Below are 115,343 nucleotides of genomic sequence, written 5' to 3'. Positions count from 1 at the left end.
TACGCTGTATCGGATTGTCAAGCAGCATTTTTACCTGATCATACAAATTATCAGGGTTGCTATTAACAATAGGCAAATCAGTAGGGAAGGACGAAACAAGGTCAGGACGAATAAAAGTTAGCACAGGTTTTCCAAGTGCCATCGATTCGACACTTAGTAACCCGTAAGAACCACATAAAACCTGGTCAATTATCATATCCGCTTCCTTATAAATGGTAATAACTTCATCATGACTCATTTTCTCAATTCTCCTATATTCAAAGCAATAATCTTGTTTTAATTTATCTATGACCTTCTCTATATAGTAAGTACCTTTAAAATCAGGATTCGTCGGGGCATGAAGAATAAGAGGTTTCTCTTTTGTTATAGATGGATAATGAGGGTGAAAATGTTGAAGATCAATAGCAATTGGTAATACATGTACCTTTTCGTAATAATTCTTCACATATTCATATACTTCGTAATCCTGAACAATTGCTTCCTTGATATAAGCCGTAATTTTCATTAACCTTTCGTGAATGGCTTCATTTGGCGGTGAATCGCCGGTATATACATACGGATTATTTTTTTTTGCTTGATCATGAAACCTTACGTCATTTCCCCAATGATGCATAATCATTTTCTTATTTCTTTTTTTAAGTTCCAGCAAGTCAGTAAAATTTGGGCAGAGAGTCGTACCATAATGAAAATGAAAAAGGTCATATAAATCAAGAATTTTTTGATAGCTTTCCTCGAGTGTCTTATGATCGATATTAACGAGATGATCTTTATAATCTAAATAAGAATGAAAAGTATTATAACCAAGAGAGTAGTGTCCCTTATTAATAAGGGCACTACTTAAGATTCCCATTTGACCTGCAATCTCCGTTGTTCCGTGGAATATCCTAATCGGACTCATCCCCTTTTAGCCACGAATACGTTTTATTTATTCCCTCTTCCAAAGAATGACGGGGTTTCCAGTTAAGTTCGCTTTTAATTTTCTCAGCATTGATGCATCTTCTTTGCACTACATCTACTTTTCGTTTTGGCTCAAAGCTAAGTGGAAGATCTATGTGCCTACTAGATTTTTTTATTTCCTTCGCAAGATCAAGGATGCTTGTTTCCACCCCAGTTCCAACATTATAAACTTGCCCAATTGCTTTTTCATCAATAGCTGCTTGTATAATTGCATCCATTGCATCTTCAACATAAGTAAAATCTCTCGTCTGGCTTCCATCACCATAAACAATCATAGGTTGATCATGTTGAGCTGCTTCAAAAAACTTTGCAACAACACCACAATAAGGGTTTGATGAAAGCTGACCGGGACCATATACATTTGAAAATCTTAGTGCACTGACTGGAAATTGGTACATCTTATGATAAACATTGCAATAATGCTCCATAGAGAATTTACTGGCGGCATATGGAAGGTTAATATAATAGTATGATTCAGGTGTAGGTAAAATAGAGGCCTGGCCGTATATTGAGGTAGTGGAGGCGTAAACAAACCGCTTTAGATCAGAGCAGCATTCTTGAGCTTTTTTCAGAAGCAAATAGCCCCCATACAAATTCGTTTCAAAATCACTTTCTATATTTTCAACTGATAAAATCAGATTTTTACAAGCAAAATGAAAGATATAATTTACTTTTGGTAGTACCTCTTCTAATATCTTTTCGTTAGTAATGCTTTCTTCATAAAATGTAATGAGATGAGAATCAGGAATTGCGTCCTTGTTCCCGGTAGATAAATCATCAATAATATAAACATGATCACATAACGGAATCAGCCTTTTAACGAGCTGTGAACCTAAAAAGCCTGCCCCCCCTGTAACCAGCACTTTTCCTAAATTCATTGATTAATTACCTTCCTTTCTATTCATATCCGAAGTTGCAAATGCTTCTAATGGACAGTTCACAACCTCATGATTAAGAGATGATTGATAAAGGGCAAAAATAAGTTCAAGCGCTTTTTTTCCTTCCTTGCCATCTATCAGTAAATGCTTATCTGCGAAATTTACGGCTTCAAGGAAATTTTCATACATGTATATTTCCTCATTTTTATCATTAAGGAGATGATTGAGTTCTTCATTATTTACTTCCTCACCCTCGATAAACCAGCGAGAAATTTTATTAAGGGAGGGACCTTCGATACAAATCGTTCCTTTTTCCCCGAATAAGGATAAGGAGTATCCGAAATTATTTGGTTGGGTAACGATGTTAGCCTCAACAATTCCTTTTGCCTGATTACAAAAACTGATTACTCCCACAGCGACATCCTCGGTTTCCTTTTCCTGTGATAAATACTGTGTTGTCTCCCCATATACCGTTTCAACGTCGCCTAAAAACCATTGAAGTAAATCAATCACATGAATGCCTTGGTTAATTAACATTCCGCCATCACTTTCCCATTTTCCTCTCCATGATGCTAATGAATAATATTCTGGAGAACGATTGATTCTAATGGAACAAACACCTAAAAACAGTTTTCCGAGTTTCCCGTCATCTATCATGTTCTTAATTTTTTGCATAATGGGCATAAAGCGAAGCTGATGACAGATCATAAACTCCTTATTTTGATTTTGTGCTTGATGAATTAACTCATCTGCTTCTTTTAAAGATAAAGCCATAGGCTTCTCTAAAATGACATGTTTGTTTGCTAAGAGCGCGGCATTTGCCATCTGAGCATGAAGACCTGAGAACGAAGCGATGATTACCGAGTCAATCTCTTCGTCTTTGAGCATTTCTGTATAATTTTTATAGAACTTAATCGGGGTCTTCTGACCTAGGCTTTCTTGATAATACTGCTTTGCTTCCTCCATTCTTTCATGGCTAAGATCGCTAACCGCCGCTAACTCAGCCCCTTTAGAGGACGCGAGAGCCAATAGATGCTTTTTGGAAATATAGCCACAGCCTACTAAGCCAAATCGCACGACCATCTAGGCACCTCCGACTTCATTTATTATTTTTATAATTCGATCTTGTTCACTCTCTGTTAAAAAAGGATGCATTGGAATCGCTAATATTTTTTCTGATAACGATTCGGCGATTGGAAAATCTCCTTCTTTATAATTGAGTGAGCGATATACTTCCTGAAGATGTAAACAGCGTGGATAGTAAACACCGGTTTGAATCTTCTCTTTGTTAAGAGCCTCAATTATTTCTTTACGATAACTAGATTCAATGCAATATAAGTGATAAATATGTGTTCGATCACTTAACTCACTAGGAAGGTTTATATGAGGAGCCGTCTTAAGAAATTGTTGATAGCGATCAGCAATTTTTCTTCTTTCTTGATTCCAGTCATCTATTTTCGTAAGATTAACAAGCAAAATTGCCGCATGTATTTCATCCAAACGGCTGTTATATCCGATCCTATCGTGATAGTATTTTTTGGTTGTTCCGTGCGTGCGAAGTTTTCTAATCCTTTCTGCGACTTCGATATCTGAAGTGGTAATCACTCCCCCATCACCAATCGTTCCTAAATTTTTCGTTGGGAAAAAAGAAAAGCAAGCTGCTGCTCCTAAACTTCCTACGCAACGATCCTTATAGGTAGCTCCAAAAGCTTGACATGCATCTTCAAAGACTAACAGCCCATGTTTTTTTGCCATCTCATTGATTTCATCCATGTCTGAGGGCTGTCCGAATAAATGAACAGGAATAATGGCTTTAGTTGATGAGGTTATTTTATTTTCAATTTCTAATGGACTTAGATTATAAGTAATAGGATCAACATCAGCGAAAACGGGGATGGCCCCAACACGTGAGATTGCTTCTGCCGTCGCAAAGAATGTAAAAGGTGTTGTGATGACTTCATCTCCCTTTCCTATTCCATAAGCCTCTAGGGTAAGTACTAGCGCATCTGTTCCATTTGCAACAGTAATGGCTTCTAAAACACCTAATTTTTTGGCGATTTTTTCCTCAAGTTCCTTCACTTTTGGCCCTAAAATATAGTCACCATTATCAATAACTTCGTTAATACCTTGAAAAATCTCCCCTTTCACACTTTGAAACTGACGCTTTAAATCGACTAAATTAATCATCATCTGCTCCCTTTCCCTATATCAAGAAGGCTTATGGTAATTATCGAAAAATTCCGATCTTCATTTAACGCCTCATCCGTTTTAACGCTCTCTTTCATTTGCCAGGTTGATATAGCCATTTAGATAATTCAACATAATTTATGACTCATTTCTTAGAAGAGTAACGGCGAAAATCCAATGTTATTGCTAATATCCCTTTAAATCTAAATAAAAAGACTATTATAAGGAAAGCATCTCTAGTTCCTCTGCACAAATTTCAAAAATTTGATGTTTTGTCCATTCCAATATCAACAAAAAACATAATGTAGAAAGTATAAATTAATTTTGAGACGGGGGAGATGAATGAACACCGGCGATTCAAACTTCGGAAGAAAAAAAATAGCTGTTATAGGTTTAGGCTTTGTAGGACTTCCATTGTCTATCATGCTTGCTGAAAAAGAATTTCATGTAATTGGAATAGATATGGATGAGACGAAAGTAAAAAAACTTCAACATTCAATAAGCTATGTTGGAGACGTTGATAATGATAGGCTAAAAAGAGTGATAGACCAAGGAAAATTCGAGACAACTACTAATATTGATGCGATTAAGAACGTTGACACAATTATTATTTGTGTTCCAACGCCGCTTACTAACCAGAAAACACCCGATTTACGTTTTATTATTAATGTAGGGGAAGAAATTCAACAAAGGCTCAAAAAAGGGCAACTTGTTGTTTTAGAAAGCTCAACCTTCCCTGGTACAACAAGGGAAGTATTTTTGCCCATTCTTGAACGAAGTGGTTTACGGGTAGGTGAGGATTTTTACTTAGCCAATTCACCAGAGAGAGTTGATCCAGGAAATCACCAATATGGCGTAGAAGAAATTCCTAAGGTAATTGGGGGACAAACAAACAGATGCAAACATGAGGCTTTAGCTCTTTACAGCAAAATTTATAACGAGGTTGTTTCAGTTTCTTCAACGGAGGCGGCTGAATTTACCAAACTTCTTGAAAATACATTTAGATTCATTAATATTTCATTTATCAATGAAATGGCCATTCTTTGCAATAATTTAAAGGTTAATATATGGGAAGTCATTGACGCCGCGGCAACAAAACCGTACGGATTTATGCCATTTTATCCTGGTCCAGGTATCGGAGGACATTGCATCCCAGTTGATCCTCTTTATCTTCAATGGAAATTTCAACAATTAGGAACAAGTAGTGAATTTATCGCAATCTCTGAATCAGTGAACCAACAAATGATTGATTACATAGTCAATCATACCGAGGAGCTTTTAAAGCCAAATAAAAAGCTTCCTTCAGCAAAAATTCTGATTTATGGTGTAACTTATAAAAAGGATGTGGCAGATACTCGTGACTCTCCTACTCTTGAAATAATTGAGAGGCTTGACCAAAAAGGAGCTTCTGTCTTATATAATGACCCGTATATTCCCTCAATAAATATTAAAAATAAATTGTTTGCAAATACAGATATAACAGAAGATTTACTAAGTGAAGTTGATTGTGTCGTTATATTAACTGACCATTCTGCCATTCCTCTTAATAAATTATTAAATTATGCTTCACTTATTTTTGATACAAGAAATGTAACAAAAGGACATACGGGAAATGCCGTTGTGATCCGTTTAGGAGAGGGTTTTAATTAAAATAACAATGATATAGAATCATATAGTAAATATGGTTCTTCTGCGTGCTCCTTTAAGGTCATCCTTATTATACTCTTTCATTCTTTTCAAGTAATTCAATAATGCGATTAAGCTTTCTTTCTATCTCACTTGCTTGATTCTTTTTCGCGGAAGAATCAAGCATTAATCTTCTAATAAATAACACGAAAGAAAGGATACATAACACAAGGTGACAAAAAAAGATGATAACCATGATAATGGAAAATCCATTATTATGGCAGACATAATCATTCTTACATTCTTTTTTTATTCACCGCTAATTTTTTATAAAAGATTTTTTCCCATATTGACCAAGGGATAAGCATTTTTAGGAAGAGGCTAAGTTTAACTCCTTTACCGATTGGATATCTAAGCTTTTTCCATTCTTTTTTTGAACACATGTGAGCAATGAGTCTAGCAATTTGTGCAGGATCACCATAATTTGCTTGACCTTTTTCTAGCTCTTTTTCAAGTGCCTGCATATAGGAAAAATAAGCTGAGCTGCTTAATTGAGACTTCTCGGCAATTCTTTTTCCACGAGTCCATATATTCGTTTGAAAAGAACCTGGTTCAATGATTCCGACATCGATTCCAAACGGTTTTACTTCTAATCGTAAACATTCGGACCAACCTTCAAGTGCATGCTTTGAAGCGACATAAGGAGATAAACCGGGAAATCCCACTTTTCCCGATATGCTGCTTACATTAATAATTTTACCTTTGCGCTGTTTGCGCATATATGGGAGCACAGCCTGGGTTACAGCAATCGCACCAAAAAAATTGGTCTCAAACTGTTCCTTATATTCTTTCATACTCACTTCTTCACTAAATCCACCATAAGCAACGCCTGCATTATTAATGAGAATATCAATTGACGAAAAGTGAGTAAGTTCACGGGAAAATTGTTCGATGGATGTTTCACTTGTTACATCTAGTTGGAGAAAATGTAGTTGATTTTCTACATCCCCTTGTTTACATAACTTTATTATTGTATCCTTATTAGTTAAATCTCTCATCGTTGCGATCACAGTGAAACCGTGTTTAGCAAGTTCAATCGCTGTTAATAATCCAAATCCACTCGAGGCACCTGTAATGATTGCTGTTAGTTTTTTCATTCCTCGTCCTCGATATCAATCTTAAGTGCAATCGGACAATGATCGCTGCCCATAATATCACAATGAATCTCTGCATCGATAACATTTTTTATCAATCGCTCAGATACGATAAAATAATCAATCCGCCAGCCAATATTTCTTTCACGGACTTTCGCCATATAGCTCCACCACGTATAAGCCCCCTCTTGCTCTGGGTACAAATAGCGATACGTATCAACAAATCCCTTATCTAATAACCGAGTCATCTTTCCTCGTTCTTCCACCGTCACACCAGAATTTCCTTGATTGGACTTCGCATTTTTTAGATCAATGTCGCGATGAGCAACATTTAAATCACCACAATAGACAACCGGTTTGATTTGATCCAACGCCTCAATATGTGCAAAAATCTCCTCTTCCCATTCAAGTCGGTAGCCTAGTCTTGCCAAATCCCTTTGCGCATTTGGCGTATATACATTGACTAAGAAAAAAGATTCATATTCCAATGTTAGAATTCTACCTTCCGCTTCTTCATTAGCTGAGCCAACCCCATATGTAACAGATAACGGTTTTTTCTTTGTAAAAACAGCTGTACCAGAATAGCCTTTTTTCTCGGCATAATTCCAATATTGTTCATAGCCGTCTAGTTCCAATTCAATTTGCCCTGCTTGTAGCTTCGTTTCTTGCACACAAAAAATATCTGCATCCACTTCGTGAAAATAATCAAGAAATCCTTTTCTTACACACGCTCGTAATCCATTTACATTCCATGATACTAGTTTTAACATTCATTAAGTCTCCTTTTTGCGCCTATCTCATCTAGTTATTATTCTATCTTTATTATTCATTTCCGACTACCAAACGGATGATCGTATTGTTATACTAATATAGACAGCGAAGGATGTACAGAAGGAGTGTTTATATGGATGGAAAAACACATTTTATTATCGGAGGAGTAACCGGAATCGGCATCGCGAAATGGATGGGTGTTGATTTACCTACAACGGTTTCCCTTAGTTTATTAGGGGGCTGTGTTGGCTTAGTTCCAGATTTAGATGTAAAAGGGACGTTATCAAGAAAAATTTCTTTAAATAAAAAATGGTTAACGTTATTGGCTGGAATCATCGGGCTTTTATTCATCATTAGCAATTTCAGCGTGAATCCAAGCACATCACAATGGTTGGGCATTTGTGTTGGTATTGCTCTTCTTACGCTGCCGCCGATCATCATTAAGCAAAAAATGATGGTGTTGCTGACGGGAATTGCCGTTGGTATCCTCGGTATATGGCTTCAAAGCAAATCGCTCATCATGTTAGGTGCTTATATTGGCACCGCCTCCCGCCTTCCCCATCGTTCATTAACACATTCTTTGATCGGCCTCGCTTATTTTAGTGGAGTAGGCTATTTCTTAGAACAAGAGTTACGGATTGATGGGATCATGCTCGTTTGTATGTTTAGTTATGCGAGTCATTTATTATTGGATATGAAGTGGATTCCGAAAAATCGCCGAGGGGTGAAATTATTTCAGCCTTTTTTAAAATGGGAGTTTTAGTCATCTATCTTTTGTTCACCTTATCGTAGTTGCTGAAAGTATTCACCTCGCGTAAATGACAAAAACAAGCATCAGCAATTCACGTGATGCTTGTTTTTATTCTTTATATCATTTTCTCAGGACCATGCTATGAAAATAAATTTATTCATTCTTTTTTTCAAAATGCTTTAACTCATCTAGCCCATTGTTTGTTGAAAAACTAATTTGATAAATATGATCCTTATTTTCTACCCAATAATAGTAGGTAACATCTTCTTCATTTTCAAAAACAACATAAATATAATAAGGATTTAGATGCTTATAACCCTTTTCTCGATGAGGTACTGTTGAAATCTCCCATTTTTCATCTGGGTACTGTTGCTCTAAGTAGGGTTTTAATAATTTTATCTTTTTGTCAATTTGCGCATCAATCCATATCGGTCGTGCAACATATAATATACAATAGGCTGCAAATATAACTAAAGCTAGTGTCCTGCAAATGTTTCGCCGTCTACCCTTTAAAAAGAATGAGATCATTACAATGATTGCAAGTACAGACCAAACAAACATTACCTCAATTATTTCTGTCGGATGCATGATTGATCACCTAGAATCTGCTCTTCTCCATCAATTTTTCAATGAGTCGTATAAAAGTAGGATAGGCTTTTCGTTAGAATAGATAAATTCATAATCCGGTAAGTTCAAACTTACCCTTAAAATCTGCAAAGCACGATCAAGACATTGTTCCACTTGTTCATTTTTGCTACATATCTATCAGATGATTCCTGATAATGTTGCAACGACAGGCATAAAAATGATTAGCTCTTGAGAACCTACCTGCATCTCTACATAAAGCTCAATGATAAAGCGATCGCGTGCGTGACTATAATCGCTGCGATAAATCCATTCGTCTAGAGCTGTATAGTACTCTCCCATTCGGCTCGCATCAAAAATTGTTTCTAATACCGCATATTTTCCATATAAATGAATCAAGTCCATATCATTCGGGACTTGCACATTATCGTTATCCACGCTGACCCCTGTATAGAAAAAGCCAGTTTCATGTTTTTCATGTTTTTGTGGTTCATAAATAATATAGCGCTGGTTCTTATCTATCCCCAACTCTTGCATTCGTTGTTTCGTTTGCTCAACTTTTTCCGGGAAAATATGAGAATATGACTTGAATGGTGCAGTATGTTTCTGTCCGATAACTTTTAAATTTAAATGAGTTATTTTCATTCATTTCCACCCCATCGATTACAGATTTATTGTTTTTTAATCGCAATAAACATGTCAATCTCATTAGCAGATTCTTCTGGCTTATAACGCTCATCCCATAATTCTAAATCATAGCCTAATGAATCATAGCCTTGCTCCTGCAACCAATGACCATATAAGTAATCATACGCTAGCTGTATATTCGCTTCTATATCTTTGAACGAATAAAAAGCATAAAAGTTTTCTGGAACTATGTGTACAACAGTATTGGGCGGCCGATTTTCTTCGTCTAGTATTTCGTATCCTACTAAAGAAATAAACTTATCTACCTTAGGATCAAATCGCTCCTTCATTGGATATATCTGTACTAAATAAAGATGATCACCCACTCTATTCGGAAATTCGCTCAACTGACTTTTCAATTTGGCAAACGCAGCTTTAACAATGTTTTTGTTTTTTATATCTTGCAAATTTGCATCAAATCGATAGCCACTAGTTTAAACGCCTCTTTTTTCACTATTTTAATTTCCAAGATAAAGCGCCTCCTCTTCTAAATAAATTCAGCAAGGAATCATTTCTTGAATTTGTTTGTAGAGTGGTTTGTCATCGAGGGGCAAAAGTTCGCAACTTACAAGAGTAAATATCTTAATATTAAATAAATTATAGTACGAACATTTAATTTAATCCACTTTCTATTGAATATTTAATGCCCCCTTTTTTGATTCATTTTAACAGTTTTATAATTACATTTTTTTACAATCGATGGTAAAATAGAAATAATCGGTAGTAAAATTGACAATCGCTCAAATAAATGCTAGAGTAAGAATTTGAAAAATTAATTAAGGAATCCTCGTTAGGTGAGGCTCCTATATGGAGATACGCTGCTGCCCAGAAATGTCGAAAGACTCCAATGGGTCAACAGGAACCATCGAATTAAGGTGGTTTTTAATGTAGCTGGATGAAGTCATCCTATGCCATATAGTGCTAAAGCTCTACGAAGGAGGTTTATTCACTTTTTATATTTTAATGTTGAACATCCTTCTTTTTGTAGAGGGGTGTTTTTTTATTTCTAGAGGGAAATGAGTAAGTATAACTTTTGGGTAATGGATAGGATGATGGAGGTTTTTAGAATGAGCATGTATAAACCAGAAACAACGGGAACATTGATGAAAAAGGAATTTATTGCGCTTAAAGAAACATACACAGTAAAAGAAGCGATTTCGCACCTGCGAAAAAATGTAAAAGGAAAAACAAATATTCATTATTTATATATTGTTAATTCTGATCGGAAACCAGAAGGTGTATTATCTATCCGTGAATTGCTTAGTGCTGCAAACGATGAACTGATAAAGGACTTCATGGTAAAAGATGTTATTGCTTTTCCGACAGATTTAGATCAGGAAGATGCAGCACAAATTTTTCGTGATAAAGATCTCGTTTCAATCCCTGTCGTTAATGATGAAGAACAAATCATTGGGGTTATTCACGTTGACGATATATTAGATGTAATGCTTCAGGAGGCTGATGAGGATATTGGTAAATTCTCTGCATCCGGAAAGGAAATTGATTTTCGAACCAATCCATTGAAGGCTGCATTAAAAAGATTGCCATGGCTTATTTTATTGCTATTTATTGGGCTTATTTCTGGGGGAATTATTGAAAGTTTTGAAGCGACACTAGAAGCGGTCGTAGCTCTTGCCTTTTTTATGCCGCTCATTGCCGGAATGACTGGAAACACTGGAACACAATCACTTGCCGTAGTCATTCGGGGTCTTGTTTCAGAAGATCTTACGATAAAAAAGTCATTGAAATTATTAATACGTGAATTGTTGGTTGGCATTATTATAGGAATTACATGCGCGGTGATTATAGCGATAGTAGCTTATATATGGCGCGGGAGCTTTATGCTCGGCATCGTTGTCGGCTCTTCTCTTCTTGCTACATTAATTATCGGAACGCTTGCTGGCACAATCATTCCCCTCATCTTATATAAATGTAAAGTTGATCCTGCCGTCGCATCCGGGCCGTTAATTACAACAATTAACGATATTTTATCTTTACTCATTTATTTTGGAATTGCAACGATGTTTATTGCAAAATTGCTATAACCAACTCTTTTACTATATTTTTATCACTGATTATTTTCTGTGTATAACGAGCGGCAAAAAGCATCCAACTATTCGGATGCTTTTTATTTTGTAAATAATATAGTTAAATGATCAATGATTTAAAATAGGACTTTCACCTTTGATCTTTTTACACTTTTCTTCATAGCAAGCAATCATCATTTCGGAGTTATATTTGATCAAGGCTTCCCTTTGTTTTTTGTTATATTCATACATTGCCATTGACGTTTTTAATAGAATATAATAATCAAAAGCCGTAGGTATTTCATCAATATCCTCTGAATCATTAAGCCTTGTTATAACCATTCTTACATCCCCTTCATTACCTGATCTTGAAATAATTAATTTACCAGTATCCATATCTATTTCTTCGAAAAATACAAGATCTACATAATCAAACCTGGTCCCGAAAAGTTGATTGATTGTTAATTCGAGGTCTGATTTTAGCGGAGATGAGTCCATACATCCGCTATTCAAAACTAACAACATTGTAATAGCAATTATTCTTTTGATTATATCTCCCCTCCTATAATCTAGACTAACGCCACCCGTAACATCTTGACGAAAGTTAAGTAAAAATAGTTTCCATTAAAAAAAGACATATTAACTATTTATGACAAGTGAAGATTCTTAATAATTTTTACAATTTTTATAATTATTGTTTAACACACCTTTAATCAACTACCACTTTAATGTAATATAGTAGATATGAAGATTTTGTCAATTAGGAGGAAGTCATTATGGGGGAAAGAAAGAAAGTTGCCATTCTTGGCAGTAGCGGGGGGAATCTCTATTTTTTAGGCGGAAAAGAACCAGAGAAGCTGCTCGATGAGCTTTTATTACAATTAGAAGCTGCTGATATCCATTGCACCGCCTTACAGTTTATCGCCGCCAAAGCTTCAATGGATAATATAAAGGAAACAACGGATGCTGTTCTTTATAGTTGGGACGAGGAAAATAATTCACCGTTTATTATATATAAAGGAACACTAAAAGATGTAAATGACGTTGCTGCCAAATTAGATGCAGAAATCGCTCATAAAATTGATAAAGATGAAATTGACGGACTAATTTTTATGAGTGCTGATCCACATGGTTCGAATCAGTTAGCTGTTCAAGCGGCTGCAAGTAAGAAGCTGCCTGCAACCGGGACAGGCGGGACATCAATGGCAGCGATTGGTTCCAAAGGAGTCAATGTGGTTTCAACTTCTGGAACGACTGGTACAACCAATCGAACACGAGCTGTAACATTTGTTACGTCATTAAGCAAGCATTGGAAAATTACTTATCGTCCGATCATTGGAAAAGCAACGACCGCTAGTGGTTCTCATGATTTAGCTGCTTCTCCTTTGAAACGAATAAATCTACGGGGAATGATGCTCTCCTCCCTTCCAGGTTTTATTGCTATGGCGTTAATATTAGCATTAAGTAAAATTCCTGGATTAGCGATGCTTGGTAGTGTTTTTGATGTGATGATCCAAGCGCTGCCAGTGATCTTAGCGGTTATTGCGGCTAAGCAAGTTGCTGACTTAGATGATGTTTCGATCGTAGCTGGAATTGTCGCTGGGGTTCTATCCGTGAATGGTGGAATCATTGGCGGAATCATTGGGGGGATTGGGGCTGGCCTCTTAGTTCATTTTATTTTCAGAAAATGTGTAGAATGGCGCTTTCCTGCGACAACTGTAAATATCGCAGCCGGCGGAATCGCCGGATTGATTTCAGGATTAATTGTTTATTTTCTGATCGCCCCTATTGCCTTACAAATCGGGGAAGGAATTCGCTTTCTATTGGATTCGCTTGTATCAATGAGTCCACTATTTGCAGGATTAATAGCTGGGTTACTTATTTGGCCGGCGATCATCGGTGGAATCTATCATGCGGCCATTCTCCCAATTGTTCTCCTTGAAATGGAGCGGACAGGAAATAGCTTTTTAGGCGCGGTTGATATGGTTGGTTTAGTGATGGTATCTGCGGGCATCACTTTAGCAAATATTATTTCACCTAGGGATAAGGGAGAGGCCGCGGTAGCCGCTCCAGGATTCATGATTAATATGGGGTTTGGAACATTTGTAGAAGCCGCCTACCCTTTTATGTTCTCAAATAAATATGTATTTGCAGGCGCGATCGCATCCTCTGGTTTAGGTGGATTACTTGTTGGTCTCTTTAACGTTCGAGGAACGGCCTATGTTCCATCAATCATGGCTCCGTTTCTATCCAACAATATGACCGGCTTCATTATCGCCATGGCTGGAAGTTTGCTTTGCGCGTTTACAATTACCTTTATCATTAATAATATGGCCAAAAAGGCTAACCGGACTCCAATACAGCAAGATACCGAGTTAACTGGGTGAATAGGCTTATCATAGTCATTTGAAAAAGACCGTCTCATCATGATGGTCTTTTTCATTTATTTTAATTCCTACATTTTTAAGTGACTTCATTCATTTTCCTCTACATCGAGAGCAATCTCTTTTGCATTTTTTCCATCTATGTCCATGACATACAAACGATAATCTGCATTTCGTTTTCCGAATTGCTTATCAACGATAAAATAGATTTTACTAGCGTTTGGATCAATAATCGGTCGACTTGCACTTTCGTGTAAATAAGTCAGCTGATTTTCTTCATCCGTATCCCAATTATAAAGATAAAGTTCATATTCATAAATTCCTTTTGAATTCGTTCTACTAACAGCTTGAAAAATCATTGCTGGTTGGTCCGGGAAGATCGCAAAATCATAAATATCTTGATCTCGGTTATGGTTGCTCACGATTGAAATGTCATCAGATGAATCTAATGGGATTTGAATAACTCTTTGCTTTGTCTCAAATAAATCTTCACGTGTTTCTGCATGAGCATCATCGTCCATTTGAACAAAGGCAAAATTGCCAGTGGGAGAAATATTTAATGATCGCATTGAATACTTCAGCAAATCAGTATGCTGTTGATGTATCTGATTGGAAATTTGATAACTATATAGATCAAACTCATGCGGATGAGCGCTCGCAATCGGTGAATAATTTTCAAACGTTCCAGCACGTAAATAAAATAAGAGATCTGGATCTTGTGGATCAAACTCTATTTCAGTAATAAGTGCTTGTGCCGCAAAAATCTCTACTTCTGAATGCGTTTGTAAAGTGATTATACGAACAACACTTTCCAAGCGTGATTGTACATCTTTATTTGTTTCAATATAAGCAAGTGAAGAGCCATCTGGAGAAAAGGCGATATCTAGAATTGTTTTCTCTATATCAAGTTGTAAGATCGGATTATTATATGATTGGTTATCATCCTTCAAATAAATACCTGGTTTTCCTTTCTCATATGAAACATACGCGATTGTACCACTGGACGAAACGTCAAAAACAGTTGTTAATCCTTCTTGCTTTTCATTAGCGTTTTTTTGAAATGCAAATCCGGAGATAACTAGAATGACAGTAATTAAAATGATCGATAGCAGAATGATAACGAATGACCTCTTCATCTTTTCCACCCCCATTCAGCCAATTATTCCCCAAAGAAACCATAGCACTATGGTAACAACCAAAATAAATGGTATTATCGCAACGACATAGGCGCTTTTTTTCATTTCTTTAGACAAAAACAAGATTTGAGCAATATAAGCAACCATCCAGATGAACAAAGGCACAAAGATAAGAAAATTTGACGATGTCATGCCGCCTGAAAACGCAAGAAGTGCCCAAATAAAAAATAATGTCGCACAGATAATGATAATCCCCCATGTAATGTTCAATGCATGGAAAATCTGTATTTGTTTTTTATATTTTTGCTTATAAGATTGATAATCTAAAATCGTTGTTCGATAAATAAGAACAAGTGTTAACAATAAAATCCCCCAAGCTAAAATCGTTAAAGGGGCTGAAATCAGCGCATCTACACTAGAAGCAAATCCAACGCCAAATAGGTAAGTGAATAAATGAATAAGCAATAGACTATTCAGCCAAAGACGCCGATTTAGAAAAGGGATAGGCCGTAATGAAAAAAACAGCAGACTCGTACTGACACTCATAGAAATAAGAAGCCAAGCGATCACAGCATTTCCATCAACAACTAATTGGCTAACATAAACAGAGACGGAAAAAAGAATTGAAGCAAAAGCTAATATGAGTATCATTTCTTTCCGATAAGGAAACATCGCTTGTTGAATTTGACTCCCGATATTCTCTTCATCACCAAAAAATTTCAATGCTCTGCTTTCAGCTTCTTGTTCGGAATACCCTTCCTTCAATTGTTGCTCATAGGATAGCTCCAAATGAATGAGTAACTCTTCATATAAATCTTCTTTTTCATCTGGTGATGCATCTGTTTGTTGGACAATTTTTTCAACAAAACGACGAAATGTCGCATTCATACCATTCCCTCCGAACTTTTGCGCACGAGGGTATCCATCCATTTCCAATTTTCCCGTTTACTTTCGAGCGCCTTTTTCCCCGCATCCTTCATACGGTAATATTTCCTCCTCCCACTATCCGTTACATGCCAATAAGATTCCACCCAGTCCCTTTTTTCTAATCTTTTTAATGCAGCATAAAGCGTGCCTTCACTCATCTCATACGTATCATCACTTAACTGTTTCATAATTTGGATCATTTCATAGCCATATAAATCACGTTGAGCAATGAGCGACAAAAGCAAAAGGTCGATACTTCCTTTCATCATTTCTTTATCCATCAAATCACCTCATTCCAGAATGTTAATTACATCTTACCGCTATGTACATCGTATTGCAAGGGTGATTCGTATAAGACCTTTTACTAAAATGATGAAACCGATCTGGAGCAAGTTATTTGTTTTATAAAAAAACGAAGCCATGCAAGAAGTCAAACTTTTATTGACTTTTGAATAGCTCCTTCTTATCCATTTCCCCTTGATAGAATATTTTCGTCATTATGGTCAATCGAAACATATTCGATTGACACTCATCGGCAAAAAATCCCCAATATGGTAATTCGAACCCCGCTCCGATTGACCCTTGCCTGCAAAAAATCTTTAATACGGGCAATCGAGCGCACGGTGTTTACCAAAAGTCCCCATATAACATGGAGGTTTAACTGATTCAAGTTAAACTAATACGGATTACTTTTAAAAATTATTCATTACAAGCACAAAATCATTACGCCTGATGAAGCTAAGAAACTAAGTATGTTTGTTGATAGGTAGGATGAAAAAAGTTTCATAACAACTCCTGTTACCTAAACTAACTACAAACAAGAATTTCTCTTGAAAATGTGCTTTTTTTGGCTATACAGCGGTCGACAATCGTAAAGCCAGCTGCTTCAATCAATTCGTCAATTGAATCGATTGTAATAATGACGGCTTTCTTTGCAATTCGGCGGGCATGTCGAATAATATCAAATGTTTGCTCCGACGTAATATGTGTATAGATGTTATACGGTAAATCGATGATCGCTACATCATAATCGTCCGTTACATCCGAAATCGGTCCCAATTGAACGTTTCCTTTTAATCCAAAGTAGGCGATATTTTCTCTAGACCCAGTCGTGACTAGAGGGTTTTTATCGCGGCCGATAATATCAATTCCCATCGAAAGTGCTTCAACTAATACAGTTCCGATTCCACAACAAGGATCGATCACTTTTAATCCCGCTGGGTCCGGCACGGCAATATTGACGACCGCTCTAGCTAAACGGGTGCTGAGAGCGGTGGAATAGCTGCGTGGTTTTTGGATATGATGATGCCAAACGGCTTCGCTTTTTTCGTAATAGCCAAAATACCAACGTCCGTGTAAATTTAACACACCGAAATGATGATCTGGCTGTTCGAAATCAACTTCAGCTTTAAATTCCAGCCCAATTTTCCGCTCGATTTGACGGCGCTCTGGTAAACTTAGCTTTTTCATCTTTTCAAGCTCAGCATCATTGATACAGGTGATTTTAAAAGTCGCATCATCTAATTGTAGTGTTTTTACATATTCAATGATTTCCTCCATTGTATTGGTTGCAACCATGACCTCAAGTCGTTTCTTCATAAATGGACTGCGGCTCGGATCAACTGCTTTGCTGCTAAATAATACATTCGTATCAGAATGATAGCCAAAGAAAGCGCGCATTTCTAGCTGACATAATACTTGTTCATCCTCATGCCCACCATATGTGTAAATAAAGCGTGTTGTTTCATTTTGATTTTTCAATATTTCTCCTCCAAAAAAAAAGAAACAGCTAAAGCTGCTTCGTATGTGAACAACTTAATTTTCCTTCTCTAAAGACTCGACAAGTCCAAATAAAAAACGATAGATATGGCTGTATGCCTCAGCAAGTAAAAGATTCTCACTAAACCCAACGATATAGTCTAACGTCACGTTCACATTCCATATTCCTTCATTTGCATCAAATAACAGACTATACTTGATCCCTTCTCCATGTAGATGTTGGTCCAAATACGATTTCAATGTTGTTTCAACGTTCTTTTTCTGTTTTAATCCAAGCATGACACTGTACGTATCAAAAACATCATCGACTTCCATTGAAATCCCATCGACTCCAATGAGTGAAAAGGTTTCTGCTTCCACATATATAAATTGATGTTTGTTTCTCCGTAGGAATGAAAGCGGCTGGTGAAGAAATTGGACATTTTCTTCAACTACTTCCGATTCCGTTTCCTTGTCACAGAGTTCGATTAAAGCCGTTGCAAATCGTTGATCCGCAGGTTTTTCGACCAAGGCAAGATTAGCCATTGTATCATCTGAAAGGATGTTGTTTTTCTCGATATACTCTTTTTCTTCATTACCTAATTCAATCGTTTTTGGAACCGAATTGTTTGCTTCGATTAATTCAGCTATGTATTGTTTCATTCGTTTGCTCAGCATATTGTCGTACACTCCTTATGAGCTGTTTATATCATTATACCTTATGTCTATCCATATGAAAAAAAAGAGACCGATCTCTAGGACCGACCTCCCTTCCCTTTATACAGTCACTGGTTGTTTTAAAACAAACTCTTCTACAACTTTCGCAACCCCATCATTCATATTCGTATCTGTGACAAAATCAGCGATTGCTTTTACATCATCGGGAGCATTGCCCATCGCAACTCCGAGTCCTGCAAATTCAATCATTGCCCAATCGTTATAACTATCTCCCATTGCAATTACTTCTTCACGCTTAATGCCTAATTTTTGAATGAGAAGATTTAAAGTCGATCCTTTTGTTACCCCTTTTTCCGTAAATTCGAGGAAATATGGTTTTGAGCGCATGACACTGAATTCTTCTACTAATTCAGCCTGGAGTTTCGCTTCCACGACTTTTAATTTTTCTGGATCTTCCACCATCAGCACTTTCACAACTGGCTCACGAACCGTCTCAACAAATGAATCAACGACTGTTACGGGCAATTTTGTAATGTTTCCTTCAATTGTTGTATATTCATTTGCTAGTTGTGTGATGATTTCATTCCCTACATACGTATGAATATGAACATTTTCCCTGCGGCTAATCTCATATAGCTTATGAACAGCTTCTGGTGTTAATGTGCTCGCAAATATTTCTTCATATCCATTGCACGTTAATATTGTTCCTCCATTAAAAGATAAAATATAACTATCATATTTTGCTAGGTTAAGCTCCTCAGCGACTGGCTTCATCGCAAATGTCGGGCGACCTGAAGCAAGAACGACTTTTACACCCATTTCTTGCGCCTTCATTAAAGCGAGTTTCGTCCGCTCAGAAATTGTATGATCATCACGCAATAATGTATCATCTAAATCTAAAACAATCATTTTATAAGTCATGTTCGATCCCTTTCTTCTTACCTATTTATCATTAAATCTTATCGAATTATGCGCTCAAATTCAAGTCGATGACAAGTAAAATACCAGTCACCGCCCACGAAACGGTAACTGGCTATCGCGATTCATTACATCGCTTTTTCTTTTTTAATTTGTTTACTTCTTAATTGTCCGCATGCTGCATCAATGTCCGTTCCTTGTTCATGACGAACTCCACAATGGATGCCTCTTTTCATTAATGTATCGTAAAAAGCGAGGATGTCTTTTTTCTCACTTCTTTGATATTGACCATGCTCATCAACTGGATTGTAAGGAATTAAGTTTACGTACGCTAAATGACGCTTTTTATGAAGCAATTTTGCTAATTGCTCCGCTTCTTTGACATGATCGTTTACATCTCTTAATAAAATATATTCGATCGTAATTCGACGATTTGTTTTTTCTGTATAATAATCAACAGCTTCCATCAATTTTTCAATTGGATAGGCGCGATTGATCTTCATAATTTGCGTACGTAGCTCATCGTTTGGTGCATGCAATGATAAAGCCAAATTAATGCGTACATCCTCATCAGCAAATTGGTACATTTTCGGGACGAGTCCGCTTGTTGAGACCGTAATATGTCTGCCGCCGATCGCTAAACCTTTCGGATCATTGACAACACGAAGGAAGCTCATTAAGTTGTCATAATTATCAAACGGCTCACCGATTCCCATCACAACGATATTGCTGACACGCTCCTCTTTGCCCTTCTCATCAAGATGCTGCTGCACTTTCATTATTTGCTCGACAATTTCACCACTATCTAAATCACGGCTCTTTTTCAACAGTCCGCTAGCACAAAAGCTGCAACCGATATTACAGCCTACTTGTGTTGTCACACAGACCGAAAGGCCGTAATTAAAGCTCATTAATACCGTTTCAATGAGGTTGCCATCTTGAAGCTTAAATAAAAACTTTATCGTTCCATCCGCGGACTCCTGTTTCACTGCCTCTGTTAATGTTTCAATAACGAAATGATCTTCTAATAATTGCAGACAATCTTTATTTACATTTTTCATCAGTGAGAAGCTTTTTACTCGTTTCTGATATAGCCAATCCCAAATTTGGTCAGCACGAAACTTTTTCTGTCCATTTTCAATGAGCCAGTTCGTTAACTGCTCTTTCGTTAATCCATATATTGATTTTTTCATGTATAATCACCTTTTCAAAAAGTCCAATGCTCTCATTATAGTACCAATATGGCCAGAATGAAACAATTAATTTCTTTCCATTTATCATCGTCAGTTTCTTCGAATGTTTTTAGATGTATATTATTGTAAGTACACTACTACTTTTAATCAGCATTCCTAGTCTATTCAATCTTATTGAAAAACAAACGTAAACTGCTTTATTCATGTTATACTCTGCTTGCATATGCACGCTCTCAACGATGGTATTCCTTAATTTGATGTTTAATTATGAGGTTCCATTTTCTCCTTATCGAATAGCGACGTTTTTTCTCCCAATACGAACTTAAATACAGAACTAAAAAAGCTTGAGAGCAACTCCCAAGCTTCTTCCTTATTTCCATTCAAATGGTGTTTCTTGGTATACGTAGTAATTTAACCAATTTGAAAATAATAGGTGACTGTGAGAACGCCATGTATTTCTTGGCCTTTTCATATGGTCATCGTTTGGAAAATAATTTTCTGGCGGGGCAATGTCGATTCCTTTTTTCAGATCACGGTCATACTCTTCTGCCAAAGTCGTCGTATCATATTCAAAATGACCAGTAATCATAATGTTTTTTTCATCTTTTGAAATGATAATAAACGGCCCTGCGTCGCCGTCGGAAAGTAATAATAACTCTGGATGTGCTTCAATTTCCCGTTGATCCACGCTCGTATACCGAGAATGTGGCGCAAAAAACACATCATCAAATCCGCGTACTAATTTGACCGTTCGATCCGAAATACCGTGTTCGTAAACGCCCGATGTTTTCGATTCAAGCGGATATTTATCAATCCCATAATGATGATATAGTGCCGCCTGCGCACCCCAGCATATATGCATCGTTGATGTAACTCTCTCTTTCGACCAGTCCATAATCATTTTTAATTCTTCCCAGTAGTTCACATCTTCAAATGGTAAATGTTCAATCGGTGCACCTGTAATGATCATGCCATCAAAATTCTTCTCATGAATCTCTGAAAAGGTTGTGTAAAATTGATCAAGATGTGATTGACTTGTATTTTTGGATTGATGTGTCTCCATATGGATAAATGAAACATTCACCTGTAATGCTGTATTCCCAAGTAACCGCAAAAGTTGGACTTCTGCGTTCTGTTTTATTGGCATTAAATTTAAGATTAATATATTTAATGGACGAATATCCTGTGTCGTCGCACGTTCTTCATCCATAATGAATATTTTTTCTTTTTCCAAAATTCCTTTTGCAGGCATCCCCTTTGGAATATTAATTGGCAATGCAATTTCCCCCTTGCGTAAAAACTCATTAAAGAACATTATAAAGTTAATTGAGAATTTCGGCAATGGCAAACTTTTTAAGTTTACCGTTTTTCATAGCTAGAGGTATTTTTCAAGAGATAAACGATTTAGATGTAAAATCGTTGCTGAATTGAGGTGAAGTTTATTTTAAACATCCTCAAATAAACGTACGGCTAGGTGCATTTTTTGAAAAAGGTTGGTGTGGCTGGGGTGTTGATTTCCATTCTGGCTGGACGCTTTCCGCGGGGCGTATCTTGAGCCGCTTTGTCGCTGCGCGCACATCCCGTCGGAGTCGCCAGCCGCCACTCCAATCAACGCGTTTCAAAATCGTACAGACCTTACCATAATCACTAAAAACCTTCATTCGAAGCTGGAGCACAAGTTGCTTAGGACCTTTCGGCTTTTCCATATACTTAAAATGTTGAATTCCCACAGAATCCTTTTCCAATATCGCCTTCATCTCCGCCGAAAACCGGTTTAAAAACATCTGAATTGTATCCCTTGCCTTAATGCCCCTAACCCTACTAATAACAGAATGGAAAAAGACGTTTTACTTCTCTGTTATTAATGACATGAAAATAGTCATCGTAGAAACACAAATAACATCCGGCTTAATCTATTTAAGGTGCGAAACGCAAAGGGATTCTAATTGGAATTCCTGCTTTTGAAGCCGAAACATTTCTTCGTTTCTTCAACTTTTTTTTTTGACTTTGTTAAACTTGAATATTGAATTTAGCAGATCCCGTTGATTGGAGTGAATATAGGAACGAAGCCTAAATTCGCCACATCGTGTGGCAACAACTTCGTAACCAACATTGAGGGGGCTCACGAACCGTCCAGAAGCGGAAATCAACAGTATTCGGCAGTAGGTCCTCTCCTTTTAAAGATTTTAATATAAAGGTCAGTTTTATTTTTATAAACTTAAACAATCTTCTTGCTAATTGCAAATATGTCTATATAAAAGCCGAATGATAAAATTCATTAATTAATAGAATCATTGTTGCTAACATATACGTATGATATAAAAGAAGAAAGAACATAATGGGAGGGGTTGCATGAGTCGAATTCTTTTGTTCACAATCATAATAAGTGTTGTTTTTTTTGGAGTTGCATGCAGTCAAATATCATCTGATACGAACAATGAAAAGCAAGCGAATCATCATACATACGACAAATTGGTAGACCAAAAAAACGAAGAAACTGATCTGGAACCACTTCAACTTACACGGTATGCGGATGAAGTCGGAGCGAGCATTTCAGCTCCCCTCTATCAATCCTTTACAGCCGATCAGCAAACCGTAATTAGTGGAAACATCGAAAAGCATCAAGAGTTAAAAGGTTCGTTCGCATGGGTCAAAATGAAACAGACGGATCCAATTACGGAAAATGACTCCTTCGAATATTACGTGCCAATTAATGATGGGGCTTTTGAACAGGTCATCCATTTTTTTAATGGAGCTGGTGTTTATCATGTACAAATGATGTTGCCAAGCATGGAAAAAGAAAATTATTACACCGAGCTTGCTTCCTTTGAAGTAACAAATCTCAATCCGGAAGCGAAAAGAGATATTACTTATACTCCGATTGGCATTGAAGCGGGTATTCACATTGCCAATCCTGGCTTCGTAGAAGAAAATGAAATGATCACGATTCAAGGCGAACTTGAGACAGAAGATCGTGTAATGATCCAAATCAAACAAGATACTCATTCTTGGGAGCATGTCATTCCGGTTAATAATGGAGCATTTGTTTATGACGTTCCCCTTTTCTTTGCAAAGGGAATTCATGAAATTCATGTGCTTATCCCAGATCATACTTCTGATCATCGTTTCCAATATGCTAGTATGCTTCTCGCTAATAAACTTGCCGACTATAAAATGGAACCAATTGAATACTATCGAGACTACGAAACACGAGGCATTCAATTAGAGACACCTCGATATGGGGGAACGGATGCGGAACTTACGATTCAGATTAGCGGGAACATAGATCCGGAGGCAGAGTTTGCACGGGAAACGACCCATTTATATGTCAAAACGAAAAAAGGTGATGATGAAGCGTTAGATATCATCCCCGTAACTAATTATCAATTTAATGATTCTGTCTTTCTGCGATTTGGCCCTGGTCAATATGAAGTATCAGTCAACGTTCCAAAATTGGATGATGATAATAAAGCTTATTTCAGCTATTCATCTGTTGCCGATTTTTCTATAACAAATACAGATCAAAGAGATGAAAGAGATCTACTTCCATCCCGCGGAATTCAATCACAAGCTCCGGAAATTGTTGAATTAGCCAAGCAACTAACAAATGGAATGACGGGAGCGAGAGAAAAAGCGAAAGCGATCTATGATTTTACCGCCAAAAACGTAGCTTATGACGTTGAAAAGTTTCATACGAGTAATTTTGCATGGGACGATAGTGCTTTGAAAACACTCGAATTGAAAAAAGGAGTTTGTCAAGATTACGCTTATTTAGCAGCCGCTCTTCTCCGCGCGAGTGGAATCGAGGCGCGTTTCGTCGCTGGTAAAGCAGGGACAGGACCTTTAAAAGAAAATCACGCATGGATTGAAGCAAATATTGATGACGAATGGCTAACAATGGATCCAACATGGGGATCGGGCTATATTCAAAATGATGCATTTGTCGCCAGTTATACTGAAGATTATTTTGCCCCCGACCAAGCTGAATTTAGTAAAACGCATATACGAGAAAAGCCTGAATATTAAAAGCAGCTAGCGAACTCGCTAGCTGCTTCGTTCGGCAAGCTGATGGTGATACAAATTGTAATAAAAACCTTTCTTGTTTAATAATGATTGATGATTTCCTTTTTCGATGATCGTTCCATTATCTAACACAAGAATTTGGTCTGCTTGCTGAATCGTATTGAGTCGATGGGCAATGACAAAGCTCGTTCGCCCTTTCATTAATCGATACAAGGCTTCTTGTATTTTCATTTCCGTAATCGTATCAATATTGCTCGTCGCTTCATCTAAAATAAGCAATGATGGCTCTGATAACATCGCTCTGGCAATGGATAGCAATTGTTTTTGTCCTTGGCTAATCCCACCCCCGTCTTGCTTTAAAACCGTATCGTATTGTTGTGGTAATTTCTTTATAAACGAATGGGCATTGGCCATTTTAGCCGCATTCTCTACCTCTTTATCGCTCGCATCCAATCTACCATAGCGGATATTCTCTCTAATCGATCCTTCGAATAAATAAGTATCTTGTAAAACAAATCCAATTTTTCGACGTAAATCATTTCTCTTTATATTTCTTATATCAACGCCATCAAGAGAAATTTGTCCTGACTCTAGCTCGTAAAATCTTGCGAGTAAATGAATGATCGTCGTTTTTCCGGCACCAGTCGGTCCAACGAGTGCAATCGTTTCTCCTGGTAAAGCCCGAAAACTAACATCTTTAATCGTCTGCTCATCGTCACCATAGCCAAAATTCACTTGATCAAATTCGACTTCCCCGTCCACTTTTTGCAATGTGACAGTCGATTTCTTATCCCTTTCTTCATCTTCATCTAAAATATCAAACACTCTCTCAGCTCCCGCAACAGCTGAAAGCAATGTGTTAAACTGATTTGCTAAGTCATTGAGCGGCCGTGTAAATTGCCTAGAATATTCAGTGAAGACAATAATCGTGCCGATAGTTACATGACCACGCAATGCAAGAATTCCACCGGCTCCGGCAATAACTGCAAAGCTTAAATTATTTAACATATTCATTAGCTTAGGAATAAAACCAGAGTACGTTTGCGCCCAATAACCGGCACGCTTTAACTGATTACTTTTCTCTAGAAATTCAGCAATCACTTTCTCTTCTTGGGAAAATGTTTTGACAATCGTTTGTCCTGACATTGTTTCTTGAATAAATCCATTTAGCTCCCCTAGATGCTTCTGTTGCTCCTTAAACAATTTGCTCGTTCGGTTTGTAATCCATCTCATCCCAAAATACATTAAAGGAATAACCATCATTGCAATGAATGTAAGCAATGGACTAAGCAACAGCATCACGACAACCGTACCAATGAGGGTTAACACACTTGAAAAGATTTGAATGATTGAGCTGTTTAACGTCTGACTAACATTATCAATGTCATTCGTCAAACGACTCATCAATTCCCCGTGTTGGCGTTTATCAAAAAAGCTGATCGGTAAATCATGTAAATGCTCAAACAGTTGTTTTCTCATTGTAAATACCGTCTTTTGACCGATACCGATCATCCAATAGTTTTGCAAATAACTCCCAAGCGAAAAGAATAAATAAACAATGGCAATGATTATTAGGATAGTCGCAAGGCTTGATTCACCTGCTTTTGCAATGTATTCGTCAACAGTTTTACCAATTAAATATGGACCAAGCAAAGCTAATCCAGAAGTTAAAAGTACTAAAAATAAAACAAGAAATAATTGTCCGCGATATACATCAAGATATTTCCACACTCGAATAAGCGTCTTTTGCCAATTTTTTGTTCTCTCTCTTTTACGATTTTTAGCCATTTGCAACCTCCCCCTTTGTAAATTGTGACTTATATATGTCGCGATACAATCCGGAGTTTGCGAATAAATGCTCATGGGTACCATTTGCAATTAATTTTCCATCTTCGAGGAGCAAGATTTGATCTGCTTTCATAGCAGTTGCAATTTTTTGCGTAATAATAAAGGTTGTACAATGATACTTTTCAAGTGCAGCCAATAAATTGGCTTCCGTTTTTAAATCAAGAGCGCTCGTACTATCATCTAAAAAAAGCAAAGTCGGCTTGCGGATTAATGCCCTTGCAATTGCCAATCTTTGTTTTTGTCCTCCCGATAAATTCACTCCTTTTTGCCCAATTTTCGTTTCATATTGTTGTGGCAGCTTTATGATTGTATTATGGATTTGGGCATCTTTAGCACATTGAATAATTTCTTCCATCGAAGCATCTTCTTTTCCCCATGCAATATTATTTCTAACTGAACCAGTGAACAATATCGATTCTTGCGGAACAAAACCAATCGCATGTCGTAACGATTCAACTGGCAACTTGCTAATATCAATTCCATCAATCAATATATTTCCGCTCGTCGCTTCATATAGTCTCGGAATGAGTTGGAAAAGCGTCGTTTTTCCTGAACCCGTCGCTCCCATCACTGCAACGGTTTCTCTCGACTTCACTGTAAAGGTAAGATTGGATAATACTTGCTCGTTTGTTGCTGGATAGGTAAAACTAACATGTTGAAATTCGACCTCCCCAGAACAGATGCACTTCTCGTTATCGTTTATTCGTTTTATTTCCGCCTCTTTTACTTCAAGTACTTCAGAAATCCTTTGTGCAGAGGCTCTTCCTCTGGAAATCGCCATAATAATCCATGTTAAGATTGATAATGCCGACGTAACCCGAAAGCCATAATTAACGATTGCAACCACTTCGCCTACTTTCACATTTGATTGATTTACTTCGATCGCTCCGAACCACAGAATCGCTAAAATTCCAACATTCATAACGAATAAAAGAATCGGGGCAACGAGTTCAACTAATCGCAATGCTTTCACCGTTTGATCACGTAAGTTTGCGTTCGCCTTGTTAAATCGGCCTTCTTCATATTTTTTTCTAATAAATGCTTTAATCAATCTCATACTCGTTAGGTTCTCTTGCATAATGTTATTCACTTTATCGAGTCTTTCTTGAACGAAACGAAACATCTTTCCGCTGCGATTCATCATCCATATAAGCAAGATAATGAGTAATGGGATTGGGAATACGAGAAACAGGGCCAATTTTACATTGACGAGCAATGCCATTGTTGCTCCCCCAATAATTAATAACGGTGCCCGCATCGCAATTCGCAAACTCATGAAAATGGTATTTTGAATTTGAGTAACATCATTTGTTAGCCTAGTAATGAGTGAGGATGTTTGGAATTGGCCTAATTGATGAAATGAAAACGTTTGAATTTTTTTAAAGACCGATGCCCGCACATCAAAGCCGAAGCCTTGACTAACATATGAAGAGAAAAAAGAGTTGGTGATCCCTGCCGCAAAGCTAAACATCGACAGACCGATCATAATTCCTCCCCATTTCATCACTTCACCCATATCCCCTTTTATGATCCCTTCATCAATGATTTTCGCCATAAATAGTGGGTGCCAAAGCTCAACTAGAAGCTCAATAAGCATAAGTCCCCATGCGACGAACATCGCAAGCCGATACGGTTTTAATATGTATAATACTCTCCTCATCGAATTCCCCCATCTTTCTTACCTCCTTCCATATTAGAATACAAAAAATGAATTGTCATCCCATCGATTTGATTTTTTAATTTTTCGTTTTTCCATATAAATAGGAATTGGACTTATGATAATATCGTGCGTTCGATTGATCTTATTGGGGATTTTTTGCCGGTGAGGGGCAATCTGACGTAGTTCGATTTACCAAAATGGCGTAAATAGGCTATCAAGGGGATCGATAACAACCTGAGCAAAAAGGGGCTATTCAAAGTCAATAAGAGTTTGACTTTAGGACAGCCCCATTTGTGAAAGAAGTTATTTTGACGTGTTTTGGGATTTCCCAGTCTTCATCGTGCCCGGCATTAGTTCCTTGGAAAATTCCGCCAATGCACTACCCATCGACATATTTGCCATTCCGCCGCTCGTTGCTTTATTCATCATATTTTGAACTGGACGAAGTAGCTTTCCATTCATATATTTCCGAAGCCCGTAGACCGCAGCACTTACTGCAATTGGTGCTAAGATTGATACCCACATTTTATTTGAATTTCTATTTTTCATGTTTCTCATGTCAAAACTCTCCTTTCATGCACATTGTCCATTTGATTGGAACAGTCATATTGTTTGCTTTGTTCAGGATCGTTATACTTTGTTTGAGCTTAGCAATGAAAGGAAAATGTTATTTTATTGTTCATTAATATTGTCTATTCGCGTCGAAATCTTTATGATAAGGGATAGTCAAAGCAATTTTTGATTTTTAAAGGAGAGTTTGAATGAAACAACAACGAGAGCAATGGTCATCAAGATTAGGTTTTATCCTTGCCGCTGCGGGTTCTGCGATTGGACTGGGAGCAATTTGGAAATTCCCTTATGTCGCTGGAACTTCGGGGGGAGGCGCATTTTTTGTTATTTTTATTTTATTTACTTTATTAGTTGGCATGCCTATCCTGCTTGCTGAATTTACAATCGGACGTGGCTCGCAGCAAGATGCAATCAATGCCTACCGGAAACTTGCTCCAAAAACATCATGGGATTTATTAGGTAAAATGGGGTTAGCTACAAGCTTTATTTTATTATCTTTTTACAGCGTCGTTGGCGGTTGGATCATTGTTTATTTATTTCAAGCGCTTAGCGGTGGATTAGCTAATTTAACCGAAGCACAATATGGACAATTGTTTTCCGAATTAATTTCATCTCCAATGATTGCTGTCGGAGCACAGTTTCTCTTTATAGTGATCACAATATGGGTCGTTGCTAGAGGCATTCAAAATGGAATTGAACGAGCTAATCAAATTATGATGCCGGCATTATTTATTTCATTTCTTATCCTAATTATTCGTTCATTAACGCTGGAAAATTCATTAGAAGGCGTGAAGTTTTTTCTTTTACCTGATTTTACGGCTTTGACTTCGGCCACGATCCTATATGCGTTAGGTCAATCGTTTTTCGCATTAAGCGTTGGAAATTCGGTGATGGTGACGTACAGTTCTTATTTGGGTAAAGAAGAAAGTTTGCCAAAATCAGCATCCGTCATCGTAGTAATGAATCTTTTCATTTCCCTATTCGCTGGACTAGCTATTTTTCCAGCCGTGTTTTCGCTCGGAATGGAACCGACTGAAGGCCCAGGATTATTATTCGTTGTCCTGCCAGCTGTGTTTAACCAAATGCCATTTGGAATTGTCTTTTTAAGCATTTTTCTTTTACTATTTTTATTCGCTACACTCACATCAGCATTTTCTATGCTTGAAATCTTTGTAGCAGCTTTTGCAAAAGATAATGAGAAAAAGCGAAAGAAAGTAAGTTGGATAATCGGTTTGCTTATCTTCGTTGCCGGCATTCCTTCAGCATTATCATTCGGAATTTTGGCAGACGTCCAACTTTTTGATCGATCGATTTTCGATATTGCCGACTTTCTTGTATCAAATATTTTGTTGCCTCTCGGCGCTCTTGGCATTTCGATCTTTACAGCGTATCGCATTCCAAGAAGCTGGCTTTTTACCGAATTAACCACGGGCACAGGATATAAAAAATTCATCTTTTCTATTTGGTACTTTTTAATTCGATTCATTGCTCCAGCAGCAATCATTATAGTATTTTTAGATGTAATTGGAGTTTGGAACTGGTTGAAAAAAATGTTTTTATAAGGGGAGTCCAAAATGACAAACAATTTAGAAATTGCAACATTCGCAGGTGGATGTTTTTGGTGCATGGTAAAACCTTTTGATCAATGGGATGGGATCGATTCTGTGATCTCCGGATATATGGGGGGACATATTGAAAACCCGACATATGAAGATGTAAAGGCGGGAAACTCAGGGCATTATGAAGTTGTTCAAATTAGTTACGATCCGACGCTCTTCCCTTATGAGAAACTGTTGGAGATTTTCTGGCAGCAAATTGATCCAACAGATGCAGGCGGACAATTCCACGATCGCGGCGATTCTTACCGTGCGGCCATCTTCTTCCATAACGAAGAGCAAAAATTAGAAGCGGTAAAATCGAAAACACAGCTTGAAAATAGTGGAAAATTTGATAAACCAATTGTTACTGAAATTTTACAAGCATCAACATTTTATCGTGCTGAGGAATATCATCAAGACTATTATAAGAAAAACAGAGCACATTATATAGAAGATCGAGAAAAATCAGGGCGCGATCAATTTATTAGTGAACACTGGGAAAAAGACACAGTACGTTAAAATCGATTATGATTGGCTTATATGAAAAAATAATTAGGCAGTATCGCTTATGAACAAGGTTTTATAAAAAGCTGCGACTTCTGTCTATTAGGCACTCGCTATTGGACAAGGGTTCATAAAAAGCAGCTACTTCTGTCCTTTAGACGACTGCTATTGGACAAGGGTTCATATAAAGTAGCTACTTCTGTCCTTTAGGTGACCGCTATTGGACAGGGTTTCATAAAAAGTAGATACTTCTGTCCTTTAGGCGACCGCTATTGGACAAGGGTTCATATAAAGTAGCTACTTCTGTCCTTTAGGTGACCGCTATTGGACAGGGTTTCATAAAAAGTAGCTACTTCTGTCCTTTAGGTGACCGCTATTGGACAGGGTTTCATAAAGAGTAGACACTTCTGTCCTTTAGACGACTGCTATTGGACAAGGTTTCATAAAAGGCAGCTACTTCTATCCTTTAGACGACTGCTATTGGACAAGGGTTCACTAAAAGCAGCGTTTGCCGTCCATTAGACGCTGCCTTTTGGACAGATTACCGCAAATAACAATGGTCGCGGGATATGAGGGCGATTTCTGAAAAAATATCATTCAATAGGACAAGCTGCTGATGAGAGTCTCATCGGCAGCTTGTTTTTTCTAGATTGTTCTTGATGAAGTCGAATAATCAATGGCATCTGGATCAATTCTTTTCAATGGTCGCTCGGCCGGTCCCTCCATGACTTCTCCTTCGTAGGAAAATCTTGAGCCATGGCACGGACAATCCCACGTGCGATCGCCACTATTCCAATGAACCTCACATCCCATATGCGTACATGCAGTGTCAACGATGAATAGCTCGCCATTTTCATTTTTATAAGCGCCTGCCCTGCCACCTTTCATCGTTATGGCTGCTCCCTCGCCCGCTTTTATATCTTTTAATTCTTTATCCGGCCGATCAAACTTACCACCAATTAAATGAGCGGCAACATTAAGATTTTCCTTTATAACATTTTTTAGCCCGGGATTTGCGTGAAAACGCGCCGGAGAAAATAAACCGGCATAGTGATTCTTTTTCCCTTTTATAAGGTCGGTGATTAAAAGAGCGGCAATCGTGCTCGTCGTCATCCCCCATTTTTTAAATCCCGTTGCAACAAATATATTTTCATGTCCTTCAGAGATACGCCCAATGTATGGAACGTGATCAGGAGTTTCTAAGTCTTGGGCTGACCAGCGATACATAATGTCTGTCGCCCCTAATGTTTGTGAGGCAAATGTTTCCAATGCATCATAATGCTCCACTTCTGGGATGCCTTGACCTGTTTTATGCCCTGCCCCCGTAACAAGCAGTATTTCTTCATCTTCAATTGTGACAGAGCGAATCGAGCGGGTTGGTTGTCCAGCGCTAATATACATACCGCCTGGATAGGGATTTTCTGCTTTGACTGCGATGACATAAGAACGTTTTGGATAAAGTCTGGTAAAATAGCCTTGCCCATCGTGAAACGGAAAATGTGAGGCAGAAACAACGTATTTCGCTCTAACTTTATGTCCGTCTCTAAAAAACACTGTTGCTACATCACCGTCCTCCATATGAGTAGCAACGGATTGTTCGTATATTTCTCCCCCATTTTCCTTTATATAGTGAATGAGCTTTGTTAAATAATGTAATGGATGAAATTGAGCCTGCCCCTTCATTACAACCGCTGCTTTTACTGGAATGTCCAATGGGATTTCGTTTGTAAATCCACCTTCAATCCCTAATCTTTCGTACGCTTCCGCTTCTCGTTTAAGTTTTTCAACTTCAGTATTTTCGTTTGTATAAATGTAAGCATCCTCATGCTGAAATTGACAATCAATTTGATATTGATTGATGGTTTCTTTTATAAACTCAGCTGCTTGCGCGTTAGCTTCATAATACAGCTTCGCTCCATCCTCCCCTAATTGCTGAATAAGCTGATCATAAATCAAACCGTGCTGTGCCGTAATTTTTGCAGTCGTATGCCCAGTTGTTCCATTTAACAATGTACTTGCTTCAAATATAGCAACACGGAAACCTTCTTTCATTAGCTTGTATGCCGTTGTAATTCCAGTTATCCCCCCGCCAATAATCGCAACCTCAACTTCTATATCTTTCTTAAGCGGGGAAAATGATTCAAGCTTCGTTGATTCTAACCAGTACGATTGTGGAACATTCCCCTTCTCATCGCGTGCATTCATGTCATATCATCCCTTTCCATTCTCTACTATTGATATCCCCAACTAAGGGATAAAAGATGTATGAAAAATCGGAGATGCTTCCAATTGTTATTTTAAAACAAAACAAAAACAACCCTCGTAAAGAGCGTTGTCTTTGTTTCCATCTATTTATTAGCTAATAACTGGTAAAACCTTTGTTCCTTTTTCCATTTCTGATTTACAAATTGGGCACACAGTTTTTTCGTCTGTGGAGAAGGCATCCCTCATCCAACAAGTGCATTCTGGATTTGTACATTTCCAAATCACAGTTTCTTCTTCAGGGATAGGCTCCTGAGGTCCTCTTCTATAAGCCAAGCAAGATCCCTCCTTTTACTATACCTATTATACGTCATCAAGGGGAATAATCCAAATTCGTTTGGAAAATACCGGAATTAGCTACTAGATTAGGATCATAAATGATTATATCGGGCGCTTCCAACATAAACATGCTATAATATTTTGGATAATGATATTTTGGAGGTTGTGTGAGTTTTGATTACTGTAAATAACGTAGGTCTCCGTTTTGGTGACCGTAAATTGTTTGAAGACATAAATATCAAATTTACACCGGGAAATTGTTACGGATTAATCGGTGCAAATGGAGCAGGAAAATCAACATTTATTAAAATTTTATCAGGGGAGCTTGAGCCTCAGGATGGAACGGTATCTATGACTCCTGGTGAGCGTCTTGCTGTTTTAAAACAGGACCATTTCCAATACGAAGAAGAAGAAGTATTAAAAGTCGTGATTATGGGACATGCCCGTCTTTATGACATTATGCAGGAAAAAGATGCCATTTATATGAAAGCTGATTTTTCTGAAGCAGACGGTATGCGAGCAGCCGAGCTTGAAGGCGAATTTGCTGAGTTAAACGGTTGGGAAGCAGAATCAGAAGCTGCGATTCTTTTAAAAGGTCTTGGGATCGGAGAAGACTCGCATTATAAAAAAATGGCGGAACTTTCTGGAGCGGAAAAAGTGAAAGTGTTATTAGCACAGGCGCTTTTTGGAAAGCCTGACGTTCTTCTGCTTGACGAGCCGACGAACCATCTTGATATAAAGGCTATTCAATGGCTGGAGGAGTTTCTCATTAACTTTGAAAATACAGTCATTGTCGTTTCTCATGATCGTCATTTCTTAAATAAGGTTTGTACACATATTGCTGATCTTGACTTTGGTAAGATCCAAATTTATGCGGGCAACTATGATTTCTGGTATGAATCAAGCCAACTTGCATTGAAAATGGCTCAAGATGCAAACAAAAAGAAAGAAGAAAAGATTAAAGAACTGCAAGCGTTTATCGCTCGTTTTAGTGCAAACGCATCGAAGTCTAAACAAGCGACATCAAGAAAAAAGTCACTTGAGAAAATTACACTTGACGATATTCAGCCATCTTCTCGTAAATATCCGTTCGTCGGATTTACACCTGACAGGGAAATCGGCAATGATTTATTGACAGTGGACCGGATTTCAAAAACCATTGATGGAGTAAAAGTTCTCGATAATATCAGCTTTACAATGAATAAAGATGATAAAATTGCACTTGTTGGACAAAATGAAATTGCGAAAACAACATTATTTAAAATCCTTACTGGAGAAATTGAACCTGATGAAGGATCATTCAAATGGGGCGTTACGACATCCCAAGCCTATTTCCCAAAAGATAACTCTGAGTTTTTTGAAGGTAGCGATTTAAATCTAGTTGATTGGTTGCGCCAATTTTCACCCCAAGATGATAGTGAAAGCTTCCTGCGCGGATTCCTAGGGAGAATGCTCTTTTCAGGCGAAGAAGTGCTTAAAAAAGCTTCCGTCTTATCTGGTGGTGAAAAAGTAAGGTGTATGCTTTCTAAAATGATGCTAAGCGGTTCAAATGTACTCTTACTAGACGAGCCGACAAACCATTTAGACTTAGAGTCGATCACAGCACTAAATAACGGTCTGATCAATTTTAAAGGTTCGATGATTTTTGCATCGCATGACCAGCAATTTATCCAAACGATTGCTAACCGCATCATTGACCTTACTCCAAAAGGAATCATTGATAAAGAAATGAGCTATGATGAATATCTTGAGAATGAACAATTGCAAAAGCAAATTGAAGAAATGTATGCTTAATACGAAACCCTGAGGTCATTTTTACTCCTCAGGGTTTTTTCATGGGGTTAGAAAACGGCTCGACTTTGCAATGATTTGCTCAACAATACCAGCATTTCTTTTATACATTTCTTTTGCTTCTATCGAATCGGTTTCAAGAGCATATGATTCTAAATCAGCTTGGCATTTTTTTAAAGCTGCTAATAAAAGTGGCTTAACTTGTGGCGTTGGTATACTGATTTGATCATCATATACATCGACCGTTAGCTGACCGTTGCAATCAATTTGTCCAATGTACACATTATCTAGAGCCACATTTAATTTTTCCAGCTCTACTTCGAGCCACGCTCGATTATAACCGCTTTCCGCAAGCGGTGCATCCATAATTTTTCCTTCTTTAATCACGGATTGGGGAACTTTTGTAGGTGGGACATCCATTTGCAGATCGGAAGCCGTTAACGGTTGTTTTTCTTTTTTCAGCATTACATTTAGCTCCCCGTTTGTTTCTAGAACTGCGAACTCAACATCAGCAACTTGGAAAGCATTTTTATTTCTTAATAATTGTAATAATTCATCAACAGAATATTTTTCTTTCGTTAAATTTTCTTCTTGGATCTTTCCATCCTTTATGATTACTGTTGCCTCTCCCTCAATAAATTTTCTGGCACGCTTGCTTTTTATTGCAAGGATTCCAGCAACAAAAGGAATAGCTGTCCAAATAAGCAAGCTATATAGACCATGGAAAAAGTTCGTTTCCAATCCTGTTGATATTTCCGCAGCAATGCTCCCAATTGTAATCCCCGCCACATATTCAAAAAACGATAAATGGGATAGCTGTTTTTTCCCAAGCCACCTCGTTAATAAAAATAAAATAAATACGAGGATGACTGAACGAATTACGATATAAAGCCATTGTGGTAGATCCATATTCACCCATCCCCTTTCAGGACTTCCTATATTGAAGTTCCTCTAGCTTCATCCTTTCAATTCGCGCGCGCAAATCAGTAATGACAGGCTCCATTTCCATCATACATTCATGGAAAATCATTTTTGTTGCTTCATCTGTTGATTTTAGTGCTAAATCACTAAAAGCAGCAGAAATCCCCTTCGCATTTGCCATCGTTGCTTGCACATTTGCAAAAACAGTCATAGAGCACCTCGATTCGAATAAGGCTGGGACAAAAGTTTTTATCAAATCTAAATACGAATGCTACTCGCTTCGGAAATATATTTCGCTTTCCGCGGGAGGTTGTTGAGGCCTCGGGCCAACAGAATCTTCGCCAAGAAGCCGTTGCCACACGACGTGGCGAATTTAGGCTGCGTTCCTTAAAAGGCTGCGGGGCCTCAACGATGCCTTTCTGCCCGCTGGAGTACACGTATTTTCCTACGCTAAACTATTGCATTGTTCGCCTAAGAATTGCTCACTTTAGTTATGTCCCAGCCTCATCCAGCTATTATTGATTATATTGTGGCTCTTCTTGCATGATTTCTTGTATGCGTGGCGTTAAAGCGTCAATGACCGCTTGTGTTTGTTGAGCCGTCGTTTTATACAATTGTTTTGCTTGCTCATTATCAGTTGCTAAGGCAAATCCTTCTAAGCTTGCCTGTGCACTTTTTAAACCAGCAATCGTTTGCTGAACATTGCTAATGACCGTCATTATAAAAACAACCTCCTTTTTATTCAGCCAATTCTATTTTGCGATACATAGGCTTTGATTATGAATTGAAAATATTGGACATAAAAAAACCCGTTGATAACGGGTTTAATCTAACTGAATATAGCGATATAAATGACTAACGATCACTTTTAATAAAGCATACGTCGGAACAGCTAAAAGTAATCCAACTAATCCACCGAATTGTCCAGCAATAAGTAAAACGAATATAATCGTTAACGGATGCATATTTAATGCTTTTCCCATAACAAATGGAGAGATAAAATTACTTTCAATTTGCTGCACGACGACCGCAACAATTACAACAAAAATTGCTTGAACAGGTGAAGTTAATAAGGCAACGATTAAGGCAGGAATGGTGCCAATCCATGGACCGATAAATGGAATGACATTCGTAACCATTGCAAGCAATCCGAGCACAAGCGAATATTCCAAGCCAATAATTAAGTAGCCAATATAAGCAAAAATCCCGACGAATAAACTAACGACTAATTGACCTTGTATGTATGAGCTTAATGATTTATCCATTTCTTCTAATATCGTCTCTGCTTCAGCTTGATGTTTTTTCGGTAATACTTTCATTAAAAACTTCGGTGCCTGTTTTCCATCTTTTAACATAAAAAACAGAACGAATGGGATTAATGCGAGCACCATCACAATGTTGGCGATAAAACCGACTGCACCAGCAATTGTTGAAGCAATATTTTGCAGCATACTTTGGGCATTTTGTTCCAATTTTTCTGTTATTTTCTCCAAGGATAAATAATCATTTTGAAAACGTTGGAACCATTCATTTGCCGATAATTCGATCACTGTTTGTTGAACATTACGTATGTATTTTGGAAAGTTTTTCACTAAATGATTAAATTGCGTTTGCAATTCAGGCCCGATTAAAAAGACAGCTCCTGTTGCCAGACCGGCAATGGCAATGAAAATAAGTACGATCGATAAGATGCGCGGAATTTTCTTTGACAATAAATTTACCGCTGGTCGTGTTAAGTAGTATAAAACCCCAGCCAAAACGATTGGCGCAAATAATGTTTGAACGATGATCACAAGCGGTGTGAAAATAAAGCTAATTTTCGTTCCAAGCCAAATAATGACAAACAACATGATAATCGCTATCCCAAATTTAAACCATTTCTCTCTGAGCATAATTCCCCTCTTTTCCTTACATTCATATGTTCTATTATCGCATGGATACAATGAAAAACAACCGTTGAACATTGCTAAACATTTATTTTTTAAAATTGGCTATTCACTGAATAGTTCGTTATAATCAAATTTATTAGGAGCACGAAATAATAAAGGAGGAATGGTTGATGCAAGTTGCTGAAAAACGCTTAAAAAGAGCGGAAGTACCCGAACAGTTAACGTGGGATTTAGCGGATCTTTATGAAACAAAAGATGGATGGAATTTGGCGATCGATGAAATCATAAACGATTTGCCTTCCATCACATATTATAAAGGAACTTTTCATGAAGGCGCGAAAAATCTTGCGCAATGCTTACAACAATTTCAAGCTTTTCAAACAAAACTCATTCGTGTTGCGACCTATGCCAGTCTGCGCCAAGCTGCGGATGGCACAGACCCTGACAATCAGGCAGATTCTGCAAAAATTGCCTCCTTATTGGCGAAAGTAAATGCAGAGCTAGCTTTTATCGATTCGGAAATCCTTGAACTACCTGAAGAAAAGGTTCAGGGGTATTTAAAAGAAGAACAAAGTCTCGAACCATTTACAAAATTTCTCCATGACTTACTTGAAACGAAACAACATAAGCTTTTACCTGAAACAGAAGAAGCTTTAGCATCGCTCGGTGAAGTGTTAGGAGCGCCATTTACGGTTTATCAATTAAGTAAATCTGCCGATATGCAATTTAGCTCGATTACCGATGAAAAAGGCAATGAGCTTCCTGTATCATTTGCCCTTTTTGAAGATCATTATGAGTTTTCCGCAAATACTAACATTCGCAAAAAAGCGTATGATTCATTTGTTCATACATTAAAGCAATATAAAAATACATATGCGGCCACATATGCGGCAGAGATTAAGAAACAGGTGGCTTTGTCACGATTGCGCAACTATGAATCTGTCACACATATGCTGCTGGCGCCCCAACAAGTATCCATTGAGATGTACAATCAACAGCTGGATATTATTTTTAACGAGCTTGCTCCCCATATGCGTCGTTTTGCGAAGCTGAAAAAGGAAGTGCTTGGACTTGAAGAAATGCATTTCTGTGATTTAAAAGCTCCGCTTGATCCAGACTTTAATCCATCAACGACATATGAAGAAACAAGCGCAACGATTTTAGAGGCGCTAAGTGTAATGGGTGAGGAATATAATGAAGCAATGAAAAAAGCGTTGACAGAACGCTGGGTCGATTTAGCCGATAATATTGGCAAATCAACCGGGGCATTCTGTTCAAGCCCATATGGTGTTCATCCGTATATTTTAATTACTTGGACAAATCAAATGAGAAGTGCCTTCGTACTTGCACATGAGCTCGGGCATGCGGGACATTTCTATTTAGCCGGGCGCGATCAAGAGCTGATCAATACACGCCCATCAATGTATTGCATCGAAGCACCATCAACAATGAATGAGCTATTGCTAGCTGAACATATATTAAAAAAAGCAAATGACACACGGATGGAGCGCTGGGTTATTTTACAATTGCTTGGAACGTATTACCATAATTTCGTTACCCATTTATTAGAAGCTGAATTTCAACGACGTGTCTATCATTTGGCAGAAGCTGGCACCCCTCTAACCGCAAGTCTATTCTGTGAACAAAAGACAAATGTTCTTAAAGATTTTTGGGGAGACAGCGTAGAAATCGATGAAGGTGCAAGTCTTATTTGGATGCGCCAGCCACATTATTATATGGGGCTATATCCATACACATATTCCGCAGGTTTAACCGTAGCAACAGCAGCGGCGGAAATGATTAAGGAAGAAGGTCAGCCTGCCGTTGATCGTTGGCTTAAATTATTAAAAGCTGGCGGAACGAAAAAGCCACTTGAGCTCATTCAACTATCTGGAGTAGATATGTCAAAGCCGGATCCAATTAAAAAAGCAGTCGCTTATGTTGGTTCATTAATTAAGAAACTAGAAAATAGTTATAAATAAACTAATTAGCCTAAATGTTTTTTTGAGTCAACCATTTCAACCAATTGTACCGAGTCGTAATAGCGGCCAGCTTATTTGAGCGGTTTGAAATACTCTTTATATTCGCCGAAGACTTAACTCAAATCAGCAAAACTCCATCTGGACTTTTATTGATTTGAGTTAAAGTGGCGGATTTTTGACTCCTAACTTTAGCCAATCTTCCTTTGGCGGACCATAAACGCCAAATGGTTTCAAGCCTGCTTGACGTATAAGAATTGTTAATTGACCACGATGATGAATAATGTGTTTAATTAACCCCATCAAAATTTGAGCATTTGTTTCATCTCTCCCAAATGCCTTTTGTATTTGGCACAAAGAATCATCTGTCCATTGTTGTTCAATCACTCTCGCAGCTTCACTAGACAGCTTTTTAAATGTTTCCGCCATTACTTTTGCTGAGGTAGGGACATTTTCCTCATTTTCAATTTTATCTATCTTTAATCCAAAATGAGTTAAATAATCTGGAATATTGGTTATAAAATGCCACGCAATTCTTCCTAAAGTACGTCCTTCAGGATATACTTGCTGTGCTAAAGAGTCGTCTGTTAAACCAGCCAATACATTTTGTGTTAGCTCAGCTTCTTTATTCCATTCTTTAACAAAGTCTGAAATACTTACATACATGAATATTACACCTCCCCCACCCAAGAACATACATTCCCACTTATTTAAAGTATACATCAAAAAAGAGAATAAGTGCAAGCGCTATTCTTTCTTGATTGGAATCAAATGTGTGATTCATTTATTATATTGTAAAACGATCACTTACTCTTCTACCCAATATTAATAAAATCATTTTTGGCTTAATTTATTTGATTTATTTTTCTTTCTAGCTCTTCTATCTTTTTCTTTAATCTGTTCGTTTCAGATCTTCCAGTTAAAGCAAATACGAATGCGACGATTGCTAGAACAAACGCGGTCGTTTCCATGTTTTTTGCCTCCCTTTCAACTAGTATACGCGTGAAGATCCATTTAAAAACCCCGCTGCCTAACGAAAAGGCAACGGGGTTATATAATACGGCAATTAATTTAATACTGTCTCTCTTTCAAGGCGCTGAATTCTTGCTTGTACTTCGTCTTCTGTTAAATCATGCTCTTTCACATATAGATTACGCGGATGAACGCGACATTCATCTGTACAGCTTCTCATATACTTTTGTTCGTTTTCTTCTGAACAAAGAATTTGTTTATTACATTCAGGATTTGCGCAGTTGACGTAACGCTCGCATGGCTCGCCGTCAAAATAATCACGACCAACGATGACATGCTCTTTACGGTTAACAGGAACAGCAATTCTTTCATCAAAGACATAGCATTGTCCGTCCCAAAGTTCCCCCTGTACTTCAGGGTCTTTTCCGTATGTGACGATTCCGCCATGAAGCTGTGATACATCTTCAAAGCCTTCCTCTAACAACCAGCCTGAAAATTTCTCACAACGAATTCCGCCTGTGCAATACGTTAAGATTTTTTTACCATCTAACATTTCTTTATTTTCACGAACCCAGTCTGGTAAGTCACGGAATGTTTTAATATCTGGACGGATCGCACCCCTGAAATGGCCGAGATCAAACTCATAGTCATTACGCGCGTCCAAAACAACTGTGTCCTCCGCTTGCATCGCTTCGAAAAATTGTTTTGGGCTTAAATATTTCCCTGTCACTTCGTGTGGGTTAATATCGTCTTCCAAGCGCAATGTGACCAACTCTGAACGTGGACGAACATGCATTTTTTTGAACGCATGCTTATCAGCCTCATCAATTTTAAATACCATCGTTTCAAAACGTGGGTCATTTTTCATTGCATTCATATAAGCTTCTGTTTGTTCCCACGTACCTGAGACCGTTCCATTAATCCCTTCATTAGCGACCAAGATACGCCCTTTTAATCCGAGCTCTTTACAAAATGCTAAATGTGCACTTGCAAACTCCTCTGGATTTTCAATTGTTACATACTGGTAATACAATAACACACGATATTTTTCATTTTCTGACATGCAAAATACCACCTATCGATTTATATTTGCAAGATATAAATGTATTTAGGAGGGTAAATTCCTAGATTCCTTCTAGGTCTTATACACTATACTCTTACATCAAGATATTTTACCGCCTGACTAGTAAAAAATCAAGAGAAACTCATTTTATTTAAGTTTACCGAATTTCCTTTAGCATATGTTTTTTTCGGCAAACATCCCCCTTTTGAAAGGGTAATTATTTATTTATATTTTTTAACATAACCAAGTAAACGTGCGTCAAGTACATTCGTGTGGATGGACAAGGGTGTTGATTTCCGTTCTGTCTGGCCGCTTTACGCGTGCGTGCCTTGAGCCACTCCATCCAACAGGTTGTTGGTCACGAAGCCGTTGCCACACGATGTGGCGATTCTAGGCTTCGATCCGATCATCGCTCTGCTGGGTCTCACATCCCACAGGAGTCTCCGCCAGACACCACTCAAATGTATTTCAAATTTAAGTATGCATCTTATTAATACGGCAGAATTGCCCTAAATATAAATAAAGAACTTCGAAACTTTTTCCGATTAATATCGTAATACTCATAAACGGAGGTGGTTTTCTTGAGTATTCTTAGTATGATAGCTTCAATCATTGTAGGAATATTTCTCATTTATTTTGGTTATCTAATTGCTGTGAAAAAGATGCTATCCTTAATTATCGGTTTTAACGAAAATACATTTTACGGTGATAAAAATCAATATGCTAAAAGATCAGGGCTGTCTGCAATAATTTTAGGAATTTTAGTTCTCGTAATGCCTTTAGTTGTTTTGGTTTTTGGTGAAGCTGTTATACAATCATATAAATACATTATCGGATTATATGTCGTATTAATGATCATAGTTGCTAATTATTGGCGATTCCGATTTTAGACCAATGTTTTATGGAGGGTGAATGGGACCTTTTAAAAGCCATTACAGTAACCTTACTACAAGTAATAATAAATATTTGTTAAATGCTTTAATAACATTTTAACACCGTTGACTGGTGTGGAGATCAACAATATTGACGCCTACTAGGGGACTTTTTATTGCCTTGAATAAGCAACTTTAGGAAATCATTTCATCATGCAGATTACAACGAATATATCCGCGAAAATGTTCTTCGACAATTTCACCAATATTAAAAATTAATTCTTCATTTCCATTACAGCTAATCAACTGAATGCCAATCGGCAATCCTTTTTCATCCTTACCGATCGGAATCGTTAAGGATGGAAGACCCCAAACATTCGGATAAGCAACAAATGGCATGTATTTTAAAAATGTCTTTTTAATTGAAAAGAGTTCACGATAAAGCTGGCCATGATTCAATGCTGTTTCATGATAGACAGGCATGATTAGCACCTTGTTTTCTAAATAATGGTGAACAGTTTTACTTCCTTTCCCAATTGTTGCTTCGATTTCCTTTATTCGAATATGATTCGGCTTAAATAAGCGAGTACCGATAAGTGCCCAAGTTAAATAATCATGATACTCAGAACGATGACTAAGCTTTTCTTTCAAATATTCTTTCACAGGATTCATTTTCCGCTCAGATGATGCGGCAGCAACCATCGATGCTCCACCATCGATCGACATAATTTCTTGCCATAATAAGGCGGACTCTTTAAAATACGGTGGAATATTCTCAACGCTTTGAAATGGGAGTCGCTCTTTTATTTGCTCAAGCAAATCCGATGTATGATTTGCTAATGGAAATCCTATATCCGATAAAAATTCAATCGTTATCGGTTCGGAATGTGTACGTTCTTTTTTCTCTTTAGCAATAATCCCGTAAATGAGCCGGGCATCTCGAACCGATTTGACGATCGGCCCAATCCCAAGCATTTGATCTTGCAACGGGTGTTCTACTTTCGGAAAACTCCCTTTTACATCCACTTGACCATAACCTGATTTAAAACCGATCACTCCATTAAAATGACTGGGAAAACGGATCGAACCGCCAATGTCTGAACCAACTCCAGCAGCGGCTCCGCCAACGGCGATGAGTGCTGCCTCTCCTCCACTCGATCCACCTGCCGTTTTCCTGACATCCCAAGGATTGTTCGTGCGTCCGTATAATTTATTATCGCTTTCTTGGCAAAAGCATAATGTTGGCGTATTTGTCTTTCCTAAAATAATCGCTCCTTCTTCTTTCAACTTTTGAACAATTGTCGCATCCTCTGACATCACCATATTGTTTCGATGTCGCAAACCGCTCGTCGTTTTCATATTGCTTACATCGAACGATTCCTTCACACTAATCGGTACACCAAATAATTTTCCTTTCGCATTTCCAACTTTCATTTGTAAATCCGCCGCTTCTGCTTCTTTCAACGCAGCTGTAAAACGATCTTCAACAAGGGCATTAATTGTAGGATTGATATGTTGTAAATGGGATATAAAAGCGGAAGTTGCTTCCACAGATGAAATCTCTTCGTTTCTTATTTTCCCAGCTAATTCGGTTGCATCCATATTTAAAATCATTTGTTGATGAACCACAAGTTTTTTCTCAATCGGTTGCATACCTAACATCCCCCTTTTGCCACTATCATTAATTTACTATTCGTTATCGTTCTTTCGAAATCCTTTACATTTTACAGATTATATTGAAAATGACTATAATATAGCTAAAAGTAAATAAGAAAGGATGATCAAATGAACGGAGCCCAACAAATAAAAGGAACGGTAAATCATAAAAAACTACCGAAAAAAGTTGTATTTTGGAGAGCGGTTCTTGTTACAATCGGCGCGATGCTTATGGCTATTTCTCTCGAATGCTTCTTAGTTCCAAACCATATTTTGGATGGTGGCATAACGGGAATATCAATTATTTTAGCTCATTTGACTGGCGCGCGACTAGGGATCGTTATTTTCCTTTTAAATCTTCCTTTTATCTACCTTGGCTATAAGCAGATCGGAAAAACATTTGCTTTTACAACCCTTTATGGAATCCTCATCCTATCGATTACCTCGATTCTTCTTCATGATGTCGTTATCGTGACAGAGGATTTACTATTAGACACTGTTTTTGGTGGCATTATATTAGGCATGGGTGTTGGTATAGTCATCCGCTATGGAGGTTCCCTTGATGGAACTGAAATACTCTCTATTCTATTAAACAATCGGCTCCCCTTCTCTGTTGGTGAAATTATTATGTTTTTTAACTTTTTTATTTTTGCAACTGCGGGATTTATTTTTAGTTGGGAGCGAGCGATGTACTCGATTATTACCTATTTCATCGCATTTAAAGTCATCGATATTGTTATCCAAGGTTTAGATGAATCAAAATCTGCTTGGATCATCAGTGAGCAAGCAGATGCGATTGGTGAGGCAATCATCGCGAGACTTGGACGTGGCGTGACGTATTTAAAAGGTGAAGGTGCATATACGGGTGATGATAAAAAGGTTATCTTTTGTGTCGTTACTCGCTTAGAAGAGGCAAAGCTAAAATCAATTATTGAAGAATTTGACGATGGTGCGTTCATTGCCGTCGCCAACATTGCTGAAGTACGTGGCGGTCGCTTTAGAAAGAAGCATATCCACTAATAAGAAATGAAATAAAGCCCGTTCCATAAGCGAATAGATCGCCTTAGGAAACGGGCTTTTAAGATTATTCTGCCGTTAATTCACGGACTTTTGCATCTGTCGGTAATAACCATGTTAAAATGCCAAGAAGTGGCAACAGACTACAAAAAACCATTAAAACCTTTATGCTGAATAAGTCGGCAAGCGTACCAAGAAAAACAGCTCCGACCGCCCCCATTCCGAAGGCAAAACCGACGATTAATCCCGAAACCATGCCGATTTTTTTAGGAACAAGTTCTTGCGCGTAGACAACAGTCACACTAAAGCTAGACGTAACGATAAAACCAATGAGAAAAATAAGCGGGATAATCCACTCGATCGATACGTGCGGCAATAAGATCGTTAATGGTGCCGCACCTGCCATCGACATAAAAATGATATTGCGGCGGCCAAATCGATCGGCTAAAGGCCCACCAAAAAAAGTACCTAATACACCAGCAAACATAAAAATGAACAAATATAATTGAGCTTGTTTAATCGTAAACCCGTACTCATTTCGCAAGTAAAATTGATAAAAGTTTACGATTCCTGCTGAATACCAAGAGCGAGCAAACACTAAAAAGACAAGCAAGGCAATCGCCGCTTTAATTTTCCGATGAATCGGAGCACCCTTTTCACCATTTTGTTTTTTCTTCGGCTTGAATGCATCAAGCTCTAGCTGTTTTTTATACCATCTAGAAACAAAAAAGAGCAGGAGCATCCCGAGCAAGGTAACAACAATAAAGCTAAGAGCCCCTTTTTGACCAAACCGAACAAAAATAAAGGCAGTAAACACTGGTGCTAACGATTGGCCAAAGTTTCCGCCGACTTGATAAATTGACTGAGCCAGCCCTCGTTTTGTTCCCGCAGCCATATAAGCAACTCGCGAACCTTCCGGATGGAAGATCGCTGATCCTAAACCAATAAAAAATACAGAAAGAAGGATGACAGGATAATTAGGCGAAAGGCCAAAACCTATTAATCCAATCATGCTTAAAAGCATACCAAACGGTAATAAAAACGGTGTTGGTCTTCGGTCAGCAATATAACCGAACACTGGCTGCATCACCGAGGAAGTCATATTCAAAACAAATGCAATCCAGCCAATCTGTGCATAGGATAATTGTAAAATTTCTTCAAAAACCGGATTCATCGCGGGAACAACCGCTTGAATCGCATCATTAAAAAGATGACCGCCACTTATGGCAAATAACACACCATAGATGGTAGCCATCTGTGGTGTTGCTTTTTGTACTTTTGCTGTATTCATGTAACATCTCTCTTTCCAAAACTCAGTTTATTTCCGGACATACTGAATATCTTTTGCAAAAAAGATCACCATAATCTTTAGGGAGGTGTATGATTGATGGCGAAAATTGGTGTTGAACAAGGGTTAACAAACGTCCAACAAGCATTAAATGAAAAAGGTTATGATGTCGTTCCACTCCACAATGAATCTGATGCGAGTGGTTGCGATTGCTGTGTTGTTTCTGGGATGGATTCAAATGTGATGGGGATGCAAACCATCTCAATTGAAGGACCCGTCATTGAAGCGAGTGGAAGGTCAGCAGATGAAGTTTGTCAAGAAATCGAACATAAACTAAATTTATAATAAAAGATGCGGGGAGCAGCGCTAACAGCCTAGCTCCCCATAGATATGCCGATAAAAATAAGCGACAAACTTTTCCATTTCTTTGTCAGAAAAAACTTCTATATTCATATTTATTTGTAGCTGAGCCGCACTAATAACCGCTTTAATATTTGCCAGCTGATTCAGTAGATACAAATCCTCTTGCCTACGGATTAAAACAACTTTTGGGTATTCTTCCATTTTATATCCTTCAACGAGAATAAGATCTACATGAAGGCTTTCATATATAGCGATCGTTTTTTGTAGAGTGTTCTGACTTGCTTCAATATGTACGATTCCTTCTCCCTCAACCGCCGTGACGATCGCACCAGCAGCCCGATGCTTATCAGAATCCTTCTCTTCAAGTCTGCTGAGTGGAACCCCACCATGTCCATGGTGCTTAATTGTCCCGATCGCGAGCCCTCGACCGCTGCCAGATTGGATCATTTTCTCCATTAATGTCGTCTTACCGCTATTTTGATAACCGACTACTTGGAAAATCTTGCTTCCTGCCATGCAGTTTCACTTCCCTGTTCATCCTCAAGCAATAAAACATCAATCGTATCGCCTGCTTGATAGCCTCTCGTCCCCCCAGGCAGGACAGTGAGACAATCAGCCCATGCTAATGAAGTAACGACCCCCGATTTATCAAGACCAACCGGCTCCGTCAATACTTGTCCGTTATCGACTATCATTTTACTGCGAACGAAGCGGCTAAACGGATTCGGCTTAGGAAAATCAATGTTTAATTTTCCTGAAATTTTCCGGAGATATGGCCGGTCTGAATGAAGCCAATAACGAATAATTGGGCGAACGAATAATTCAAAACCAATATAGCATGCCGATGGATTGCCTGATAAACCAAAAAGCAGTTTATCGCCGGTAACTCCACAGCTTGTTACACTTCCGGGACGCATCGCAATTTTATTAAAGAGTAAATCCGCCCCAAGTTTTCGATAAATCTCAGGCAGGAAATCAAAATCGCCGACAGATACACCTCCGGTTGTAATGACCATATCACACTCCACTAATGCCTTTTCGATCGCTTGGTATAATGCATCCATATCATCTGCGTATGAACCGTATCGTTTATAAACGGCACCCGCCCGTAAAATTTGTGACTCGATCATAAAGCCGTTGCTATTACGAATTTTCCCCGGAACGAGTTCATCTTCCGGGCGAAGCAATTCGCTTCCCGTTGCAATCACACCAATGACAGGACGTGTAGCCACTTTCACCTTGCTATACCCAAACGTCGCTAATAACGCCTTGATTCCTGGATTAATTTTAACCCCTTTTTCAATAAGCGGGGTTCCTTTCTTTGTATCCTCACCTTGAAAAGAAATATTATCACCAGGCTCTATTGTTCGCTTAATTGTAATAAATGGCAGTCCAGCACGCTCCACTTCCTGAACTAACTCAAGCATAATCACACAGTCTGCACCTTCCGGAATTTGAGCACCGGTCATAATTCGAATTGCCTCCATTGGGGCAAGTCTTTTTTCCGAAACCTGTCCAGCACCAATTTCGTCAATGACTTGAAATTGAAGCGGATTTTCTCTCGACGCTTGTTTTGTATCAATTGCGCGCAATGCAAACCCATCATAGGGTGAACGATCAAACGGTGGAACATCATGATCAGCGATGAGTGGATCAGCTAAAAAACGCCCATCACACTCATCAAGGGAAACAAGCTCATGTCCTCCTCGCTGCTTATGTTTCATTACTTTATCAATTGCATCTTTAACCCAAATAGGTTTTCGTTGATCAACCATGTAAACTGTCACTCCTTAGCCGCCAATATAAGACATTTCAATCTTCTTCTTATCAATTGGTTTCCCTTCTGTTCGCTCATCCGAATAGCGATCAGTTCGACCGCTCCAAATATGAGAAATTCGTTCTTCGATTTGTTGATTATTTGCCTCACTGCGAACGAGCGCACGTAAATCATGACCGTTTCCCGCGAATAAACAAGTATAAAACTTGCCATCAGCGGATATCCTCGCTCTTGTACATGAAGAGCAAAACGATTCAGATACGGATGTAATAAATCCAATTTCCGCGTTTGTATCTTTATGTTTATAGCGTTTTGCTACTTCCCCAAAATAACTCTGTTCCACGGGTTCAAGTTGAAAATGCTTGGACAATAACTCGAATATTTCTCTTTTTGTTACGACCTGTTCCCAATTCCAACCATTCGTCGTACCAACATCCATAAATTCAATGAATCGTAATGTCACATCTAAATTGCGAAAATATGTGACCATTGGAATGATTTGGCTATCATTTACTCCTTTTTGCACAACCATATTTACCTTTATCGAAAAGCCGGCTTGCCGAGCAGATTCAATCCCTTTCAGAACCGCTTCTGATCGCACACCGCGCCCATTCATTTTTTGAAAAATCGTATTATCTAATGCATCTAAACTAATGTTTAATCGACGTAATCCAGCATCATATAAATCCTTTGCATATTTCGGAAGCAATACACCGTTTGTTGTCATTCCAATATCTGTAATCCCTTTAATCTCATGCAGCTTTTTAATAAGAATAGGGATGTCTTTTCGCATAAGTGGCTCTCCACCGGTTATTCTTAATTTCTTTACGCCTAAATTGGCAAAGATGGAAGCAATTCGTTCGATTTCCTCAAAAGATAACACTTCTTGCTTACGTAAAAAAGGATAATCCGGACCAAATATTTCTGCTGGCATACAATATTGACAGCGAAAATTACATCTATCAGTAACAGATATGCGGAGATCATGTAAAGGACGATGTAGTTTGTCTTTTAACATACTCATATCATCAACTCCAATCTGAAGCTTTTTAAGCTTATGGTTTTATTGTAACACTTTTACGCTCAAAAGTACTCGATCGTCTTCCTAATTCAAAGACGGACTTCCTTCTAACCTTTCAATTTACAATCAAAAGAAATGAGAGTTTTCTGCCGAAGTTTGATAAAATAAAAATAATATATATAAGTTGAATTAACATTCTCTATGTAAATGGTTTTTGAACAGATGCATACTTAGTTCTCGAAAATACATTGCGTTTCCTTCGTGCGGCGCGGATTCACCGAAGCTTATTCAATGTCTTGGGGATTAGCGGTACCGTTAAGACTTGGTAGGAACGCATGTAAAGAAACGGAAGCCTAAAATTGCCACAGCGTCGGGCAACGGCTTTATGACCAAATACCCTGTTGGTCCCGCCTAGATCGAAAATAAATGGTGTGTGCCTTTCACTTTGTATGGATGTTATTTATTTCAACTTATATAATTGTATAGATTTTGAAAGGATCGAAAAACGAATGCAGGCACGACGGATCGCTATTTTATTTATGATGATTTTTCTTTTTGTCTCCCCATTGCAAATGAGAGCCGAGGCGAGTAAAGTACCTATACCCGTTGGGGAAATATATGTACAAGATTTTGCAGAAGTATTGACGAAAGAACAAAAAAACGAGCTGCTTGAGCTTGGAGCATATATAGAAGAACATACTCACGCACAAATTGCTCTGTTAACCGTCCAATCATTAAATGGGCTTCCTGTTGAGGAATATGCTTTACAAGCATTTCGTCAATATGAACTCGAAAAAGAAGAGGAACATACTGGTATTCTTCTCTTATTATCGTTGCAAGATCGTAAAGTTCACATTGAGGTTGGATATGGGCTTGTAGATATTTTTTCAGATAAAAAAGTCGGCTCTCTATTGGAGCATTATGCTCTCCCTTATTTGGAACAAGATGAAATTGGACTTGCCTTAACAAATACATATAAACAACTATTCAATGAAGTTGCGGATGAATATCGCTTAAAAAAACAAGTTGAGGCCAAAGCTTTTGAATATGGAAATGATCATGGTCCTTCCATATTATCGATTATTATTTTTACTTTCATTGCCGTTGTACTTATCTTTTTAGATTTCCGCTTTCTACGTGGCATCTTTACATTAACAACGTTAAGGTTCTTTTCCTCTATCTTTGCATGGATTAAAAGACAAGGAAAAAGGGTAAGAAAACGAAGCGACTGAATAATAAGGAGCTGAAAACAATGAAAAATGTATGTGCCATTCATTTACTCGTTCATGGTAGAGTGCAAGGTGTCGGCTTTCGCTTTTCCACACAGCAACTCGCAATGGAGCATCATATTAAAGGGTGGGTAAAAAATACAATGGATGGAACCGTAGAAATTGCCGCTGAAGGAGAAAAAACGAATGTAGACAATTTTATTAAAGCTTTGCAAACGAGCCCCAATCTTTTTGCACGGGTCGATCAAATTGATGTCGCACCTATCGATCATCTTCAAGGCTTTCGCTCATTCCAAGTAAAATATTAAAAAGGGTGTCCAAAAAGTCTAGGAAATTGACTATTTTGGACGCCCCTTCTATTTTTATTGGCCTTTCGCTCCAATTAATATGAATTACTTTATCCAATCGATTGAAACAATAGCTTTTTCAACAGCGGGAATAATACATCTGGAAGTTTATCAATTGTAGGCACGATAATGCTATAATGCCCGTAAATGTTTTGAAAAACTTTTCTCTGTTCCTCTTCTACTCCCGTTTTTGAGAGGAAAATATTAAACACTTCAATTCCACTCTTCCTCGCCTCTTGAACAGCCTCATGCGTATCAATGATTCCATTCCGATCATAACCGTAAGCCGCGGGCTCACCGTCAGAAAAAACTAATAGAAATTTTTGTTGCTCACGTTGTTGCAGAAGTCCTTTTGTGATGACTCGGATCGCATAACCATCTCGATTATCTTCTTCAGGGGCTAATTGCATAATCTCCGGCCCGCTGCCCGGCAATAACGATGAAGTATAATCAATCACACGATGAAAGTAGTTAGGCTGGTCTGTTGCTGATGCCTCATTCGCATCTTCCCAAAATCCGGTAATTTCATGACGGACCTTTAATGATTTTAACGCTTCATGGAATAAAATAATCCCCCGTTTTGTTTCGTCCATTTTATCGTACATCGACGCAGAACAATCGACTAATAAACTAAAGAAGGCATCAATTTCCTTTGATTGCTCATCTTTTTTATAAAAAAGACGTGGTTGTTCATCCGTAAAAAATCGGAGTAATTTTTTATTTAAACGTCCAAATTGTAAATCTGAACGAGGTTCAATTTTTTTATGTTCCAACGTAAGGTCGATCATTTTCTTCAATTTTTTTTGGAACAATAGGATGTTTTTCTTATGTTCGTTATATTCCAATTGATCTTCATGATTAGGACTTGTTTTTGGCAAAAATATGGAACGGGCTTGTTTATTTTCTCTTCCATACGGGGAGCCTTTCATGTCCTTCTCTGCACTCGTTTCATCCAAAGCTTCAAGCTTAGAAAAATCTTTATTCGAGCTTTTTCTTGATGAGCCTTGAACGATTGCTAATGCTTGATCACCAGCCTCCCCTTCTCTTGCTCCTTCTGAGAAAATATCCGTTTTCGTCCCTTGATCAAGATCAAATTGGAGGAAGCTTTGTCCGGGGCTGCTTGTTTCCCGATGCCATGTTTTCATTTCTTCGTCAAATACTTCCTCATCACCGGTTGCGGATTCTTCCGCTTCATCATCATTTTTCAATGGATCTTTTCGTAATAAATCCGAATAACTTAATCCTACGGCAGTTTCAGTAATTACCTGTGATAAATGAAAATATTCGTTAATCATGTCTTTGTCTATATATGCCTTTATAAGCTCTACGATTTGCATACAAATATGAGCGATATCTCTCGTTGAGCTCGCTTCAGCTAATGAGAATACTTTTTCGCGAAATAACGGAAGCATTGTTTGAAGATATTCTGGAAATCGTGAGCTTAATTCATAAGGATAATCGGCATTTAGCAATAAATAAATACTATTGTATAATGCATCGATATAAAGGCTTTTTTCTAAATTGACCGTTAATTGTGATTGAAAATAGTCCATATACACTTGACGGCGAATGTTAAATTCCTTCACGGTTCCCGGTCTCGCCCGTTTACACACTTCCTCGACGCGCAAGTCTTCAGCGAGTTTAAACAATTGTTTAGCAAAGCGTGTACAGCCGATTTCTTCGGCCCATTGCTGATACTCAATGACAGCAGCGAAATCTGTATAATGTAAATTTCCAAGCGCCCTTAAAAACACATCGCTTTTCAGCCCCGCCCTCATGATCGTTTCTGGGCGATGATTCCAAAAATGGCTGACGTATATAACTTTTTCTTCCTGGTCTAAATAGGAATGCACACGAAATTCAGCATCGTAATCTCGATCCTTCGCCAACGTTTTTGTTAAATCCGCCAATTCCATAACGAGCATCGAATCGACTTTCTCATCATTGAAATGGATAAATCGATACATGTATGCCTACCTCCTTAGGAAAACAATGTGGCAGCAATATTCATTACAGCTGCTTTTTCTCTTTCCTCTTCAAGCTTATCGGCAATCCCTCTTTGGATCGCTCGCAGCGGAGGCATATATGAGGCAAGATCACACGTATCAATTAATGCGCGAATCGATGCGGCTTCCTCTGGAATTTGCCCGTTGCTCACTTGTGTAATTAGATCCTCTGATAACGTAATGAACTTATCAATCAGTGCTTCATCGCGAAGTTTGCTTTCATTTAGCAATACTTTTTTCAATGTCTCGTTTTGCACATATGGTATTTCGATGACGATAAAGCGATTTTTTAACGCCTCATTAAGCTGTACAGTACCAATATATCCCTCATTGATTGCCGCAATAACGCCAAATGACGGCTTAGCTTTCACGACTTCACCAGTGAATGGATTAAATAACGTTCTGCGATAATCGAGCACACTGTTTAAGATCGGCAATGTTTCCGGCTTAGCCATATTGATTTCATCGATATATAATAGATGACCTTTTTCCATTGATTTGACAACCGGTCCGGGTACGAATTCAATTTTATTTAAGCCATTTTCTTCCCCGATTGTTTTAAATCCAAGCAAGCTTTCCGCATCCATATCAACGGAACAGTTAATACTATGCATTGGTTGTTGGAAAAAATGAGAAAGAGTTTCAGCCAATTTCGTTTTACCTGATCCAGTTGGCCCTTTTAATAAGACGTTCTTTCCAAGCGCAAGAGCGATCATCGCATCAAATATTAAGTTTTTATCTTCAGCAATGAATCCTCCCTTTGAAACTAGCTCTTCATCAATATTTGAAAAGGTTAAATGTCGTTCTTCAATCACTTTCTTTATGTCCGCTGGTAGTTCCATTGTGTTCATCATTAAATCCTTCTTTCATATAAATAAATACAATATAAGTTGAAGTTAATAATTACATACAATGTAGAGGTAATTATTGTTGATTTTGACCCAGGTGGATGCTGTTCGTCACGAAGCGTTTGCCACACGCTGTGGCGGGCGAAATTAGGCATCGCTCTTAAACGTTTCTATGGGACGTCACCTATCACGCTAATCTGAATAATCCTCCGTGAAATCGCACGAAGGAAACGTGAAGCATTTTCGAGCAGTCGTCACCCTTCACTCCAATCAACTAAGTATACCTCTGTTCAAAAGTCATTTACTTAAATAAATGTAGAATCTTATTTCAACTTATATATCCTTATCTATTCTAACAAATGATCATGAAAATAAAAAATTTCACTTACTTGTCGCAAGTGAAATTTCTTAGAACCTTTTTACTTAATGTTGCTCCTTCATAGGGAAATCATCCATTCCCAATATAATCGGCTCGTTTTTAGTTGTATGATAGGTATATAATCCCCTTCCGACTTTAATAATATTTTCATCCACCTTCTCGATTGTTTTCATAAATGTCGTCATATTTGCAATCCGAAAACCAGTGCGATCCTCGATTAGCTTCTTCAAATCGACTCCGCGGATCGGTTCTGTTTGTTCTTTCAAAATAGAAACGGCGGTGTCACGCATCTTCGTCGTTTTACTTCGCCGTGATGGACCTCGTCTCCGATTCTTCTTCGATTGATCCTCATCAGTCTGTTCATCTTCCGAAGGACCTTCAATGAAAGATTTAATCGACTCCAAATACTGCAATTCAGCTTGCTCTGAAGAATTAGATGTATTCTCTTGTTCATCTAATTCTCTTAAACGATTAAAAATAAATGCCCGCTCTTTTCGCAATTCTGTTAACAATCGTTCTTCCGCATCCTTCATTTGCTCCAATCGCATTTTCAAAGCCATTCTTTCATCAAACATCGTCCATCCCTCCGGTTCAAGGTTTATCATCTTCATCATATAATAAAATAAGAAAAATAGTAAAGTAAATAATATGAAGATTTTCATAATTGGATAATAACGTCGAATTTATGATCATTATGAAAATATTTGTCTAAGAGATTAGGTTGTTTTCTGTTAATAGATCTAGTAAACTATTATCTGGAAGCGTTCTCAATTTCCTGTTCCACTATACTTTTATTTAGGGGGAATTCAATGAGTCAAGTTACAATGGAGTTAAATGAAAAGCTGCAAAAGTTTCTACAAGGGACAAAAAAGCTATATATTAATGGCCAATTTGTAGAAAGTGCCTCCGGAAAAACATTCGACACACCTAACCCGGCAACGGGCGAAACGCTTGCAACGATTTATGAAGGTGAAGCTGAAGATATTAACCGCGCAGTTTTAGCAGCTCGAGATGCATTCGAAAATGGCAAATGGGCCAAGATGAGTGCAGCCTCCAGAAGTAGACTAATGTATAAGCTAGCAGATTTAATGGAAGAAAATAAAGATGCTTTAGCACAGTTAGAGACTCTTGATAATGGAAAACCGATTCGTGAAACAACGAATGCGGATATCCCACTAGCAATTGAACATATGCGCTATTATGCTGGATGGGCAACGAAGCAAACAGGGCAAACGATTCCTGTTGCAGGACCATTCTTTACGTATACACGCCATGAAGCAGTTGGAGTAGTTGGACAAATTATTCCTTGGAACTTCCCGCTCTTAATGGCGATGTGGAAATTGGGAGCTGCCTTGGCTACTGGCTGTACAGTCATACTTAAGCCTGCTGAACAAACACCTCTTTCCGCATTATACTTAGCTGAATTAATTGAAGAGGCCGGCTTCCCACCTGGTGTCGTTAATATTATTCCAGGATTTGGTGAAACGGCTGGACAAGCGCTTGTCGATCATCCTCAAGTAGATAAAATCGCGTTTACCGGTTCTACTGAAGTAGGTAAGTTGATCATGCAGCGTGCTTCTTCTACACTAAAACGTGTAACGCTTGAACTTGGTGGTAAATCTCCTAATATTATTTTACCTGATGCTGATTTAACGAAAGCAATCCCAGGTGCGTTAAATGGCGTCATGTTTAACCAAGGACAAGTTTGTTGCGCTGGATCGCGCGTATTTATTCAAAAGAAACATTTTGATAATGTTGTTGCAGATATGACATCACATGCAAAAAATATTAAGCAAGGGGCAGGTTTAAATCAAGAAACGCAAATAGGACCTTTGGTTTCTTCCGAACAGCAAAATCGCGTTCTAAATTATATAGAGAAAGGGATTAGTGAAGGAGCAGAGCTAGTAATCGGGGGGCAAAAACCGCGTGAAGATGGCTTTTTTGTAGAGCCAACGATATTTGCAGATGTAAATGACGAGATGACCATTGCGAAGGAAGAAATTTTTGGTCCGGTCATTGCTGCTTTGCCATATGAAGATCTTGACGAAGTAATTGATCGGGCAAACAGAAGTGAATATGGACTTGCCGCTGGTCTTTGGACACGTGATATTGCCAATGCACATTATGTTGCAAATCGAATTCGCGCCGGCACAGTTTGGGTAAACTGCTACAACGCCTTCGATGCTGCTGCACCATTTGGCGGCTACAAACAATCTGGAATCGGGCGTGAAATGGGCTCCTATGCTCTTGATAATTATACAGAAGTAAAAACCGTCTGGATCTCAACAAAATAAATCCAGCTTCCTTTCTAATAGGAAAACAGCCTTATAGGTCTGTTTTCCTATTTTTATATTTTTCAAGAAATTCAGTTAAAAAACTTTCCATTTTGATTGATTAAGTGTAGAATGGGTGAAAATAGAGAATAATCAATTCCATGAGGAGGTTTTTGCACAGATGAGAGCTATGAGTAATGAACGGCTTGTTGCGGCATATCGAGATGCGAAAAAGAATAACCATGGGGAAGATTGGATTAGATTGCTCAAAATTGAAATTAAAAAACGTGGTTTAAAGCTGTAACGGCCTGTTTCTTTCATACAAAAGAATCGCGTGCATCGCAATATGCACGCTTTTTTTATTTCCATTATGATTCGACCCTTGGAGAGGTAGGATCACAATTTGGCTTCGTTGTCTTCGTTGCTTCCGCTAGCTTTGTTAAATAATAGCACTCTTCCCTAAACATATGGTCAGCCATTAAAACTGGAAAGGTCCCTAACATTTGCGCAGAAATATCCAACTCCAAAATTTCATCCAAAAATAATTGAAATGCCTTAATTTCCAGCTTCGCCTTTTTGTTCATTCTTTTTAAAGCTGGAAAGTTAAAATCATTTGTTCTTAAATAACCAGCGAGCTCTACAGCCTTTAAATATAAATGATCGAAATTCTGATTAAATTGCGCACTTTCCATTTTTAATGATTTTTCCGTTCCATCAAGCTGGTCATTAATTGCCCCTGCATGACCCGATGCATCTTGAAGCCATAATAAATGATGATGCAATTCATGAGCAACCGGTGGAGATTCGTTTTTGACTAAATATGATAAAATTCGTTCATATTCTTCTAATTCATTCACCATATGGTTTAAAAATGTCGGAGATAAATGGATCTTTATTTGCTGATACAAAAGACGTTTCAGAAGGAATAATTTCAAGTTTTTTAATTCCTTTACAAATTGTCCCGCCTCTTTAGAAACATTCATTGCTTTTTCTACATCATCTAGTGAACGTGCTTGCGCGAGAAGTCGGTCGAATTCACTCTTTAATTTTGTGGAGGTTGCAATGGCATTTGCCTCGGATGGACTTAGTGAATCAAAAATAAATCGACAATGATCGCCTAAAACTTGAAGCCAGAATTCATGTTCAAATTTTGCTTCATTTAATGTTAACGCCAATTTAAATTCCTCCTTTACTCATTCATATGAGCTTATTCAAGAGGACAAGATCTTTATGAATAATGTAAGGTAGGATTCTAAACATAAAATTTTCAAGCTACGCAAAATAGAGCAGCCCTATTTGGCTGCTCTCATAATAAAATTACCCTTCTAATAATAGATCTTCCGGATTTTCAAGTAAATTTTTCACTGTTACGAGGAAGCCGACAGCTTCTTTTCCATCAATTACTCGGTGATCGTATGATAATGCGACATACATCATCGGACGGTTTTCCATTCTTTCTGCATCAATCGCTACTGGACGCGTTTGAATCGTATGCATTCCGAGGATTCCAACTTGTGTCCCGTTTAAAATCGGTGTAGATAGAAGCGAACCAAATACGCCTCCGTTCGTAATCGTGAATGTTCCACCTTGTAAATCACTTAACGCTAATTTATTATCGCGCGCTTTTTTCGCTACCGCAAGAATATCTCCTTCAATTTCAGCAAAATTTTTGCGGTCACAATCACGAATTACTGGCACAACGAGACCTTCATCCGTAGAAACGGCAACACCGATATCATAATATTTTTTCAAAATGAGTTCATCGCCCTCAAGCTCAGAATTCACTGCTGGATACTTTCTCAATGCTGCAACGACTGCTTTTGTGAAGAATGACATAAAACCAAGGCGAACATCATGCTGTTCGTAAAATTTATCTTTCTTTCTTTTACGTAAATTCATCACAGCAGTCATATCAATTTCATTAAATGTTGTCAGCATTGCAGCATTTTGTTGAACTTCAACAAGGCGTTTAGCGATAGTTTGACGGCGGCGTGATAGACGAACGCGCTCTACTGGTTTTCCATCCTGTTGAACAGCCGCTGCCGGTGCTGCTGCTTGAGCCGGTTGCTGCTGTGTTTGTTGTTTTGGCTGATTCGAGAACGTTGTTACATCTTGCTTGCGAACGCGCCCGAGTGGGTCAACTGTTGGTACCGTACTTAAATCAATTCCTTTTTCACGTGCAAGCTTTCGTGCTGCTGGTGAAGCAATTAATCGCTCTTTACTCTCTGTATTTGAACTTTCTTGCTCTTGCGGTTCTTGAGTTGCTTGGACTGGTGCAGCTTCAGATTGCTGTGGTTCGCTCGTTTGTTCAGCCTTAGTCTCCGCTCCAGTTGCTGCCGCCCCTGCTTCAACGATCGCAATGACCTCGCCCACCTGAACTGTATCTCCTTCTGCTGCTTTTAATTCCTGAACAACCCCAGCTTCTTCCGAAATAACTTCTAAGTTGACTTTATCTGTCTCTAGCTCAACGATGTATTCGCCTTTTTCTACGTAATCTCCTGGCTTTTTTAACCATTGAGCAATTGTTCCTTCTGTAATCGATTCTGCCAGTTCAGGCACTATAATTTCTGCCACTTTTAAAATCCTCCTCTAAGATTACCGTCCAATGTATTTCTCGATTAGAATAAGAATGCATGATCATTTTACTATTTTATCTAACTGAAGACGCCCAACGACTAGCAAATTCCAAAGGCGCATATCGAATTATCTTGCGATACCCCTCGGTTCGTATAACTCGTCGTTATATGGGCGCTTTTCGTTATTTTGTCAGTGCTGCTTGGATAATTCTATTTTGTTCCTTTCTATGGATCGTTGGATCCCCTTCAGAAGGACTTGATCTTCTGCGACGTCCAGTATATTTTACTTCAACACCTTTAGGTGCCAGCTCACGTAAGTACGGATCCACATGCATCCATCCGCCCATGTTTTTCGGTTCTTCTTGAACCCAAACAAGTTCTTTCACGTTTGGATAACGCGAGAATATTTCGGTAAGCTCTTCATTCGGGAATGGATACAATTCCTCCACCCGAACAATATGGAGCCAATCTAGTTCTTCTTTATCTTTGAGATTTTCTTCAAGATCAATCGCTATTTTTCCACAGCATAGAATGATCCGTTCTACCGCTTGAGTGTTTTCTCCTAATCCTTTTTGCTCTAATACCGGCTTGAAGCTGCCATTAGATAATTCATTAATATTCCCTGCTGCTAATGGATGACGCAACAGACTTTTCGGCGTCATAATTACAAGTGGTTTTACTCTTTCTGTATTAAGCGTTGCTGATTGACGTCTTAATAAATGGAAATATTGCGATGCCGTGGATAGATTGGCAACCGTCCAGTTATTTTCAGCCGCACTTTGCAAAAATCGCTCTACTCTTCCACTTGAATGCTCCGGCCCTTGTCCTTCATATCCATGAGGGAGTAATATAACGAGTCCAGATGATTGACCCCATTTCGCTCTTCCAGAGGAAATAAATTGGTCGAAATAAACTTGAGCCATATTGGCAAAATCGCCGAATTGTGCTTCCCATAAAACGAGCGTTTCAGGTGCAAATACATTATAGCCATATTCAAAACCAACAACTGCGGCTTCAGTTAACGGACTGTTGTACACAACAAAGGATGATTGAGCGCCAGAAATATGGTGCATCGGCACGAACTCTTCGCCAGAATGTTCGTCATGTAAAACGAGATGTCGTTGGGCGAATGTTCCTCTCTGCGAATCTTGTCCAGTTAGTCGAATCGGTGTGCCCTCTTTTAATATTGAAGCGAATGCAAGTGATTCGGCATGTGCCCAATCGATTTTTCCATCGTCTGCTAAAGCTGTTTCTCTTCGCTTTAAAATACGGCTAAGCTTTTGAAGTACATTAAATTGAGCCGGCCATTGCAATAGTTCTTCGTTAATCGTTTTCAATTCCGCAGCAGGGACATTTGTATTGATCTCATTTAAAGCACTCATCACGTATTCAGGCGGATTCATAGCGGAATCTCTCTGATCATCTTGTTTAGAAACCGAATCATATTCCGTTTGTAGACGTGTCTGAATCGCTTGATCGATCTCTTCAACCTCAGCTTTTGTTATGATATTTTTTTCGATTAAACGATTTGCATACAATTCTTTTACCGTTGGATGCTTATGTACAATGGTATACATCATTGGATTCGTTACCATTGGATCATCTGTCTCGTTATGCCCAAATCGTCTATATCCAATCAGATCAATAACAAAATCTTTATGGAATTTTTGTCGGTAATTATACGCAAGATTCGCAGCAGCAAGCACCGCTTCTGGATCATCTGCATTTACATGTACAATTGGAACCTCGAATCCTTTTGCGATGTCTGATGCATATTTCGTTGAGCGTGAATCCGAGCTTTCTGTCGTGAATCCGATCATATTGTTTGCGATAATATGAATCGTACCGCCGGTATCATACCCTTTTAATTGCCCCATGTTTAACGTTTCTTGTACGATCCCTTCTCCTGGGAACGCAGCATCACCATGAACCGAAATTGCGACACAGCTTGCCATATCCTGTTCTGGATATCCCGGTTTAGTCCGATCTTCTTGGGCAGCGCGCGTATAACCATCCACAATCGGTCCGACTACTTCAAGGTGGCTCGGATTGTTTGCAAGCGTAATTCTCGTGTTTGCTGTATTTCCCCGCTTCACCTTTCTATCCGCACCAAGATGATACTTTACATCGCCTGTCCAGCCGTATGTAATACCAATAGAGCCTTCTGACGGAATCATATCTTTATTTGGAGCATTTTGAAACTCTGAGAAAATTAATTTATAAGGTTTCTCGAGAACATGTGCAAGCACATTTAAACGGCCGCGATGCGCCATCCCGATGTTTACTGTTCTTGTTCCAGTTTCAACAGTTGAGCTGATGATTTCGTCCATCAGTGGCACGAGCGTATCAAGTCCTTCGATAGAGAAACGCTTTTGACCAACAAATGTACGATGGATAAACTTTTCAAACCCTTCTACTTCTGAAAGACGGGTAAGCAATTTAACTCTTTGTTCTTTATTTAAATCAGGATAAAAACTTTCTGATTCAATTTGTTGTTGCAACCAATTTTTTTCTTCAAGCTCATGAACATGATGATATTCAAAAGCAATTCTTTGTGTATAAACTTTTTTCAACTGATTGATCGCTTCTAAACCATCTTTTAAGGATGTCGGAGCATTCGGTGAAATTAAAGATGGTGGAACAAGTTTTAAATCTTCATCAGATAATTGATATTCCGATTGTTCAATTCTTCTAATTTGCTTTGAATTTTTATTTAATGGATTAATATCTGCAGCCAAATGACCATATGTACGAATATTATCCGCTAATTTAATCGCAGCAACAATTTTATTGTACATGTTCGGATTATCCGTCATTTGAAAGGATACATCCGCTTGCCCCTTTGTTGACTCATTCTCTGTTACCGAAGTTGGTGCTCCCCATAGATCAAATAGCTCTTTTAAATCGGGATCAACACTTTCGGGATCCTTTACATACTGATCGTATACTTCGATCACATATCCAAGGTTTGGGCCGGAAAAATTACGCCATGGCGCGCCCTGGTATGATGCTTGTTTACTCATGTGTAATACGCCTCCACCATTTAGACGATAATAGTTATAAATACTTTTAAAAAGATTACATAAACGTTTTCATAAATAAACGCTTACAGCTTTATTTTAACACTGAACGACATCAAGTAAAAGAGGAAATGTCAATTACTTTGGAACTCTAGTGAATTTTGGCAACACTTTAAATATATTTGTTTGCTAGACGTTGTTACCACAGTGTTTATGTAATCTAATTTTCCATATACCATCTTACTACGATTAACGAAAAAATCAAATGATTTAGATTTGAAATTACCCTTTTTCAATAAGTATAAGATGTATTAAAATTGCTGTTCAGTTTGGTTGATCCATTTTTAGCTTGACAAAATACCCCTTTTTTTAAAACAGCTGGGAATAATCAGGTTGATGATTTTCGTTCTAGCGGGTATATCTTAAGCCTTAACAGGATGTTGCCCGTTTCGGGAAATAAACAATATTCTATAATAATAGCCTTCCCTTCTTTTTAAAAAGCTAAAAACAGGCATCCATAAACCGACTTTTCACCGGACTTTTGGATGCCTGTTTCATATAAGGGCAAAGCTTTTTTGAGTAAATTCAAAATTTAGAATCCAACAGATTACGTTCGATTCCCGATCCACCCGATTACGCATATACATAAAAGGAAAAACAAGTGACGAGAGGTGAAAAAGATGTTCCCTTGGAAATCATTCCCTTTCAACGGTGATTTCACAAAAATATCCGAGCAAATGGGTCCGAAAGACGTGCATTCATATGTGAATGAGTTAATTGAGAAATTCATTCCGCAAAACCTAGAAAGGTACACACAACCGGCGGATAAAGCAACAGAACAAAACGGACAATTGCAACCAACTATTTTTGAGTCATTGGATGATGTGTATATTAAACTTTCATTGTCCGATAATAATATGACGGATATTAAAATTTCACATACGTCCAATCAAGTCATTGTTGAAAATATTTTGGAAGCAGGTAAGCGAGAATATATCTCACTTCCATGCCCTGTTAGCAAGAAAGGCGGATCTGCCAAAATAGAAGATGGAATTCTGCAAATTAAGCTCCCGAAAAATATTGATACACAGTATACAGAATTAACGATAAAGGAAAACAATATATGATGCTTTCTTACCTTAAGAACTTTTTTTAATTACCTTTTTCAATTGCTCGCGCATCACCTCGGCAAGCTCAGGAATTTCAATCATTTTCGCGATTGCTTGCTCATCATGACGCTGATGGAAGAAGAGTTGATGAATTTGAGCGATCGTTACATGCGGCTGCGGGCGATCGACTAATTGAATCGATGAATGCGATTGTACGACCCCTCCTTCCAAAACTTTTGCAAAAAAGCCGGTTTTTGCGGAACGAATTACTTCAGCAAGCATCCCTCTTTTTCGGTTAAAGCGATCGATCGTTGCGCATGGAATTCTGCCTTGGGTAATTTGTACGGTTACATCGCCCATTTGATAGATGTCACCGATGCACACTTCCGTTTCCAACATATTCGTTACGGTCAGATTTTCTCCAAAGGCAGGTATCGGCAATGCTCGCTCACAAAATTGTTCCCATTCTCTATAATGTTCGAAAGGATAAAAGCATACAGCCCTGTCTTTTCCGCCGTGGTGTTTTTTATCGGCAACCTTATCACCTTCAAAACCATTTTCACTCAACAAAACGGATGAAACCGATTTTTTCCCAATAGCAGAATTCATATTATTTCCCATTCCATCCGCAATGATTTGCGGTCTCCCTATATTAAGCGAATGAATAAACATCCTTTCTCCCCCCGATCTCAATGTGGATAAATAAAAATTATAAGTCCATATTAATGGTACAACGTTTGAAAGGAAATTGCTATGAAGGAAATGAATAAGAGTAATGAAATGGCAGATAAGAAATGGGGAATCATTTCGATTGCCTCGATTCCGTTGATTATGACGTTAGGAAATTCTATGCTTATTCCGATTTTGCCATTAATGGAAAAACAGTTAAACATTAGCAAACTTCAGTCAAGCTATATCATTACAATTTATTCAGTTGTTGCGATTTTTCTCATTCCTGTTGCCGGATTTTTATCCGATAAATTTGGAAGAAAAATGATCATTATCCCTTCTCTAATTATTGCTGGAGTTGGCGGGGCAATATGTGGCTGGGCTTCCTGGAAGCTTGATTCAGCCTTTACCTTCATTATCATCGGAAGAGTCTTACAAGGGATCGGTGCCGCTGGAGCATTTCCAATTGTCTTACCATTAGTTGGCGATATGTTTAAACGCGAAGAAGATGTGAGTGCGTCCTTAGGTATAATCGAAACGTCTAATACATTTGGTAAAGTATTAAGCCCGATCCTCGGTTCTTTTTTGGCGGGGTTCCTTTGGTTTTTACCGTTTTTTTCGATTCCGATTTTTAGCATTATTTCTCTTGTCTTGATTATTTTTTTTGTCAAAAAGCCAAAGGATGATGAACATGCCCTTTCATTTGGACGTTTCACAAAAAATACGAAACAGATTTTCTCCGAGCATTGGCGGTGGTTAACGGCAGTTTTTGTTATTGGCGCGATTTTAATGTTTGTTTTATTTGGATTACTTTTTTATTTATCATCGATTTTAGAAGATGATTATGATTTTACTGGAGTGAAAAAAGGTTTTTTACTCGCGATACCTTTAGCAGCATTATGTATTGCTTCCTTTACAGCAGGAAAATTAATTAAGGATCATTTAAATAGAATGAAGTGGATTATTTTTGCTGGGGTCGTACTTGCTGGTGGAGCGGTTGCGGCGACAATCCTTTCCAAGCAATTGATTTACTTGCTCGTTGTTTTCTCCATTTGCGGTATTGGAATCGGTGCCGCCCTTCCTTGCTTAGATGCGATTTTAACACAAAGCATCGAAAAGGAAATGCGCGGCACGATCACAGCTATATTCAGTTCTATGCGCTTCGCAGGCGTTGCGGCAGGACCACTTGTTACCGCGCTATTAATGGAGAAAAACGTAGGCAGTATGGTGCTATTATTTTCTTCACTTTGTTTAATCGCCTCCATGCTTGCCTTTAAGGCGATTAAACCGGATAAAGATAATCCATTGCCTGATCTCGAGCCAGCCTTAGAATGAAGGTTGCTCCTCCTTCATCGTTAGCGAAACAATGACAAAAACAATGAGCGAAATGAAAATGGGCAAAACAACGGTATGCATTCCGAGCGGATCTGGTAAATATAGGTGGAAATAAATATAGGAAATCATTCCGATTACCATTGAACTTAATGCACCATATTTATTAGCTCTTTTCCAATACAAGCCGAGCACAATCGGCCATATAAACACAGCTTCAAGACCGCCAAACGAAAATAAGTTAAGCCAAATGAGCAGATCTGGAGGCTGGATTGCCAAAAAGCAAACAGCGATCCCAATCAATGCCGTCACCGCAAAACTGCTATATTTTACTGTTCTGACCGAAGCTTTCGGATTCAAATATGTAAGGTATAGATCTTTTACAATCGCGGATGAAACAAGCAAGAGCAATGAATCAACCGTCGACATAATCGCCGCCATTGGTGCTGCTAAAACAATCCCAGCGGCCCATGGCGGCAAAATTGTTAAAGTTAACTCGGGCATCACTGTATCGTATGTCGTAATCCCGGGGATAATTGCACGGGCAAAAACTCCGGCCAAATGCATACCTAACATAATGACTCCTACAACGATCGTTCCAATGATAATCGCTCGGTGCATCGCCCGGGCGTTTTTATATGACATCGCCCTTACTGACACTTGTGGCAGCCCGACCACTCCGACACCGACTAATATCCAAAAAGATGAAAGATAAAGGGGGGTTAAGCTTAAATCTGATCCATACGGACTAAGCAAATTCGGATTTTCATTGCGTAAATCGCTCATAATCGCATCAACTCCGCCACCAGCAACAACGGCGGCAACGACTAGAATGATCGTTCCTCCTAGCATGATCATCCCTTGAATGGCGTCTGTAATCGCAACCGCTCGAAACCCGCCAATAATAACATAAACTAATACCGACACTGCAAAAATAACGAGTGCTGTATGATAGGAAACACCGACGACCGATTCAATTAAGCGTGCACCCCCGACCCATTGGGCGGTCATCGCGGAAAATAAAAAAATAATAATACTAAGGGCGGAAATGATGCTTACTGAGTTTGATTGGTAGCGGCTCTTTAAATAATCGGTTAATGTAACAGCATGATATTTCCGAGCCATAATTGCAAACTTTTTTCCAAGCACCATTAAGATAAAATACCCCGTAACAACTTGCGACATCGCTAATAGTACCCACGCTAATCCATATTTATAAGCGGCACCCGGTCCCCCTAGAAAACTGCTTGCGCTCCCGTACGTCGCAATCATCGTCATCGCCAGCACAAACCCGCCGAGCTGTCTACTTCCTAAAAAATACTCTTGAATGAACGACTCCGATGATGTGACATATTTCGTCGCATATAGCCCCGCCGCAAAAATGATCATAAGAAAAAGAATAAGCGGAAAGACAACTTCCATATTCACAACTTCGTTTCCTCCTTCTCCGGCTCAAAGGGGACCTCTTTAAAATAGAGTTTTACAACCGTTATAACTAAAATAACCATAAAAATAAAGCCAACAATACAGCTATAAAAAAACCAGGCTGGAAAGCCAAATACGTATGTATACTCCTCAACAGGCTTCTTTCCCAAACCATAGGCGAAGCCATACCACCATATAAAATGAACGATCACAAGAGCAATTCCCATTATTGCTTCCCGATGCGCGATTGCATGGCGCCGATCCGATTGTTTCATAATCAAAGATCTCCTTTCTTCGTAATATTAGCTCTTCCGCAATAAAAATGTAATTGGAAGCGCCAAGATGAGCGGAATGAGCGAGTATAAAAATACATCTCCGGCAGCAAGTGCCGATGCGCTATGCGCCTGTTCTCCTCCTTGCATGTAGATCGATGATCGATAGGCAAGTAAAGCTGAAAATAAGGCGATTGAAAGTGAAGCAATGCATTGTCGCGCCCAATTGTTAAGTGCTGAGGCATAGCCGGCAATTTGAGGCGGAATCGTGGACATGCCTGCATTCGTAATCGGCATATTACAAAGGGCAATTCCAATATAGCGGACGGACGTCCAAATAATGACATACAGACTTGTTGTCGCAATGGACAAACTTCCCATCATATATGTGCCGACAATCATAATAACAATTCCCGAAATGATGAGTGAAACCGGTCCGACCGTATCATATAGCTTTCCTGTAATCGGTGTAAATAATGCCATCATACATGCGCCTGGCATCATAATTAACCCCGTCTCCAACGCACTAAGTTGCAGAGAAGTTTGCAAAAAAATCGGAACCAAAAAGGCGCCTGCATAGAGACCGACAGATAATACCGCATTTAAAAACAAGCTATACGTAAAACGGCGATGCGATAGAACAGAGAAGTTTAAAAGTGGAAATTCAATCGCAAGCTCACGTCTGACAAATAAAAATAAAAGCAATATACCGACTGCAACGATGAGCAATGTTTTATAATTGAGCCAGCCCCACGAACCAGCTTCAGCAAATGCCGTTAGTAATAAAATACTGCCGCCGAATGAATACAATAGACCAAGAAAATCGAACGGAGTTTTCCTCCCCTCAGTTGTTTGAGGGAGAAAAATAATTGCCGCTACTATTGCTGCAATTGCAATTGGTAAGTTTAAATAAAACAACGCACGCCAGCTAAATAAATCAATTAAAAATCCCGCTAATACAGGTCCGACAGCTGGTGCAAGCACGGCAGACAAACTCCATAAACTAAGCCCGAATGCTTGCCGACTTTTCTCAATGCTTTGATAGACGAGCGTCATTGTTGTCGGCATTAAAATCCCACTACAAATACCTTGCAGCATCCGAAAAATGATTAACATCTCAATCGCCCAAGATAAAATACTCAACAGAGAAAAGATAAAAAAGCCACATAAAGCACCGATATACACCCGCTTATAACCAAAGCGCGAGCCGAACCAGCCAGCCGAAGGAGCAGCCGCACCAGCAACGAGCATAAAGCCAGTAACTGTCCACTGCGCCCTTGGTAAATCAGCAGAGAATTGTGCCATAAAAGCAGGAACGGCCACATTGACTGTGGAAGTATTCATTACGGCCAAGAAATTACCGAAAAACACAGCAAAAATAATTGACCAAAATGTTTGCTTGCTTTTAGATTCTTCTTCCACATCTTCACCTGATTCCGCATTTTTTAGTATTTGTAGTTTATCAAAATGCGGTCATAAAGTCGAAATCCAACTCTTTTTTACGGGGGATGAGCATTTGAAACATTGGAAAATATATATTGTTCTATTACTATTGATTACTAGCTGTTTATCTGGCTGTCGTACTAAGCTTTTTGGTAGTCAAACAGTGATCGATTGGGTTGATTTTATTAAATGGGATGGGATTGAATATTGGGGAATCCATTCTGGAATTTTAGCAGATGAAACATACATCGGGGAAAAATTAGGGAAAATCAAATATAAAGTAGCGGACAATGTAACAAATCCCCATTATCGAATCAAAGACGGCGACGCAGCTTTTCATGAAAAAGGAACGGAGATTTTTACGATTCTCGGGGAGCCTCATATCATTGCAGTTAAATCTCACTATGAAATTCATGGATATCGTTTATATTATTCAAAGGAAGCGATGGATTATAAGTGGCATTTTCCAAATATCCCACTTGAACAAGTAAACAAAGTCGAATTGTATCAGCTTTATATTGCTCAACATCCGACCCGGTTAACAGCTTTGCAAACTCGAGCAGAAATTGACTCGTTTCTTCGCTTGTTGAAAGCTAGTGAGGAAAAGTTCAATTTTCAACCAAATACAGATAGAGGCGACCTAATTATTATGAAATCGTATTTTATACAGATGATCCAATTGCCTATAAATGTACGATGCAATTTGATGGATCAACGTACTTTTGGCATCCGGGGAACACGGAGATTTTATCGGATGAAATAAAAAATTTTATTCAGCGTGATTAATGCAACTGTTCGTAACGTTCAGCAACTAACTTAAGATCACTTAGGAAGGAATTCCATAAATTCGGCCTGCGTCGGACGGCAAGCGGATGATAGGCAACGCTTGTTTCATAACCTCGAACATTATGCCATGTTTGGCGCATTGTTTTCACATCTGCATCAGAATTTTTGAAAAAAGATTTCACAGCAACATTCCCTAAGCAAAGAATAAGCTTGGGTTTCATTTTTTCAATCTGATTATCTAAATGGATCATACAAATTTGTCGTACCCGTTCCTTTTCATAGGCTCGGGTTGGTCTTCTTTTTAAAATAAATGTCACATATAGATCAGGAATCTGTAAACCAACATCGTTCACTGCGCGTTGTAATGTTTGTCTTGTCCCACATACGTATGGATTCCCCTCGCTATCTTCACGGGCTCCAGGGTTATCGAGAATCAGCATAATTGGTGCTTCAGGATTCCCCTCTCCCCAAACCATTCGAGATCCATGTTTATAAAGCCCACACTCACGACAACTTTTTAAATCCTCCGGAGTTGGCTCCTCTGGCCAAATCTGCGCACAAAAATCAGACATTATCCACATCTCCTTTAAGGCCTATTCTGCCTGAACGCGGAAAAAACATTCCCCTTATTAGGAATAAAATAAGTATTTCCCCACATCTCTTGACAAAAAATGAAATAGTATTGTACTATGCAAGTAATTACTTGCATACAATAAAGGATGTGTCGATGTATTGCTAGCACAATCAACTTCAGATCGAATTATTAACGCTGCAATTGAATTAATTAGTGAAAAAGGCTACAAGGCAGCAACAACGAAAGCCATTGCTCAATTAGCTGGTGTAAACGAGGTCACACTTTTTCGTCACTTTGGAAATAAACATGGAATACTCAAAGCGATTGTTCAAAAATTTTCTTATGGCCCCCATCTGCAAAAAGTAATGCACGAAAAAGTTGTATGGGATGTAGAAATCGATTTATACAATTTTTCAATTGAATATCAATCATATATTATGTCAATTAAAGACTTTGTTCTCATCGGCTTTAAGGAAGCAGATGCCTTTCCGGAAATTAATGAAGAAATTGCCAATGTACCTTTATTTATTAAGAATGAGCTCATCGACTATTTCCGTGAGATGAAAAGAAAAAGGAAAATCATTGATATAAATATTGAAGCGACAGCAATGGCATTAATCGCTATAAATTTTGGTCATTTTATATCACGAGCTCGGTTAGGTGATCAAGTGACCGAGCTCACTACGGACCAATTAATAAAAACAAGTGTAACTATTTTTTCTAGAGGATTAACTCTCTAGAAAAAATTTTATTATAAATGCAAGTATGTACTTACATGCAATATTATTAGGAGGAATTCATTATGAAAGGTTTAAACACTTTGCTTAAAATTCGTGAAACGTATCTCGGTATCGCAGCAGCTATTTTATTCCAACTTATTTTCTTTATCGTCTGGATGACCGCATACGACGGGGTCAACGATCGTTTAGGAAACTTGAAGATCGGCTTAATCAATCATGATATGGTCATTGGAGAGGAAATTGTACGTGAAGTTCAGCAAAAACTACCGTTTCAAGCGGATATGTACACTTCCATTGAACAAGCAAAAGCTGATTTGGATGAGCGAATGATCGAAATGGTAATTGAAATTCCGTCTTCATTCACCGAATCAATTCAATTAGGTCAAAATGCAAACATTGTCTATTGGATTAATCAAGCAAATGCATCTCTGACAAAAACGCTGATGGAAAATTCCGCTGTACAAATAAATGATTCAGTAAATAGAAGCTTGTATGCGTATCAAAAAAACGAAGTGATCAGCCAGTTTACTAAGGAAGTGCCACAACTTCCAATTCCAGCCGAACTTGCTCAGCCGCTTGGAGAGTCGATCACATCCATGGTTAACTCTTTAAATGACAATCCAATCAACGCGGAAATACAGAAAACGAATGCAGTTGACAAATTTGCGGCAAACTTAGTGCCCCTTATGATTATCATTTCTTCTTTCGTCGGCGCAATGGTCATGATTATGCAGCATCAAGAAGCAGCGCACACTGCCAAAAAAGTGCTTTCAAAGTGGGAACTATTCGTGAGTAGACAATTGATTAATATGAGTGTCGCTTTATTACTTCCAATTCTAACAATGCTCCTTATGAATATTTTCCACATTTCAAGTCATGTGTCATGGTTAACTTTATATATATTCCAATCACTATTATTTTTTTCCTTTCTACTATTTGCGCAAGTATTCGTTTTAGTATTCGGGAATCTTGGCATGATTTTCAATATTTTGGCACTTTCTTTACAACTCGTTACCTCAGGTGTGCTTGTGCCCAAAACAATGCTATCAGATTGGTATATCAACGTAGCTTCATTTTTACCCGCCACATACGGGGCAGATGGTTACTACACAATTGTTTTTGGCGGGAGCAAAACGGGCATCTTAAATAATATTTACTCCCTTTGTATCGTCATAGCAATTACTTTGATTATTTCAACAGTTACTGTCGCCTTAAAGCGAAATCAAAATAAAGATGTTATGACCGATGTTTCCGCAATATAGAAAGCTGAATGGCATCTGTCATAGGCAAAATGAAAAAGGCCCTCTTGTATTGTAAGGGGCCTTTTTATGAAGCACTGCTTCGCAGTTTGATTATTTATGCTTCACTTTGAATGTGAACACCAAACGATCGAAGTCAACGATTACCGTCCACCATTCTAAAAAACCTAGCTTTTTCTATCAAAAACAGCATTGGCGATCAGTTCGTACGAGCGAATTCGATCTTCAGATGAGTAGGCAATTGTGTTGATCATTATTTCATCGGCTTTATATTGAAGTTTTAGGTCGATCAGTTTTTCCTTCACTTCATTAGAATTACCGATGATCATGTTTTGTCTGATCTTTTCCAATGTGCTTTTTTCTTTTTCAGTCAATCTATAATCCTTCGCTTCTTGAATCGAAGGAACCCCTTGTCTCCCTTCCCCTTTATCTTTTTGTAAAGCCCAGATCATGGAACTTAACGCAATTTCCTCAGCGCGTTCATTCGTTTCCGCACAAATAACCGAAACAGTAATGATGACTTGAGGCTTATCTCCCTTTTTTCTCGGTTGAAAAGAATGTAAATATTCTTGAACAATTGCTCGTCCATCCTGCTCGCTCATAAATTGACCGAACGTGTAGAAAATCCCTTGTTCAGCTGCAAGCTGAGCACTTTTTTTACTCGTGCCAAGCAACCATGGAACAGGTGGAATGTCGGGAAAAGGTGCCGCAGTAACGTTTGCGAAAGGATGATCTACTGGAAAATCATTGTTTAAAAAATAGAGTAATTCTTGCAATAATGCTGGTAGTTGCCACACTTTTTGCAAAAACTGGTCTGATAATGCATTTGTCGCCTCAGCAGACCCGCCGGGAGCACGTCCAATACCGATGTCGATTCGATTTGGAAATAATGTAGCTAACATATGATACGTTTCAGCTACTTTATACGGCTTATAATGTGGAAGCAACACAGCTCCAGATCCGATTCGAATGCTGTCTGTATTTGCGCCAATATAACTTAACATCACCTCTGGTGCGGAGCAAGCGAGTCCAGGTAAATCATGATGCTCGGCAATCCAATAGCGCGTGTAGCCAAGTTTTTCTCCAGCTTTGACTAGCTTCAGCGACGCTGTTAACGCATCATAAGCTGTTTGATTAGTTGAAATTGGCGATTGATCTAATATGCTTAACCTCAAGATACCCCGCCTTTCTGTATCGGATCATTTGTTATTTAATTGTTCTAAAATCGGGAAAAGTCCTTCCAAATGCTTAATTTCATATGTAGGGATTACTTCATTTCGCTCATTTTGGTGGCGGTTAATCCATACCGATTTAATTCCTACCCGATTCGCTCCTAATATATCCGTCATTAAATTATCTCCGACCATTAGCACTTCATCTTTCTCTAGTGACATTAATGATAGGGCATGTTCGAATATCGTTGGGTCAGGCTTTCCTTTTCCAAAGCCGCCAGAAATAACGATTTGCTCAAAGTATGGAGCAATCTCTGGTGTAATTTCTAACTTTGTATTTTGCAAATCTGGTGATCCATTCGTTAAAAGCAAAAGCCGGTACTTTTCTTTTAATTGGTCCAACACTTGAAATGATTCCTCATATACAAATGGTAGCTTTCTTCGCTCTTGCGGGAATCGTTCAGCTAATTCAAAACCAAATTCAGGATCATCCACACCAAGCTTTTGCAGTCCTTTCGTCCATGCATCCTTACGATATCCCGGTACGATTTCTTTCATTATTCTAAATGTATCATGGTCGTCTAAAAAGTTCCCCCATAACCCTTCAAACGGATTAATCCCAATCATTTGTGTAAAAGAATATGTTTCATACGTTGCATATAATTCTCTTGCTGCTTCACGCACGGCTTCCTCAAGTTGATTTGGATCTATTCCGCAACGCTCTTCGGCCACTTTACATGTAGCAACAAATGCTTCTTTCACACTTTTTTGGTCCCATAATAAAGTATCATCTAAATCAAAAAAAATCGCTTTAATCATTTTGTTCTCCTCTTTTGTCTGTAATTTAATAAGTATATTCTAGTTTACCATTACTCACCAAGAAAAAATCCTTTTACATGAAAATTCATCATATTTTCATAGATTCAAGTTCCCCCTTTCAAAAGTTGCTTCACCGTTTCCTTTCTGTTATGTTCAAACAGTAGTATTAAATTTAACTGAGGAGCGATAGAAATGGCCGTAAATGTGTATCTTAATTTTAATGGAAATTGTCGGGAAGCTGTTGAATTTTATGCACAAGTTTTTCAATTGGAACAACCAGAAATTACGACGTTTGGAGAAAGCCCACAACATCCGGACTATCCTCTGCCGGAAGAGGCGAAAGATTTAGTCATGCATACTCGACTAACGATTAGTGGAAGCAATGTAATGTTTTCTGATACATTTCCAGGCATGCCATTTACCGTTGGAAACAATATTAACCTTGCTCTCGTCAGCACGGATGTAGATGAATTAGCATCTGCCTTTGATAAGTTAAAAGAAGGCGGCGAAGTCGGAATGGAGCTTCAAGAAACATTCTTTAGCAAATGCTACGGTCAATTAACAGATAAATTTGGGGTTAAATGGCAAATCAGTCATGATAATGAAGAATTTAATCAATGATTTTGATTTGGGATAGCGGCTGTTCTATTAACGACTGTCTTATGGACAGGATTTCAAAAAAATCGTTTCTGCTGGCTATTAGACGTATCCTTATGGACAGAGTTTCTAATAATGCAGTGTTTACGGCCCATTTGACACCTGCTTATGGATTCGATTTTGATAAAAGTCGCTTTTGCTGACCAATAGACGCTCCCTTATGGATAAGACTTCGAAAAAACAGCGTTTACAAGGCCATTAGAGCCAAACTGAAGTGTAATTATAAATGAAGCCATCCACAAGGATGGCTTCATTGTTATATTTCCTCTAATTCTGAAATTGCGACCGTTGTTCTCTCTTCTAAAGAACGCGGGTCCTTTAAGTGTACAGTTGCTGTTTGCCCATCTTCGTTAACTTGATCAATCCATACGGGAATACCTTTAAAATGAACTTCTATCGTTGCCGACGAAGTAAGAATTTGGTTTGCACGGTTCAGATCCACTTGATTCACTCCCTATCATTTTTCATCTATTCTTTGAATTAGGAATGAATTTTATACATACATTTAATAAGGATAACCGCTATATGGATAACCGCTATATGGATATGGATACGGGTAAGGATATGGATAAGGAGCCGGCACAGGTGCAGGATACGGATAACCGTAGCCAACTCCCGGTGAAGCTAAAGCTCCCAACGTCAAACCACCTAATACCCCGCCAAGAAACGGTGCCCCAAAGTTATTAAATCCATAGCCGCCATGGTTGTGTCCTCCATGTCCGCCACCGTGATGGTTCCCTCCACCATGATGTCCGCCATGCCCGCCGCCGTGATGGTTCCCTCCTCCATGATGTCCGCCATGCCCCTTAGGCCTTGCGTAAACATTCCGCTGATTCATGCTCATACATCTCCCTTTTCCACAAAAATCATTCTTTTTTTACTCTATGCAAAGACGTATGTCCCTGGAATGGGCGTAACACTAGTTTTGGAGCGATTAAGAGCGACGATAATTAATCATAGGATCCATTCCCGTAAAAAAAGACCTCCATAAACTGGAGGTCTCAGACTGTAGACAAACACAGAAATTTAGGTGTTTGCTTACGGTCTTTTTTCTTTTAAAATAGTGGTAACCTAGGAAAGTTGATTTCCGCTTCGGGCGGACGCGTTCCGCGGGCACGGCTTCAGCCGCTTCCCTCGCTGTGCTCAGTCCAGGGTCTTCAGCTCGCGCTGTTCCCGCAGGAGTCGCCGCCCTACGCTCCAATCAACGGTATTTCTTATTAAAAATAGGAGGTGATGGATATGATGACGAAGAATCAAATCAATGAGCGCGAACAGTTGGAAATGCTGACCATAGAGCAGTTGGTTCCTCAAAATCATCTAGTTCGCAAACTAGATGCGGCTATTGATTTCTCCTTCATCTATCCATTAGTTGAAGATCTTTACTCGACCATCGGTAGACCCAGCATAGATCCTGTAGTGCTGATCAAGATGACATTCATTCAGTATACCTTCGGCATCCGCTCCATGCGCCAGACAATCAAGGAAATTGAAACGAACGTGGCATATCGCTGGTTTCTAGGCTTTGGCTTTCATACCGAGGTTCCTCACTTCTCCACGTTTGGGAAAAACTATGTCCGTCGATTTGCAGATACTGATCTGTTCGAGCAGATTTTCTATAAAGTTCTAAACGAAGTGACAAATCGTGGGCTTCTCAGCCCAGATCATGTCTTCATTGATTCGACCCATGTTAAAGCGAGTGCGAATAAGAGAAAGTTCGAGAAGAAGGTTGTTCGTAAAGAGACGCGAGCTTATGAGAAGAGGCTCCAGGAGGAGCTCAACCTTGATCGTGAAAAGAACGGGAAGAAACCATTCCCACCGGAAAAGTTTGAAACAGAAGAGTACAAGGAGATTAAAGAATCGACAACGGACCCTGAGAGTGGTTATTACGTTAAGGATGAACGGACAAAGCAATTTGCCTATTCTTTTCACGCTGCTACGGACGAGAAGGGATTTGTACTCGCAAACATCGTCACTCCAGGAAATGTTCACGATAGTAATATGCTTGAACCGCTAGTCCAGAAAATCATCGACCAGGTAGGACGTCCAATCGTCGTTGCCGCTGATGCAGCTTACAAAACGCCGGCGATTGCCAACTTTCTTATAGAGAATCAGGTTCTTCCAGCACTACCATACAAACGCTCTATTTGTGCCACGTGTCCGGTGCTTAGCCAATGCACGGAGAGTAAGAATCACCAAAAAAGGATCCAACGTCATATCTGGCAAGATTACTTGGATGTAGCTGAGGACTTACGACACAATCATGAAATTAAAGAAATATACGGAAAGCGTAAAGAGACGATTGAACGTGTCTTTGCCGATGCCAAAGAAAAGCATGGCATGCGCTGGACAACCTTAAAAGGTATTAAAAAATTGTCCATGCAGGCGATGCTGACTTTTGCTGCCTTAAATCTTAAGAAGTTGGCCAGTTGGACATGGAAAACGCCAACCATCGCTTAGTAAGAACCAAAATGGAAAGCTGAAATGAACTTTTTCACAGATTTAACCTGAATTAATAGGAAAAGGGTTGGAAATCAAAATGATTTCCAACCCTTTTGTCTACGCTCTGAGACCTCCATAAACTGGAGGTCTTTCATATTATTCGTATGCGATTAGTGCATTCACACTATGAGCTAATGCTGAGCCTGCTTTTAATGCAACAGCAACAAAAATTGCTTCTGATATTTCTTCCAATGTAGCGTCTGCTTTCTTCGCTGCTTTTGTATGAAGGTCAATACAATATGGGCAGCCTGTTGTATGCGCTACGGCGACTGCAATGAGTTCCTTTTCTTTCACACTTAATTGACCAGCTTTCAAAGCCTGTTGGTCAAAATCGATAAACGATTTAAAAGCATCACCGTTTAGTTTGGAAAACTCAGCTAGACGATTAAAGTACTCTGCTTTATAAAGCTCATCATCTTTTTGCCCATCGAAGGAGTTTAATGCATTTACACCATGAGCTAATGCAGATCCCGCTTTTAGCGCAGTCGCAACGAAAATCGCTTCAGCTACTTCTTCTTTTGACGCTTCTGCTTTTTTAACTTCCGTCACATGAAGATCAATACAATATGGACAACCTGTCACATGCGCAACGGCAACAGCGATTAGTTCTTTTAATTTTACGGATAGTTTTCCTTCAGCTAATGCTTTTCCGTTGAATGCAAAAAATGTTGAAAATTGTTCTGGTGCATATTCCTTTAATTCTGTAATTCTACTAAAATTAGATTTTTTATAAAGACTCATTATAAATCCCCCTACTTGTTTTTGTTAGTATGATTGAAAAACGCTAAAATGATGTTTCACCACCTATAAAATGTGTTTTTTCCAATCGCATTACTTAGCTTTAATGATATGTCCTTACTCAACAAAAAACCTCTCCCATGAAGGAAGAGGTTGGATATGTATCGGACTCTCCCTTATCTTTCAAGCTAAATAAGCTTGCTGGACTTAGCACCATTTTGCGTTTAAGCAACGGTTGCCGCGGGATCATAGGACCAGTTTCCTTCCCCGACTCTTTATAAGGAATAATATGAAATTTTAGCGTAAATTCATCTTACCTTTTCGTAAAAATATTGTCAAGCCTGAATTGTAACACAATTAACTCAAATCCGTCTTTTCCATGTTCAATATTCTTTGGTTGCCAATATAGCTTCCACATGCTACTATAAAACCAACACAACATTTAGTGATTATTTTAACAACAACATACAATATATTGAATTTCAACAAGTTGAGGTGCCCTATCGAGGGTTAAAAGGGAATTCGGTGCAAATCCGAAACTGTCCCCGCAACTGTAATTGCGTACGAACGGGAAAATCCACTGCATTGATAAGCTGAATGGCATCAATGTGGGAAGGTCCTAAGTAGGTTGATGCATGAGTCAGGAAACCTGCCTTGCTTGTCTGAGTTTCAATTCTTCGGGGATTGGGAAGATGAAACGATAGCAAAAGATGGCTGTGCCCTTTTTCTATCGTTTCGTCCGCCCAATCACCGGGCGGATTTTTTTATTATTATGAAGGAAAAGGTGAAAAAATGACTACATTTATTACGAAAGATCATGGTAACAGGAGGTTGGAATTTAGTAAAAAACGCCTCTATTCATTTATCGAAACGAACACATCGATTACATCTACACATTATAAGGAAAAAATTATTCGTAACATTGAATCGAAAGAAGAACTAAAATCTGATTATATCACAGATCTATTAATTCAAACAGCATTAGAAAATGTTGATGAAGCTAATCCGCACTGGGCATATGAAGCAGCCAAGATTTACTTGAAAGAGTTATATAATAAAGCAAGTCAAAATCGTGCTTACGATAAGGAATTAAAGTACGGTGATTTTTACGGTTTATTAAAAACATTGGCAGGAAAGGGCATCTACGCTCCAAATATTTTAGAGAAATATAGTAGAAAAGAAATTATCGAGTTAGCTAGTCTCATTGATCCAGAGCGTGACCTACTATTTGATTACATCGGCTTACACACATTGGCAACAAGGTATTTAGCCACGGATCATGAAAAAAATACATATGAGCTTCCACAAGAGCGATGGTTAGTGATTGCTTTACACCTTATGCAAGATGAGCCGATTGAAAAACGTTCGAAGCTTGTCGGTGAAGCATACTGGGCTTTATCGAATCTTTACATGACAGTTGCAACACCGACACTTGCGAATGCAGGCCTCGCACATGGACAGCTTTCAAGCTGCTTTATCGATACAGTCGAAGATTCATTAATGGGCATTTATAACAGCAACACTGATGTTGCCCGTTTATCTAAGGACGGCGGCGGAATCGGCGTTTATATGGGGAAAGTAAGAAGCCGCGGCAGTTCGATTAAAGGATTTAAAGGTGCTTCATCCGGAATTTTGCCATGGGTTAAACAGCTGAACAATACGGCTGTTAGCGTGGATCAGCTTGGACGAAGAAAAGGTGCAATCGCTGTTTATTTAGATGTGTGGCATGCAGATATCCTCTCCTTCTTAGATTTAAAGCTGAATAATGGGGATGAGCGTCAACGAGCACATGATATTTTCACAGGCGTTTGTTTGCCGGACATATTTATGGAACAAGTTGAAAGACGCGGAGATTGGTTTTTATTTGACCCACATGAAGTAAAAAATGTGATGGGCTATTCACTGGAAGATTTCTATGACGAGAAAAAAGGTGAAGGCAGCTTTAGGGAAAAATATGAAGAGTGCGTTCAAAGCAATGCACTTAGTAAAACAAAAGTGCCCGCAATCCAAATCATGGCAAGAATCATGAAATCGCAATTAGAAACAGGTACACCATTCATGTTTTACCGCGACGAAGTGAACCGAAAAAATCCAAATAAACATGAAGGCATGGTTTATTCAAGTAATTTGTGTACAGAAATCATGCAAAATATGTCCCCTACGGTTCAATACGAAGAAATCGTAGATGGCGACACGATCATCACATATAAAAAGGCAGGAGATTTTGTTGTTTGTAACCTCTCCTCTATCAACCTTGGAAAAGCTGTTCCGAATAACGCATTGGAGCGTTTAATTCCGATCCAAGTAAGAATGCTCGATAATGTTATCGACTTAAATACAATTGATGTCAAACAAGCAACTATTACGAACAAGAAATATAGAGCCGTCGGTTTAGGTACGTTTGGTTGGCATCACTTATTAGCTTTAAATGGTATTAAATGGGAGTCTCAAGAAGCAGTGACATTTGCTGATGAGCTTTATGAACAAGTGGCTCAATTAACAATCCAAGCAAGTGTCGATTTAGCGAAAGAAAAAGGTGCATACTCTAAGTTCTCTGGAAGTGACTGGCAGACAGGTGAATACTTTAAACAACGCGGATATTTAACTGGAGATCATGCTGATTCGTGGAAACAGCTGATGAATGAAGTGGCTGAGCATGGAATTAGAAATGGCTATTTAATGGCCGTGGCTCCAAATTCAAGTACATCTGTGATCGCTGGTTCGACGGCGAGTATTGACCCAATTTTTAAACCTTTCTATCACGAAGAAAAGAAAGACTTTAAACTTCCTGTTGTCGCACCAGATTTAGATCATAATACGTACGATGTATATCGCCGTTCAGCTTATATTGTTGATCAGCGCTGGTCAATTCAGCAAAACGCAGCAAGACAACGCCATATTGATCAATCAATCTCTTTTAACTTCTATGTTCCAAACCATATTAAAGCGCAAGTCATGCTCGATTTGCATTTACAAGCATGGGATTCCGGCATGAAAACAACGTATTACGTTCGTTCTACTGCTTCGGATATTGAGGATTGTGTGTGGTGCGAGTCTTAATTTGTTACGCAAGTTATAGCGGAAATACGCAAGAAGTTGCCGAGCTCATCAAGAAAAAATTAGCAGAAAAAGCACATGACGTTTTTCTGTATCGAATCGGTCCTGGATCTGGAGAAATTCCTGATCCTTCCCTTTTCGATCTGATGTTAATTGGAACTTTTACGTGGGGAAAAGGCGCAACACCAAATGAAGTGAAAGATTTTGTATACGAAATTGGCTATAAACCGCCAAATGTTTTTGTTTTTGGTACAGGTGATACCCAATTTGGCGGCGATGATTTATTCTGCCATGCGGCCGTTAAGCTAGCGAAATTTTATCAATCCTCATTTGAACCATTAAAAATTGAACAAAGTCCAAGAGGAATTCAAGAGGAAAAAGTTCTTACTTGGACGGAAGGAGTGCTGACACATTGTTTGAATTACTTGAAAAAGTAAAAGTATTAGAACCAACCAACCCAAATAAATCAACCGCACTATTTGGAGGAAAAGCGAGCGGAATTCTAAATTGGAATGATCTTGCTTACCCACATTTTTATCAGCATCGTGAGCAAATTAGAGCCCTTTTCTGGCGAGCAAGCGAAGTCGATATGTCTGCTGATATTAAACAGTTCCCTACCTTATCAGAACGTGAACAGGATGCGTTTTTAAAAATCATCGGTTTGCTCGCGACGCTTGATGGGCCACAAACAGATATTGCAGCGAGAATCGCACAATTATCGACAGATCCATCTGTTAAATCAATCATGGCGACGATTGCCGACCAGGAAAGTGAGCATAATCATAGCTATGCCTATGTCCTTTCCTCGGTTACAACATTGTATAAACAAATCGAATCATTTGAAACTGGAAGAACCGATGATGTATTAATGACACGCAATCAACGAATCATTGAAGTGTATAATGAATTTGCTGATCAGCCTTCCGTTTTTACTGCATTGAAAGCAATGGTTTATACCTCATTACTCGAAGGTTTATTTTTCTATTCAGGATTTGCCTTCTTTTATAATCTTGCGCGTAATCAAAAGATGGTTGGAACATCAACGATGATTTCCTATATTAACCGCGATGAACTGCAGCATGGTCGCTTTATTAGCGATTTATTCCGAGCAACATTAGCGGAAAATCCGGAATATAATACTGGGGAATTTACGGAATGGGTGTACGATCAATTCCGCCATTCAGTTGAACAAGAAACAATATGGAGCCATTATGTTCTTTCTGGAATTGATGGAATCGATCTTGTTGAGATGGAAGGATATATTAAATATCGTGCGAATAAAATGCTTCGTTTACTAGGATTGAATGATTTATACGAGGATTATACAGAAAATCCAATGAAATGGATTCGTGCATACGTTGATAATTTTGATGATACAAAAACAGATTTCTTCGAACAGAAATCACGCCAATATACGAAAACAAGCGACTTAAATGGATTTGATGAACTATAATACCAAAAGGGGTGTCCGATAGCCGGACACCCCTTCTCTCTTTCTTATTATGAACAGGCTCCCAACGATTAGCCTTACGATCAAGTTAGCATCGGGCTTTCAGCGCAGTCAAGTTTACGCAACGTCGCACACGAGCGCCTCTCACTTATAACTCAATCAACCTGTATTTACTAGCCCAGCAGCAACCCCGTTGATCGTCAGTAACACTTCTGTTACTAATTCATCAGAAGGTTGATCTGTTGTTCTTAATTTATTGATTAATTCAACTTGTAAAAAGCTCAACGGGTCAACATAAGGATTTCTCCGATGGACGGAGTCTCGAATATTCGGGCTATGCGACATTAGTTCTTCATTTCCAGAAATCGTCAAGAGTGCTTCTTTCGTACGGTTATATTCACCCACGATGTCTGTAAAAATCCGATCAGCAATCGTTTGATCTGTCACTAACGTCAAATATTCTTTTGCTGTCGTCATATCAGCTTTCATTAATGCCATTTGCAAATTATTAATTGTTGATTGGAAAAATGGCCATTGCTTGTACATCGTTTGCAGCATCTCAACGTTTGCTTGCCCTTGGTCAATAAACGTTTGCAAGCCTGATCCAGCCGCATACCACGCCGGTAACATATGACGCGATTGCGTCCATGCAAACACCCAAGGAATTGCTCGTAGGTCTTCAAATCTTTCACTGTTTTTCCTGCTCATTGGTCGTGAACCAATATTTAATGCTCCGATTTCCTTTAATGGCGTAGCTTGATTAAAGTATGTTAAAAAGTCTGGGTCACCAAAAACAAGTGATTGGTATTTTTGCAAGGAGTATCCGGAAATTTCCTCCATCGCATTTTCCCATTCTTTTTCACGGTAATGAGTATCTCCAGGCATGGATGATACTCTTGCACATGCTTCAAACAATGCTGAGGAAGCTTGCTCTAAATTACGAAAAGCAATGTCCTCAAGTAAGTAGCGTGAAGATAATACCTCACCTTGCTCGGTTATTTTCACCCCATCACCAAGTGTCTCAACAGGCTGTGAAAGAATGCTCGTATTTAACGAACCGCCCCCACGCCCTAATGAGCCGCCACGGCCATGGAAAAATTTAAGATGGATATGATATTCCTTCGCCATATTATGAATTTCTTGTTGTGCTTTAAAGAGCTTCCAATTGGCAGTTAACGTGCCTCCATCTTTACTTCCATCCGAATAACCAAGCATGATTTCCTGATGGTTCCCCCGCTCCTTAAGGTGATTATAATAAACATCCAATTCAAATAAAGTTCTCATAATCTCCGGACCGGCCACTAAATCATCGATCGTTTCTAACAATGGAGCAACGTTTAAATCACTTTCTACTCTGCCATCAGAATGCAATCGATAAATGCCCGCTTCTTTCGCTAGCAAAAGTACTTCCAATAAATCGCTAGGAGACTGGGTCATACTAATTAAATACACTTGGATTGACCGCTTACCAAACTCCGCATGCGCCTCTTTAATGAGTTTAAACACTTTCAACACTTTTTGCGTTTCTTGTGAGTATCCTTCTTCAAAAAATAAAAGTGGTCTAGGATCTCTAAGTAATTTCGCTAATAAATTACATTTCTCTTCTTCAGAAAGCATGGAATAGTTTTCAGTAATATTTACTGCTTGTAAAATTTCCCTTACTGCTGTTTCATGTTCCCCACTATGGTTTCTAATATCTAACGTCGCAAGATGGAATCCAAATAATTGCACTTGACGGATTAATTTGCGGATTGCCTTTAATTTTTTCTGTGCAGGTAAATGATTTTCAGCGCAATCTTTAATTTGTGTAAGATCGGCTAATAATTGTTCTGCTCGTTGATAGCCAAGCTCTGATTTACCTACTTCACGCAGTCTTTTCAAAATGATGGCAAATTTGCGACGATAGTACTCTGATTCCACTTGCCACATTTCTGCTTCTTCTAAATATAATTGTTCCTCACGTTCTACCGAGTCGATTAGTTCTTCACTCATCGTAATTCGGCTCGTTGATTGGCTAAATCGTTTCATTAATTCAATGATCGATTCCTCATATTTTTTTAAGACAAGTTCACGTTGCAATTTCAACGTTTCCCAAGTAATTTCAGGCGTTACATTCGGGTTCCCATCCCGGTCTCCCCCAATCCATGATCCGAAGTGAAGAAAATTTGGAACATCCCAGTCATGGTCAGGGAAATAATCGTGAAGATGAAATTCTAATTCTTGGTGGACGGATGGGAGCGTATCAAATAAAGTTTGATCGAAATAATATAATCCATTTCTTACTTCATCCAATACTTGAGGCTTGCGATGTCTTAATTCATCCGTTTGCCATAATGTAGCTACTTCATTAAATAAACTTTCCTCTAAATCTTTCAATTCCTTTCGTGTGACAAGCGGGTTATTACATTTTTGCAATAACGTTGAAATTCGTTTTTGCGCTTCTAATACCGTTCGCTTTGTTGCCTCTGTTGGATGAGCGGTAATAATTAATTCAATTGATAGTTGATCTAAAACATCTTGAATCGCATCGTTTGATAATTCATACTCTTTTACTTTGGCAACTGCTTGTTCAAGTGAATAAGCTTGTCCTACCTTTTCCTCAAGTTGATACTGTCGTCTGCGGTTAATTCGATAGTTTTGCTCAGCGATATTAATCAAATGAAAATAAATCGAGAAAGCTCGGATCACTTGCTGACGTGTTGGTGGCTGTAAATGTTTAATTTCTTCTTTTAATTTATTATACGTTTCCTCATTATACTCTTTGCGGATACTTTTCGTCATTTCTCTAATTGTTTCGACTTTATTGAAAAGTTCGAGTCCACCATGGTGAACTAATATTTCTCCGAGAATATTACCGAGTCTCTTTACATCATTTCGCAACGATGCACTCGTATCGATGTGATTGATCATCCTGTTACCTCCAATTTCCCCTTACTGTCAAAAATACAACAGTTTAACCCTGAGCGTGGGAAAAACTGTCTTCATCCAGTAGAAATATGTATAACTACAAAGTACAATGAATTTTATCAAATTCGAACGATAGTATCAATTAATTTGGTATTTTTATTATTATAACATGGATTGCTTAAAAGTTTCGAACAGAAAATTTGTTAATTTGGTAGATTGCCGTTGTTAAAGGTATCCTTAAATGAAAAAAACTACCCCTAAGGGCAGCTCTTTTTCAGTCTTTTTTAGTAATTACTTATAGTTTAACAACGTTTTCCGCTTGTGGTCCACGTTGACCTTCAACGATTTCAAATTCAACTTGTTGTCCTTCATCAAGCGTTTTGTAGCCATCTCCTTGAATAGCGCTGAAATGAACGAATACATCATTTCCGCCTTCAACTTCGATAAAGCCAAATCCTTTTTCACTGTTAAACCATTTTACTGTTCCTGTTGCCATGAGTAAAACCTCCAAAAATTTTTTAATATGTTACTCATATTTACGGTGTAAATAAAAATTCACATATTATAAGCAATATCCACATTTTGGAGTAGATATTCATTATAATATACAAATACTATATATACCGAAAGCCCTTCCGCTTTACAAATAGATTACTACTGTCAATTCATTCCTATCATACATGAGAAAATAATAAAAAGCAATGATAGGAATAAAAAATTTAAGCGTTATCATTGCCTTCATTTCAATATTTCCTACCTTTTATAGCATTATAACACGCATGGAAAAAATTTCAACTTTTTTATGCTTTTTTCGTTTGCCGTTTTTTAGCTGTCGGTTGTTGTTTTCGGGCAGCCGGCTTTTTCTTCGTCTCTGGTTTTGTTTTATCAATTGAGGCTTGTAGCGCTGCCATTAAATCGTTGACTGGTGTTACTTGTTTCTGCTCCTTCACCTCAATAAGCCCTTTTCCGGTTTTCTTTGCGTCAATTAATCGCAGCAATTCTGTTCGATATTCATCATTATATTTTTCCGGCGCAAACTCAGTCGTTAACTGATCAATAAGTAAAATGGCTGTATCAATCTCTTTTTTGGACACTTCATCGGCTTGCGGGATATTCGGTACATCCGTCGTTTTTCGAACTTCATCTGGGTAATGAATCGTTTCCATAAGTAAGACGCCATTATACACGCGAATAACTGCAAGCTGTTCTTTTGAACGAATCATAATTTTGGCGATCCCCGCCTTTTCTGAATCAATCAGTGCTTTTCGCAAAAGGCTATAAGCTTTTACATTTGCACCATCTGGAGACATATAATAACTCCGATTAAAGTAAATCGGGTCGATTTCACTTAATTTAATAAAATCAATGATTTCAACTGCTTTATTTTCTCTAGCTACACCAAGCTCCTTTAAATCATCCTCTTCGATAATAACGAACTTTCCTTTTTCAATTTCATATCCCTTTACGATTTCTTTCATGTCTAATTCCTGCTCACAAGAAGGACAAATTTTCTCATACTTAATCGGCGTATGACATTTTTTATGAAGTGAACGGAATTTCACGTCCTTATCCTCAGTCGCTGCATGTAATTTAATAGGAATATTAACTAAACCGAAGCTAATGCTTCCCTTCCACATTGTATGCATACATCCCACCCTTTCTTTTTTATATAGCATTTGCAACTTGCCATTAGACTCATTCATGGTAATTTTTTAAAATTGAATGGTTACAATAAAAATGATTAAGAAAGGATGTCATTTCATGAAACCAATGTTAACTACATTGACGATGGAACTGCCGACAACAAATGATTGGCTTTATGAAATTAAATATGATGGTTTTCGAGCAATTTTAATTTGGGATCATGGCCAAATTATACTATCAAGTCGAAATGGCAAAGACTTGCTTCCTCTTTTTCCCGAATTACAAATCTACCTTCAAGAACATGTCGAACAAGTGAAACCGTATTTGCCGCTTACGCTCGACGGAGAGCTCGTCATTTTACATAATGATTTCAAAGCGAATTTCCAACAAATTCAAGTAAGAGGAAGAATGCGATCTCAAGCGAAAATAATGAATAAAGCGGCTATCCAGCCTTGTACATTTCTTGCCTTTGACCTTTTACGCCTAAATGGGCAAAGTTTGATGCCTCATCCATTTATAAAAAGAAAAGAAAAACTATTGCAGTTATTTACGGATATATCCTTCCTTTTACAGCCTACAAAAGAAGCGGCTGCTCGAATTCAATTGATTCCAACTTATGATCATCTAGCGAAAATAAAAGAAATAATGAAGATTTATGATAGTGAAGGAATTGTCGCTAAGCGAAAATCGAGTAAATGGGAGGAAGGTAAACGAACAAACAATTGGTTGAAATACAAAAACTGGAAGTCTATAACTTGCTTTATAACGGGTTATGATGAAAACAATCGTTATTTTCATGTTGGAGTGTATGATGGGCAACAAATAAAAGCCATCGGTTTGTTTACAAACGGATTAGACAAAGAAACGAGAAAAGCCCTCCTACACATTATTCAACAAAATTATGTACAAAGGAGTGAAAGCTTTTTCAGCATTCAACCGGCAATATGTCTTGAGCTATATTTTCTCGAGTTAGATGGCGAGCAAATGCGAGAGCCATACTTTCATACCCTTCGTCTCGATCTAACTCCTGATCAATGCACTTGGACCAATCTACAAGTCGCCGATGCCTCTTTCCCATCCATCGTGCCGATTTCGAACAGCGAAAAATTATTATGGGAGAATGGTTCCGTAACGAAACTAGATTATTTGCGCTATTTACGTAAAGCAAGCTTTGCAATGCTGCCTTATTTAACCGATCGGGCACTTACGGTGATCCGCGCTCCACACGGTGTTTTCGGTGAAAGCTTTTATCAAAAAAACCGACCAGAAACATCCCCTAGTTATGTAAAAGGATGGCTGGTCGACGGAATTGATTACATTGTTTGCAACGATTTGCAAACGCTCATTTGGCTTGGCAACCAACTGGCGATTGAATTTCATATCCCTTTTCAAACGATTCAAAGTCAATTTGTGAGCGAAATCGTCTTTGATCTTGATCCACCATCAAGGGCGGAGTTTTATCTTGCCGTTAAGGCCGCATTATTATTAAAGGAAGCTTTGGATAAACTGCAGCTTACCTCTTTCGTGAAGCTGTCTGGGAACAAAGGGATGCAAGTATACATTCCTCTTCCAGAACGCACATTCACCTGGGAAGAAACCGGGCTTTTTACACAATTGATCGCCACATTTCTGATCACGGCAGATCCAAGCTCATTTACGACTGAAAGATTGAAGAAAAATCGCGGAAAAAAATTGTATATTGATTTCATACAGCACAGAAAAGGCAAAACGATCATTGCTCCTTATTCCGTTCGAATAAATAATGAAGGATCTGTTGCTGCTCCGCTCTTTTGGGATGAAGTAAACGAACAATTACATCCGGAACACTTTACGATCGCCACTGTTTTAGACCGGTTGAATGAGCGTACCGATCCATTCCAGCAGTTTTTCCTTTGCAAAGCAGAGCAACCATTTGCCACGATCATTGCCGAGCTGCAAAATCAAAGTAATAATCATTAACATAAGGAAAGTAAACAAAAGCATATATATTTTTCATCCTCTGATAGATGTTTGGCAAAACGAACGACTGGAGTATTAGGCTGAAATATTAATTGCATTCGAACAGGCATCATCCCTTTTTTAATCGTCATCATTGGCCGCTCATCTTTTGTAAATATAAAGTCGGCATATTTTTTCTTTATTAAAAATGTGCTTGTACCAAGAATCAGTTCCTTCTGCCTTTGTTTTTTCATTGTCATAATGAAGGGCAATTCCTTCTCACGCAAATAAATCATGCCATGATCGGCGTAAATATGAATATAGACTCCGGTTGAAATTCCCATTTTATCAAGGCGATATATCACTCGGGGTCTTCCGGCTCTGCTTCCTTTCTCTCGCAATCGTTTGTCTTTCCCTTTTACTTTTACGATCGAGAAGTGACAAATACCGTCGAAAGAATAGACATCAAACAATGTATGTGAGGATGTTGAATCTAATAATATATATGTCACCTGCTTATCGTCTGGTACATTCATATAGCTTAATGTCATTGTTACCTCTTGCCACTTGTGTGCAAAGTATATATATTTTATAAAAAAATAGACTAAGCATAAAAAAACAAAAAAACCCGCTACATTTGCAGGAATGAAATACATCATCTTCATAGATGGAAGGATAATCATAATAAAAACGAGGGAAAATAAAATGAGCTGATGAATATATAATCGTGTCATCCGAGAATAATAGTTTTTAATGTTCATACCCTTCCCCCTTACCTAACGAAGTATCCAATACATAATATGAACAATCCGTTTCTTTTATACTTTTTATTTCGATTGAACAATACTTATCTCACTCATTCCCGCCAAATTATTTTTTATATTACAATTGAAAACATAGTATATTTATTGTAAAAGAAGGAGTGAGTGATTTTGGAAGTGAAACTTGCAGAAGTATCGGATGCATCACTGATTCACGACTTAATGATTAAGGCGTTTATGGAATATAAAGATGCAACGCCGCCTTCAAGTGCTCTAGAGGAAACGGTTGAATCAATATCAACGGCTTTAAAAGAAAATGAGAAGGGTCTAATCGCCTATGTTGATGAAAAACCAGTGGGAATGGTTCGGTTTCAATTCGTTGACAAAGGACTTTATTTTTATCGTTTGTCAGTGATCCCAGAAAAACAAGGAAAAGGCATTGCAAAAAAAATATTAACTTCTCTCGAAAATTATGCAAAAAATCAAAGGATTCCCGCCTTGCTTTGTAAAGTTCGTTTGACTGTCCCGAAAAACATTCAATTATATCGTTCAATTGGATATACAATTGATAATGAGGAAGTAATACATAGAGGAAACGATATACATATAAAAGTTGTATCTATGAGAAAAAAGATCCGATAGTGTTGCGGACAAAACGTAGAAAAGGATAGATAACCAGGTTCATCCCCTGTTGATCTATCCTTTTCTTACTTCTACACATTATTTAATCAATCTAAAAATAAATGGAATGCGGTATATTTGGCCATCATACGCTTTAATTGCTCCGATAATCGTAAAAATAAATGCCAATAGGCCAACGATCGGCAATAAAACAAATCCGATTAACAATAACACAAGAATACCAGAAATAATGCCATAAACAGTGTAAGAAATTAAAAAATTTAAATACTCCTTGCCATGAAAGTCAATTAAAGGGGATTCATCTTTCTTAAGAAGCCAAATGAGTAAGGGTCCAATCACCGTTGTCAAAAAGCTTGAAATATAAATGGCGGCCGCAAGAGTTCTTTCTGTATTATTGTCCATAAAAATCTCCTCCTTTTTTCTTATTTATCTATACGTTATTACGTACTAGATAGTTTCATACTTGTCGATTATTGTATAAATTTTTTTTCATTTTCCTATTTGCAAACCGACATTTTTTATGTATGATGTCATTAGAATTATTCTACATTTAAATACAACTCATAATTGAGGGAAGGCAAATGGTGCGCCACCAGTCCTTGGGCTGGTTCTAGTGGGTTCGATTCCCACCCCGAAATTTTTTATACAACACTAAAAAATTTCGAGGGTAGAAACGAATCTACGGGACTACCCTGCCCAGGAGGGGGATTCCAATGTTAAAAAAACGTGAATTAAACGGGCCTGAATGCCATGCATTATTTGAATTAATGGCGCACCCAGATGTCTTCCCTTTCGTAAGACAAAAAGCATATTCGTATGAAGAGTTTTTATTTATTACTAAACAGACAATTGAGGCCGAAGAACGCGGGGAATTAATTTCCCGAACGATTCTTGATGAATGGGGCAATCCAATTGGCACAATCAATCTTTATGATATTAAGGATCATGCAGGTTTTCTTGGCACGTGGATCGGTAAGCCGTATCATGGAAAAGGCTTTAATTCACTTGCAAAAGATGCGTTTTTCAAAGAGCTATTTTTCGAACAGCAAATTGAAACGATTTATATGAGGATTCGTTATGAAAATCTTCGTTCCCGGCGAGCTGCTGAAAAGCTTCCATACGCTGTACTTGCCAACCAAACACGCCCTGCTATTTATGAAGAGCTTAATAATGGTCAGCATATATATGAATTATATGAGGTGCCTCGGGACTTGTTTACAATGAATTATATTCGTCAATCTTCTGATATGGAAGAGTTACAATCACTTGAAGCATAATATATGAAACACACTCGATTTGGAGTGTGTTTTTGTTTTTCTTCCACTAAAAGTTTACATAATAATATTATCGTATATATCGAGCGATTAATCTCATCTTCATTCTTCTAAATATGATATAATTCTATCGATTAAAATGACATAAAGATGGAGATAGACATGAGACAAACATATCATTTACGAGAAAGACTTCAACAGTTATGGGTGATTCTTATTCCTTTATTAATTACTCAGCTTGCGTTGTTCATGATGACGTTTTTCGACATTATGATGACGGGACGATTTTCGTCTGATCATTTGGCCGGAGTAGCTGTTGGATCATCATTATGGGTCCCCATCTCGACGGGACTAAGCGGGATTTTACTAGCGATTACTCCGATCGTTGGCCATTTAATCGGAGCACGGAAAAAACAAGATGTTCCCATTTCAGTTATCCAAGGGGTATTTGTTGCAATTACAATGGCAATCATCATTATTATTATAGGAGCGTTCATTTTAAATCCTGTTTTAGATTCGATGAATTTAGAGGACAATGTGAGACATGTTGCGAAGCATTACTTAATTTATTTATCTTTTGGGATTATTCCACTCTTTGTATACAATGTTTTGCGCGCCTTCATCGATGCACTTGGAAAAACAAGAGTGACAATGATCGTTACGCTGACGTCATTACCGATTCATTTTGTATTAAATTATATCTTTATATTTGGGAAATTAGGTTTGCCTGCATTAGGTGGGATTGGCGCAGGTATTGCTTCAGCGATTACGTACTGGATTATTACGTTAATCGCCATTTGGATCATTCATAAAAAAGCACCGTTTAGAGATTTTGGCATTTTTAAAACGAGAGCCCGTATTCACCTGCAAAAATGGAAAGAAATATTTTCACTCGGTCTGCCGATTGGGCTGTCGATTTTTATCGAGACAAGTATTTTCTCTGCTGTAACATTATTTATGAGTACATTTGGAACAAACGTTATTGCCGCACATCAAGCTGCCCTTAATTTCGCATCCCTGCTTTATATGATACCGTTAAGTATTTCAATGGCTTTAACGATACTCATTGGATATGAGGTTGGAGCGGGTCGACATAAAGATGCCCGTTCTTATAGCTGGATTGGGGTTATGAGTGGTGTAAGCTTGTCACTTTTAATGGGAATACTTCTTTTTATTTATCGAATCGAAGTTGCGCATATTTATAGTGATGATCTCGAAGTCGTCAAATTAACGTCTCAGTTTTTACTTTTCGCTGTATTTTTCCAATTATCCGATGCGGTCCAAGCTCCGATTCAAGGGGCTTTGCGTGGATATAAAGATGTAAATGTGACATTTATAATGGCCTTAATTTCATTTTGGATCATTGGCTTACCAGTAGGGTTCGTACTCGCTAATTATACGGAACTTGGTCCGTATGGATACTGGCTTGGACTTATCATCGGTTTAGCTGTTGGAGCGATCACTCTCTCCCTCCGTTTACGATTCATTCAGAAAAAATATATTGCAGCAATAAAAAACGAACAGGTGTGAAAACCTGTTCGTTTTTCATTTTCATATTATTTTCCGATAAATTGTTGTGTCCAGTAATTGCCGTTTGCCACATAGCCTATTCCGATATGAGTGAAGTTTGTGCTTAGAATGTTTGCTCGGTGACCTGAGCTATTCATCCATGCATTCACAACTTCTTCTGGTGTACGTTGGCCCATCGCAATATTTTCACCTGCTGAACGATACGTAATTCCAAATTTTTTCATCATATCAAATGGCGATCCGTAAGTCGGGCTATTATGATCAAAGTATTTATTTACAGACATATCTCGAGATTTTTCACGAGCTACTTTACTTAATTCAAGATCAATTTTTAATGGTGCTAACCCATTTTTTGCTCTTTCTTGGTTTGTTAACTCAAAAACCTGTTGCTCAAACGCACTTAATTGTGAGTTTGTTTGTTCTGCTGGCTTTTGCTCAGTAGGCTGTGGAGAAGCAGGTTTTTGTGCTTGCTGTTCTACCGGTTGTGTTGGTGCCGGTTTTTCCGTTGGCGTTGGTGCTGGTACTGGTTTTTCTACTGGCTTTTGCACCGGTTGTTGTTGCACTGGTTTTTGCGTTTGTACTTCTTGCTTTTCAGGTGCAAGCTGATACTTTGTATTCCAATTGACAGCGTCTTTCAAATTGATATTTAATTGTTTAAGGACCGTTTCATACCAATCATTTGATAGCTTGCTAGCATCTATTTGATAATATACGACCTTTGTTTGAATCGGTTTTATTTCAGCCGCATCAGCTTTTCCAGCGAATGGTGCAGCTAAGATTGCTGCTGCCGCAGCAGTAGTAACGATCATTTTTTTCATTTGTATTTCCTCCCCGAAAACTCGTTTTCTCTCTTGCAAAAACATCTTATCATATGTTTTTTGTAATATTTGCGGAAGGAAATGCCAGATTACTAGAATTAAAATTTACAACTCTATTTTTCAATTAAGAATATGAAAAAAACAGCCTTTTCTCCCTCTTTCATTCCGTGGCTTTCATTGGTCACTTTTCCATTTTTATGGTGCTATTACCAGTAACTGCTATGAATTACATATTGACAGTTTTTAGATCGAGCCTTTTTTATTACGTATGTTACAGCAATGTGTCAATTATAATTTTTCGTTACGTTCATACATCATATTTTTTTCCATTTTGGTTATCCTATTTATATACAATTGATAGCGGAGGTTGATATGATGAGTGCACCATATTGTTGTCCAAACTGTAAAACAAATCGTTCACGGTTTAATATTATTGAACAAATCGCACATGCGGTTAGATTGGACCCACAAACGGGAGAAACGATTGAGAGATTCGATGCAGTCAGTGATGCAGGTCCTTTGCAGGCTGCTTATAATGGACCTGCAAGAAGAATACAATGTGGTTCTTGCGGATTAGTGGAAGATGAAAAAACATTTATTAAGTTTGGCGAAAACTACAAAAGAATGTAATAAAAGAATAAACCTTTAGAAACAAAAAAGTATACTCCCCTTTAAAATAAGGAGAGTATACTTTTTATTTTGTTAAAATTTCAACCGCTTTTTTTACTTGTGGATCATTTTCTTTCCAATAGTCCCGAATTTTTTCCATTAATGTTAGCGTCGTTTCACCTTGAATCGTCCCTGTCGTCTCAAGTTCGACACTCTTCTGAAATTCTTCGACCGCTTTTACTGTTTCTTCATCATAATGTGTATCAACAGTTCCTGGATTAAAGCCTAAAATATTCAACATTTCTTCTGCTGATTTTACTTCATTAGCAATCGTATCTTGCTTTAATTCCTTTTCTGGATCAATATACGTAATCTCCGAATAAGCTGGCAAGGTTTCTACATAGTCAGGCTCGATTCCTTTTTCGTGAATCCAATTTCCTTTCGGTGTAAGCCATTTTGCCATCGTATATTTTATATTTGAGGCATCTGTAAATTCTTTCGTTGTTTGAACGGTTCCTTTTCCAAATGACTTTTCGCCAATGAGCTGAACATTTGCTGATTCCTTTACAGCTGCTGCTAAAATCTCTGAAGCACTTGCACTCCCCCCGTCAATCAGCATCACGGTTGGAACTGTAATCTTCTTACCATCTTTTGCGACATACTCTTGTTTTGTCCCATCTTTATATTCCACTTGGAATAAAATTTTCCCTTTAGGTACGAACAGATTTGAAATCGTAATCGCCTGATCGAGCAAGCCACCCGGGTTTTGGCGAACATCTAAAATAAGCGACTTCATTCCTTTACTTTCCATTTCATTTAGAGCGCTTGTAAGATCTTTATCTGTATGCCGTGAAAAACTTGTAATTTGTATTTTTGCAACTCCATCTTCGAGCATTTCAGCATAAACTGTATTGATTGGGATTTCATCACGAGTAATCGTCAAATTGATCGGTTCATCGCTTCCATCCCTCTGAATAACTAAATTTACTGTCGTACCCTTTTTCCCTCTTATGAGGAGAACGGCTTCATTTGCACTCATCCCTTGCAGGTCTTTATCATCAACTTTCATGATTTTATCCTTTGGTTTAATTCCTGCACGTTCTGCTGGTGTTCCTTTAATAGGAGAGACAACGACAATATTTCCAGCTAACTCCTGAATTTCCGCACCGATGCCTTGAAAGGATGATGAAATGCTTTCTTCAAACTGCTTTGCCTCATCCTTTGTCATATAATCTGAATAAGGATCTTCCAGTGCTTTCATCATCCCATCGATTGCACCATCCAGCAATGCCGCTTGATTCACATCTTGAAAATAGCTCTTTTTTAGTTCGTCGTATGCATTATACAGCTTTGTAAATTCCTTGCGTTCTTGTACACCTACATTAACCGCTTTTTCATCACCAAATGCTAATGCTACTAATGTAATACCAGCGGTGGAAAACACGAGTAAAAATAGTAACATGACAAATGTAAACTTTTTCATTCGTATATACCGATTATTTTCCGACGGACCGTTCGTATCTTTATGATCATTATTTTCTACCATTCCATTCACCACTTTCATTCCCCGCAGAGATGCAACCCTCTGATTCTCTATTTAATTACCGACCACTATATTTTATCAGTTTTTCAGCTAATGGGAAAGAGCTACGTGTCTTTCAAGAAGCGCAGTCGTATTACTTAGAAAGAAATCGAAGAAATAGCCAATTTTTCCGAACAATGACGTATCTACATAATTTTGTTCATATCTTGCTGAACTTTCCCAAAAGTTCCTCTAAAAATTTGGAACATCCGCCGCAGGCTTAATTTGAATTGGAGCTCCCTCTATTACAGCATCCAGCCTATGACTTATAGATGGGGAGGACTTGAGCAAAAAGATGGCCAATCTGCATCAAGAAGAAAAACTCCCATCTCGGGAGTTTTATAGTTTTTTCACTTCTTGAAAAAATTCTTCCAATGTCCAACCATGTTCATAAATCCAGCCAGCTACTTTTTCTCCTACGTAACGAAAATGCCACGGCTCGTACTGATATTCCGTAATATCTTCTTTTTCTTGCGGATACCTAAGAATAAAGCCATAACGATGAGCATTTTCTTTCAACCACTGACCTTCGGCTGTTTCACCAAATTGTTCAGATAATAAAAATTGTGCACTTTGACTAGAGATATCCATAGCCAGCCCTGTTTGGTGCTCACTTTTACCAGGATATGCGACCGCTTGAAGCGCTTGTTCTTCGCCGACTCTTGCAATTTCTGCGTCAAAAACTGCTTTTTGTCGCTCGTAAGAACGATAGCCTGATACAGCGAATAGATAGATGCCTTCACTTTCCGCTGCCTCAAACATGTTCTCAAGTGCTTCAGCTGCATCTTTCCTTAAATAACTTTTCTCAATATCTTGATCACCAAATGAAAATTCAACATTCGGACGAACCAAATCCTCAGGTTCATACGTTTCCGGCAAAGCAAATATTTTATTGACAAGTGCCATCACATTATCTGGATTTTTAATTTCAGTAATACCGTTAACTTCATGTGTATCATTAAAATATGCTGCTTCAATCGCGATTTCATTTTCCACTTCTTCATTCTTTTCCTCTGATTGGATCGGCTCTTCCTCTGGAACTTGCTCAACCTCATGATTTTGCTCTTGTTCTTCGGTCGGAGCATTTGGCTGTTTTTTAAATGTTAAAAAGTCTGGCACTGTACAACCAGCTAAGAAGATCGCCATCACCATCATTGTTAATCCTTTTTTCACTTTCTTTTCACTACTCCTCAAATACAACGAATCGCGTTCGTTTTACTTGATCGAAGCATCCAATGCTACTTCAATCATTTCATTAAATGTCGTTTGTCGCTCTTCAGCTGTTGTTTCTTCCCCTGTGATAATATGATCACTAACCGTTAAAACAGAAAGAGCCTTTCTTCCAAACTTCGCTGCCAATGTGTATAAAGCCGCTGTTTCCATTTCAATTGCCAATATGCCATACTGAGCCCATTTTTCATGTTCCGCATGGTCATTATAGAACGTGTCTGCTGTAAACACATTGCCGACTTTTAAGTTTAGCCCTTTTTCAACGCCAACATCATACGCATTTTTTAAAAGTTCAAAAGAAGCTGTCGGCGCATAATCTATCGCACCAAACGTAATTCGATTCATTTGAGAGTCTGTCGATGCAGTCATTGCCAAAATGACATCACGAACTTTTACATCCTTTTGAATGGCGCCGCACGTTCCAACACGAATTAAGTTTTGCACGTCATAGCTTTGAATTAATTCGTTGACATAAATTGAAATCGAAGGAACACCCATCCCAGTACCCTGAACTGAAATTCTATGACCTTTATATTCACCGGTAAAACCGAGCATATTTCTCACTTTATTATAACATTTTACATTTTCTAGAAATGTTTCCGCAATATATTGTGCACGTAATGGATCACCGGGCAATAAAATCGTTTCTGCAATTTCATGTTTCTCTGCTTCAATATGTACGCTCATGTATATTCCTCCTAAATTTCATCACATCCGTCTTTCATTTTAAATGTTTCTTGTAATGGATGCAAATTCCGAAGGCGAGGCTTTTGAAGTGTTCTTCACTAAAAACATTCTCATAGCTCAAAAGAAAAAGGGGCTATCACAGAAAGTCAGTTTTCACCTACTTTCTGGACAGCCCCAACCGTTTGGGACAATTTTAATATTCTTCTGCCTCTTCATCAATGATTCTTTTTTCAATCAAATAATCAAAAGTAATATCCGCCAATACATCTGCTTCATCTTCCGTTACATGAAAGCCCCTTCTCAATAACTCTTCATAGAAGAATTCAGAGATTTCTTCCGTGTCAATGAATACTTCTAGATCCCCCATTATGGTCTCCCCTTTCATGAAGTTGCTTTTCACTAGCGAATATTACAAACGAGTCATTTATCTTCTGATTCCTTATATAGTTCCCACACATCATCAAAAATGGTCATCGATGACAAATAATGGCCATTTAATTCTAAATACTGTGTGAGTTGGTGATAGTCGACTGAATTTTTAGGAAAGCCGTGATCTTCATACGCAGCATTTGCAAATTCACTGATTTCGTCTTTTTCAATCGCGTGACGATATTTCATTAAAAAATGATAAAAAGATTTCTTCAACAGTACACAACCGCCTTTCTTCATTGTCCTATGTGCTAATATAGCGGATTGCGCGGGCGGCGTAAATTGAAAAAATTACATTTCATTAAAATTTTTTCTTCCTTCATTGTATGCACATAAAAAGCATTCATGCTTCACGAATCAATTTATATACATAACAAGCCCCTGAATCTCTTCAGGGGCTGTTGTATCAGCGAAATTTATTTAGGGAAGCACCAGCAAGCACCGATGATAATCAACAAAATAAATAGAACGACGATGAGAGCAAAGCTATTTCTGCCTCCCACGCCACATCCAGCTCCATATCCATAAGTTGGATAGCTTTCATAACAGCATCCATCATAATACATAAAATTCACTCCTCATTCTAATTTTCTATTCGCTGTTATTCTATGTATATGATGGATGGGCGGTATGTGCGATTGCCCATTTATAGAAAAATCGCCCGAAAATGCGGACGTTTATTTCATCGTTACTTCTATAATCGCTGTTTCACCAGCCGTTACTTTTCCTAAAGGTTGCTTTTCTAATGAAGCTACATCATCGCCATTTGTAATGATGATCGGCGTAATCGTACTTGCAGCTTTTTCAGTGACGAGTGCAAAATCAAATTCAACAAGTGTATCACCCGTCTTCACTTTATCGCCTTCCTTAACAAAGGTTGTAAAACCTTCACCCTTCATGCCAACCGTTTCTAAGCCAATATGAAGTAATATTTCCGCCCCATTATTTGCTTTAATGCCAACCGCATGTTTTGTTGGAAAGACTTGAATGATCTCCCCTTCAACAGGCGAAACAACCTTTCCAGCTTCAGGACGAATCGCGATTCCATCCCCCATCATTTTTTGTGAAAATACGGGATCAGGTACATCACTTAAATCAATTAGTTCTCCTGTCAATGGCGCTGTAATCGTTACTGATTTTGGTGCTGTTTCTTTTTTACCGAATAGTTTTTTAAACATTATTTTATGCCTTCCTTCTTTTCATTAATAATATAACAATGAAGTGTCATTGTTCAAATAACTTATTATATTCCCCATAGCCTTCCTCTTCAAGCTTGTTTTTAGGAATGAACCGTAATGCCGCAGAATTGATGCAATATCTTAAATGCGAAGGGCCAGGACCATCAGGAAACACATGTCCCAAATGTGAATCAGCTTGCTTACTTCTTACTTCTGTTCGCACCATCCCGTGGCTTCTATCCATTTTTTCTACGATTTCCTCTTCGTAAATCGGCTTTGTAAAGCTCGGCCAGCCACAGCCAGCATCATATTTATCCCGTGAACTAAATAACGGTTTACCAGAAATAATATCAACATAAATACCGTCTACCTCAAGATCCCAGTATTCGTTTTGGAATGGTGGCTCTGTTCCGTTATTTTGCGTCACATTGTATTGCATCGGTGTTAGTCTTTGTTTCAATCCATCATTATTCATTCGAATCCCTCCAATGTGTTTGAATAAAGTTGGCACGACCGGATCCAGTTTGATATGCACCATATCGTTCAGGATTTTTCCGATAAAAATGTTGATGATATTGCTCAGCAGGATAAAATGGTTTCGCTTTCTCGATAGGAACGACAATCGGAGCATTAAATCTTTTGCTTTCATCTAATTCCTTTTTGGACTTTTCCGCAAGCTGCTTTTGCTGCTCATTATGATAGAAGATTACAGGACGATACGATTCTCCTCGGTCGTAAAATTGGCCAGTCGCATCGGTTGGATCAATTTGCATCCAATATATTTGCAATAGTTTCTCATAAGGAAAAACGGATGGATCAAACGTAATTTGAACCGCTTCTGTATGTCCCGTCATCCCTGAGCAAACTTCTTCATACGTTGGATTCTCGGTCGTTCCACCAGTATAGCCTGATATAACCGATTCAATGCCGGGTTGCTCATCAAATGGTTTGACCATACACCAAAAACAACCGCCAGCAAACGTTGCTAATTGTACATTTTCCATTTCCTCAGCTCCTTATTCAATCCACAATTCTACTCAGTCGGAACGAGCATTTTGAATGAGATTACATCCGAACGTAAATCGAATTTTTCCGCACGTATTTGAATGCCATTATTTAATCTCATCTTTTGTAATGCTACGTACACTTCTTTATCATTCGGTTGAATGGTAACCCAGTCTGGCATTTTATATGCATCCTGAATGATTTTCATAATATAGGAAACGGGCAATTTCACCTTTCCAAGCGAAATTGTTTTTTGCTTTAAAATGAGATCCCCGTTCTCAAGCGCCTCTGGTTCGAATGTCATTTTCAGCCTGAGCATTTGTGAAAAAACTTGAATATCTCCATATAGCTCAACTTCATCTGTTAATAAAACTTGATAATTGATCGGCCCATTTAACCCTTCTTTTTCAATATAGTGGGTAATCAACGCATTTAAATCGCTTTTCTCTGTCTGAATAAGAAATTCAGATCCATTTTGTTTCGGTATGCTCTGCTTCGGTATCGGCTCTTGATCAGCTGCAAGAAAGAAAATCAATCCTACCGCTGCTACGAGTAAAATATTGATGGAAAGCAGAGTGATAAAAAGGATCTTCCATTTGTTTCTCTTGTCCATGATTCACACCCTTTAAACAATTCACTTCCTACCTTGCAACATTTGATCCTTCTCCAAATATTCATAAATTCTTTCAGCCATCAATTGATAGCCTCGATTATTCGGATGAAATAAATCACTATAAAGCAGGTTTTCCTCATTATTTTCAAAAATATCCGCAACTGGAATGAAACTTGTGTCGTTAAATTCAGTAACAATTGATTCACTAGTTTTATTCCAATTCATCACAATATCATCCATCTCCTTTATATCGGAAAAATATTTCATAAATGGATTATAAATACCAACAAGTGCGATCCTAGCCTCATTATTATAAGAGCGAATGGTTTCGATGATTTCTTTTAGTCTTTTACTGTACCCTGTTTCGGCCGCAGCAAACTGGCTAACTTCTAAACCAAGCAAGTTCTCTTTAAACACTTGCATCACATCATTGCCACCAATCGTAATGATAACGAGATCAGCTTCCTCAATCGCTTGAACCATTTCTTTCTTTTTTAATCGCGTTAATAATTGGCCGCTTCGATTTCCTTTCACACCATAATTGACAAAGCTAGCAGTCTTAATTCCCTTACTGTCTTCAAGTTCTTCCTTTAAATAAGAAATATACCCACCTAAGTGCTGATCATCGCCGACTCCTTGCGTTAATGAATCACCAACCGAAACGATTGAAATATTTTTTGGGATAAAATCTTCTGGTGGAAATGGTTTTAACAATCCGGTCGTTGTTCTTGGCTTTAATTGAACATTTACATTTGAAGCAGAACAGCTCATTAGCGCTAAAACAAGCAGTAATAACAAAATCATTAGTCGTTTCATTCGCTGTTTTCATCCTTTATTTTAACTTAATTCCAGTATAACATGGGTTAGCGGAAGAGAAAAAACATTTGAGTGAACGCTCTTTATTAATCAGCGTAATACATGAACCCGACTGCACCTCGCCCTGCATGTGTTGCGATCACAGGTGTTGTATAATGAATGTCAATCTTGTCAAATCCTGTTAGTTCCTCGATTTTCGCTTTCATTTTTAGCGCCAACTCGTATCCATCCGCATGGGCGAGCTCAATACGCCTAATTGTTTTGCCTTCGATATCTTGTAATAATTGTTTCATTAAGTATTTAATTGCTTGTGAATGATTCCTTACTCTTGCTGCTGGCGATAGCTCACCATCTTCCAATTTTGCAATTGGCTTAATGTGGAGCAATGAACCGAGCAATGCTTTTCCCTTGCCAATTCTGCCGCCTTTTAATAGATTTTCAAGTGTATCAACGACAATATACAATTTAGTTTCTGTCCGAATTCGTTCAAGTTCCACAGTTATTTCTTTTAGTGATTTACCTAATAAGGAGAGCTGAGCCGCTTTTCTCACTTGAAATCCTAATGCTTTTGAAGTAAAGAAAGAATCAATAATTGTTACGTTCGTATTTGACATTTGTGCAGCTGTTCGAGCTGCATCGACCGTACCACTTAATTTTCCAGACATATGGATGGAAAGAACTTCACTGCCATCCCTACCCAATTCATCAAATAATTTTAGGAATTCACCTACGGCTGGTTGTGAGCTTTTAGGTAGTTCATCTGCCTGTTCCATCTTCTCTATAAAAGCTTCTGGCGAAATATCCACTCTATCAATATATGTTTTACCATCAATGATAATCGATAATGGCACGACATGAATATCTAGTTGGGCAATTTCTTCTTCTGTTAAATCGCAAGTCGAATCTGTTACAATCGTCATTTTTTTCATTTAGTCACGTCCTTATTAGTATCATGTTACATTATACCGATTGAACAATAATAAAGGTAGAAAAGAGCTGTAATTTGCAAAACGTTCATATTCATATTTGCTATCATTGTTTGATCGAGATAAGATGGAAAGAGACAGATAGGAGGCGTGGCATGGAAACAACTTATTATACAGATGGACAGATATACAATTGGAAGGAAGAATTAGCAAATGCGATTACACATGGAATTGGCTTTCTTTTAAGCATTCCAGCATTGGTCGTATTGATCGTTGCAGCTGCACAAAAGGGAGGAGCACTGCAAATCGTCAGCTTTACGATTTTCGGTGTATCGATGCTTTTACTTTATTTATTTTCAACAATGCTCCATAGTTTCAAGCCATCGAAAGTAAAAAATCTATTCGCTATTTTAGACCATTCGGCCATTTATCTGCTTATTGCAGGAACATACACTCCGCTCGTCCTCGTTGCCTTAAACGGGGTACTAGGTTGGACATTATTTGGAATCATTTGGGGATTAGCGTTTGCTGGAATTGCCTTTAAATGCTTTTTAATCAATCGTTTCCGCATCCTTTCCACGATTTTTTATCTCGCGATGGGATGGTTAGTCATTATTGCGATTAAACCACTATATTCAAGTTTAAGTGGTGCTGGATTTGCCTTATTGCTAACAGGAGGCTTGCTTTATTCCGTTGGTGCGATTTTTTATATTTGGCGCAATCTGCCATACTCACATGCGATTTGGCATTTATTCGTTATTGCTGGCAGTGGGTTTATGTACTTTTGTATTTTGTTTTACGTGTAAGTACTTTATTTTATATAGAAATCTCACGAAAATTAAAAGGCAAGTACGGACTACTTGCCTTTTTATATTGCTGATCTGCAGAAGGGTTCCAATTTAAAAAGGTTTATTCTTTTTAATGGAAGATGCGCAATTAGGCTTTGAACTTACGCAATTAATGAAAAAGATACGTAATTACACCTGAAACTTACGCAATTAATCTAAAAGATACGCAATTATCATTTTTGTTAATTTTTCAGAATCAAGACAAATAATTAATCGTACCTACCCTTGTACTCCAAAGTAATTGCATCGTTATCATCCATTGTTGCCTTATATAGAAGAATATTTCCGCCTATCGGTATCGCGGAATGCGAATGAATTTTGATATTTTCCCCCAAGGCAATGGTCCATACTGCTTCTTGATCCCTTTTTAAAACAATCGCAAGTGTGCCATATTGATAAACATGGTCCCAAGTAAACTGCTCGGATTGGCCTTTTACCGTGACCGCAATCCCTTCTGTGTCACTATCAACGGTGACCCCTTCACCTTCCCAGATGCCTTGAATTTCCGGTCCAACATTATAATAGGAGGCACCCCCGCGGTTGCCATAGGTGGCGATAAATTGTTGAATCAAGCCATCTGTCGTTTTATATGTAACAGCAGCGACATCTTTTGCTAACCATTGCACCTTAAATTCGCCAGTTGCCCTAAATGGAAGTGCCTCTTTCGGGCGTGCAAGAATCCCGTAATAGGAACGATAGTATACTGTTTCACCACGAGGTATATTTTCTTTTAATCCAAGAACATGCTTGTAGTCCGGTGAAATACTTGTGATGTTCTTAATTTTTCCATTGCTGTTATAGAGTAGAGTCGCTTGGACAATCACAAAAACAAGGACAATGCTTGCACTGATTATCGTTCCTTTTTTTGACATTCCAAAAAGAAACAAAACAGCAGCCAGAAAGCTTATGATACACAAAATATTGACGATGTAAAATAATCGATTGTCGATATACTCGACTTGAAATTGGCTAGAAACAAGTAAGTAGCCGATTTGTAGGCAAAAAAGGCCAACCGCCAAAACTAGGAACAACCAGCCAATTATTTTATTCCATTTCATCAGGCTGTACCTCCATCGCAAACTCCCAAGTTGCGCCATGATCTGTTGAAATAAATTTACCTTTTACAAGCCCACCGGCATAATCCCCATTTGGGCCTTGATTAACCAATACAGCCAAATGATCGCCTTCCTTTATCGGTGTTTCGGCGATGACAAAGATACGTTTATATTTTTCGGGTATATACATCATTGCTTCATGCCAGGACTTACCGCCATCTTGGGTAACATATAAGTCCGGGGCCTCCGGATTGATCGTGCCATAGGATAAAAATCCAGTTTCCTCATCAACAAACCCGCCCCCCGCAATGAGTCTAGTAATCTCGGAATTAGTTGTTGGCCCCCAATGTTCACCGCCATCATTTGTTACATACACTTGGGAAAATTCTTGGGACATCGTGCGGTCACCAGAAAGAATCGCATAGCCGAAACGATCATTCACAAAATCTATTATTCTAAAACGGACATGTGAAAAAGGATCCGCAATGACAGATTCTTTCCATGTTGCTCCTTGATCCTTTGAATAAATCATCCGGACACTTTCATTTTCCCATTCAGCCCCATCCACATATAAAAACGCAACTACATTTTCCGTTAAAAGATAACTGTCCGTGATTAATTCTTGTTTGTTTCCTTGATATTCCCCGCCGAACAGCTGATCCATTTTAACCGGAACAACCTGCCAATTGGCTCCTTGATCAAAGGAAATGTTCAATTCGTTGTTTTGCAAACTGTATGTCACTTTTTCATTGTTTATCGGGTGTAGCATTTCGGGCTCTTGTTCCTTTTGAATCATTGAATTTTCGCTTATTTGTCCGAATTGTGGTGGCCGCGGCTGTGTTATGGCCGTGGATTTTTGATGATAAAAAATGGTGGCAATCATTAAAACCAGGACCATCACGCCGGAAACACTTAGGATGAATTTTTGCACATAGGAAACCTCCTCTATTCAAAATCCTATCTTACATCATAATTAAGTTGATTAAATATTAACATAACTTGTTAAACAATTTGCATCCGATGGAATTTTACTCGATTGGGAGAAACCTTCAATTACCATCTTTTCAGTTTGAGACTCTCTAATTAACAAAAAAAAACAGGAATGCTTTAACGCTAGAACATTCCTGTTTTTGTAAACGAGGTACTAAGGATATTCCCTTTTCATCTCTGTCTTTCATACACTTGAAACTCATAATCGTACGGATTTTTTTCATCCTTTGGACCTTTTTGATTTGAATCAAGCGTCCATTCATCCCAATTTAATTTAGGGAAATATGTGGTTCCTTCGAACACTTCATCAATCTTTGTTACGTATAATCGATCAACCTCTTCAAGAAATAAAGAAAATATTTCTGAACCACCTGTAATAAAAACTTCTGTATTTTGCGTGCTAATCCACTCGGATAACGCTTCTTTTGAATAGAAAACAAGACAGCCTTCCGTTTGATAATTTTGATCACGCGTTAAAATAATATTTGTTCGGCCTGGTAAAGGTCGTCCAATTGATTCATATGTTTTTCTTCCCATCACTATCGGATGACCCATCGTCGTTTCTTTAAAATATTTTAAATCTGCCGGCAAACGCCATGGCAGGTCATTGTTTTTACCAATTAATCCATTTCTATCTTCCGCCCATAAAAAAGAAATCATACACTTACAGCTCCTTTAATATGTGGATGTGGATCATAATTTTCCAATGTAAAATCTTCAAATGTAAATGCAAATAAGTCTTTAACATCTGGATTGATCCGCATCGTTGGAAGCGAACGCACATCTCGCCCTAACTGAAGTTCCACTTGCTCAATATGATTGCTATAAATATGGGCATCACCAAGTGTATGGACAAATTCACCTGGCTCAAGGCCTGATACTTGGGCCATCATCATTGTTAATAAAGCATAGGAGGCAATATTGAAAGGTACGCCGAGGAAAATATCTGCTGATCTTTGATATAATTGACAAGATAACTTTCCATCAGCTACATAAAATTGAAATAAACAATGGCATGGTGGTAAAGCCATTTTATCAATATCCGCCACATTCCAGGCATTGACGATCATTCTTCTTGAATCAGGGTTATTATTTAGCTGATCAAGCACGATCCGAATTTGATCAATCGTTTGACCATTTGCCCCTTCCCAAGATCTCCACTGTTTCCCGTATACAGGTCCAAGCTCACCGTTTTCATCTGCCCATTCGTTCCATATTCTTACACCATTCTCTTGCAAATACGAAACGTTTGTATCTCCAGCTAAAAACCAAAGCAGTTCATGAATGATTGATTTCGTATGAAGTTTTTTTGTCGTAAGCAATGGGAAACCATCTTGTAAATCAAAGCGCATTTGATAGCCAAATGTGCTAATCGTTCCCGTTCCCGTTCGATCCTCTTTTTTTGTTCCATTTTCAAGTACATGTTGACATAATTTCAAATATTGTTCCATTCCAAACACTTCCTATTCATCTATTTCAGCAAAAAGGGCATACATATGTGGTGCATTCTGTTTTAATTTTGTTCTTGATTCATTAGATAGAAAATAGTATGCAAAGCTTTCAGCAAAAAATTCTTCTTCGTAATCGAGAAAATATTTCTGTTCTGGGAATAAGCTTTTCGCTTCTTTTTCCCAGGCATCCTTCAGTTTTGCGTCCATATCGGGATCACGATACACATAGCGATAAAGGCTATGAGCTACCTCGTGGAATTCAAGATTAACGGACCCATGCCCATTGCCATATTCACTATGACCTATCTTAACATGAACAAGCTTTGATCCACCAATTCCAGGTACGTCATCCCAAACAATCGAATCGGGGTAGCCGCGAGGAACAACTCCTTTTAAATACGATGTATAACGTTGATCGGTTAATTTTCCAGTAAAAAAGACGACCTTAATGTTTTTGTTTTTTAACTCCTGTAAAATCGTTTGTGGCAATTGGTCCAATCTATGAATCATGTTTGTCGCTTCTTCTTCATCAAAATCGCCTTCAGGCAATACGATCATATATTTTAATAATTGCTCGGATTGCAGATGTAATTGTGGAAATAACGGACTTTTATACAAGAGTACTCCATCATATATAGGCCTTGATAAGCCCGTCCCTACAATGACAATCATGATTAAGAGTGGGAATAACGTCCACTTTTTCATTGTTGACTCTTCCTTCATGTTATAAGATTAGTAATATTATTCTATTATAACATGGATTAGAGTCAGCGAGAATTGAAGATAAATAGAAAAACAAGTACGGTTTTTCGCACTTGTTTTCCAGTTAAACAGTTTTCCATTTAGGGGGTGTGTTTTTATCCCAATAAATCGTACCTAATGTGTAATGTGTTTGAAAATGATCGTGGTAAGTATGGTAGTGGAAGTTAAATTGATACCCTTCCAATGGAGGCTTGTCCCTTCTCACATGAAAACGAATAATATCTTTGTTTGTTTCTGCATTATAAATGTGAAAAATTTTCTCGCTTACGCCACCGCTTGGGCTTTCTGTAATCGCTAATTGCGATAACGATTCCTCCGGAAATTGCGCAGCTGTCATCTCAATTGCTGCTTCAATATTTGGTAATACAACATCACGAAATTCTTTTTCAATCACATTCGAAATTTTGGGGCCAAACTTTTCAATTGACTGCCGTTCAGCTTCAATTGTCATCGTTTGGATAAAATCATCCTTCCCGGCTTTTACAACTTCCGTCGGTATTGTCGTCTCAACAGTTGGTTGACTTGCAGTATGCCCGGAAGATTCTCCGCGTTGCTGTGACTTTGCAACACCTTGTTCTTCAGACCAAACTGGATGTGATGGTGTAACAGTACCGAACGTTATAATAGATACTAAAATAATAAGCGATTTCCGAAGCCACTGTTTCATCCGACGACCCCTTCTCCATTAGTCAAATATGATATTTCTATCATATACCTTAATAGACGTAACTACCATAGGTAAAGTTTCATAATTTCAAAAATAGCTTTCATAATTAATTTAGGTATAATATAGATAGTTGAAAAAAGGAGGATGTCTCAATGACTTCAGCATTGATTACAATCGGAATTTTTGTTATGCTCGGTTATTTTGTTTACCTAGCAATCGCAGAATAAAGCAATGGGCAAAAAAGCCCATTGCTTTATTTTCGTCAATTAACAATGTTGCTGAAAAGCATGAGTAAGATTTTCAACAATTTCTTCTACTTCATTATCTTCAATGTCTTCACGCGGAATAAAATGGACAACGTCTTTCCCTTTTAATAAAGCCATTGATGGGGATGACGGCTCATAGCCTTGAAAATACTCGCGCATTTTTGCTGTCGCTTCCCTTTCTTGGCCAGCAAAAACGGTGACGAGGTGGTCTGGCTTTACTTCGCTTGTTGCAACAGCATGGATCGCAGCTGGTCGCGCAAGTCCAGCCGCACAGCCACAGACAGAATTAATAACAACGAGTGTTGTTCCTTCCACCTTCTCTATGAACTGCTCAACCTCCTCTTCTGTTAATAACTCTTGAAAGTTTGCTGCCGTTAATTCTTCTCTCATCGGTTTAACTACTTGCCTCATATATTCTTCATAAGCCATTGACATTGTAAATCCCTCCACATCAATATTAACTTTTTCTCGCTTCTGTCATTTGCTTCCAAACGGAACCTCGCGCTTCTTCTCCACCTTCAATGCGCTCAATCGCCATTTTAATTTGAAGCTGCACTTCAAATTCCGGATCATTTTCCACAGCTTTCAGCGCAGGTAATGCCCGCTCATCTCCGACTTCATATAAGAACATCGCTGCACGCCAGCGAACAATTTTGCTTCGATCATTGAGCGCCTTACACATTTCATCCATCGCTTCTGGAAAACCAAGATCTGATAAACAATCACCAGCCGTCCTTCGAACAGGAACCGTTTTGTCTTTTAACCCAATGTATAAAAGCGGCAAGACTCGTTGATCCTCAATCATACCCAAATAAACGACGGCGAGTCGGCGTATGGAAGACTTTTCATCTGCTAACGCTTTTTCTAATACTGGCAAGTCTTCGATCGTCGGATCATCCATTTGTTCTAAAAGCTGGTAGCGTGTTTTCCAATCTGGATCATCCAATTGCTCAGGTATAAGCTTGATTTTTTTCACTTGTTTTATTTCTCCACCATTAATTGGATTTTTCGCTAGTTCAACGAGTTCTTTTAAACGGTCCTTAGGATAGGCGGCACCTAATTCCTCGACAACGTCTTTCCCTAATTGCTCGAGATCACCGTATCTTACACCAAAATCTTTCCACTTTCGCAATAGTACATAGTTTTCACCTTCAAGTTGAGCCTGCTCTAATGCCTGTAAAAAACGGTCGGGCATCGCGAATCGTTTTTCCTCTGAGCCCGTTAGCAGCTTTACTTGGGTAGGTATATTCTTAAACATTAACACTTGAACATTGACTTCACCGTAATGCTCATCAAACTGATCGGTTGCTACTTCATAATTTTCAACATTTTCACCGAAAGCTTGCCTCACTTGTGGAAGAATTTCTTCCCAACTAAATCGACCATTTCTTTCAATCGCTATAAAGTCGGCAACATGGTAAACACCATTTACACCTTCAATTGCAAGGATGTTTTGAATGATCAATGGAGCACCTTCCGATTGGTCTTTCTTATAATTATTGCTTTTTCCCGCTGGAAGCTCTTCATCCAAATTAATTTTCATCGTATTCGGACTTGGAGTTGGTTCAATTGATATGATCTTCATTAAGCTCCACCTTTCTTCTCAAAAATGGGCATATTCCATCTATATTGTAGCATAGGCGGCTGATCGCCACTATTGTTCCGTACTATTCAACAAATTCAGAGAGGTATGTCCATCTCGCAATCCGTTGCTCTAATTTTTCATTGTTTTTTTCAATTTCTTCCATCAGTCGCTGTGCTTTTTCAAAGTCACTTCCAATCGAGAGAAGCTCCGTGTTTAACTGCTCCACTTTTTCCTCTAGCTCAGCAATATCATCTTCAATTGTTTCCCATTCCATTTTTTCTTTATATGTCATCCGTTTCTTTTTTTCTTGTTCGCTAGAAGGTTTAACAGGTTCCTCGCGCTTCGGTTGTGAAGTTTGACTCGCTTTCTCCGCCTCAACAGTGGACTCTAAGTATTCGGAATACGTTCCGTAATATCGTTCAATGTTTCCCTCATCTTGAAAGACAAGTAATTGCTCAGCCGTTTTGTCTAAGAAATAGCGATCATGAGAAACAGAAATGACAACACCAGGGAACTCTTCAATATAATTCTCCAAAACTGTCAATGTTGTCGTATCTAAATCATTCGTCGGTTCATCAAGTAATAATACATTCGGCTTTTCCATTAGCAGCTTTAGTAAAAATAAGCGACGTTTTTCTCCACCTGATAACTTTTTAATCGGTGTTCCGTGCGTGCTCATCGGAAATAGGAAACGCTCCAACATTTGTGATGCCGAAATTTTGTCCCCATCAGCCGTTTCGATTAATTCTCCTGCCTCACGTATATAAGCAATCATTCGCGTATTTTCATCGGTCATATCGGTCTCTTGCGTGTAATAAGCAATGTTTACCGTTTGACCTGTATGAAATTCCCCGCTATCAATCCGCAATTTTCCAGCTAAAAGATTTAACAATGTCGATTTACCGCTGCCGTTCTTCCCAACAATTCCGTAACGGTCTCCCGGCTTTACAAGCCAATTAAAATCGTGCAATATTTTCCGATTTTCAAATGACTTATTCGCTTCAATAAACTCAAATACTTGCTTGCCAAGCCGTGTCCCTTGCATCGCTAAATCGAGGTTTTCTTTTGCAGGCACATGGCCTAATTCTGATGAGAGCGCATCAAATCGTTGAATTCGCGCTTTCTGCTTCGTTGAGCGCGCTTTCGCACCACGCTTAATCCATGCCAATTCTCTGCGGTATAAATTCCGCCGTTTATCTTCAGCCTGAAGCTCCTGTTCTTCCCTCAATGATTTCGCCTCAATGAAAGCTTCATAATTTCCTGTATAGGAATAGAGATTCCCATTGTCTAGTTCAAACACTCGCGTAGCGATTTGATCGAGAAAATAACGATCATGGGTAATAATCATTACTGCATAATGGTATTTGCTTAAATACGTTTGCAACCATTGAATTGTTTCATAATCAAGATGGTTCGTCGGTTCATCTAAAAGTAATAGATCAGGTGTTTCAATTAGTATTTGTGCAAGGGCTACTCGTTTTTTCTGACCACCGGATAAATGTTTGACTTTTGCAGAAATATCATCAAAGCCGAGCTTCGATAAAATCGTCTTTGCATTTGTACTTGCTTCCCAACCGTTCGTATCATCCATTTGCTTTTGCAGTTGAAAAAGTTTTTGTTGTAATGCTTCATTTTCTGGATCGCTTGTTAATTGGATAAGTGCTTCTTCATGTTCCCTCATTAATTTAATGGATGGTGCATCGCTCTGGAACACCTGCTCAAGAATCGTTAATGTTTCATCGAGCAACGGTTCTTGAGGTAAATAGCCAATTGAATAGTCTTTTGGATGTGTCATTCGCCCTGAATCTAGATCATCAATTCCAGCGATTATTTTCAACAAGCTTGATTTACCCGTTCCGTTAACGCCGATTAAGCCAATTCGTTCTTTTTCCTGGATATGAAAAGTGATATCGTTAAATACCCGCTTATCACCATATGTTTTTGACAGATTTTCAGCTGAAAATATTTTCATATTATTAAACATCCTATTCGCATTTTGTTCATTCAATTATTTATCGACACGCACAAGCAGAAACAATTGCATAAATGTTAATGCCTGCTTTAATTCATTGGCAAGTGGCCCTACTACTGCTTCTGTCACTCCGCGTTTATATACCCCTTTTTCCGCGATTTTCCTCCAGCCATTTTCGCTAGCTAAACGTTCAAACTCCCAAGGCATCATCGTATTGCAAATGGCTTTTTTTCCATATAATCTTGGATAGCTATTCTCTCGCGGTTTGGCAGTCGGGCCTAAAATACCAATGCAGGCATGACCTCCGACTTTTGTGATTCTATGTAATTCATTCAATGCTTCCAGCGGTGACTTTGTCCATTCCAAACAATTAATCGACATGACGCCATCAAAGGTTCCAGCATCATAAGGGATGTTTTGTACATCGGCGGTTTGAAAAGTGAGGTGGTCCTTTTGTTGTCGTTTAGCAATCCGGATCATTTCCTCCGAAAGATCCATCCCAACGACAAGATATCCGTGATCATGTAATAATTTTGAACCGTAGCCATCACCACAACCGATATCAGCGATTTTACTCCCCGCTGAAATATACTTCGTCATAAACGGAATGATTTCCTTCCGACTACCTGTTTCCCACATATTCATACTATTTTGATGCCAATACGCTGCCTTATTATCCCATGAGGTTTTCGCTTGCTCAAGCCATGAACCTTCGCCCATCTATGCCACCTCTTTTCCGCTCTTTTACGTAAAAAAGAACCACGTTAAATGGGTTCTTTATCAGCTGCTTCTTCTTCGTTTTTGATTTGTATTAATTTTAGCCTCTCAATTCGCTCGGGATCTTCCTCAAAATACTCGACGAGATCTCCAATTCTTTCAATCGAATTCCAGCTAAGATGATGTTCAATTCCTTCTACATCATCATATATTTTCTCCTCATTTACACCGATGATTTTTAGAAACTTTTCTAATAAATCATGGCGATCGACAAGTTTTCGTCCAATTTTTTTCCCCTTCGCGGTTAGAACGAGCCCACGATATCTTTCATAAATCAGATAGCTGTCACGATCAAGCTTTTGTACCATCTTTGTGACTGAGGAGGGGTGAACATCTAAAGCTTCCGCAATATCTGACACCCGGGCATACCCCTTGCTCTCGATTAAAAGATATATTTGTTCAATATAATCTTCCATACTTGGAGTTGGCATCCGACCGTCTCCCTCCCCTCAAAATAATCAGCATCTAAAATTTTACTATATCCACTTCCTTTTAACAAGTAAAGGCATGCCCGCCATTTTGCCAAGGGCTTGAAAATTCACTAAAATTAAGCAAATATATTGGCAACAGTCTTGACATTAATAGTATTTAATTGTAAATTGAATGTATCATCTAACTAATTTGGTGATAATATTTTTTCATGGCACAACGTGCTGTAAGATCTAGGAGGAATAAGTAATATGCAAAACGGTAAAGTTAAATGGTTTAATAATGAAAAAGGCTTTGGATTCATCGAAGTTGAAGGTGGAGAAGATGTTTTCGTTCATTTCTCAGCAATTCAATCTGAAGGCTTCAAATCATTAGAAGAAGGCGAAGAAGTTTCTTTCGAAATCGTAGAAGGAAACCGCGGACCTCAAGCTGCTAATGTAACTAAACTATAATATATCTTACGAGGCTGACGCTTTTGCGTTCAGCCTTTTTCTATGTCGCTGCCCAACAATCCTCTTCCTTTTTTTTGAATTTCCGCCCCGACCGTACATTGATGAATACAAAAACGATGGGCGTATGTTTTGCTGTATGTCCTTTTAAAATGTGAACGCAATAAACAATCTTGGCAAAAGTAGGAAACTGTTTCATCAATTTCTTTTAAAATCTTTGAACGTGTCATACATACAACCTTTCCGCCTACTATTCATCGATTTTCGCATGGCTTTGTACTATTGTATTCGCAAGAGCTTGGCTTGCAAGCTTATCTGCTTCCTTATTTTCTTTTCTTGAAATGACTTCATAGCTCGGTTTTATTCCTAATTCCTGTATCTTTGCTTCCATTCGATCTAACCAGCGATTTAAGGCAGGCTCATAGCATGGCCACTCACCTGCCAGCTGCATTAACACCCCTTGTGAATCTCCACGAATCACACATGGCATATGGTGAATATCGATTTCTTCTAATAATAAAAGACCATTATATAATGCCGCATATTCCGCTTCATTATTTGACTCAAGCTCATCAAGCTTTGCATTGAAACGATAACGGTACCTTTCATCGCCTTTTTCATAATAAATGACGACCCCGATTCCGGATACACGTGTCTGCAAATCAAAGCCCCCATCAAAATAGAGCTTCGGATTGCGCGGAGCCAACTCGTTTTTTTGTTTTAATTTCTCGTATTCTTTTCTCGTCCATTCCCGATCCATTTCATCCACAATGATCATCTCACTGCATCTGCCTGTTTTTTGCATGTCAGCCAGTAAGATGTCCACCGCTTTTTCCTCAATCCACTCTGACTCC

General features: G+C 38.4%; 118 protein-coding genes and 3 riboswitches (2 of these 121 cut by a window edge). Of the genes, 34 read left to right on the top strand and 84 right to left on the bottom strand.

Annotated features, from left to right (window positions below):
- The 4 genes in view from KHA95_RS17890 to KHA95_RS17875 are tightly spaced (at most 3 nt apart) and all read right to left on the bottom strand, a layout consistent with a single transcriptional unit that may run on beyond the window.
- On the bottom strand, window positions 1-898 hold the 5' portion of the coding sequence (locus tag KHA95_RS17890) for a glycosyltransferase family 4 protein (protein ID WP_213138920.1). 95 nt of this gene lie to the left of the window's left edge; 898 of the gene's 993 nt are visible here — the first part of the coding sequence; the start codon lies at window positions 896-898; its stop codon lies off the left edge, out of view.
- Window positions 885-1,835 (bottom strand): GDP-mannose 4,6-dehydratase, encoded by a 951-nt coding sequence (locus KHA95_RS17885; RefSeq protein WP_213138919.1) that lies wholly within the window; start codon window positions 1,833-1,835, stop codon window positions 885-887. The genes KHA95_RS17890 and KHA95_RS17885 overlap by 14 nt, the downstream gene beginning before the upstream one ends.
- Before the next feature lie 3 nt (window positions 1,836-1,838).
- Entirely contained in the window at window positions 1,839-2,918 is a 1,080-nt protein-coding gene (locus KHA95_RS17880; protein ID WP_213138918.1) for a Gfo/Idh/MocA family protein, read from the bottom strand.
- Window positions 2,919-4,022 (bottom strand): DegT/DnrJ/EryC1/StrS family aminotransferase, encoded by a 1,104-nt coding sequence (locus KHA95_RS17875; protein ID WP_213138917.1) that lies wholly within the window; start codon window positions 4,020-4,022, stop codon window positions 2,919-2,921. It lies immediately after the preceding gene.
- Between the two features lie 342 nt (window positions 4,023-4,364).
- Between KHA95_RS17875 and KHA95_RS17870 the strand changes: the two genes are divergently transcribed.
- Window positions 4,365-5,672, top strand: a complete 1,308-nt coding sequence (locus tag KHA95_RS17870; RefSeq protein ID WP_213138916.1) for a nucleotide sugar dehydrogenase — start codon at window positions 4,365-4,367, stop codon at window positions 5,670-5,672.
- Window positions 5,673-5,739: 67 nt separating this feature from the next.
- Here KHA95_RS17870 and KHA95_RS17865 read toward each other — a convergent pair whose 3' ends face one another.
- Genes KHA95_RS17865 through KHA95_RS17855 form a run of 3 tightly spaced genes read right to left on the bottom strand, consistent with a single transcriptional unit; the run spans window position 5,740 to window position 7,572 of the window.
- Window positions 5,740-5,904: a DUF4083 family protein gene (locus KHA95_RS17865; protein ID WP_213138915.1), complete on the bottom strand. Its 165-nt coding sequence runs from the start codon at window positions 5,902-5,904 to the stop codon at window positions 5,740-5,742.
- Between the two features lie 40 nt (window positions 5,905-5,944).
- Entirely contained in the window at window positions 5,945-6,805 is an 861-nt protein-coding gene (locus KHA95_RS17860; protein WP_213138914.1) for an SDR family oxidoreductase, read from the bottom strand.
- Window positions 6,802-7,572, bottom strand: coding sequence for an exodeoxyribonuclease III (locus KHA95_RS17855; protein ID WP_213138913.1), 771 nt, complete (start codon window positions 7,570-7,572; stop codon window positions 6,802-6,804). Before KHA95_RS17855 ends, KHA95_RS17860 begins: the two co-directional genes overlap by 4 nt.
- A 134-nt stretch (window positions 7,573-7,706) precedes the next feature.
- Between KHA95_RS17855 and KHA95_RS17850 the strand changes: the two genes are divergently transcribed.
- On the top strand, window positions 7,707-8,336 hold the full coding sequence (locus KHA95_RS17850; protein WP_213138912.1) for a metal-dependent hydrolase: 630 nt from the start codon (window positions 7,707-7,709) through the stop codon (window positions 8,334-8,336).
- A gap of 141 nt (window positions 8,337-8,477) precedes the next feature.
- Here the strand turns inward: KHA95_RS17850 and KHA95_RS17845 are convergent, their stop codons facing one another.
- The 3 genes from KHA95_RS17845 to KHA95_RS17835 form a co-directional block, all read right to left on the bottom strand.
- The gene (locus KHA95_RS17845) at window positions 8,478-8,912 is read right to left on the bottom strand and encodes a hypothetical protein (protein ID WP_213138911.1); all 435 of its coding nucleotides are present in this window, start codon (window positions 8,910-8,912) and stop codon (window positions 8,478-8,480) included.
- Between the two features lie 177 nt (window positions 8,913-9,089).
- Window positions 9,090-9,554 carry a GyrI-like domain-containing protein gene (locus KHA95_RS17840; RefSeq protein ID WP_213138910.1) on the bottom strand — a complete coding sequence of 155 codons (465 nt, stop codon included), beginning with the start codon at window positions 9,552-9,554 and terminating at the stop codon, window positions 9,090-9,092.
- A gap of 26 nt (window positions 9,555-9,580) precedes the next feature.
- Entirely contained in the window at window positions 9,581-10,003 is a 423-nt protein-coding gene (locus KHA95_RS17835; RefSeq protein ID WP_213138909.1) for a GyrI-like domain-containing protein, read from the bottom strand.
- A gap of 372 nt (window positions 10,004-10,375) precedes the next feature.
- Window positions 10,376-10,543: riboswitch (M-box (ykoK) riboswitch) on the top strand.
- Window positions 10,544-10,663: 120 nt separating this feature from the next.
- Here KHA95_RS17835 and mgtE point away from each other — a divergent pair.
- Window positions 10,664-11,641, top strand: coding sequence for a magnesium transporter (gene mgtE / locus KHA95_RS17830; RefSeq protein ID WP_249317040.1), 978 nt, complete (start codon window positions 10,664-10,666; stop codon window positions 11,639-11,641).
- A 111-nt stretch (window positions 11,642-11,752) separates the two neighbouring features.
- Here the strand turns inward: mgtE and KHA95_RS17825 are convergent, their stop codons facing one another.
- Window positions 11,753-12,019: a hypothetical protein gene (locus tag KHA95_RS17825; protein WP_213138907.1), complete on the bottom strand. Its 267-nt coding sequence runs from the start codon at window positions 12,017-12,019 to the stop codon at window positions 11,753-11,755.
- Between the two features lie 380 nt (window positions 12,020-12,399).
- Between KHA95_RS17825 and KHA95_RS17820 the strand changes: the two genes are divergently transcribed.
- Window positions 12,400-14,010, top strand: a complete 1,611-nt coding sequence (locus KHA95_RS17820; protein ID WP_213138906.1) for a PTS sugar transporter — start codon at window positions 12,400-12,402, stop codon at window positions 14,008-14,010.
- A gap of 86 nt (window positions 14,011-14,096) precedes the next feature.
- Here KHA95_RS17820 and KHA95_RS17815 read toward each other — a convergent pair whose 3' ends face one another.
- The 9 genes from KHA95_RS17815 to KHA95_RS17775 all read right to left on the bottom strand — a co-directional run bounded on the left by KHA95_RS17815 (window position 14,097) and on the right by KHA95_RS17775 (window position 22,401).
- Window positions 14,097-15,143, bottom strand: coding sequence for a TolB-like translocation protein (locus tag KHA95_RS17815; RefSeq protein ID WP_213138905.1), 1,047 nt, complete (start codon window positions 15,141-15,143; stop codon window positions 14,097-14,099).
- A 15-nt stretch (window positions 15,144-15,158) separates the two neighbouring features.
- A complete protein-coding gene (locus KHA95_RS17810; protein ID WP_213138904.1) occupies window positions 15,159-16,031 on the bottom strand; it encodes a permease prefix domain 1-containing protein in 873 nt (290 codons plus the stop codon).
- Window positions 16,028-16,351: a PadR family transcriptional regulator gene (locus KHA95_RS17805; protein ID WP_213138903.1), complete on the bottom strand. Its 324-nt coding sequence runs from the start codon at window positions 16,349-16,351 to the stop codon at window positions 16,028-16,030. Before KHA95_RS17805 ends, KHA95_RS17810 begins: the two co-directional genes overlap by 4 nt.
- Before the next feature lie 526 nt (window positions 16,352-16,877).
- A complete protein-coding gene (locus KHA95_RS17800; RefSeq protein ID WP_481748457.1) occupies window positions 16,878-17,831 on the bottom strand; it encodes a TRM11 family SAM-dependent methyltransferase in 954 nt (317 codons plus the stop codon).
- Window positions 17,832-17,885: 54 nt separating this feature from the next.
- The gene (locus KHA95_RS17795) at window positions 17,886-18,506 is read right to left on the bottom strand and encodes a branched-chain amino acid aminotransferase (RefSeq protein WP_213138902.1); all 621 of its coding nucleotides are present in this window, start codon (window positions 18,504-18,506) and stop codon (window positions 17,886-17,888) included.
- A gap of 99 nt (window positions 18,507-18,605) precedes the next feature.
- Window positions 18,606-19,427, bottom strand: coding sequence for a Cof-type HAD-IIB family hydrolase (locus KHA95_RS17790; protein ID WP_213138901.1), 822 nt, complete (start codon window positions 19,425-19,427; stop codon window positions 18,606-18,608).
- A gap of 125 nt (window positions 19,428-19,552) precedes the next feature.
- Complete coding sequence (gene rlmN / locus KHA95_RS17785) at window positions 19,553-20,617, bottom strand: dual-specificity RNA methyltransferase RlmN (protein WP_213138900.1); 1,065 nt, start codon at window positions 20,615-20,617, stop codon at window positions 19,553-19,555.
- Window positions 20,618-20,987: 370 nt separating this feature from the next.
- Entirely contained in the window at window positions 20,988-21,893 is a 906-nt protein-coding gene (gene metA / locus KHA95_RS17780) for a homoserine O-acetyltransferase MetA (RefSeq protein ID WP_213138899.1), read from the bottom strand.
- A gap of 178 nt (window positions 21,894-22,071) precedes the next feature.
- Window positions 22,072-22,401, bottom strand: coding sequence for a hypothetical protein (locus KHA95_RS17775; protein WP_213138898.1), 330 nt, complete (start codon window positions 22,399-22,401; stop codon window positions 22,072-22,074).
- A 568-nt stretch (window positions 22,402-22,969) separates the two neighbouring features.
- Here KHA95_RS17775 and KHA95_RS17770 point away from each other — a divergent pair.
- The gene (locus tag KHA95_RS17770) at window positions 22,970-24,643 is read left to right on the top strand and encodes a transglutaminase domain-containing protein (RefSeq protein WP_213138897.1); all 1,674 of its coding nucleotides are present in this window, start codon (window positions 22,970-22,972) and stop codon (window positions 24,641-24,643) included.
- A gap of 18 nt (window positions 24,644-24,661) precedes the next feature.
- Here KHA95_RS17770 and KHA95_RS17765 read toward each other — a convergent pair whose 3' ends face one another.
- From KHA95_RS17765 to KHA95_RS17755, 3 genes are all read right to left on the bottom strand, one after another.
- Window positions 24,662-26,428, bottom strand: a complete 1,767-nt coding sequence (locus KHA95_RS17765) for an ABC transporter ATP-binding protein (RefSeq protein ID WP_213138896.1) — start codon at window positions 26,426-26,428, stop codon at window positions 24,662-24,664.
- Window positions 26,421-28,148, bottom strand: coding sequence for an ABC transporter ATP-binding protein (locus tag KHA95_RS17760; RefSeq protein ID WP_213138895.1), 1,728 nt, complete (start codon window positions 28,146-28,148; stop codon window positions 26,421-26,423). Before KHA95_RS17760 ends, KHA95_RS17765 begins: the two co-directional genes overlap by 8 nt.
- Before the next feature lie 303 nt (window positions 28,149-28,451).
- Window positions 28,452-28,706, bottom strand: a complete 255-nt coding sequence (locus KHA95_RS17755; RefSeq protein ID WP_213138894.1) for a hypothetical protein — start codon at window positions 28,704-28,706, stop codon at window positions 28,452-28,454.
- Window positions 28,707-28,909: 203 nt separating this feature from the next.
- Here KHA95_RS17755 and KHA95_RS17750 point away from each other — a divergent pair, with 203 nt between their 5' ends.
- Window positions 28,910-30,280 carry a sodium-dependent transporter gene (locus KHA95_RS17750; RefSeq protein ID WP_213138893.1) on the top strand — a complete coding sequence of 457 codons (1,371 nt, stop codon included), beginning with the start codon at window positions 28,910-28,912 and terminating at the stop codon, window positions 30,278-30,280.
- A gap of 12 nt (window positions 30,281-30,292) precedes the next feature.
- On the top strand, window positions 30,293-30,835 hold the full coding sequence (msrA, locus tag KHA95_RS17745) for a peptide-methionine (S)-S-oxide reductase MsrA (RefSeq protein WP_213138892.1): 543 nt from the start codon (window positions 30,293-30,295) through the stop codon (window positions 30,833-30,835).
- Window positions 30,836-31,465: 630 nt separating this feature from the next.
- Here msrA (KHA95_RS17745) and KHA95_RS17740 read toward each other — a convergent pair.
- Complete coding sequence (locus KHA95_RS17740) at window positions 31,466-33,025, bottom strand: FAD-dependent oxidoreductase (protein ID WP_213138891.1); 1,560 nt, start codon at window positions 33,023-33,025, stop codon at window positions 31,466-31,468.
- 150 nt (window positions 33,026-33,175) lie between these two features.
- Complete coding sequence (locus KHA95_RS17735) at window positions 33,176-33,358, bottom strand: cold-shock protein (protein WP_213138890.1); 183 nt, start codon at window positions 33,356-33,358, stop codon at window positions 33,176-33,178.
- 177 nt (window positions 33,359-33,535) lie between these two features.
- Between KHA95_RS17735 and KHA95_RS17730 the strand changes: the two genes are divergently transcribed.
- Window positions 33,536-35,155: an ABC-F family ATP-binding cassette domain-containing protein gene (locus KHA95_RS17730; protein WP_213138889.1), complete on the top strand. Its 1,620-nt coding sequence runs from the start codon at window positions 33,536-33,538 to the stop codon at window positions 35,153-35,155.
- A 39-nt stretch (window positions 35,156-35,194) separates the two neighbouring features.
- Here the strand turns inward: KHA95_RS17730 and KHA95_RS17725 are convergent, their stop codons facing one another.
- From KHA95_RS17725 to KHA95_RS17710, 4 genes are all read right to left on the bottom strand, one after another.
- On the bottom strand, window positions 35,195-36,061 hold the full coding sequence (locus tag KHA95_RS17725; RefSeq protein ID WP_213138888.1) for a DUF421 domain-containing protein: 867 nt from the start codon (window positions 36,059-36,061) through the stop codon (window positions 35,195-35,197).
- A 16-nt stretch (window positions 36,062-36,077) separates the two neighbouring features.
- Window positions 36,078-36,284 (bottom strand): DUF1657 domain-containing protein, encoded by a 207-nt coding sequence (locus tag KHA95_RS17720; protein ID WP_213138887.1) that lies wholly within the window; start codon window positions 36,282-36,284, stop codon window positions 36,078-36,080.
- A gap of 304 nt (window positions 36,285-36,588) precedes the next feature.
- A complete protein-coding gene (locus tag KHA95_RS17715) occupies window positions 36,589-36,792 on the bottom strand; it encodes a DUF1657 domain-containing protein (protein WP_213138886.1) in 204 nt (67 codons plus the stop codon).
- Window positions 36,793-36,897: 105 nt separating this feature from the next.
- Window positions 36,898-37,965, bottom strand: a complete 1,068-nt coding sequence (locus KHA95_RS17710) for an AI-2E family transporter (RefSeq protein ID WP_213138885.1) — start codon at window positions 37,963-37,965, stop codon at window positions 36,898-36,900.
- Between the two features lie 164 nt (window positions 37,966-38,129).
- Between KHA95_RS17710 and pepF the strand changes: the two genes are divergently transcribed.
- A complete protein-coding gene (pepF, locus tag KHA95_RS17705) occupies window positions 38,130-39,944 on the top strand; it encodes an oligoendopeptidase F (protein WP_213138884.1) in 1,815 nt (604 codons plus the stop codon).
- A gap of 159 nt (window positions 39,945-40,103) precedes the next feature.
- On the opposite strand, the gene KHA95_RS17700 is transcribed toward pepF, so the two are convergent.
- From KHA95_RS17700 to trhO, 3 genes are all read right to left on the bottom strand, one after another.
- A complete protein-coding gene (locus KHA95_RS17700; RefSeq protein ID WP_213138883.1) occupies window positions 40,104-40,607 on the bottom strand; it encodes a DinB family protein in 504 nt (167 codons plus the stop codon).
- Between the two features lie 179 nt (window positions 40,608-40,786).
- Window positions 40,787-40,912 carry a hypothetical protein gene (locus KHA95_RS23205; RefSeq protein WP_283248183.1) on the bottom strand — a complete coding sequence of 42 codons (126 nt, stop codon included), beginning with the start codon at window positions 40,910-40,912 and terminating at the stop codon, window positions 40,787-40,789.
- A 95-nt stretch (window positions 40,913-41,007) separates the two neighbouring features.
- On the bottom strand, window positions 41,008-41,976 hold the full coding sequence (gene trhO, locus KHA95_RS17695) for an oxygen-dependent tRNA uridine(34) hydroxylase TrhO (protein WP_213138882.1): 969 nt from the start codon (window positions 41,974-41,976) through the stop codon (window positions 41,008-41,010).
- Window positions 41,977-42,557: 581 nt separating this feature from the next.
- On the opposite strand from trhO, the gene KHA95_RS17690 reads away from it, so the two are divergent.
- On the top strand, window positions 42,558-42,866 hold the full coding sequence (locus tag KHA95_RS17690; protein WP_213138881.1) for a DUF3784 domain-containing protein: 309 nt from the start codon (window positions 42,558-42,560) through the stop codon (window positions 42,864-42,866).
- A 177-nt stretch (window positions 42,867-43,043) separates the two neighbouring features.
- On the opposite strand, the gene KHA95_RS17685 is transcribed toward KHA95_RS17690, so the two are convergent.
- Window positions 43,044-44,501 carry an amidase gene (locus tag KHA95_RS17685; RefSeq protein WP_249317038.1) on the bottom strand — a complete coding sequence of 486 codons (1,458 nt, stop codon included), beginning with the start codon at window positions 44,499-44,501 and terminating at the stop codon, window positions 43,044-43,046.
- 132 nt (window positions 44,502-44,633) lie between these two features.
- Between KHA95_RS17685 and KHA95_RS17680 the strand changes: the two genes are divergently transcribed.
- A complete protein-coding gene (locus KHA95_RS17680; protein ID WP_213138880.1) occupies window positions 44,634-45,524 on the top strand; it encodes a YitT family protein in 891 nt (296 codons plus the stop codon).
- A 64-nt stretch (window positions 45,525-45,588) separates the two neighbouring features.
- Here KHA95_RS17680 and KHA95_RS17675 read toward each other — a convergent pair whose 3' ends face one another.
- On the bottom strand, window positions 45,589-46,812 hold the full coding sequence (locus tag KHA95_RS17675) for an MFS transporter (RefSeq protein ID WP_283248182.1): 1,224 nt from the start codon (window positions 46,810-46,812) through the stop codon (window positions 45,589-45,591).
- Between the two features lie 96 nt (window positions 46,813-46,908).
- Between KHA95_RS17675 and KHA95_RS17670 the strand changes: the two genes are divergently transcribed.
- Complete coding sequence (locus KHA95_RS17670) at window positions 46,909-47,154, top strand: YkuS family protein (protein WP_213139002.1); 246 nt, start codon at window positions 46,909-46,911, stop codon at window positions 47,152-47,154.
- 21 nt (window positions 47,155-47,175) lie between these two features.
- Here the strand turns inward: KHA95_RS17670 and mobB are convergent, their stop codons facing one another.
- The 3 genes from mobB to moaA are packed head-to-tail and all read right to left on the bottom strand — an operon-like array spanning window position 47,176 to window position 49,973.
- A complete protein-coding gene (gene mobB / locus KHA95_RS17665) occupies window positions 47,176-47,688 on the bottom strand; it encodes a molybdopterin-guanine dinucleotide biosynthesis protein B (protein WP_213138879.1) in 513 nt (170 codons plus the stop codon).
- Window positions 47,661-48,947 (bottom strand): molybdopterin molybdotransferase MoeA, encoded by a 1,287-nt coding sequence (locus KHA95_RS17660; RefSeq protein WP_213138878.1) that lies wholly within the window; start codon window positions 48,945-48,947, stop codon window positions 47,661-47,663. Before KHA95_RS17660 ends, mobB begins: the two co-directional genes overlap by 28 nt.
- Window positions 48,948-48,962: 15 nt before the next feature.
- Window positions 48,963-49,973, bottom strand: coding sequence for a GTP 3',8-cyclase MoaA (gene moaA / locus KHA95_RS17655; RefSeq protein WP_213138877.1), 1,011 nt, complete (start codon window positions 49,971-49,973; stop codon window positions 48,963-48,965).
- Between the two features lie 506 nt (window positions 49,974-50,479).
- Here moaA and KHA95_RS17650 point away from each other — a divergent pair.
- Together KHA95_RS17650 and KHA95_RS17645 are read left to right on the top strand one after the other, a co-directional pair.
- Window positions 50,480-51,202, top strand: a complete 723-nt coding sequence (locus KHA95_RS17650; RefSeq protein ID WP_213138876.1) for a TPM domain-containing protein — start codon at window positions 50,480-50,482, stop codon at window positions 51,200-51,202.
- 20 nt (window positions 51,203-51,222) lie between these two features.
- Window positions 51,223-51,507 (top strand): acylphosphatase, encoded by a 285-nt coding sequence (locus KHA95_RS17645; RefSeq protein ID WP_213138875.1) that lies wholly within the window; start codon window positions 51,223-51,225, stop codon window positions 51,505-51,507.
- A gap of 89 nt (window positions 51,508-51,596) precedes the next feature.
- Here KHA95_RS17645 and KHA95_RS17640 read toward each other — a convergent pair whose 3' ends face one another.
- From KHA95_RS17640 to KHA95_RS17630, 3 genes are all read right to left on the bottom strand, one after another.
- Complete coding sequence (locus KHA95_RS17640; protein ID WP_213138874.1) at window positions 51,597-53,513, bottom strand: vWA domain-containing protein; 1,917 nt, start codon at window positions 53,511-53,513, stop codon at window positions 51,597-51,599.
- A gap of 14 nt (window positions 53,514-53,527) precedes the next feature.
- Complete coding sequence (locus KHA95_RS17635; protein WP_213139001.1) at window positions 53,528-54,394, bottom strand: ATP-binding protein; 867 nt, start codon at window positions 54,392-54,394, stop codon at window positions 53,528-53,530.
- Between the two features lie 429 nt (window positions 54,395-54,823).
- Complete coding sequence (locus KHA95_RS17630; RefSeq protein ID WP_213138873.1) at window positions 54,824-55,354, bottom strand: Rok-like winged helix domain-containing protein; 531 nt, start codon at window positions 55,352-55,354, stop codon at window positions 54,824-54,826.
- A gap of 234 nt (window positions 55,355-55,588) precedes the next feature.
- On the opposite strand from KHA95_RS17630, the gene KHA95_RS17625 reads away from it, so the two are divergent.
- Both KHA95_RS17625 and sda read left to right on the top strand, forming a co-directional pair.
- Window positions 55,589-57,073: an aldehyde dehydrogenase family protein gene (locus KHA95_RS17625; protein ID WP_213138872.1), complete on the top strand. Its 1,485-nt coding sequence runs from the start codon at window positions 55,589-55,591 to the stop codon at window positions 57,071-57,073.
- Between the two features lie 160 nt (window positions 57,074-57,233).
- On the top strand, window positions 57,234-57,356 hold the full coding sequence (gene sda / locus KHA95_RS17620; RefSeq protein ID WP_213138871.1) for a sporulation histidine kinase inhibitor Sda: 123 nt from the start codon (window positions 57,234-57,236) through the stop codon (window positions 57,354-57,356).
- A 64-nt stretch (window positions 57,357-57,420) separates the two neighbouring features.
- Here the strand turns inward: sda and KHA95_RS17615 are convergent, their stop codons facing one another.
- The 3 genes from KHA95_RS17615 to KHA95_RS17605 all read right to left on the bottom strand — a co-directional run bounded on the left by KHA95_RS17615 (window position 57,421) and on the right by KHA95_RS17605 (window position 62,651).
- Window positions 57,421-58,227, bottom strand: a complete 807-nt coding sequence (locus KHA95_RS17615; protein ID WP_213138870.1) for a DUF2935 domain-containing protein — start codon at window positions 58,225-58,227, stop codon at window positions 57,421-57,423.
- A gap of 142 nt (window positions 58,228-58,369) precedes the next feature.
- Entirely contained in the window at window positions 58,370-59,626 is a 1,257-nt protein-coding gene (gene odhB / locus KHA95_RS17610; protein WP_213138869.1) for a 2-oxoglutarate dehydrogenase complex dihydrolipoyllysine-residue succinyltransferase, read from the bottom strand.
- Window positions 59,627-59,810: 184 nt separating this feature from the next.
- Entirely contained in the window at window positions 59,811-62,651 is a 2,841-nt protein-coding gene (locus KHA95_RS17605; protein WP_213138868.1) for a 2-oxoglutarate dehydrogenase E1 component, read from the bottom strand.
- Between the two features lie 677 nt (window positions 62,652-63,328).
- Between KHA95_RS17605 and KHA95_RS17600 the strand changes: the two genes are divergently transcribed.
- Entirely contained in the window at window positions 63,329-63,775 is a 447-nt protein-coding gene (locus KHA95_RS17600) for an Hsp20/alpha crystallin family protein (protein WP_213138867.1), read from the top strand.
- Between the two features lie 12 nt (window positions 63,776-63,787).
- Here the strand turns inward: KHA95_RS17600 and KHA95_RS17595 are convergent, their stop codons facing one another.
- Window positions 63,788-64,429: an MOSC domain-containing protein gene (locus tag KHA95_RS17595; protein WP_213138866.1), complete on the bottom strand. Its 642-nt coding sequence runs from the start codon at window positions 64,427-64,429 to the stop codon at window positions 63,788-63,790.
- Window positions 64,430-64,537: 108 nt separating this feature from the next.
- Here KHA95_RS17595 and KHA95_RS17590 point away from each other — a divergent pair, with 108 nt between their 5' ends.
- Window positions 64,538-65,761 (top strand): MFS transporter, encoded by a 1,224-nt coding sequence (locus KHA95_RS17590; protein ID WP_249317037.1) that lies wholly within the window; start codon window positions 64,538-64,540, stop codon window positions 65,759-65,761.
- On the opposite strand, the gene panF is transcribed toward KHA95_RS17590, so the two are convergent.
- The 3 genes from panF to KHA95_RS17575 are packed head-to-tail and all read right to left on the bottom strand — an operon-like array spanning window position 65,753 to window position 68,877.
- Window positions 65,753-67,186 carry a sodium/pantothenate symporter gene (panF, locus tag KHA95_RS17585; protein WP_213138864.1) on the bottom strand — a complete coding sequence of 478 codons (1,434 nt, stop codon included), beginning with the start codon at window positions 67,184-67,186 and terminating at the stop codon, window positions 65,753-65,755. The genes KHA95_RS17590 and panF overlap by 9 nt on opposite strands.
- On the bottom strand, window positions 67,183-67,458 hold the full coding sequence (locus KHA95_RS17580; protein ID WP_213138863.1) for a YhdT family protein: 276 nt from the start codon (window positions 67,456-67,458) through the stop codon (window positions 67,183-67,185). Before KHA95_RS17580 ends, panF begins: the two co-directional genes overlap by 4 nt.
- Window positions 67,459-67,485: 27 nt before the next feature.
- Window positions 67,486-68,877, bottom strand: coding sequence for a DHA2 family efflux MFS transporter permease subunit (locus KHA95_RS17575; protein ID WP_213138862.1), 1,392 nt, complete (start codon window positions 68,875-68,877; stop codon window positions 67,486-67,488).
- Window positions 68,878-68,971: 94 nt separating this feature from the next.
- On the opposite strand from KHA95_RS17575, the gene KHA95_RS17570 reads away from it, so the two are divergent.
- Window positions 68,972-69,661, top strand: coding sequence for a hypothetical protein (locus tag KHA95_RS17570; RefSeq protein ID WP_213138861.1), 690 nt, complete (start codon window positions 68,972-68,974; stop codon window positions 69,659-69,661).
- Window positions 69,662-69,680: 19 nt separating this feature from the next.
- Here KHA95_RS17570 and KHA95_RS17565 read toward each other — a convergent pair whose 3' ends face one another.
- Window positions 69,681-70,256 (bottom strand): uracil-DNA glycosylase, encoded by a 576-nt coding sequence (locus KHA95_RS17565; protein WP_213138860.1) that lies wholly within the window; start codon window positions 70,254-70,256, stop codon window positions 69,681-69,683.
- Between the two features lie 160 nt (window positions 70,257-70,416).
- Here KHA95_RS17565 and KHA95_RS17560 point away from each other — a divergent pair, with 160 nt between their 5' ends.
- On the top strand, window positions 70,417-70,998 hold the full coding sequence (locus tag KHA95_RS17560) for a TetR/AcrR family transcriptional regulator (protein ID WP_213138859.1): 582 nt from the start codon (window positions 70,417-70,419) through the stop codon (window positions 70,996-70,998).
- 62 nt (window positions 70,999-71,060) lie between these two features.
- On the top strand, window positions 71,061-72,260 hold the full coding sequence (locus KHA95_RS17555; RefSeq protein ID WP_213138858.1) for a YhgE/Pip domain-containing protein: 1,200 nt from the start codon (window positions 71,061-71,063) through the stop codon (window positions 72,258-72,260).
- A 164-nt stretch (window positions 72,261-72,424) separates the two neighbouring features.
- On the opposite strand, the gene KHA95_RS17550 is transcribed toward KHA95_RS17555, so the two are convergent.
- Together KHA95_RS17550 and KHA95_RS17545 are read right to left on the bottom strand one after the other, a co-directional pair.
- Complete coding sequence (locus tag KHA95_RS17550) at window positions 72,425-73,432, bottom strand: LLM class flavin-dependent oxidoreductase (protein ID WP_213138857.1); 1,008 nt, start codon at window positions 73,430-73,432, stop codon at window positions 72,425-72,427.
- 24 nt (window positions 73,433-73,456) lie between these two features.
- Window positions 73,457-74,248 (bottom strand): HAD family hydrolase, encoded by a 792-nt coding sequence (locus KHA95_RS17545; RefSeq protein ID WP_213138856.1) that lies wholly within the window; start codon window positions 74,246-74,248, stop codon window positions 73,457-73,459.
- A gap of 192 nt (window positions 74,249-74,440) precedes the next feature.
- On the opposite strand from KHA95_RS17545, the gene KHA95_RS17540 reads away from it, so the two are divergent.
- A complete protein-coding gene (locus KHA95_RS17540; protein WP_213138855.1) occupies window positions 74,441-74,869 on the top strand; it encodes a VOC family protein in 429 nt (142 codons plus the stop codon).
- Window positions 74,870-75,161: 292 nt separating this feature from the next.
- Here the strand turns inward: KHA95_RS17540 and KHA95_RS17535 are convergent, their stop codons facing one another.
- Together KHA95_RS17535 and KHA95_RS17530 are read right to left on the bottom strand one after the other, a co-directional pair.
- Window positions 75,162-75,347, bottom strand: coding sequence for an H-type small acid-soluble spore protein (locus KHA95_RS17535; RefSeq protein ID WP_213138854.1), 186 nt, complete (start codon window positions 75,345-75,347; stop codon window positions 75,162-75,164).
- Between the two features lie 63 nt (window positions 75,348-75,410).
- Complete coding sequence (locus KHA95_RS17530) at window positions 75,411-75,743, bottom strand: cobalt transporter (RefSeq protein ID WP_349305500.1); 333 nt, start codon at window positions 75,741-75,743, stop codon at window positions 75,411-75,413.
- A 401-nt stretch (window positions 75,744-76,144) separates the two neighbouring features.
- Between KHA95_RS17530 and KHA95_RS17525 the strand changes: the two genes are divergently transcribed.
- Window positions 76,145-77,362, top strand: a complete 1,218-nt coding sequence (locus tag KHA95_RS17525; protein ID WP_213138852.1) for an IS1182 family transposase — start codon at window positions 76,145-76,147, stop codon at window positions 77,360-77,362.
- A gap of 138 nt (window positions 77,363-77,500) precedes the next feature.
- Here the strand turns inward: KHA95_RS17525 and KHA95_RS17520 are convergent, their stop codons facing one another.
- Window positions 77,501-78,145 (bottom strand): carboxymuconolactone decarboxylase family protein, encoded by a 645-nt coding sequence (locus tag KHA95_RS17520; protein WP_213138851.1) that lies wholly within the window; start codon window positions 78,143-78,145, stop codon window positions 77,501-77,503.
- Between the two features lie 170 nt (window positions 78,146-78,315).
- Window positions 78,316-78,426: riboswitch (SAM riboswitch) on the bottom strand.
- Between the two features lie 192 nt (window positions 78,427-78,618).
- Window positions 78,619-78,813: riboswitch (cobalamin riboswitch) on the top strand.
- On the opposite strand from KHA95_RS17520, the gene KHA95_RS17515 reads away from it, so the two are divergent.
- From KHA95_RS17515 to KHA95_RS17500, 4 genes are all read left to right on the top strand, one after another.
- Window positions 78,801-78,938, top strand: a complete 138-nt coding sequence (locus tag KHA95_RS17515; RefSeq protein WP_213138850.1) for a hypothetical protein — start codon at window positions 78,801-78,803, stop codon at window positions 78,936-78,938. It overlaps the preceding riboswitch by 13 nt.
- Entirely contained in the window at window positions 78,935-81,202 is a 2,268-nt protein-coding gene (locus tag KHA95_RS17510; RefSeq protein ID WP_213138849.1) for a ribonucleoside-diphosphate reductase subunit alpha, read from the top strand. Before KHA95_RS17515 ends, KHA95_RS17510 begins: the two co-directional genes overlap by 4 nt.
- Window positions 81,190-81,636, top strand: a complete 447-nt coding sequence (locus KHA95_RS17505; protein WP_213139000.1) for a flavodoxin — start codon at window positions 81,190-81,192, stop codon at window positions 81,634-81,636. The genes KHA95_RS17510 and KHA95_RS17505 overlap by 13 nt, the downstream gene beginning before the upstream one ends.
- Window positions 81,612-82,652 carry a ribonucleotide-diphosphate reductase subunit beta gene (locus tag KHA95_RS17500; protein ID WP_213138848.1) on the top strand — a complete coding sequence of 347 codons (1,041 nt, stop codon included), beginning with the start codon at window positions 81,612-81,614 and terminating at the stop codon, window positions 82,650-82,652. The genes KHA95_RS17505 and KHA95_RS17500 overlap by 25 nt, the downstream gene beginning before the upstream one ends.
- A 156-nt stretch (window positions 82,653-82,808) precedes the next feature.
- Here the strand turns inward: KHA95_RS17500 and ppc are convergent, their stop codons facing one another.
- The 3 genes from ppc to ku form a co-directional block, all read right to left on the bottom strand.
- The gene (gene ppc / locus KHA95_RS17495; protein WP_213138847.1) at window positions 82,809-85,559 is read right to left on the bottom strand and encodes a phosphoenolpyruvate carboxylase; all 2,751 of its coding nucleotides are present in this window, start codon (window positions 85,557-85,559) and stop codon (window positions 82,809-82,811) included.
- Window positions 85,560-85,851: 292 nt separating this feature from the next.
- The gene (gene cspD / locus KHA95_RS17490; RefSeq protein ID WP_213138846.1) at window positions 85,852-86,052 is read right to left on the bottom strand and encodes a cold-shock protein CspD; all 201 of its coding nucleotides are present in this window, start codon (window positions 86,050-86,052) and stop codon (window positions 85,852-85,854) included.
- 304 nt (window positions 86,053-86,356) lie between these two features.
- Window positions 86,357-87,202, bottom strand: a complete 846-nt coding sequence (ku, locus tag KHA95_RS17485; RefSeq protein ID WP_213138845.1) for a non-homologous end joining protein Ku — start codon at window positions 87,200-87,202, stop codon at window positions 86,357-86,359.
- Between the two features lie 115 nt (window positions 87,203-87,317).
- Here ku and KHA95_RS17480 point away from each other — a divergent pair, with 115 nt between their 5' ends.
- On the top strand, window positions 87,318-89,159 hold the full coding sequence (locus KHA95_RS17480) for a DNA ligase D (RefSeq protein WP_213138844.1): 1,842 nt from the start codon (window positions 87,318-87,320) through the stop codon (window positions 89,157-89,159).
- On the opposite strand, the gene KHA95_RS17475 is transcribed toward KHA95_RS17480, so the two are convergent.
- Complete coding sequence (locus KHA95_RS17475; RefSeq protein WP_213138843.1) at window positions 89,156-89,899, bottom strand: hypothetical protein; 744 nt, start codon at window positions 89,897-89,899, stop codon at window positions 89,156-89,158. The genes KHA95_RS17480 and KHA95_RS17475 overlap by 4 nt on opposite strands.
- A gap of 165 nt (window positions 89,900-90,064) precedes the next feature.
- Between KHA95_RS17475 and KHA95_RS17470 the strand changes: the two genes are divergently transcribed.
- Window positions 90,065-90,541, top strand: coding sequence for a GNAT family N-acetyltransferase (locus KHA95_RS17470; RefSeq protein ID WP_349305499.1), 477 nt, complete (start codon window positions 90,065-90,067; stop codon window positions 90,539-90,541).
- Window positions 90,542-90,619: 78 nt separating this feature from the next.
- On the opposite strand, the gene KHA95_RS17465 is transcribed toward KHA95_RS17470, so the two are convergent.
- Window positions 90,620-90,943, bottom strand: a complete 324-nt coding sequence (locus KHA95_RS17465; protein ID WP_213138841.1) for a DUF4870 domain-containing protein — start codon at window positions 90,941-90,943, stop codon at window positions 90,620-90,622.
- A gap of 311 nt (window positions 90,944-91,254) precedes the next feature.
- On the opposite strand from KHA95_RS17465, the gene KHA95_RS17460 reads away from it, so the two are divergent.
- Both KHA95_RS17460 and KHA95_RS17455 read left to right on the top strand, forming a co-directional pair.
- Window positions 91,255-91,818, top strand: a complete 564-nt coding sequence (locus tag KHA95_RS17460; protein WP_213138840.1) for a GNAT family N-acetyltransferase — start codon at window positions 91,255-91,257, stop codon at window positions 91,816-91,818.
- Between the two features lie 159 nt (window positions 91,819-91,977).
- Entirely contained in the window at window positions 91,978-93,345 is a 1,368-nt protein-coding gene (locus tag KHA95_RS17455; protein WP_213138839.1) for an MATE family efflux transporter, read from the top strand.
- A 26-nt stretch (window positions 93,346-93,371) separates the two neighbouring features.
- Here KHA95_RS17455 and KHA95_RS17450 read toward each other — a convergent pair whose 3' ends face one another.
- Window positions 93,372-94,163, bottom strand: a complete 792-nt coding sequence (locus KHA95_RS17450; RefSeq protein ID WP_213138838.1) for a CAP domain-containing protein — start codon at window positions 94,161-94,163, stop codon at window positions 93,372-93,374.
- 375 nt (window positions 94,164-94,538) lie between these two features.
- Here KHA95_RS17450 and KHA95_RS17445 point away from each other — a divergent pair, with 375 nt between their 5' ends.
- Complete coding sequence (locus KHA95_RS17445; protein WP_213138837.1) at window positions 94,539-94,793, top strand: DNA alkylation repair protein; 255 nt, start codon at window positions 94,539-94,541, stop codon at window positions 94,791-94,793.
- A gap of 64 nt (window positions 94,794-94,857) precedes the next feature.
- On the opposite strand, the gene KHA95_RS17440 is transcribed toward KHA95_RS17445, so the two are convergent.
- The 12 genes from KHA95_RS17440 to KHA95_RS17385 all read right to left on the bottom strand — a co-directional run bounded on the left by KHA95_RS17440 (window position 94,858) and on the right by KHA95_RS17385 (window position 103,241).
- Window positions 94,858-96,318 carry a lmo1851 family serine protease gene (locus tag KHA95_RS17440; protein WP_213138836.1) on the bottom strand — a complete coding sequence of 487 codons (1,461 nt, stop codon included), beginning with the start codon at window positions 96,316-96,318 and terminating at the stop codon, window positions 94,858-94,860.
- 375 nt (window positions 96,319-96,693) lie between these two features.
- The gene (locus KHA95_RS17435) at window positions 96,694-97,548 is read right to left on the bottom strand and encodes a M15 family metallopeptidase (protein ID WP_481748456.1); all 855 of its coding nucleotides are present in this window, start codon (window positions 97,546-97,548) and stop codon (window positions 96,694-96,696) included.
- Between the two features lie 21 nt (window positions 97,549-97,569).
- Window positions 97,570-98,271, bottom strand: coding sequence for a purine-nucleoside phosphorylase (gene deoD / locus KHA95_RS17430; protein WP_213138834.1), 702 nt, complete (start codon window positions 98,269-98,271; stop codon window positions 97,570-97,572).
- Window positions 98,272-98,464: 193 nt separating this feature from the next.
- Window positions 98,465-98,638: a YozD family protein gene (locus tag KHA95_RS17425; RefSeq protein ID WP_213138833.1), complete on the bottom strand. Its 174-nt coding sequence runs from the start codon at window positions 98,636-98,638 to the stop codon at window positions 98,465-98,467.
- A gap of 53 nt (window positions 98,639-98,691) precedes the next feature.
- On the bottom strand, window positions 98,692-98,916 hold the full coding sequence (locus tag KHA95_RS17420) for a YozE family protein (protein ID WP_249317034.1): 225 nt from the start codon (window positions 98,914-98,916) through the stop codon (window positions 98,692-98,694).
- A 200-nt stretch (window positions 98,917-99,116) separates the two neighbouring features.
- Window positions 99,117-99,266 carry a YjcZ family sporulation protein gene (locus KHA95_RS17415; protein WP_213138831.1) on the bottom strand — a complete coding sequence of 50 codons (150 nt, stop codon included), beginning with the start codon at window positions 99,264-99,266 and terminating at the stop codon, window positions 99,117-99,119.
- Window positions 99,267-99,377: 111 nt separating this feature from the next.
- Window positions 99,378-99,878: a PTS sugar transporter subunit IIA gene (locus tag KHA95_RS17410; RefSeq protein ID WP_213138830.1), complete on the bottom strand. Its 501-nt coding sequence runs from the start codon at window positions 99,876-99,878 to the stop codon at window positions 99,378-99,380.
- A gap of 46 nt (window positions 99,879-99,924) precedes the next feature.
- Window positions 99,925-100,353 (bottom strand): peptide-methionine (R)-S-oxide reductase MsrB, encoded by a 429-nt coding sequence (msrB, locus tag KHA95_RS17405; protein WP_213138829.1) that lies wholly within the window; start codon window positions 100,351-100,353, stop codon window positions 99,925-99,927.
- The gene (msrA, locus tag KHA95_RS17400; protein WP_213138828.1) at window positions 100,346-100,882 is read right to left on the bottom strand and encodes a peptide-methionine (S)-S-oxide reductase MsrA; all 537 of its coding nucleotides are present in this window, start codon (window positions 100,880-100,882) and stop codon (window positions 100,346-100,348) included. Before msrA (KHA95_RS17400) ends, msrB begins: the two co-directional genes overlap by 8 nt.
- 29 nt (window positions 100,883-100,911) lie before the next feature.
- Entirely contained in the window at window positions 100,912-101,496 is a 585-nt protein-coding gene (locus KHA95_RS17395) for a YpmS family protein (RefSeq protein WP_213138827.1), read from the bottom strand.
- Window positions 101,497-101,517: 21 nt separating this feature from the next.
- Complete coding sequence (locus KHA95_RS17390) at window positions 101,518-102,312, bottom strand: SGNH/GDSL hydrolase family protein (RefSeq protein WP_213138826.1); 795 nt, start codon at window positions 102,310-102,312, stop codon at window positions 101,518-101,520.
- A gap of 86 nt (window positions 102,313-102,398) precedes the next feature.
- Window positions 102,399-103,241, bottom strand: coding sequence for a DegV family protein (locus KHA95_RS17385; protein WP_213138825.1), 843 nt, complete (start codon window positions 103,239-103,241; stop codon window positions 102,399-102,401).
- A gap of 152 nt (window positions 103,242-103,393) precedes the next feature.
- Between KHA95_RS17385 and trhA the strand changes: the two genes are divergently transcribed.
- Window positions 103,394-104,044, top strand: a complete 651-nt coding sequence (gene trhA, locus KHA95_RS17380) for a PAQR family membrane homeostasis protein TrhA (protein WP_213138824.1) — start codon at window positions 103,394-103,396, stop codon at window positions 104,042-104,044.
- 251 nt (window positions 104,045-104,295) lie between these two features.
- Here trhA and KHA95_RS17375 read toward each other — a convergent pair whose 3' ends face one another.
- The 11 genes from KHA95_RS17375 to mntR all read right to left on the bottom strand — a co-directional run bounded on the left by KHA95_RS17375 (window position 104,296) and on the right by mntR (window position 114,042).
- The gene (locus tag KHA95_RS17375; RefSeq protein WP_213138823.1) at window positions 104,296-105,144 is read right to left on the bottom strand and encodes a hypothetical protein; all 849 of its coding nucleotides are present in this window, start codon (window positions 105,142-105,144) and stop codon (window positions 104,296-104,298) included.
- Entirely contained in the window at window positions 105,131-106,072 is a 942-nt protein-coding gene (locus tag KHA95_RS17370) for a WD40/YVTN/BNR-like repeat-containing protein (RefSeq protein ID WP_213138822.1), read from the bottom strand. The genes KHA95_RS17375 and KHA95_RS17370 overlap by 14 nt, the downstream gene beginning before the upstream one ends.
- A 230-nt stretch (window positions 106,073-106,302) precedes the next feature.
- Window positions 106,303-106,791 (bottom strand): dihydrofolate reductase, encoded by a 489-nt coding sequence (locus KHA95_RS17365; protein WP_213138821.1) that lies wholly within the window; start codon window positions 106,789-106,791, stop codon window positions 106,303-106,305.
- Window positions 106,788-107,582 carry a thymidylate synthase gene (locus tag KHA95_RS17360; protein WP_213138820.1) on the bottom strand — a complete coding sequence of 265 codons (795 nt, stop codon included), beginning with the start codon at window positions 107,580-107,582 and terminating at the stop codon, window positions 106,788-106,790. The genes KHA95_RS17365 and KHA95_RS17360 overlap by 4 nt, the downstream gene beginning before the upstream one ends.
- A 12-nt stretch (window positions 107,583-107,594) precedes the next feature.
- Entirely contained in the window at window positions 107,595-108,287 is a 693-nt protein-coding gene (locus tag KHA95_RS17355) for an anthrax toxin lethal factor-related metalloendopeptidase (protein ID WP_213138819.1), read from the bottom strand.
- Window positions 108,288-108,408: 121 nt separating this feature from the next.
- A complete protein-coding gene (locus KHA95_RS17350; protein ID WP_213138818.1) occupies window positions 108,409-109,011 on the bottom strand; it encodes a YpjP family protein in 603 nt (200 codons plus the stop codon).
- 266 nt (window positions 109,012-109,277) lie between these two features.
- Window positions 109,278-109,712 carry a BrxA/BrxB family bacilliredoxin gene (locus tag KHA95_RS17345; protein WP_213138817.1) on the bottom strand — a complete coding sequence of 145 codons (435 nt, stop codon included), beginning with the start codon at window positions 109,710-109,712 and terminating at the stop codon, window positions 109,278-109,280.
- A 22-nt stretch (window positions 109,713-109,734) separates the two neighbouring features.
- Window positions 109,735-110,862 (bottom strand): conserved virulence factor C family protein, encoded by a 1,128-nt coding sequence (locus KHA95_RS17340; protein ID WP_213138816.1) that lies wholly within the window; start codon window positions 110,860-110,862, stop codon window positions 109,735-109,737.
- An 82-nt stretch (window positions 110,863-110,944) separates the two neighbouring features.
- On the bottom strand, window positions 110,945-112,834 hold the full coding sequence (locus KHA95_RS17335; RefSeq protein WP_213138815.1) for an ABC-F family ATP-binding cassette domain-containing protein: 1,890 nt from the start codon (window positions 112,832-112,834) through the stop codon (window positions 110,945-110,947).
- A gap of 36 nt (window positions 112,835-112,870) precedes the next feature.
- Window positions 112,871-113,554, bottom strand: a complete 684-nt coding sequence (locus tag KHA95_RS17330; protein ID WP_213138814.1) for a class I SAM-dependent methyltransferase — start codon at window positions 113,552-113,554, stop codon at window positions 112,871-112,873.
- Window positions 113,555-113,598: 44 nt separating this feature from the next.
- The gene (mntR, locus tag KHA95_RS17325) at window positions 113,599-114,042 is read right to left on the bottom strand and encodes a transcriptional regulator MntR (protein ID WP_213138813.1); all 444 of its coding nucleotides are present in this window, start codon (window positions 114,040-114,042) and stop codon (window positions 113,599-113,601) included.
- 249 nt (window positions 114,043-114,291) lie between these two features.
- On the opposite strand from mntR, the gene cspD (KHA95_RS17320) reads away from it, so the two are divergent.
- Window positions 114,292-114,492: a cold-shock protein CspD gene (gene cspD / locus KHA95_RS17320; RefSeq protein WP_213138812.1), complete on the top strand. Its 201-nt coding sequence runs from the start codon at window positions 114,292-114,294 to the stop codon at window positions 114,490-114,492.
- A 29-nt stretch (window positions 114,493-114,521) separates the two neighbouring features.
- Here cspD (KHA95_RS17320) and KHA95_RS17315 read toward each other — a convergent pair whose 3' ends face one another.
- The gene (locus tag KHA95_RS17315; RefSeq protein WP_213138811.1) at window positions 114,522-114,719 is read right to left on the bottom strand and encodes a zinc-finger domain-containing protein; all 198 of its coding nucleotides are present in this window, start codon (window positions 114,717-114,719) and stop codon (window positions 114,522-114,524) included.
- A 20-nt stretch (window positions 114,720-114,739) separates the two neighbouring features.
- On the bottom strand, window positions 114,740-115,343 hold the 3' portion of the coding sequence (locus KHA95_RS17310; RefSeq protein ID WP_213138810.1) for a reverse transcriptase-like protein. Its footprint extends 56 nt past the window's final position; the window shows 604 of its 660 coding nt (coding positions 57-660); its start codon lies beyond the right edge, outside the window — the gene reads right to left on this strand; the stop codon is at window positions 114,740-114,742.

The sequence above is a fragment of the Bacillus sp. FJAT-50079 genome, assembly GCF_018343515.1.
GTDB lineage: Bacteria > Bacillota > Bacilli > Bacillales > Bacillaceae_C > Lederbergia.
This window is presented reverse-complemented; position numbering and strand designations above follow the sequence as displayed.

Excerpts from the sequence above, each read along its gene's own strand:
- KHA95_RS17700 (WP_213138883.1), bottom strand. The coding sequence starts at position 40,607 with ATGTATGTAAGTATTTCAGACTTTGTTAAAGAATGGAATAAAGAAGCT.
- KHA95_RS17365 (WP_213138821.1), bottom strand. The coding sequence starts at position 106,791 with ATGATTTCTTTTTTATGGGCGGAAGATAGAAATGGATTAATTGGTAAA.
- KHA95_RS17795 (WP_213138902.1), bottom strand. The coding sequence starts at position 18,506 with ATGCTGAGCAAACGAATGAAACAATACATAGCTGAATTAATCGAAGCA.
- KHA95_RS17590 (WP_249317037.1), top strand. The coding sequence starts at position 64,538 with ATGGCAGATAAGAAATGGGGAATCATTTCGATTGCCTCGATTCCGTTG.
- ku (WP_213138845.1), bottom strand. The coding sequence starts at position 87,202 with ATGCATACAATGTGGAAGGGAAGCATTAGCTTCGGTTTAGTTAATATT.
- KHA95_RS17480 (WP_213138844.1), top strand. The coding sequence starts at position 87,318 with ATGAAACCAATGTTAACTACATTGACGATGGAACTGCCGACAACAAAT.
- KHA95_RS17870 (WP_213138916.1), top strand. The coding sequence starts at position 4,365 with ATGAACACCGGCGATTCAAACTTCGGAAGAAAAAAAATAGCTGTTATA.
- KHA95_RS17375 (WP_213138823.1), bottom strand. The coding sequence starts at position 105,144 with ATGAAATGGAATAAAATAATTGGCTGGTTGTTCCTAGTTTTGGCGGTT.
- KHA95_RS17455 (WP_213138839.1), top strand. The coding sequence starts at position 91,978 with ATGAGACAAACATATCATTTACGAGAAAGACTTCAACAGTTATGGGTG.
- KHA95_RS17605 (WP_213138868.1), bottom strand. The coding sequence starts at position 62,651 with ATGAGTAAACAAGCATCATACCAGGGCGCGCCATGGCGTAATTTTTCC.
- KHA95_RS17595 (WP_213138866.1), bottom strand. The coding sequence starts at position 64,429 with ATGTTTATTCATTCGCTTAATATAGGGAGACCGCAAATCATTGCGGAT.
- KHA95_RS17840 (WP_213138910.1), bottom strand. The coding sequence starts at position 9,554 with ATGAAAATAACTCATTTAAATTTAAAAGTTATCGGACAGAAACATACT.
- KHA95_RS17755 (WP_213138894.1), bottom strand. The coding sequence starts at position 28,706 with ATGAGAAACATGAAAAATAGAAATTCAAATAAAATGTGGGTATCAATC.
- KHA95_RS17775 (WP_213138898.1), bottom strand. The coding sequence starts at position 22,401 with ATGTTTTTAAACCGGTTTTCGGCGGAGATGAAGGCGATATTGGAAAAG.
- KHA95_RS17440 (WP_213138836.1), bottom strand. The coding sequence starts at position 96,318 with ATGGTAGAAAATAATGATCATAAAGATACGAACGGTCCGTCGGAAAAT.
- KHA95_RS17425 (WP_213138833.1), bottom strand. The coding sequence starts at position 98,638 with ATGGGGGATCTAGAAGTATTCATTGACACGGAAGAAATCTCTGAATTC.
- KHA95_RS17875 (WP_213138917.1), bottom strand. The coding sequence starts at position 4,022 with ATGATTAATTTAGTCGATTTAAAGCGTCAGTTTCAAAGTGTGAAAGGG.
- KHA95_RS17815 (WP_213138905.1), bottom strand. The coding sequence starts at position 15,143 with ATGAAGAGGTCATTCGTTATCATTCTGCTATCGATCATTTTAATTACT.
- KHA95_RS17330 (WP_213138814.1), bottom strand. The coding sequence starts at position 113,554 with ATGGGCGAAGGTTCATGGCTTGAGCAAGCGAAAACCTCATGGGATAAT.
- msrA (WP_213138892.1), top strand. The coding sequence starts at position 30,293 with ATGACAAACAATTTAGAAATTGCAACATTCGCAGGTGGATGTTTTTGG.
- KHA95_RS17650 (WP_213138876.1), top strand. The coding sequence starts at position 50,480 with ATGCAGGCACGACGGATCGCTATTTTATTTATGATGATTTTTCTTTTT.
- KHA95_RS17460 (WP_213138840.1), top strand. The coding sequence starts at position 91,255 with ATGTTAAAAAAACGTGAATTAAACGGGCCTGAATGCCATGCATTATTT.
- KHA95_RS17315 (WP_213138811.1), bottom strand. The coding sequence starts at position 114,719 with ATGACACGTTCAAAGATTTTAAAAGAAATTGATGAAACAGTTTCCTAC.
- KHA95_RS17580 (WP_213138863.1), bottom strand. The coding sequence starts at position 67,458 with ATGAAACAATCGGATCGGCGCCATGCAATCGCGCATCGGGAAGCAATA.
- KHA95_RS17770 (WP_213138897.1), top strand. The coding sequence starts at position 22,970 with ATGAGTCGAATTCTTTTGTTCACAATCATAATAAGTGTTGTTTTTTTT.
- KHA95_RS17740 (WP_213138891.1), bottom strand. The coding sequence starts at position 33,025 with ATGAATGCACGCGATGAGAAGGGGAATGTTCCACAATCGTACTGGTTA.
- KHA95_RS17540 (WP_213138855.1), top strand. The coding sequence starts at position 74,441 with ATGGCCGTAAATGTGTATCTTAATTTTAATGGAAATTGTCGGGAAGCT.
- KHA95_RS17680 (WP_213138880.1), top strand. The coding sequence starts at position 44,634 with ATGAACGGAGCCCAACAAATAAAAGGAACGGTAAATCATAAAAAACTA.
- KHA95_RS17335 (WP_213138815.1), bottom strand. The coding sequence starts at position 112,834 with ATGAAAATATTTTCAGCTGAAAATCTGTCAAAAACATATGGTGATAAG.
- KHA95_RS17555 (WP_213138858.1), top strand. The coding sequence starts at position 71,061 with ATGAAAGGTTTAAACACTTTGCTTAAAATTCGTGAAACGTATCTCGGT.
- KHA95_RS17450 (WP_213138838.1), bottom strand. The coding sequence starts at position 94,163 with ATGAAAAAAATGATCGTTACTACTGCTGCGGCAGCAGCAATCTTAGCT.
- rlmN (WP_213138900.1), bottom strand. The coding sequence starts at position 20,617 with ATGAAAAAATCAATATATGGATTAACGAAAGAGCAGTTAACGAACTGG.
- mgtE (WP_249317040.1), top strand. The coding sequence starts at position 10,664 with ATGAGCATGTATAAACCAGAAACAACGGGAACATTGATGAAAAAGGAA.
- KHA95_RS17675 (WP_283248182.1), bottom strand. The coding sequence starts at position 46,812 with ATGAATACAGCAAAAGTACAAAAAGCAACACCACAGATGGCTACCATC.
- KHA95_RS17810 (WP_213138904.1), bottom strand. The coding sequence starts at position 16,031 with ATGAATGCGACATTTCGTCGTTTTGTTGAAAAAATTGTCCAACAAACA.
- KHA95_RS17805 (WP_213138903.1), bottom strand. The coding sequence starts at position 16,351 with ATGGATAAAGAAATGATGAAAGGAAGTATCGACCTTTTGCTTTTGTCG.
- KHA95_RS17525 (WP_213138852.1), top strand. The coding sequence starts at position 76,145 with ATGATGACGAAGAATCAAATCAATGAGCGCGAACAGTTGGAAATGCTG.
- KHA95_RS17395 (WP_213138827.1), bottom strand. The coding sequence starts at position 101,496 with ATGGACAAGAGAAACAAATGGAAGATCCTTTTTATCACTCTGCTTTCC.
- cspD (WP_213138846.1), bottom strand. The coding sequence starts at position 86,052 with ATGGCAACAGGAACAGTAAAATGGTTTAACAGTGAAAAAGGATTTGGC.
- KHA95_RS17350 (WP_213138818.1), bottom strand. The coding sequence starts at position 109,011 with ATGAAACAGTGGCTTCGGAAATCGCTTATTATTTTAGTATCTATTATA.
- KHA95_RS17465 (WP_213138841.1), bottom strand. The coding sequence starts at position 90,943 with ATGGACAATAATACAGAAAGAACTCTTGCGGCCGCCATTTATATTTCA.
- KHA95_RS17710 (WP_213138885.1), bottom strand. The coding sequence starts at position 37,965 with ATGCTCAGAGAGAAATGGTTTAAATTTGGGATAGCGATTATCATGTTG.
- mobB (WP_213138879.1), bottom strand. The coding sequence starts at position 47,688 with ATGGCAGGAAGCAAGATTTTCCAAGTAGTCGGTTATCAAAATAGCGGT.
- KHA95_RS17885 (WP_213138919.1), bottom strand. The coding sequence starts at position 1,835 with ATGAATTTAGGAAAAGTGCTGGTTACAGGGGGGGCAGGCTTTTTAGGT.
- KHA95_RS17720 (WP_213138887.1), bottom strand. The coding sequence starts at position 36,284 with ATGACTGTTTTTGCAAATGTGCAAGCAACGATGGCAAATGCGAAGGGG.
- KHA95_RS17855 (WP_213138913.1), bottom strand. The coding sequence starts at position 7,572 with ATGTTAAAACTAGTATCATGGAATGTAAATGGATTACGAGCGTGTGTA.
- msrA (WP_213138828.1), bottom strand. The coding sequence starts at position 100,882 with ATGGAAAATGTACAATTAGCAACGTTTGCTGGCGGTTGTTTTTGGTGT.
- KHA95_RS17360 (WP_213138820.1), bottom strand. The coding sequence starts at position 107,582 with ATGGAACAATATTTGAAATTATGTCAACATGTACTTGAAAATGGAACA.
- KHA95_RS17845 (WP_213138911.1), bottom strand. The coding sequence starts at position 8,912 with ATGCATCCGACAGAAATAATTGAGGTAATGTTTGTTTGGTCTGTACTT.
- KHA95_RS17715 (WP_213138886.1), bottom strand. The coding sequence starts at position 36,792 with ATGACGGTCATTAGCAATGTTCAGCAAACGATTGCTGGTTTAAAAAGT.
- KHA95_RS23205 (WP_283248183.1), bottom strand. The coding sequence starts at position 40,912 with ATGGAAACGACCGCGTTTGTTCTAGCAATCGTCGCATTCGTATTTGCT.
- KHA95_RS17880 (WP_213138918.1), bottom strand. The coding sequence starts at position 2,918 with ATGGTCGTGCGATTTGGCTTAGTAGGCTGTGGCTATATTTCCAAAAAG.
- sda (WP_213138871.1), top strand. The coding sequence starts at position 57,234 with ATGAGAGCTATGAGTAATGAACGGCTTGTTGCGGCATATCGAGATGCG.
- KHA95_RS17670 (WP_213139002.1), top strand. The coding sequence starts at position 46,909 with ATGGCGAAAATTGGTGTTGAACAAGGGTTAACAAACGTCCAACAAGCA.
- mntR (WP_213138813.1), bottom strand. The coding sequence starts at position 114,042 with ATGCCAACTCCAAGTATGGAAGATTATATTGAACAAATATATCTTTTA.
- KHA95_RS17530 (WP_349305500.1), bottom strand. The coding sequence starts at position 75,743 with ATGAATCAGCGGAATGTTTACGCAAGGCCTAAGGGGCATGGCGGACAT.
- KHA95_RS17865 (WP_213138915.1), bottom strand. The coding sequence starts at position 5,904 with ATGGTTATCATCTTTTTTTGTCACCTTGTGTTATGTATCCTTTCTTTC.
- KHA95_RS17385 (WP_213138825.1), bottom strand. The coding sequence starts at position 103,241 with ATGAAAAAAATGACGATTGTAACAGATTCGACTTGCGATTTAACAGAA.
- KHA95_RS17630 (WP_213138873.1), bottom strand. The coding sequence starts at position 55,354 with ATGTTTGATGAAAGAATGGCTTTGAAAATGCGATTGGAGCAAATGAAG.
- KHA95_RS17410 (WP_213138830.1), bottom strand. The coding sequence starts at position 99,878 with ATGTTTAAAAAACTATTCGGTAAAAAAGAAACAGCACCAAAATCAGTA.
- KHA95_RS17725 (WP_213138888.1), bottom strand. The coding sequence starts at position 36,061 with ATGGATCTACCACAATGGCTTTATATCGTAATTCGTTCAGTCATCCTC.
- moaA (WP_213138877.1), bottom strand. The coding sequence starts at position 49,973 with ATGAGTATGTTAAAAGACAAACTACATCGTCCTTTACATGATCTCCGC.
- ppc (WP_213138847.1), bottom strand. The coding sequence starts at position 85,559 with ATGATCAATCACATCGATACGAGTGCATCGTTGCGAAATGATGTAAAG.
- KHA95_RS17750 (WP_213138893.1), top strand. The coding sequence starts at position 28,910 with ATGAAACAACAACGAGAGCAATGGTCATCAAGATTAGGTTTTATCCTT.
- KHA95_RS17625 (WP_213138872.1), top strand. The coding sequence starts at position 55,589 with ATGAGTCAAGTTACAATGGAGTTAAATGAAAAGCTGCAAAAGTTTCTA.
- KHA95_RS17390 (WP_213138826.1), bottom strand. The coding sequence starts at position 102,312 with ATGAAACGACTAATGATTTTGTTATTACTGCTTGTTTTAGCGCTAATG.
- trhA (WP_213138824.1), top strand. The coding sequence starts at position 103,394 with ATGGAAACAACTTATTATACAGATGGACAGATATACAATTGGAAGGAA.
- KHA95_RS17475 (WP_213138843.1), bottom strand. The coding sequence starts at position 89,899 with ATGAACATTAAAAACTATTATTCTCGGATGACACGATTATATATTCAT.
- KHA95_RS17860 (WP_213138914.1), bottom strand. The coding sequence starts at position 6,805 with ATGAAAAAACTAACAGCAATCATTACAGGTGCCTCGAGTGGATTTGGA.
- KHA95_RS17685 (WP_249317038.1), bottom strand. The coding sequence starts at position 44,501 with ATGCAACCGATTGAGAAAAAACTTGTGGTTCATCAACAAATGATTTTA.
- KHA95_RS17645 (WP_213138875.1), top strand. The coding sequence starts at position 51,223 with ATGAAAAATGTATGTGCCATTCATTTACTCGTTCATGGTAGAGTGCAA.
- KHA95_RS17790 (WP_213138901.1), bottom strand. The coding sequence starts at position 19,427 with ATGACTTATAAAATGATTGTTTTAGATTTAGATGATACATTATTGCGT.
- KHA95_RS17445 (WP_213138837.1), top strand. The coding sequence starts at position 94,539 with ATGAGTGCACCATATTGTTGTCCAAACTGTAAAACAAATCGTTCACGG.
- KHA95_RS17520 (WP_213138851.1), bottom strand. The coding sequence starts at position 78,145 with ATGAGTCTTTATAAAAAATCTAATTTTAGTAGAATTACAGAATTAAAG.
- KHA95_RS17760 (WP_213138895.1), bottom strand. The coding sequence starts at position 28,148 with ATGAGGAGAGTATTATACATATTAAAACCGTATCGGCTTGCGATGTTC.
- KHA95_RS17825 (WP_213138907.1), bottom strand. The coding sequence starts at position 12,019 with ATGGATACTGGTAAATTAATTATTTCAAGATCAGGTAATGAAGGGGAT.
- KHA95_RS17820 (WP_213138906.1), top strand. The coding sequence starts at position 12,400 with ATGGGGGAAAGAAAGAAAGTTGCCATTCTTGGCAGTAGCGGGGGGAAT.
- trhO (WP_213138882.1), bottom strand. The coding sequence starts at position 41,976 with ATGTCAGAAAATGAAAAATATCGTGTGTTATTGTATTACCAGTATGTA.
- KHA95_RS17660 (WP_213138878.1), bottom strand. The coding sequence starts at position 48,947 with ATGGTTGATCAACGAAAACCTATTTGGGTTAAAGATGCAATTGATAAA.
- KHA95_RS17765 (WP_213138896.1), bottom strand. The coding sequence starts at position 26,428 with ATGGCTAAAAATCGTAAAAGAGAGAGAACAAAAAATTGGCAAAAGACG.
- KHA95_RS17635 (WP_213139001.1), bottom strand. The coding sequence starts at position 54,394 with ATGGAACTACCAGCGGACATAAAGAAAGTGATTGAAGAACGACATTTA.
- KHA95_RS17600 (WP_213138867.1), top strand. The coding sequence starts at position 63,329 with ATGTTCCCTTGGAAATCATTCCCTTTCAACGGTGATTTCACAAAAATA.
- KHA95_RS17510 (WP_213138849.1), top strand. The coding sequence starts at position 78,935 with ATGACTACATTTATTACGAAAGATCATGGTAACAGGAGGTTGGAATTT.
- KHA95_RS17640 (WP_213138874.1), bottom strand. The coding sequence starts at position 53,513 with ATGTATCGATTTATCCATTTCAATGATGAGAAAGTCGATTCGATGCTC.
- KHA95_RS17415 (WP_213138831.1), bottom strand. The coding sequence starts at position 99,266 with ATGTATTATGATGGATGCTGTTATGAAAGCTATCCAACTTATGGATAT.
- msrB (WP_213138829.1), bottom strand. The coding sequence starts at position 100,353 with ATGAATAATGATGGATTGAAACAAAGACTAACACCGATGCAATACAAT.
- KHA95_RS17565 (WP_213138860.1), bottom strand. The coding sequence starts at position 70,256 with ATGTCTGATTTTTGTGCGCAGATTTGGCCAGAGGAGCCAACTCCGGAG.
- KHA95_RS17545 (WP_213138856.1), bottom strand. The coding sequence starts at position 74,248 with ATGATTAAAGCGATTTTTTTTGATTTAGATGATACTTTATTATGGGAC.
- KHA95_RS17340 (WP_213138816.1), bottom strand. The coding sequence starts at position 110,862 with ATGAAGATCATATCAATTGAACCAACTCCAAGTCCGAATACGATGAAA.
- KHA95_RS17355 (WP_213138819.1), bottom strand. The coding sequence starts at position 108,287 with ATGAAAAAGTGGACGTTATTCCCACTCTTAATCATGATTGTCATTGTA.
- KHA95_RS17850 (WP_213138912.1), top strand. The coding sequence starts at position 7,707 with ATGGATGGAAAAACACATTTTATTATCGGAGGAGTAACCGGAATCGGC.
- cspD (WP_213138812.1), top strand. The coding sequence starts at position 114,292 with ATGCAAAACGGTAAAGTTAAATGGTTTAATAATGAAAAAGGCTTTGGA.
- KHA95_RS17345 (WP_213138817.1), bottom strand. The coding sequence starts at position 109,712 with ATGTCAATGGCTTATGAAGAATATATGAGGCAAGTAGTTAAACCGATG.
- deoD (WP_213138834.1), bottom strand. The coding sequence starts at position 98,271 with ATGAGCGTACATATTGAAGCAGAGAAACATGAAATTGCAGAAACGATT.